110 protein-coding genes and 7 pseudogenes (1 of these 117 cut by a window edge) are annotated in these 95,898 nt (G+C 38.7%); 27 read left to right on the forward strand and 90 right to left on the reverse strand.

Going from position 1 to position 95,898, the window contains the following annotated elements; translation table 11 throughout:
• Positions 1-336, reverse strand: partial view of an alpha/beta hydrolase gene (locus NON16_RS09565; RefSeq protein WP_257348705.1) — the beginning only. Its footprint begins 612 nt before the window's first position; 336 of the gene's 948 nt are visible here — the first part of the coding sequence; it begins with the start codon at positions 334-336; its stop codon lies beyond the left edge, outside the window.
• A 330-nt stretch (positions 337-666) separates the two neighbouring features.
• Between NON16_RS09565 and NON16_RS09570 the strand changes: the two genes are divergently transcribed.
• On the forward strand, positions 667-894 hold the full coding sequence (locus NON16_RS09570; protein WP_257348706.1) for a heavy-metal-associated domain-containing protein: 228 nt from the start codon (positions 667-669) through the stop codon (positions 892-894).
• Positions 895-920: 26 nt separating this feature from the next.
• Here the strand turns inward: NON16_RS09570 and NON16_RS09575 are convergent, their stop codons facing one another.
• The 6 genes from NON16_RS09575 to NON16_RS09600 form a co-directional block, all read right to left on the reverse strand.
• Positions 921-2,051 (reverse strand): NAD(P)/FAD-dependent oxidoreductase, encoded by a 1,131-nt coding sequence (locus NON16_RS09575; RefSeq protein ID WP_257348707.1) that lies wholly within the window; start codon positions 2,049-2,051, stop codon positions 921-923.
• Between the two features lie 45 nt (positions 2,052-2,096).
• Complete coding sequence (locus NON16_RS09580; RefSeq protein WP_257348708.1) at positions 2,097-2,603, reverse strand: DinB family protein; 507 nt, start codon at positions 2,601-2,603, stop codon at positions 2,097-2,099.
• 20 nt (positions 2,604-2,623) lie between these two features.
• A complete protein-coding gene (locus NON16_RS09585; protein ID WP_257348709.1) occupies positions 2,624-3,160 on the reverse strand; it encodes a GNAT family N-acetyltransferase in 537 nt (178 codons plus the stop codon).
• Complete coding sequence (locus NON16_RS09590; RefSeq protein ID WP_257348710.1) at positions 3,160-3,702, reverse strand: histidine phosphatase family protein; 543 nt, start codon at positions 3,700-3,702, stop codon at positions 3,160-3,162. The genes NON16_RS09585 and NON16_RS09590 overlap by 1 nt, the downstream gene beginning before the upstream one ends.
• 734 nt (positions 3,703-4,436) lie before the next feature.
• Positions 4,437-5,822: an ABC transporter permease gene (locus tag NON16_RS09595; protein ID WP_257348711.1), complete on the reverse strand. Its 1,386-nt coding sequence runs from the start codon at positions 5,820-5,822 to the stop codon at positions 4,437-4,439.
• Positions 5,819-6,514: an ABC transporter ATP-binding protein gene (locus NON16_RS09600; protein ID WP_257348712.1), complete on the reverse strand. Its 696-nt coding sequence runs from the start codon at positions 6,512-6,514 to the stop codon at positions 5,819-5,821. Before NON16_RS09600 ends, NON16_RS09595 begins: the two co-directional genes overlap by 4 nt.
• A gap of 193 nt (positions 6,515-6,707) precedes the next feature.
• Here NON16_RS09600 and NON16_RS09605 point away from each other — a divergent pair, with 193 nt between their 5' ends.
• The 5 genes from NON16_RS09605 (at position 6,708) to NON16_RS09625 (ending at position 8,888) form a co-directional block, all read left to right on the forward strand.
• The gene (locus tag NON16_RS09605) at positions 6,708-6,911 is read left to right on the forward strand and encodes a helix-turn-helix transcriptional regulator (RefSeq protein WP_257348713.1); all 204 of its coding nucleotides are present in this window, start codon (positions 6,708-6,710) and stop codon (positions 6,909-6,911) included.
• Complete coding sequence (locus NON16_RS09610) at positions 6,904-7,377, forward strand: DUF3278 domain-containing protein (RefSeq protein WP_257348714.1); 474 nt, start codon at positions 6,904-6,906, stop codon at positions 7,375-7,377. Before NON16_RS09605 ends, NON16_RS09610 begins: the two co-directional genes overlap by 8 nt.
• Positions 7,378-7,648: 271 nt before the next feature.
• Positions 7,649-7,987, forward strand: coding sequence for an ArsR/SmtB family transcription factor (locus NON16_RS09615; protein ID WP_257348715.1), 339 nt, complete (start codon positions 7,649-7,651; stop codon positions 7,985-7,987).
• Positions 7,984-8,385, forward strand: coding sequence for an SRPBCC family protein (locus NON16_RS09620; RefSeq protein WP_257348716.1), 402 nt, complete (start codon positions 7,984-7,986; stop codon positions 8,383-8,385). Before NON16_RS09615 ends, NON16_RS09620 begins: the two co-directional genes overlap by 4 nt.
• Before the next feature lie 134 nt (positions 8,386-8,519).
• On the forward strand, positions 8,520-8,888 hold the full coding sequence (locus NON16_RS09625; protein WP_257348717.1) for a DoxX family protein: 369 nt from the start codon (positions 8,520-8,522) through the stop codon (positions 8,886-8,888).
• 1,296 nt (positions 8,889-10,184) lie between these two features.
• On the opposite strand, the gene NON16_RS09635 is transcribed toward NON16_RS09625, so the two are convergent.
• The 4 genes from NON16_RS09635 to NON16_RS09650 form a co-directional block, all read right to left on the reverse strand.
• Positions 10,185-11,180, reverse strand: a complete 996-nt coding sequence (locus NON16_RS09635) for an anti-sigma factor (RefSeq protein ID WP_257348718.1) — start codon at positions 11,178-11,180, stop codon at positions 10,185-10,187.
• Entirely contained in the window at positions 11,177-11,674 is a 498-nt protein-coding gene (locus tag NON16_RS09640; RefSeq protein WP_257348719.1) for an RNA polymerase sigma factor, read from the reverse strand. Before NON16_RS09640 ends, NON16_RS09635 begins: the two co-directional genes overlap by 4 nt.
• A gap of 247 nt (positions 11,675-11,921) precedes the next feature.
• Positions 11,922-12,404: a GNAT family N-acetyltransferase gene (locus NON16_RS09645; protein WP_257348848.1), complete on the reverse strand. Its 483-nt coding sequence runs from the start codon at positions 12,402-12,404 to the stop codon at positions 11,922-11,924.
• A gap of 344 nt (positions 12,405-12,748) precedes the next feature.
• Entirely contained in the window at positions 12,749-13,099 is a 351-nt protein-coding gene (locus NON16_RS09650) for a VOC family protein (protein ID WP_257348720.1), read from the reverse strand.
• 398 nt (positions 13,100-13,497) lie between these two features.
• Here NON16_RS09650 and NON16_RS09655 point away from each other — a divergent pair, with 398 nt between their 5' ends.
• Complete coding sequence (locus NON16_RS09655) at positions 13,498-13,599, forward strand: Lrp/AsnC ligand binding domain-containing protein (protein WP_257348849.1); 102 nt, start codon at positions 13,498-13,500, stop codon at positions 13,597-13,599.
• A 54-nt stretch (positions 13,600-13,653) separates the two neighbouring features.
• Here NON16_RS09655 and NON16_RS09660 read toward each other — a convergent pair.
• A pseudogene (locus tag NON16_RS09660) lies at positions 13,654-13,860 on the reverse strand (helix-turn-helix domain-containing protein); the annotation flags it as partial.
• Positions 13,861-14,001: 141 nt separating this feature from the next.
• Positions 14,002-14,841, reverse strand: a complete 840-nt coding sequence (locus NON16_RS09665) for a LysR family transcriptional regulator (RefSeq protein WP_257348721.1) — start codon at positions 14,839-14,841, stop codon at positions 14,002-14,004.
• Between the two features lie 120 nt (positions 14,842-14,961).
• On the opposite strand from NON16_RS09665, the gene NON16_RS09670 reads away from it, so the two are divergent.
• The 4 genes from NON16_RS09670 to NON16_RS09685 all read left to right on the forward strand — a co-directional run bounded on the left by NON16_RS09670 (position 14,962) and on the right by NON16_RS09685 (position 19,001).
• Entirely contained in the window at positions 14,962-15,954 is a 993-nt protein-coding gene (locus tag NON16_RS09670) for a threonine ammonia-lyase (protein WP_257348722.1), read from the forward strand.
• A 234-nt stretch (positions 15,955-16,188) separates the two neighbouring features.
• Positions 16,189-17,028: a tyrosine-type recombinase/integrase gene (locus NON16_RS09675; RefSeq protein WP_257348723.1), complete on the forward strand. Its 840-nt coding sequence runs from the start codon at positions 16,189-16,191 to the stop codon at positions 17,026-17,028.
• A 45-nt stretch (positions 17,029-17,073) separates the two neighbouring features.
• Positions 17,074-17,751: a DUF4158 domain-containing protein gene (locus NON16_RS09680; RefSeq protein ID WP_257348724.1), complete on the forward strand. Its 678-nt coding sequence runs from the start codon at positions 17,074-17,076 to the stop codon at positions 17,749-17,751.
• A gap of 284 nt (positions 17,752-18,035) precedes the next feature.
• On the forward strand, positions 18,036-19,001 hold the full coding sequence (locus NON16_RS09685) for a hypothetical protein (RefSeq protein ID WP_257348725.1): 966 nt from the start codon (positions 18,036-18,038) through the stop codon (positions 18,999-19,001).
• A 302-nt stretch (positions 19,002-19,303) separates the two neighbouring features.
• Here NON16_RS09685 and NON16_RS09690 read toward each other — a convergent pair whose 3' ends face one another.
• From NON16_RS09690 to thrC, 9 genes and pseudogenes are all read right to left on the reverse strand, one after another.
• Complete coding sequence (locus NON16_RS09690; protein WP_257348726.1) at positions 19,304-22,300, reverse strand: Tn3 family transposase; 2,997 nt, start codon at positions 22,298-22,300, stop codon at positions 19,304-19,306.
• A 206-nt stretch (positions 22,301-22,506) separates the two neighbouring features.
• A complete protein-coding gene (locus NON16_RS09695; protein ID WP_257348727.1) occupies positions 22,507-23,058 on the reverse strand; it encodes a GNAT family N-acetyltransferase in 552 nt (183 codons plus the stop codon).
• Complete coding sequence (locus tag NON16_RS09700; protein WP_257348728.1) at positions 23,058-23,861, reverse strand: aminoglycoside adenylyltransferase domain-containing protein; 804 nt, start codon at positions 23,859-23,861, stop codon at positions 23,058-23,060. Before NON16_RS09700 ends, NON16_RS09695 begins: the two co-directional genes overlap by 1 nt.
• Positions 23,862-23,880: 19 nt before the next feature.
• Positions 23,881-24,333, reverse strand: coding sequence for an NUDIX hydrolase (locus tag NON16_RS09705; RefSeq protein WP_257348729.1), 453 nt, complete (start codon positions 24,331-24,333; stop codon positions 23,881-23,883).
• A gap of 20 nt (positions 24,334-24,353) precedes the next feature.
• Positions 24,354-24,818, reverse strand: a complete 465-nt coding sequence (locus NON16_RS09710) for a GNAT family N-acetyltransferase (protein ID WP_257348730.1) — start codon at positions 24,816-24,818, stop codon at positions 24,354-24,356.
• Positions 24,819-24,849: 31 nt separating this feature from the next.
• Positions 24,850-24,960: pseudogene (locus tag NON16_RS25460) on the reverse strand (ABC transporter ATP-binding protein); the annotation flags it as partial.
• A 115-nt stretch (positions 24,961-25,075) separates the two neighbouring features.
• Positions 25,076-25,558: a YjdJ family protein gene (locus tag NON16_RS09715; RefSeq protein ID WP_257348731.1), complete on the reverse strand. Its 483-nt coding sequence runs from the start codon at positions 25,556-25,558 to the stop codon at positions 25,076-25,078.
• 37 nt (positions 25,559-25,595) lie between these two features.
• On the reverse strand, positions 25,596-26,060 hold the full coding sequence (locus NON16_RS09720; RefSeq protein ID WP_257348732.1) for a GNAT family N-acetyltransferase: 465 nt from the start codon (positions 26,058-26,060) through the stop codon (positions 25,596-25,598).
• Between the two features lie 43 nt (positions 26,061-26,103).
• Positions 26,104-27,168, reverse strand: coding sequence for a threonine synthase (thrC, locus tag NON16_RS09725; protein ID WP_257348733.1), 1,065 nt, complete (start codon positions 27,166-27,168; stop codon positions 26,104-26,106).
• 307 nt (positions 27,169-27,475) lie between these two features.
• Between thrC and NON16_RS09730 the strand changes: the two genes are divergently transcribed.
• Together NON16_RS09730 and NON16_RS09735 are read left to right on the forward strand one after the other, a co-directional pair.
• The gene (locus tag NON16_RS09730) at positions 27,476-28,072 is read left to right on the forward strand and encodes a TetR/AcrR family transcriptional regulator (RefSeq protein ID WP_257348734.1); all 597 of its coding nucleotides are present in this window, start codon (positions 27,476-27,478) and stop codon (positions 28,070-28,072) included.
• 178 nt (positions 28,073-28,250) lie between these two features.
• Positions 28,251-28,805 carry a hypothetical protein gene (locus NON16_RS09735; protein WP_257348735.1) on the forward strand — a complete coding sequence of 185 codons (555 nt, stop codon included), beginning with the start codon at positions 28,251-28,253 and terminating at the stop codon, positions 28,803-28,805.
• A 76-nt stretch (positions 28,806-28,881) separates the two neighbouring features.
• Here the strand turns inward: NON16_RS09735 and NON16_RS25465 are convergent, their stop codons facing one another.
• The 10 genes from NON16_RS25465 to NON16_RS09775 form a co-directional block, all read right to left on the reverse strand.
• On the reverse strand, positions 28,882-29,151 hold the full coding sequence (locus NON16_RS25465; RefSeq protein WP_308216597.1) for a GNAT family N-acetyltransferase: 270 nt from the start codon (positions 29,149-29,151) through the stop codon (positions 28,882-28,884).
• Positions 29,096-29,431, reverse strand: coding sequence for a GNAT family N-acetyltransferase (locus NON16_RS25470; protein ID WP_308216598.1), 336 nt, complete (start codon positions 29,429-29,431; stop codon positions 29,096-29,098). Before NON16_RS25470 ends, NON16_RS25465 begins: the two co-directional genes overlap by 56 nt.
• Positions 29,432-29,633: 202 nt before the next feature.
• Positions 29,634-30,233 (reverse strand): class I SAM-dependent methyltransferase, encoded by a 600-nt coding sequence (locus tag NON16_RS09745; RefSeq protein WP_257348736.1) that lies wholly within the window; start codon positions 30,231-30,233, stop codon positions 29,634-29,636.
• Between the two features lie 92 nt (positions 30,234-30,325).
• Positions 30,326-31,468 (reverse strand): anti-sigma factor, encoded by a 1,143-nt coding sequence (locus NON16_RS09750; protein WP_257348737.1) that lies wholly within the window; start codon positions 31,466-31,468, stop codon positions 30,326-30,328.
• Positions 31,458-31,637 carry a sigma factor-like helix-turn-helix DNA-binding protein gene (locus tag NON16_RS25635; protein WP_372508775.1) on the reverse strand — a complete coding sequence of 60 codons (180 nt, stop codon included), beginning with the start codon at positions 31,635-31,637 and terminating at the stop codon, positions 31,458-31,460. Before NON16_RS25635 ends, NON16_RS09750 begins: the two co-directional genes overlap by 11 nt.
• 12 nt (positions 31,638-31,649) lie before the next feature.
• Positions 31,650-31,964, reverse strand: coding sequence for a sigma factor (locus tag NON16_RS09755; RefSeq protein WP_257348738.1), 315 nt, complete (start codon positions 31,962-31,964; stop codon positions 31,650-31,652).
• 298 nt (positions 31,965-32,262) lie between these two features.
• Complete coding sequence (locus tag NON16_RS09760; RefSeq protein ID WP_257348739.1) at positions 32,263-32,535, reverse strand: hypothetical protein; 273 nt, start codon at positions 32,533-32,535, stop codon at positions 32,263-32,265.
• Positions 32,536-32,615: 80 nt separating this feature from the next.
• On the reverse strand, positions 32,616-32,789 hold the full coding sequence (locus NON16_RS09765; RefSeq protein WP_257348740.1) for a hypothetical protein: 174 nt from the start codon (positions 32,787-32,789) through the stop codon (positions 32,616-32,618).
• A 65-nt stretch (positions 32,790-32,854) separates the two neighbouring features.
• The gene (locus tag NON16_RS09770) at positions 32,855-33,502 is read right to left on the reverse strand and encodes a pentapeptide repeat-containing protein (RefSeq protein ID WP_257348741.1); all 648 of its coding nucleotides are present in this window, start codon (positions 33,500-33,502) and stop codon (positions 32,855-32,857) included.
• A 100-nt stretch (positions 33,503-33,602) separates the two neighbouring features.
• Positions 33,603-34,154 carry a GNAT family N-acetyltransferase gene (locus NON16_RS09775; protein WP_257348742.1) on the reverse strand — a complete coding sequence of 184 codons (552 nt, stop codon included), beginning with the start codon at positions 34,152-34,154 and terminating at the stop codon, positions 33,603-33,605.
• A 132-nt stretch (positions 34,155-34,286) separates the two neighbouring features.
• Here NON16_RS09775 and safA point away from each other — a divergent pair, with 132 nt between their 5' ends.
• Positions 34,287-34,910, forward strand: a complete 624-nt coding sequence (gene safA, locus NON16_RS09780; RefSeq protein WP_257348743.1) for a SafA/ExsA family spore coat assembly protein — start codon at positions 34,287-34,289, stop codon at positions 34,908-34,910.
• A gap of 368 nt (positions 34,911-35,278) precedes the next feature.
• Here the strand turns inward: safA and NON16_RS09785 are convergent, their stop codons facing one another.
• The 3 genes from NON16_RS09785 to NON16_RS09795 all read right to left on the reverse strand — a co-directional run bounded on the left by NON16_RS09785 (position 35,279) and on the right by NON16_RS09795 (position 39,023).
• Positions 35,279-36,511 (reverse strand): MFS transporter, encoded by a 1,233-nt coding sequence (locus tag NON16_RS09785; protein ID WP_257348744.1) that lies wholly within the window; start codon positions 36,509-36,511, stop codon positions 35,279-35,281.
• Between the two features lie 586 nt (positions 36,512-37,097).
• On the reverse strand, positions 37,098-38,351 hold the full coding sequence (locus NON16_RS09790) for an MDR family MFS transporter (RefSeq protein ID WP_257348746.1): 1,254 nt from the start codon (positions 38,349-38,351) through the stop codon (positions 37,098-37,100).
• A gap of 231 nt (positions 38,352-38,582) precedes the next feature.
• Entirely contained in the window at positions 38,583-39,023 is a 441-nt protein-coding gene (locus NON16_RS09795; protein WP_372508776.1) for a GNAT family N-acetyltransferase, read from the reverse strand.
• Between the two features lie 177 nt (positions 39,024-39,200).
• Between NON16_RS09795 and NON16_RS09800 the strand changes: the two genes are divergently transcribed.
• From NON16_RS09800 to NON16_RS09810, 3 genes are all read left to right on the forward strand, one after another.
• Positions 39,201-39,830, forward strand: a complete 630-nt coding sequence (locus NON16_RS09800) for a LysE family translocator (protein ID WP_257348748.1) — start codon at positions 39,201-39,203, stop codon at positions 39,828-39,830.
• A 67-nt stretch (positions 39,831-39,897) separates the two neighbouring features.
• Positions 39,898-40,611, forward strand: coding sequence for a nucleotidyltransferase domain-containing protein (locus tag NON16_RS09805; protein WP_257348750.1), 714 nt, complete (start codon positions 39,898-39,900; stop codon positions 40,609-40,611).
• A gap of 176 nt (positions 40,612-40,787) precedes the next feature.
• Positions 40,788-41,144, forward strand: a complete 357-nt coding sequence (locus NON16_RS09810) for a DUF2512 family protein (protein ID WP_257348752.1) — start codon at positions 40,788-40,790, stop codon at positions 41,142-41,144.
• Between the two features lie 129 nt (positions 41,145-41,273).
• On the opposite strand, the gene NON16_RS09815 is transcribed toward NON16_RS09810, so the two are convergent.
• From NON16_RS09815 to NON16_RS09840, 6 genes are all read right to left on the reverse strand, one after another.
• Entirely contained in the window at positions 41,274-41,390 is a 117-nt protein-coding gene (locus NON16_RS09815; RefSeq protein ID WP_257348753.1) for a YjcZ family sporulation protein, read from the reverse strand.
• A gap of 199 nt (positions 41,391-41,589) precedes the next feature.
• Complete coding sequence (locus NON16_RS09820) at positions 41,590-42,222, reverse strand: LysE family translocator (RefSeq protein WP_257348755.1); 633 nt, start codon at positions 42,220-42,222, stop codon at positions 41,590-41,592.
• 88 nt (positions 42,223-42,310) lie between these two features.
• Positions 42,311-42,562 (reverse strand): hypothetical protein, encoded by a 252-nt coding sequence (locus NON16_RS09825; protein WP_257348756.1) that lies wholly within the window; start codon positions 42,560-42,562, stop codon positions 42,311-42,313.
• A 450-nt stretch (positions 42,563-43,012) separates the two neighbouring features.
• On the reverse strand, positions 43,013-43,198 hold the full coding sequence (locus tag NON16_RS09830) for a type Z 30S ribosomal protein S14 (RefSeq protein WP_257348757.1): 186 nt from the start codon (positions 43,196-43,198) through the stop codon (positions 43,013-43,015).
• Positions 43,199-43,338: 140 nt separating this feature from the next.
• Positions 43,339-43,803 carry a YndM family protein gene (locus tag NON16_RS09835; protein WP_257348758.1) on the reverse strand — a complete coding sequence of 155 codons (465 nt, stop codon included), beginning with the start codon at positions 43,801-43,803 and terminating at the stop codon, positions 43,339-43,341.
• Between the two features lie 179 nt (positions 43,804-43,982).
• Positions 43,983-44,762: a cyanophycinase gene (locus tag NON16_RS09840; protein WP_257348759.1), complete on the reverse strand. Its 780-nt coding sequence runs from the start codon at positions 44,760-44,762 to the stop codon at positions 43,983-43,985.
• Positions 44,763-45,067: 305 nt separating this feature from the next.
• On the opposite strand from NON16_RS09840, the gene NON16_RS09845 reads away from it, so the two are divergent.
• On the forward strand, positions 45,068-46,726 hold the full coding sequence (locus tag NON16_RS09845; RefSeq protein ID WP_257348760.1) for a M4 family metallopeptidase: 1,659 nt from the start codon (positions 45,068-45,070) through the stop codon (positions 46,724-46,726).
• Between the two features lie 189 nt (positions 46,727-46,915).
• The gene (locus NON16_RS09850; RefSeq protein ID WP_257348761.1) at positions 46,916-47,269 is read left to right on the forward strand and encodes a hypothetical protein; all 354 of its coding nucleotides are present in this window, start codon (positions 46,916-46,918) and stop codon (positions 47,267-47,269) included.
• Positions 47,270-47,302: 33 nt separating this feature from the next.
• Here NON16_RS09850 and NON16_RS09855 read toward each other — a convergent pair whose 3' ends face one another.
• The 4 genes from NON16_RS09855 to NON16_RS09870 are packed head-to-tail and all read right to left on the reverse strand — an operon-like array spanning position 47,303 to position 49,917.
• Entirely contained in the window at positions 47,303-47,710 is a 408-nt protein-coding gene (locus tag NON16_RS09855; protein WP_257348762.1) for an alpha/beta hydrolase family protein, read from the reverse strand.
• 44 nt (positions 47,711-47,754) lie between these two features.
• Entirely contained in the window at positions 47,755-48,264 is a 510-nt protein-coding gene (locus NON16_RS09860; RefSeq protein ID WP_257348763.1) for an HAD family hydrolase, read from the reverse strand.
• Positions 48,265-48,316: 52 nt separating this feature from the next.
• Positions 48,317-49,525, reverse strand: a complete 1,209-nt coding sequence (locus NON16_RS09865; RefSeq protein WP_257348764.1) for an MFS transporter — start codon at positions 49,523-49,525, stop codon at positions 48,317-48,319.
• A complete protein-coding gene (locus NON16_RS09870) occupies positions 49,522-49,917 on the reverse strand; it encodes a MerR family transcriptional regulator (RefSeq protein ID WP_257348765.1) in 396 nt (131 codons plus the stop codon). The genes NON16_RS09865 and NON16_RS09870 overlap by 4 nt, the downstream gene beginning before the upstream one ends.
• 163 nt (positions 49,918-50,080) lie before the next feature.
• On the opposite strand from NON16_RS09870, the gene NON16_RS09875 reads away from it, so the two are divergent.
• The gene (locus NON16_RS09875; RefSeq protein ID WP_257348766.1) at positions 50,081-50,821 is read left to right on the forward strand and encodes a YqjF family protein; all 741 of its coding nucleotides are present in this window, start codon (positions 50,081-50,083) and stop codon (positions 50,819-50,821) included.
• Positions 50,822-50,833: 12 nt separating this feature from the next.
• Here NON16_RS09875 and NON16_RS09880 read toward each other — a convergent pair whose 3' ends face one another.
• Entirely contained in the window at positions 50,834-51,574 is a 741-nt protein-coding gene (locus NON16_RS09880) for an MBL fold metallo-hydrolase (protein WP_257348853.1), read from the reverse strand.
• A gap of 168 nt (positions 51,575-51,742) precedes the next feature.
• Here NON16_RS09880 and NON16_RS09885 point away from each other — a divergent pair, with 168 nt between their 5' ends.
• The 3 genes from NON16_RS09885 (at position 51,743) to NON16_RS09895 (ending at position 55,288) form a co-directional block, all read left to right on the forward strand.
• Positions 51,743-53,320 carry an FAD-dependent oxidoreductase gene (locus NON16_RS09885; protein WP_257348767.1) on the forward strand — a complete coding sequence of 526 codons (1,578 nt, stop codon included), beginning with the start codon at positions 51,743-51,745 and terminating at the stop codon, positions 53,318-53,320.
• A gap of 427 nt (positions 53,321-53,747) precedes the next feature.
• Complete coding sequence (locus NON16_RS09890) at positions 53,748-54,857, forward strand: response regulator aspartate phosphatase (RefSeq protein WP_257348768.1); 1,110 nt, start codon at positions 53,748-53,750, stop codon at positions 54,855-54,857.
• Positions 54,854-55,288 (forward strand): hypothetical protein, encoded by a 435-nt coding sequence (locus NON16_RS09895; RefSeq protein WP_257348770.1) that lies wholly within the window; start codon positions 54,854-54,856, stop codon positions 55,286-55,288. Before NON16_RS09890 ends, NON16_RS09895 begins: the two co-directional genes overlap by 4 nt.
• A 283-nt stretch (positions 55,289-55,571) precedes the next feature.
• On the opposite strand, the pseudogene NON16_RS25640 reads toward NON16_RS09895, so the two are convergent.
• The 7 genes and pseudogenes from NON16_RS25640 to NON16_RS09935 form a co-directional block, all read right to left on the reverse strand.
• Positions 55,572-55,718 (reverse strand): annotated as a pseudogene (locus NON16_RS25640) (FMN-dependent NADH-azoreductase); the annotation flags it as partial.
• Positions 55,719-55,762: 44 nt separating this feature from the next.
• A pseudogene (locus NON16_RS09905) lies at positions 55,763-57,126 on the reverse strand (MFS transporter).
• A 108-nt stretch (positions 57,127-57,234) separates the two neighbouring features.
• Positions 57,235-57,825: a TetR/AcrR family transcriptional regulator gene (locus tag NON16_RS09915; protein ID WP_257348773.1), complete on the reverse strand. Its 591-nt coding sequence runs from the start codon at positions 57,823-57,825 to the stop codon at positions 57,235-57,237.
• Between the two features lie 431 nt (positions 57,826-58,256).
• Positions 58,257-59,726, reverse strand: coding sequence for a sodium:solute symporter family protein (locus NON16_RS09920; protein WP_257348775.1), 1,470 nt, complete (start codon positions 59,724-59,726; stop codon positions 58,257-58,259).
• The gene (locus tag NON16_RS09925; RefSeq protein ID WP_257348777.1) at positions 59,727-59,948 is read right to left on the reverse strand and encodes a DUF3311 domain-containing protein; all 222 of its coding nucleotides are present in this window, start codon (positions 59,946-59,948) and stop codon (positions 59,727-59,729) included.
• Positions 59,945-61,558 (reverse strand): amidohydrolase, encoded by a 1,614-nt coding sequence (locus NON16_RS09930; RefSeq protein WP_372508777.1) that lies wholly within the window; start codon positions 61,556-61,558, stop codon positions 59,945-59,947. The genes NON16_RS09925 and NON16_RS09930 overlap by 4 nt, the downstream gene beginning before the upstream one ends.
• A 4-nt stretch (positions 61,559-61,562) precedes the next feature.
• Entirely contained in the window at positions 61,563-62,810 is a 1,248-nt protein-coding gene (locus tag NON16_RS09935; RefSeq protein WP_257348779.1) for a M20 family metallo-hydrolase, read from the reverse strand.
• A gap of 325 nt (positions 62,811-63,135) precedes the next feature.
• Between NON16_RS09935 and NON16_RS09940 the strand changes: the two genes are divergently transcribed.
• Positions 63,136-64,077, forward strand: a complete 942-nt coding sequence (locus NON16_RS09940) for a transporter substrate-binding domain-containing protein (RefSeq protein WP_257348780.1) — start codon at positions 63,136-63,138, stop codon at positions 64,075-64,077.
• Between the two features lie 415 nt (positions 64,078-64,492).
• Complete coding sequence (locus tag NON16_RS09945) at positions 64,493-64,951, forward strand: VOC family protein (RefSeq protein ID WP_257348782.1); 459 nt, start codon at positions 64,493-64,495, stop codon at positions 64,949-64,951.
• A 148-nt stretch (positions 64,952-65,099) separates the two neighbouring features.
• Here the strand turns inward: NON16_RS09945 and NON16_RS09950 are convergent, their stop codons facing one another.
• The 8 genes from NON16_RS09950 to NON16_RS09985 form a co-directional block, all read right to left on the reverse strand.
• Complete coding sequence (locus NON16_RS09950) at positions 65,100-65,600, reverse strand: bifunctional 4-hydroxy-2-oxoglutarate aldolase/2-dehydro-3-deoxy-phosphogluconate aldolase (RefSeq protein ID WP_257348783.1); 501 nt, start codon at positions 65,598-65,600, stop codon at positions 65,100-65,102.
• Entirely contained in the window at positions 65,575-65,733 is a 159-nt protein-coding gene (locus tag NON16_RS09955) for a hypothetical protein (RefSeq protein ID WP_257348785.1), read from the reverse strand. The genes NON16_RS09950 and NON16_RS09955 overlap by 26 nt, the downstream gene beginning before the upstream one ends.
• A 16-nt stretch (positions 65,734-65,749) precedes the next feature.
• Complete coding sequence (hxlB, locus tag NON16_RS09960) at positions 65,750-66,298, reverse strand: 6-phospho-3-hexuloisomerase (protein ID WP_257348787.1); 549 nt, start codon at positions 66,296-66,298, stop codon at positions 65,750-65,752.
• Complete coding sequence (gene hxlA, locus NON16_RS09965) at positions 66,291-66,941, reverse strand: 3-hexulose-6-phosphate synthase (protein ID WP_257348789.1); 651 nt, start codon at positions 66,939-66,941, stop codon at positions 66,291-66,293. The genes hxlB and hxlA overlap by 8 nt, the downstream gene beginning before the upstream one ends.
• A complete protein-coding gene (locus NON16_RS09970) occupies positions 66,938-68,224 on the reverse strand; it encodes an MFS transporter (RefSeq protein ID WP_257348791.1) in 1,287 nt (428 codons plus the stop codon). Before NON16_RS09970 ends, hxlA begins: the two co-directional genes overlap by 4 nt.
• Positions 68,221-69,183, reverse strand: coding sequence for a sugar kinase (locus tag NON16_RS09975; RefSeq protein ID WP_257348793.1), 963 nt, complete (start codon positions 69,181-69,183; stop codon positions 68,221-68,223). The genes NON16_RS09970 and NON16_RS09975 overlap by 4 nt, the downstream gene beginning before the upstream one ends.
• 299 nt (positions 69,184-69,482) lie before the next feature.
• Positions 69,483-70,238: a sugar phosphate isomerase/epimerase family protein gene (locus NON16_RS09980; protein WP_257348794.1), complete on the reverse strand. Its 756-nt coding sequence runs from the start codon at positions 70,236-70,238 to the stop codon at positions 69,483-69,485.
• 205 nt (positions 70,239-70,443) lie between these two features.
• Positions 70,444-71,472, reverse strand: coding sequence for a LacI family DNA-binding transcriptional regulator (locus tag NON16_RS09985; protein ID WP_257348795.1), 1,029 nt, complete (start codon positions 71,470-71,472; stop codon positions 70,444-70,446).
• Positions 71,473-71,893: 421 nt separating this feature from the next.
• Between NON16_RS09985 and NON16_RS09990 the strand changes: the two genes are divergently transcribed.
• Positions 71,894-72,835, forward strand: coding sequence for a nucleoside hydrolase (locus NON16_RS09990; protein WP_257348797.1), 942 nt, complete (start codon positions 71,894-71,896; stop codon positions 72,833-72,835).
• Between the two features lie 28 nt (positions 72,836-72,863).
• Here the strand turns inward: NON16_RS09990 and NON16_RS09995 are convergent, their stop codons facing one another.
• Positions 72,864-73,868, reverse strand: coding sequence for a serine hydrolase domain-containing protein (locus NON16_RS09995; RefSeq protein WP_257348799.1), 1,005 nt, complete (start codon positions 73,866-73,868; stop codon positions 72,864-72,866).
• Positions 73,869-73,900: 32 nt separating this feature from the next.
• On the opposite strand from NON16_RS09995, the pseudogene NON16_RS10000 reads away from it, so the two are divergent.
• Positions 73,901-74,056, forward strand: a pseudogene (locus NON16_RS10000) (DinB family protein); the annotation flags it as partial.
• A gap of 51 nt (positions 74,057-74,107) precedes the next feature.
• Here the strand turns inward: NON16_RS10000 and NON16_RS10005 are convergent.
• From NON16_RS10005 to NON16_RS10140, 28 genes and pseudogenes are all read right to left on the reverse strand, one after another.
• A complete protein-coding gene (locus tag NON16_RS10005) occupies positions 74,108-74,281 on the reverse strand; it encodes a hypothetical protein (protein WP_257348801.1) in 174 nt (57 codons plus the stop codon).
• Between the two features lie 149 nt (positions 74,282-74,430).
• Positions 74,431-75,977: pseudogene (locus NON16_RS10010) on the reverse strand (RNA-guided endonuclease InsQ/TnpB family protein); the annotation flags it as partial.
• A 126-nt stretch (positions 75,978-76,103) separates the two neighbouring features.
• Positions 76,104-76,895 (reverse strand): M1 family aminopeptidase, encoded by a 792-nt coding sequence (locus NON16_RS10015; protein ID WP_257348803.1) that lies wholly within the window; start codon positions 76,893-76,895, stop codon positions 76,104-76,106.
• Complete coding sequence (locus NON16_RS10020) at positions 76,834-77,169, reverse strand: gluzincin family metallopeptidase (RefSeq protein WP_257348804.1); 336 nt, start codon at positions 77,167-77,169, stop codon at positions 76,834-76,836. The genes NON16_RS10015 and NON16_RS10020 overlap by 62 nt, the downstream gene beginning before the upstream one ends.
• Before the next feature lie 663 nt (positions 77,170-77,832).
• Positions 77,833-78,165 (reverse strand): hypothetical protein, encoded by a 333-nt coding sequence (locus NON16_RS10025; protein WP_257348805.1) that lies wholly within the window; start codon positions 78,163-78,165, stop codon positions 77,833-77,835.
• On the reverse strand, positions 78,125-78,562 hold the full coding sequence (locus tag NON16_RS10030; protein WP_257348806.1) for a hypothetical protein: 438 nt from the start codon (positions 78,560-78,562) through the stop codon (positions 78,125-78,127). The genes NON16_RS10025 and NON16_RS10030 overlap by 41 nt, the downstream gene beginning before the upstream one ends.
• Before the next feature lie 273 nt (positions 78,563-78,835).
• Positions 78,836-79,870, reverse strand: a complete 1,035-nt coding sequence (locus NON16_RS10035) for a flavin-containing monooxygenase (RefSeq protein ID WP_257348807.1) — start codon at positions 79,868-79,870, stop codon at positions 78,836-78,838.
• A gap of 28 nt (positions 79,871-79,898) precedes the next feature.
• Positions 79,899-80,498, reverse strand: a complete 600-nt coding sequence (locus tag NON16_RS10040; RefSeq protein ID WP_257348808.1) for a TetR/AcrR family transcriptional regulator — start codon at positions 80,496-80,498, stop codon at positions 79,899-79,901.
• A 623-nt stretch (positions 80,499-81,121) separates the two neighbouring features.
• Positions 81,122-82,096, reverse strand: a complete 975-nt coding sequence (locus tag NON16_RS10045) for a glycine betaine ABC transporter substrate-binding protein (protein WP_257348809.1) — start codon at positions 82,094-82,096, stop codon at positions 81,122-81,124.
• Positions 82,050-82,793, reverse strand: a complete 744-nt coding sequence (locus NON16_RS10050) for an ABC transporter permease (protein WP_257348810.1) — start codon at positions 82,791-82,793, stop codon at positions 82,050-82,052. The genes NON16_RS10045 and NON16_RS10050 overlap by 47 nt, the downstream gene beginning before the upstream one ends.
• 4 nt (positions 82,794-82,797) lie before the next feature.
• On the reverse strand, positions 82,798-83,790 hold the full coding sequence (locus NON16_RS10055; RefSeq protein WP_257348812.1) for an ABC transporter ATP-binding protein: 993 nt from the start codon (positions 83,788-83,790) through the stop codon (positions 82,798-82,800).
• 17 nt (positions 83,791-83,807) lie between these two features.
• A complete protein-coding gene (locus tag NON16_RS10060) occupies positions 83,808-84,461 on the reverse strand; it encodes an ABC transporter permease (RefSeq protein WP_257348813.1) in 654 nt (217 codons plus the stop codon).
• A gap of 185 nt (positions 84,462-84,646) precedes the next feature.
• Positions 84,647-84,925 (reverse strand): hypothetical protein, encoded by a 279-nt coding sequence (locus NON16_RS10065; RefSeq protein ID WP_257348815.1) that lies wholly within the window; start codon positions 84,923-84,925, stop codon positions 84,647-84,649.
• A gap of 137 nt (positions 84,926-85,062) precedes the next feature.
• Positions 85,063-85,980: a S66 peptidase family protein gene (locus NON16_RS10070; RefSeq protein WP_257348816.1), complete on the reverse strand. Its 918-nt coding sequence runs from the start codon at positions 85,978-85,980 to the stop codon at positions 85,063-85,065.
• Between the two features lie 419 nt (positions 85,981-86,399).
• On the reverse strand, positions 86,400-86,957 hold the full coding sequence (locus NON16_RS10075; RefSeq protein WP_257348818.1) for a cysteine hydrolase family protein: 558 nt from the start codon (positions 86,955-86,957) through the stop codon (positions 86,400-86,402).
• Positions 86,958-87,158: 201 nt separating this feature from the next.
• Positions 87,159-87,374 carry a hypothetical protein gene (locus NON16_RS10080; RefSeq protein ID WP_257348820.1) on the reverse strand — a complete coding sequence of 72 codons (216 nt, stop codon included), beginning with the start codon at positions 87,372-87,374 and terminating at the stop codon, positions 87,159-87,161.
• A 197-nt stretch (positions 87,375-87,571) separates the two neighbouring features.
• Entirely contained in the window at positions 87,572-87,739 is a 168-nt protein-coding gene (locus tag NON16_RS10085) for a hypothetical protein (protein WP_257348821.1), read from the reverse strand.
• Positions 87,740-88,176: 437 nt separating this feature from the next.
• Positions 88,177-88,461 (reverse strand): hypothetical protein, encoded by a 285-nt coding sequence (locus NON16_RS10090; RefSeq protein WP_257348822.1) that lies wholly within the window; start codon positions 88,459-88,461, stop codon positions 88,177-88,179.
• 746 nt (positions 88,462-89,207) lie between these two features.
• A pseudogene (locus NON16_RS10095) lies at positions 89,208-89,630 on the reverse strand (DMT family transporter); the annotation flags it as partial.
• Between the two features lie 1,322 nt (positions 89,631-90,952).
• Positions 90,953-91,813, reverse strand: coding sequence for a DUF421 domain-containing protein (locus NON16_RS10100; RefSeq protein WP_257348824.1), 861 nt, complete (start codon positions 91,811-91,813; stop codon positions 90,953-90,955).
• A 33-nt stretch (positions 91,814-91,846) separates the two neighbouring features.
• Positions 91,847-92,053: a DUF1657 domain-containing protein gene (locus NON16_RS10105; protein ID WP_257348825.1), complete on the reverse strand. Its 207-nt coding sequence runs from the start codon at positions 92,051-92,053 to the stop codon at positions 91,847-91,849.
• A 13-nt stretch (positions 92,054-92,066) separates the two neighbouring features.
• Positions 92,067-92,417: a stage V sporulation protein AE gene (gene spoVAE, locus NON16_RS10110; protein WP_257348826.1), complete on the reverse strand. Its 351-nt coding sequence runs from the start codon at positions 92,415-92,417 to the stop codon at positions 92,067-92,069.
• Between the two features lies 1 nt (position 92,418).
• Positions 92,419-93,432 (reverse strand): stage V sporulation protein AD, encoded by a 1,014-nt coding sequence (gene spoVAD, locus NON16_RS10115; protein ID WP_257348827.1) that lies wholly within the window; start codon positions 93,430-93,432, stop codon positions 92,419-92,421.
• Positions 93,432-93,911, reverse strand: coding sequence for a stage V sporulation protein AC (spoVAC, locus tag NON16_RS10120; RefSeq protein WP_257348829.1), 480 nt, complete (start codon positions 93,909-93,911; stop codon positions 93,432-93,434). The genes spoVAD and spoVAC overlap by 1 nt, the downstream gene beginning before the upstream one ends.
• A 19-nt stretch (positions 93,912-93,930) precedes the next feature.
• The gene (locus tag NON16_RS10125) at positions 93,931-94,398 is read right to left on the reverse strand and encodes a YhcN/YlaJ family sporulation lipoprotein (protein WP_257348831.1); all 468 of its coding nucleotides are present in this window, start codon (positions 94,396-94,398) and stop codon (positions 93,931-93,933) included.
• A gap of 256 nt (positions 94,399-94,654) precedes the next feature.
• On the reverse strand, positions 94,655-94,861 hold the full coding sequence (locus NON16_RS10130) for a DUF1657 domain-containing protein (protein ID WP_257348832.1): 207 nt from the start codon (positions 94,859-94,861) through the stop codon (positions 94,655-94,657).
• Between the two features lie 408 nt (positions 94,862-95,269).
• On the reverse strand, positions 95,270-95,527 hold the full coding sequence (locus NON16_RS10135; protein WP_257348834.1) for a hypothetical protein: 258 nt from the start codon (positions 95,525-95,527) through the stop codon (positions 95,270-95,272).
• Positions 95,528-95,775: 248 nt separating this feature from the next.
• Positions 95,776-95,898 (reverse strand): IS3 family transposase (locus NON16_RS10140; protein ID WP_257348545.1); only part of this gene is annotated, 123 nt, incomplete at its 5' end.

A 95,898-nucleotide genomic window follows, 5' to 3' on the forward strand; every position in this document is an offset into this window, starting at 1 on the left:
AGAATCCTTTGCTTCCGCTTCTCTTTCTTTACAAATATGTACCATTTTATGAAATTCCTCATACTTGTGAAGTGATTTTAAGTCTTCATCTGCATTTAAATAATCATATGCATACCAAAATCCATTTTCTATTATAGCTTCCTTCATAAGTTGCAAGGCATCTTTTTCTAGACCAGAGGCAGCAGCTAGAGCGTACCTAAAGTTATAAATTTGTGCTTGATTGCCATCTACCATATCCGCATTTTCATTTATAAATTGATATGCCTGTAAACTGCCATTCTTATCGTAAATGTTTATGGTCTCATTCAATAAATGAGTATATGTCATTTGTTTCATGTTAACCTCCATTGAATATAAGATCTACATCCTACCCTTTTATTTATGTAACACACCCCATCATACCATATCACATCCAATTATCGCCTGAATTTATGGATTAATGAGGTATATCTGACGTAGGTTTGACCACTGATCATGCCTTTAAAAAACAATTATATATACTCACTAATAAACTGTTCTTCCGTTTAATAAATCCCCTTTTGTTAGATACTATAAAGAAAACTTGGCTAGCGCCAAGCCTTAGCGCAGGTGATTGGCGTAGTTGCGCTTATACTATAGAAAGTATTTTTATACTTTCTTAACGTGCAAAAAAGGAGGCAGCCTACTATGAGTGAATTATCATTACACGTAAAAGGAATGAAGTGTGAAGAATGTGTCCAAACCGTTGAAACTGCACTGTCTCAAGTTGCTGGAATTGAAAGGGCTCTTGCGGACTACAAAAGCGGCTTTGTTAAAATTGAATATAACGGCTACAACTTAAATGAAAATGAAATTGTAAATACGATTGTACAAACGGGATATATAGTTTCAACAGAAGGTATAAACTATTCATAATTCAGAAGGTCCTGCTGCATAGGAAGTTATCGTTCAATTCTTTTCTCGATAGCACCAGCCACATTATAGTCTTCAAGGTTGAGTTCCGTTTGTTTTCCGAGTGCAAGCTTTGCAAGCTCAGAGCCTAGGTATGGTCCACTCGTTAAACCTGAAGCACCGAGGCCATTCGCAACCAACACACCCTCAAAGTTAGGTAACTCACCAATCACCGGTAGAAAATCAGGTGTAAATGGACGAAAACCTACCCTCGTTTCAAGCATTGTGCAATTGGCTAATCCAGGTGCAACAGCTAAAGCTTTATCAAAAATTTCATGTAATCCTCCAGCAGTTACCCTATAATCGAGTCCGACACCATTTTCGTGGGTTGCGCCGACAACGATTCGTCCATTTTCTAAAGTGAGAAGATATTGATCATTGGGTGGCATGACAACCGGCCATTTGCTCGTATCAGTGTCTGGAACTTCAAGATGGACGATTTGCGCTTTTTGTGACGTCACCAAAAAGTTGACCCCTAGCGGATGGAATAGTTCTTTTGACCATGCGCCTGCTGTAACCAAAACCTGTTCAGCTAATAATGTCTCACCCTTTACGTTTACACCAATCACCCGTTTCTTTTCATGGACTAGTCTTGCATCTCCTTTCAGAAATGTTGCCCCATTCTTCATTGCTGCACTGACCAAAGCATTCCGAAGGGCTCTTCCATTGACACGGGCTGCTCCCCTTACATGAACTGAGGCATACTCATCTGAAAGAGGTGGAAACAGAGCTTTTGTTTCAGCTGGAGACAACCGAGTAATTTCGCCAATCTCTGGTGCGTCTTCACGGCGTTTCAAAGCTCTTTCCGCCATCTTATCCAGTTTATTTTCATCTGTATGAAGACTAATCGCACCCACACGTCGATAACCCGTCTCTGCTTCGCCATCTGCTTCTAATTCCTTGATTAAAGTTGGATAATATCTCGCGCCGCCTTTTACGAGCTGATACCAGGCCTTATTCCGACGTTGTGAAAGCCACGGACATACAATGCCAGCTGCTGCATCTGTAGCCTGGCCTATATCTTGGCGATCAACCAACGTAACGTGTGCACCCGCTTTTGCAAGGTGATAAGCAGCAGATGCACCAAGAATCCCTGCTCCAACTACAATATATTTTTGCATTACAAACACCTTTTCTGTATTAGTTCATTAGTTCATCTAGTAAAATCAAGGAAGCATCTTTCGCTGTATCCTAATTTGTCCTCGATGATTGATTTCGTCTTCAAATACATGAAACCATATGAAATAGTTGTTGGAAGGATGGTTATCCCATAATCTTTCGGTGTATAACCAATCATCGTTGCGCTTTTGGAACTCTTCCAAGGTCCTACTACGAACTGCATTTAATTTTTCAACATAGAATTCTAAGGGATTCCCTTTTATCTCTTTTCTCCCCAAATCACCAAGTTCGTATGCAGCACCCCATTCGGTCATTTCTTGCTGGTTCGGTCTTCTATCATCAAATATTTCAATCTGAAAGCCAATTTCAACAGCTGCCATATGCAAAAGTAGCGCCCCGATCGAATTGCTTTCTTTACTTGGCAAATAATCTAATTGCTCAGTTTTCATCCCTTTAACCGCATTTAAGGTGGTGTATCTCGCATAATTCATCATCGAAACTAAATGACCAATTTGTGGAGAATAGTTTTCTATTTTTTCTATTTTAAAATTCATATAGATCCCCTATATTTATATTAGTTCATAAAGAACGTTTTTGGATAAATAAGCTCACCTTCAACTCTATCAAGCTCTCCTTTTATTATCTCACATACCATAAATACCTCATCAGCAACATCGAATTGCTTTAACTCCAGCCCATAATCCCTTGCAGGTTTGAACCCGAATCTTGGATAGTAAGTCGGGTGTCCAATTAACAAAATGAGGCCATATCCAAGATCTTTACACCTTTTTAAACCTTCCTCAATCAGCTTTGTTCCAATACCCTGCTTTTGATAACTAGGCTTAACAGCAACAGGTGCAAGAACGATTACCTTATGTTCTTCCTGCTCATTGATGACTTTTGCTTCACTTAACAAAATATGGCCAACAATTTCGTTATTTTCTTCTGCAACGATCGACAGCTCTGGTATAAACTCTTCAGATAATCGAATTCTTTCTACCAACTGGGGTTCATCTTCTCGATTTTCGAAAGCGATAGAATTTAGTTTATAAACGTCTTCATGATCTTTTAGTTTCTCAGTACGTAATATTACATTTGGCTCTGCACTCATCAGTCGTTCCATACCCGTCGTAGGTTTGTAGAATTATCTTCAAACGATAGGTGATACATATCAGGATTGGATAATGCTTCCCACTCTTTAAAACCAATGCTGTTATCAAAGTGCTTTAAAAGGAGGGAGATGAGATTGCCGTGTGAAACGATTACGCTATTTTCATATGTATGATTTAAAATATCATTCACTACCGTTACAGCACGACTGATAGCTGTATTACTAGACTCTCCACCTTTAAAATTCAAGTCCAAATCATCGTATGTTTCACGAAGCATTTCTTTCCAATTAGGAAGGTTCTCTCTTGATAGAACTCGTTCTACTAAACGATCATCCAACTTAATTTCAATTCCAGCCTTATCGGCAAATGGTTGAATCGTTTGAATAGCTCTTTCATATGGACTAGAAACGATAAGGTCAATATTTTTGTCGGATAAAAAAGCCGTTAGTTCGTTCGATTGCTTTACACCCAAGTCCGTTAACTGGGCGTCAGCAGCCTGACCTTCTGCCTGACAATGTCTAATAATATAAATGCTTTTCATGAATGACCACCTAACTATTTTGTATCTACTACTATTATTCTAAAGTTATAGCCTTCAGCCCGTTCGCGTATTTAACTTAAATCTATCATAACCAAACACCTTGAAAAGTAGTTATAATTGAATACTTTCTATTCATCTTTAAAAATCCCTTCCATAATAACCTTGATTGGTGTGGGGAAAGTGAAAACAGACGCAGCTTCTTTTTTCAGAAGTACGTCCGTTTATTGAGATAAATCTATAGAACCCGATTTTACATAGTATCTTTTAGATGTTGTTCAAAAAGTCCGGTAAAAATAGCTGTCGAATTTCTTCGTTCCTTGAAAAAGGAGAACACTTTTCCTGCGTGCGAGGTACCGCTTCCGTAGGTTACTCTTGTGTTCGATCTCTCCGGACTTGCACACGGACCTCAACACAAAAATCTAAAGCCATTTTTGTGTCTGCGACGACTATTCAGTGTAGCTTTCCTTATGCTGACTTCGACGTTTTCACAGGACGTGAAGTCGTTAGTCGAAGTTCCATATGTACCTGCGTCTACAAGTGTATTCTTGGAAGTAAGCTACCTCGGTACAACTCGTAGTATTTATGCAAGTACCGCTCGTCGTTCTGGTCCTCGAGATTTTCACGCCTCGGGCTCACACGATGTGAGTCAGTTCAACGTTGTCACAGGACGTGACGAATTTAGTTGAACTTCAGATATTACGGCTCTTTTTGTCCTCCTTTACGAACACGCACTTTTAGATGTCTCTTCTTAAAGCTCGTAATACATCAATTCTTGTGGCCCTTCTAGCTGGCTTAAGACCCGAGAGCATAGCTACTCCTATACTAAGCAGGACACAAAACGCTGTCAAATAGGCAGGAATATACGACAATTCAATCTTCTGTTCCATTGTTTCATTGAATGCTTGTTGAATCACAAATGGGAGGGCAGAATTTATTCCAAAGCTGACCAAATATGCGACAACCGCCCCGACAATCGCTCCCATTAAACCGATATAAGCACTTTCCATCAGAAAGATATTACGAATCATACGTGGATGTCCACCAATTGCTTTCATGATCCCTATGTCCTGAGTTCGTTCAATGACTGCCATCGACATCGTATTATAAATTCCGATTGATGCGATCAATAAAGCGATTAGCCCGATGAAGACGAGTCCGAATTTGACAAGGGCAAAGACTAGATTTACTTGTTCTAGTTCTTCTGTTACGGAATATATAAAATACCCTTTATCCTTCAGTGTTTTAGAAATGGATTTCACATTTTCAACGCTATTTGCAATGACCTTTACTTCTGAAAAAGTTTTTACTTCTCCGCCTTCTTTTAACTCATTTACCTGTTCCTCTGACATATCTGGGCTGATCGCCTGACCCAAAGGTGTACCAGTGAACTGTTCAATTTTTGAAAGGGTAGATGAGGAAATCAGGATGTTATTGTCTTTCATCCAATCTCTAGAAGGTTCCTTTGCAATACCGACAATTTTAAGCGGAATTAATTTCGTTTCCTCTTTCCCATCGATCCATTGACTGACCTGAAGCTGAACTTCTTCTCCAAGCAAGCTTTGTTCTTTCTCGATCCTGTATTCTTCTTTTACTTCGCCCTTATTATTATACAGTTCTTTCCCATCAATCGGCTCCCCATCTTTAGGCGCTTTGTACAGTGATTCCTTTACATGAAAGCCTATGATGACTTCATTTTCTGCTTCGGGCATTCGTCCTTTTTCCAATTTAAATCCTGATTTGATTTCTGACGGGTAATCAACGACACTTGCTGGCACATTAGCCATAAACTCATCGTATCTGATGATTGTATCGTTCATCACCTGTTGTTTTCTCGATACTGCCTTCACATTTTCAACGTCTTCTAGAATTTTAATGTCCTTTTCTGTAACTTCAGGGCGTTCATCTTCTGAAGGGTTCTCTTTTCCATGGATACTAATTTCAGTTATCGTCCGGTCCTGGAGAATTTGACCTGAAATATACTTTTGAGCCCCGAATCCTACTGAAGCGAGCACAATCAGGAACCCACATCCGATTGCTGTAGCTAGTACGGTCATAAATACTCTGGATCGATTCTTTTTCATATTTTGACGAATGAATTTCAAGCGGTCTTTCCACTTCATACGAGAGCCCCATCCTTTTCTATTATCGACCCGTTCTCCAAGCGGATGGTTCGGTTTGCGATGGATGCGACTTCTTCATCATGTGTAATGATCACGAAGGTTATGTTTTCTACCTCATTCAGGTACTTAATGAATCCCAATAATTCCGTTTCTGTTTCTGTATCTAAGCTTCCTGTTGGCTCATCTGCAAAAATGATCGGTGGGTTCACAATTAAAGCTCGTGCAATCGAGACCCGTTGTTGCTGACCGCCGGAAAGCTCAGATGGATAATTCCCCTCTAACCCATGCAAATCTACTTTTTCGAACATCTCCATTACTTTCTGCTTGCGTTCTTTTTCCCCTAATCCTTTCATCATCAACGGGAGCTCCACATTTTCAAAAGCCGTCATACTCGGAATCAATTGAAAGCTTTGAAAAATAAATCCGAGATGATCTAGCCGGAAATCTGCCCATTCCGCTTCAGAAAAGTTGGTCACGTTGGTACCATCGATGAAAACCTCACCTTGAGTAGGCTTAATGTATCCACTCAACAGGTTTAATAAAGTGGACTTGCCTGATCCACTCCTCCCGATGACTGCGACAATTTCCCCTTTATCTACTGTTAAATTAACGTCTTGTAACACTGGAACTTCCTGCCTGTTACTCCTTTTTCCCACAAAAAAAGAGTGATGTAAGTTTGTTACGGTTATCAATGAACCCAACTCCTCTATACCCCTATGTCTATTATTTAAAAGATTTTCGATCGATCCCTTTCGAATCTCTACCTTAAGACGTTCAATCGTGGGATAAGGTTCAATTTCCTAAAAAAGTATGGACAGATACAAACAATATATGTAACATATAAATTGCATAATGCAATGTATTTTTGACATGGATGGTGAACATGTGAATAATCGAATAAAAATCGCGAGGGTAGGAAAGTCATTGACCCAAGTACAGCTAGCTAAAAAAGTTGGTGTAACACGGCAGACAATCGGGTTGATCGAAAAAGGGCAATATAACCCAAGTCTGCAGCTCTGTATCTCCATAGCAAAAACGTTAGAAAAGACATTGGATGAATTATTTTGGGAGGATCAAAACGATGGATAAGTCATGGATTTCATTTTTACTACCTGATGATGAATACAAAGAAAAGAAAATGCTATATTTTATGGCAGAATCTGCAGTTCTTCTTGCAGTCGCCCTGTTCATTTACGCGCTGATCACGAATGTGGAATTGTATGGCAGTTCAGAAACAGGAACGTTAGCAGGGCTTTCCTTTGTATTTCTCACAGGTTATGTATTGGTCAGATATACGTTTTCAGGTATCGAATATACGGATATCGTGGGTCACAACAGTTATCAAAAAGAAAAGAAAACGATTCTATTTCGGAGCCTTATGTTTTTAATCACCTTTCTTGTTGCTTCCATCATCCTTAAAGGAATTCCAGCAGACATGGAGGAACTTCTTGATCTATTAGGACCCTCTATCCTTGCAGCTGTATTTATGTACTTCTGGAACTATATTTCTCTTAAAAGATCCTACCAGAAAAATAAAGATTTGCTTGATGATTAATTGGGAAAAGCAGAAACGCCTTGCTTAGCCAACAAGGTCACTTGCAACGAGGGGCAGTCGAACTGAAGTGATCCGAGTGGTTGGGTGCTGAAGCTGGACTGTACATCCATACTCTAAACTTTAACTCATTTAAAAAAGACGCAACCCGAGAGTTTGCGTCTTTTTTCTGTTTTCATTGGCCGATTTTTTTTGGAAAAAAATACTTGACGGGACACTATTTGGTATCGTATTATAAAATTATAATTAAAGACACCAAATAGTGTCCTTTTATATGACAAACATTAGGAGGAGGGTGAAATTGAGGGATGTTTATGATGCCGTTGCCGATCCAACGCGGCGTAAGCTGATTCAATTATTGGCTGAGGCCGAAGAATTACCCCTGCATGAGTTAACAGCGCAGTTCCAAATGGGTCGTACAGCAGTTTCCAAGCATTTGGCAATCCTGAAGGCTGCCGATCTTGTAAAGGAGCGAAAAGTCGGACGGGAAACACGGTATCGTTTGAATGCTGAACCTCTCAGGGAGATTGAAGATTGGGTATCTTTTTACACGAAATTCTGGAAAGAAAAAGTAGCGCGTTTAAATCATTTATTGCAGGAGGAAGAAAAATGAAACCGGAAGTTTCACTGGATTTTCAATTTACGAGTTCGATTGAAAAGGTATGGCACGCGTTAACAAATTCAAATATGCTTGCGAATTGGGTTATGGATAATGATTTTAAACCGGTCGTCGGACATAAATTTCATTTTTGGACCGAGCCATCTAAGTTCTGGAATGGAATTGTCGATTCCGAAGTGCTCGTTGTGGATGAGCCAAATAGGTTATCTTACACTTGGGTTACCGCTGGAGAAAGTACTACGGTTACATGGAAACTGAATGAAGTAGATGGCACTACCCATTTGCATCTCCAACAAACTGGGTTCCAAAGTGAGAGCCCAGCGTATAACGGAGCGAAATATGGTTGGGTGAGAATGGGTGACCAGCTTGAAAAGATGTTAGCAGAACTCTAACACGAATTTTAAGTTACTTATAAAGAAAACTTGGCTAGCGCCAAGCTTTAGCGCAGGCGATCGCCTTAGTTGTGCTTATACTATAGAAAGTATTTTTATACTTTCTTAACGTGAAATAAAGGGAGGAAATCTTAATGGCTGTACTTTCCATTGTTCTTCAAAGTTTGCTCACCTTATACTTTGTTTTTTCTGGCGTCGCAAAGATCGCAGGGGAGAAATATTGGGTCGACATTTTCAAGCACCTTGAACTACCACAATGGTTTCGTGTCGTCACAGGCTTCGTCCAATTAATTGGAGCTGTAGTACTCATCATCGGTTACTGGTATACGGGGGCGGTCGCATGGGCAGGCATCTGGCTTGGAATTACGATGCTACTAGCGTGCCTCGTACATTTCAGGGTCAAAGACTCGATCGGAAAAACTGCACCGGCTTTCGTGTTCGCTTTGTTAAACATCACTCTGATCATCATTAATGCAGAGCATATGCTATATCCTTTTTCATAAGAAATCATCATCTCATTTGTTTTCGACAACTGAGTTAAGTCGATGGGAAAATAAGGATTCACCTGATGATTAATTGAGAAGAGCGAAAGCGCCCTGTTTAGGTGGGACTAAGAAGTCTTAGTAAGCGGCAAGCTTTCCGCAGATAATTACCTTAGTCCCCCTTGTGCTTGAGACTGCAAGTACCGGAGAGTCTGCCCCATAACTCGTATTTGATGGTGAAGAATCGAAGCGACCTCGCGCACATAGGCCATGTAGTCGAACTTTCACCTCACTGCAACAATGATGCAAATTGCTTCTTTTTGCCCTACTTCAGTATTTGTCTTTTTTCTGCAAAGATCATATTATTCATTAGGATTCGCTGATTGCAGCCCCAGCATTGCACCAAAATGCTGAGATGCTGACGTGAATGTGATATAAGCACAAAGCGTACTAAATTTCTTAAATCGGAAAATCCTCTTCAAAACTTCGATTTGCGGCTTAAGAGATTTGCCCTTTGATTTTAACCATACTTCCGCAAAAGCTACGGCGAGTGATGTTTTTTCATCAAAGCTATCCCGATCAGGCCTCCCTTAGCCTGGCAATACAGACAACCATTCCCCCATGCTAACGTCCTCCTAACTTGTTCCATTAGTTTTTGGAATAATAGTTCATTTTTCTCGAAAACTTCACTAATGTAAAGTGACAATAAAGTTATTTAATTTTAAAGCTCAAACAAGCATAACCCCATTCTAAATTTAGGATGGGGTTAAAAATATAGTTGAATGAACTTACTTTTTAACTCTTTTAACATACTGTTGAGATTGGGAAAGGGGACACAACTATTTTTAAATTGTTCTAAGTAGTATTGAAATAAACTTTTACAAGTAATCCCAGTAACATTAAATTCATTGACCAATTGTTGATACACTTTATCTTTCCAAACATACCCTCGGCAATCTAACTCTATAAACCTTGAAGTATATTTTCCTTTTGGTATATGACCTACCCATTTATTTAATCGGTCGTACTGGTTGTCTATAACTTCTGTACTGAAGCATCTCGATGTAACAAAGTTCCATCTAAATTAAATATGACTGCCTTAATCATTTTACACTCTCTCCCTGGAAACATAATTCTAATTTATTTCTTTATCATTAACCTAAATCCTTCTTAACTATCTGGACCTTAAATACAATTAGAGCGCAATCCTTCTTACAGGAAAGCGCCCGATAATTGAATACCATACAGTAATAAAAATCCGTTGTAGAAGCTCTTACAATAATTACAAATCGTTCTTTTACTTTAACTCCGATATTTCTAATAGAGATCAATAGTTGCTCCAATTGTTGAGGCTCGAATGATCTCTAAATCTTGAAATCTTTCCAATTCCTTAGGCGTTCCGGAAACAATCACACCCGAAATTCGAAGGTCATCAATCTTCGGAAACGCCTTCGGGTTAATTTCGTTAGCCATTTCTTGAGCCGTAGACTGGTATTTCCCTTCCTTGCTTAATTGTTTAATGTTCCTTAGAAACATCTCAGCTGCCTGGTTTAAATCATCACCCCGTACTTGAAAGCCATCAGCTGACGGACCATCCATTATTTTAAGAAAAGAATCAGATTTTATATCGTCAAGCTCATCTTTTGTAGTCGTTTTAACCCAAACCCAGTTGATATTTTCGGATCCCATCAGATTTTGAACTTCTTTAAGCGTGTATGGTTTATCAAATGACAATGCCACTTCTGCCAAGATACTATCTTCTGATTGTGTTGCAATTTCTAACTCATTAGGTAAATACTCATATTCTAGTTGAGGATAATAAAAGTCAACTTCTCTTTCACCAGTAAAGCTATTATAGTGTACTTGCCGATTAAACCTTTCACTAAAGCCAATACTCTCTGTGAACGATTCATTATCAATAACATTTTTTCTCCCGATAAAAGGGATTTCTACTTCTTTTTTGTTCCAGACGATTTCACGTTCACCTATTGTCTTTTTAACGGTAATATGTTCTACAACACTCAGATTTAAGAATCCGTACACATAACGCCCACTATCCATATAAGCGTTTGCCCCATTAATTTGACTAAATAACCGCTTGTCATCATCAACAAGTCGCTTTTGAAGAAGATATTGCCCACCACAAAAAAGCGCATACAGTACGATGATTGTGCTTAAAGAGCCAATGGCAAAAAATTTAATGGTTTGTTTCCATTTCGCTTTTTTGATTACTTTTTGAAAGGATGGGCCCGTAACAAAGTCCAGTTCTTTGTTATTTTCCTCTGGTTCATGATTGTTTTTATGATCACTCATCTGTTTGCCTCCCTGTACAATTTTGCAAATTGCTTCCTTGCTCTAAATAAGGAAGTTTTTATAGTGTTAACTTTCATATCCAGAATTTCAGATATCTCATCGTACTTTAATTCCCATATGTATTTAAGAAGTAATAATTCCCTGTATGTTGGTTTGAGTTTAGATAAAATATATTCAATATCAGACCAATGTTCATTGCTCAAGAGGATTTCCTCTGGTAAATCTTTTGAAAGTGTTTTTAATTGATCCTCTCTTAGGTCAAGCATGATCCTATTATTTTTACGATACTGATCATGATGATAATTGATAGCCACACGGATTAACCAACTCCGAATTTTAGGGGTTCTTATTGAATCATAATACTGAAGAAATTTATAAGCTGTTTCTTGTACAATATCTTCGGCATCTTCATGGGATATTTTCAACTTCCTTAGATAACGATAAACAAAATTCAGTTCCGTATTTAAACTCTTTAGATCATCTGAACTATTCATTTCTACCCCCTGTGGTTATAAGACGAATGACAAAGAGAAAAGTTTACAATTTTATTTAATCAATCAAAGCGATTTTGGAATAGACCAGAATCGCTTTATAAATCAATTTTATATTTTCTTATTCAAAAATATGGACCGATTCAAAAGGACGCCTTCTTATTCAAGAAGTGCGCCCGTTTGTTTAAGTTTCATTGCGTGGGTATTCCGTCAAATTATTGGCGAGACCCTTATATCGAGGTTCTTACTGCTATCTTAATTTTTTTTGAAAAACGACAAACTTGCAGGGGATAGCTAGCATCTGCACCAACTTTGGAAACGAAACATCAATGGTTTCCGTATGAACCGGATGATAGCCGATACGAGCATACCAGTTTTCCAAGATTACTTTGGCTGGGTGAGAACCTTTCCGAGGTACTAACAATTCAAGTTGCATCTTATGAAGGTGTTCTTTTTGGCACTTCTGTTCAGCAAAGCGGATTAACTCTCGTCCAATACCAGTCCCTTGGTGTTCATCGTCCACAGCTAGCATTCCGAATTCTCCCGTTTCTTGGTCAATCCGTCGAACACGGACACATCCAACAATTTGCTCCATTGATCGAGCTACAGCGATCTCACCGCCGCTAGTGAACTCTGCCATTTCCGCCACTGTCGTACGGACTGCCCCGTGCATCCAAAAACTTTCCTCAGATGCCGCGTACACACGGTTAACTATGTTATTAATGTGCTCCATGTCCACTATATTGGTACTCGCGTTACAAGGCAACATTTGTATCTCGATTGATTGCTTAATAAGCGATACCCCCTTATTTCTGTTCAACTTATGGAGCTTCAAGAAGCTGTACGGCATAACTGCTCAAATCTTACCAATAAATTAATAAATCCCCGCTTCTTAGAATGATCCTCAGTTGTGTGTCTTTACATTGCTATATTGCCCTTTTAGCTTAGTAACAATTATTTCAAATTTCCATCACTGTTACTCCACAATCTGATCCTTTAAAAGAAAGGGCGCAATACTTATTCCAGATTTGCGCCCGTTTGCGTAAGATCTTGAAATACGCCTGTCAACGCATTCATTTATAGATGGATTAAAATATTGACAAGTTTCCCGAACGGATCTCTAACGTAAAAACGCCGCACACCCCATGGCTCCTTGGCTGGTCCATATTCAATTGGAATACCTGCTTCTTTTATGCGAGCTAGTGCGTTATCAAGATCATCAACTTCAATTGACAAATCAGGTACCGGTGTCCCGGAGCCACCTTCTGAAAGGAAACTAATTTGAGTGTCCATTTTTTCATGCGAGCCGTAGGTTGCAATAAATTCCTGATTCATTAATTGATCAAGTCCAAGTACTTCCTCGTAGAAGTACCTTGCTTTGGTAATATCCTGTGTTTCCACATTGGCAACAATTCGTTTAACCTTCATTCTTACCACCTCCCAGTTGCTATTAATTTCCCCATTCACCACAAATAGTCCTTGTTAAATATCTAATTTCCCTTGAAAGTCTAATTCATACAGATAGGTAAGGGTTTGAAATTATCGCTCCCTTTTCCCCCTGTTCACACCGTACATGAGGCTTTCATCTCATACGGCGTTCCAACTAATTCAATTCATTCAATTCTATGTATCTAATAAAGCTAATTTATTGGTTCCAAAATTCAGATTGATTGGGTCATTTTTGCATTATTTTCGTAGTTCATTGACCTTTTTTCTGTTACCGAACGGGCGAAAGGTTGGAATCATTTGAAGTTATACGAAGGTATACACTTGATATCGATTATGCAAAACTTGGGCGTAAGATTAAATGTATCGTTGAAGTGACGATGAAAAACGGAGAATCGGAGAAATTTAAAAGGTTTATCTCAAGTTATCCTAACGTCCATTTTTGTTACAGAATAGCTGGAAGAGCCTGCTTTATGGCTTAGTGACAGGGTTCTTGCTCTAGACCGCAAAGTAATCGGACGGGAGAAGAATGCCCCTTATTTTTCTATTTCTTCAAGCTTTCTTCTATTGACCGCCCTATATAAAGAGCCTTGAGATATTCCAGTTGATGAGACTATCTCCTTTATAGAATATTCTTTACTGTCGTACATCCGCAACGCTACAGCAAGCTTATCTTTATCTAATTTAGGTCTACCTAATTCTTTTCCACGCCTTTTACTTGCTTCCAATCCCTCCTTTAGGGGTACGGCAAGAATTCCTTCTTTTTTGATCCACTCACATAGAAAAGCCTTTTATAGGGGTTCCATAGGAAATACGGGCAAAAAATAGGGGTCCTGCCGGGTCCCACACGCCATTAGATGCAAATTTATTTCTCCAACTATTTATCAATAAAAACTTCCTTTGATTAAGTCATGTAATTTTTTAGAGTAAGTTAATAAAGAGATCTTTCTATTAAATTCCTTATTTTTAAGTGGCATAGCTTTTACACTTTTATCTAAGGTATTAATGGTCATCTCAGGAAGGATCGTCAAACCAACGTCGTTTTTAACAAGTGATAAAATCGAATCATTTTGACCAACTTCCATGATATTTTCTATAATAATGTTTTGTTGATTTAAATAATCATCAAGCGATTTCCGGAGATCACAAGGAAGTGTAGGTAAAATCATATTTTGATTGGTTAATTCATTTAGTGAGATTGATTGAGCCTTTGTTAAAGGACTGGAATTAGGAACAATTACATAATATGGTTCAATCAAAATTGAATATACATAGTCCCTTTCTTCTAAGTCTTGTCCAAATCCAACATCAATTTTCCTTTCAGATAATAAGCTCTGGATTTGATTACTGGTATCTGTGACGTGAATATTGATTTTATAGCCAAAATTATTCAGTTTTTGAACAATGGCAGGCAAAAAATGCGTAGCAATGCTTGGTAACGCCCCCATATTAATAACTTTCTTCTCACTTTTTTTTATGAATTGTTGTTTTAAAGATTGTACTTGATTTAGTATGATTTCAGCTTCATTAAGAAAAAGTTCTCCCTCTTTCGTTAAAATGCAACCATTTTTATTTCTTTCAAATAATCTAGTTTCTAGTTCATCCTCTAATAACTTTAGTTGCTTTGTTAAGGCCGGTTGAGAGATATGTAGGGCTTTTGAAGCTTTATTAATACTTTTTGTTTCGGCAACTTTCTTGACATAATTCATTTGTTGAAGATTCAATCTGATCAACCTTCCTTATAACTAAAAGTTATAATGTTATGACTAACATGTATTATCCAACAACTAGGTTAAAATGTAAAATCCTAATTAAACGTATTAAAATAAAAAGGAGTTGATCTTTTGAATCAAAGCAATATTACCTTACAGGAGATTATTCAAACTCATAAACGGATTCGACCTCATATACGTCATACGCCATTAGAGTATAGCGAGGAATTGAGTCGTTTATATAAATCTGATATTTATTTAAAATTGGAGAACCTCCAGGTTACCGGAAGTTTCAAACCTCGGGGATCTTTAAATCGACTTTTAACTTTAGATGAAATAGAACGTAACCGTGGTGTTATAGCTCCTTCAGCCGGTAATCATGGAATAGGTTTAGCATACGCAGCTAAAAGGTTAAATGTCCCAGCTCATGTTTATTTACCGATGGACGCAGATCCAGGTAAGATTCAATCATTAGAGAGATATGGAGCCTTGTTAAAATTCTTTGATTCTATTGAGGATGCTAGATTATCCGCATTAAAAGCTGCTAAAGAAGAAGGATATATCTTTCTTTCTGCGTACAATGATCAAACAGTAATTTCAGCAGGTGGAACTGTTGGATTAGAAATTTTAGATGATTTATCTGACGTTGATACAGTTATTACGTGTATGGGTGGTGGAGGACTCACCTCTGGTATGTGTTTGGCTCTAAAATGCGTAAATCCGAAAATTGAAGTCTGGGGTATTCAAACTAAAAACAGCCCTTCTTTAGCTGTGTGGTATCAAAATGGAAAGGTAACCCCAGTTGATTTAAAGCCATCGATAGCTGAAGGGTTAAGTGGACCGATTGATCCTGAAACTATTACTTTTCCAATCATCCAAAAACATATTGATCGAATTTTAACAGTGACTGAAGAGGATATTATTGATGCAATAAAAATAATGCTAGATTCTCAGTACATCGTTGAACCTTCTGGAGCTGCAGGAATTGCTGCGTTAAAGCAATGTGGTGAGGAATTAAATGGCCGTAAAGTAGCCGTTGTGGTTACTGGGCGTAATATTTCATGGTCTAGGTTGATTTCCTTAGTTGGCGATACTTCTAATGCCATTCATTCTTTACAACATTGAAAGGTAACGGTTCTTAAAAGTCCTTTTCCGAAAATACTCGGTTTAAGGACTTTTATTTCTGTTTTGCTAGTTCTTAAATGATTTAATTAATTGGTAGATCTAGCTTAAGATCTGTTAATGGGACAAATGAAACGTACACTCATTTATCCGATTTAAAAATGTCACATAATTAGTCTTCTGCGTCACTTTTTCATTATAATAGACTCATAAATTAAAAAAAGAGGGTCGTTAACAGTGAAAAAAAGTGACGTAGAACTCGATTGCTTTAAAAACTTTCTTATTGAAAATGGAAAAAGGGAGAAAACGATTGAGGATTATGTAAGACATATTAATAATTTTCATAAATGGCTACAATCTGAAGGCAGTGATCTTGAACAACTAACCCGTTATGATGTCCAGCAATATATTAAACATTTGCAAGACATTGGGAATAAAGCAACCACTCTAACTCCGAAATTTAGTGCTATTGTAGCCTATGCCCGGTACCTTGGGCAATCTCATTTGGTCGAAAACATCCAGCGTCCCGAGATTCGCCATACCAGACATATTTCTCCTAAGTCGTTACCTCGGAGTGATCGCAACCGTATGTTCCGTGAACTAGAGCGATCTGGCAACTTTCGTTCAATTGCAATTGCTTATTTTCTACTTTATACCGGTTTACGTGTTTCTGAATTAACGGCTGTAAACCGAGATGATGTGCATATGAGCGAGCGATCTGGCAATGTGGTGGTACGTGATGGGAAAGGTGGAATTGCCCGTACCGTGCCGTTACCATCCGAAGCACGGTACCATCTTCGTCGATACTTAGAAAATCGTGAGGACGATAATCCGGCACTATTTCTCTCTAACTTTAAAAAACGGATCTCCGTTCGGGCAGTTCAAAGGATCTTTGAAAAGTTAGGATTTCATGCACATATGCTACGTCATACTTATGGAAGGGAACTTGTTTCCTCTGGTGTAGATATTGCTACAGTTGCTGAATTAATGGGACATAATGATGTAAACGTAACTCGAAGATATGCAGCCCCTTCAATGAAAGACCTAGAACAAGCAGTTGAAAAAGTTTTTGGGTAAAAAATGCACTATGAAATTATTTGATTAACATAAAGGAGATATCCTATGCCTAGTATTCAGGAAACAGCTTATCCTAGGTTAAAAAGCAGCCCGACATTGAAAGATTTAGATAAGCTATTTTCCCCTACATTAGAAGAGATTACCTGGGCCAAAACAAAAGCTCGAAATTCATTTTCTCAATTGGGACTTATAATTATGTTGAAAACATTCCAATGTCTTAACTATTTTGTCCCTATATCGGATATTCCGCAAGTCATTATCCAACATATAGCGAAAGTATCTAAACTCGACCTTCCTGATTCAGAAACATGGGAATCTTATCACCGTTCTGGTACTGGTATTCGTCAAATTGCAATGATCCGTGAGTATCGAAAGGTAAAAGTGTTTGATGAACAAGCTCGTCAGGTAATGATAACAGCAATGGAAAACTCGGTATCGGAGAAAGATGCAAAGAGCGATATCATCAATGTTGCCATTGACGAATTAGTAAAACATAGTTATGAGTTACCTGCATTTAGCACTCTGATACAAGCAGTGGATCATATTCATGCAGTGGCCTATCGTACCTTATATCAATTTGTGTCAGATTCCCTAAGCAACAAAGAGAAAGAAAGATTAGATGCATTGGTTCATAGTAAAGAAGGATCAACCTATTCAGATTGGAACATGATTAAGCAAGATGAAGCAGTAATCATTCGTTACAAAAATACTGGTTTTTGGTAATGGCGTGTATTAGCATGGTAATAGGTTATTCGGCAATCGGGCCATTTAATGGAATTAAGGAAGGGATTACTCAAAGGGAAATCAAAGTTAATTTAGAGTTATGATATTTTATTCGATAATCTAGAGTAACTATGTTAGGTAAGGAAGGCACTAATATGAGTCTTGGAAATATAAGTACTTGAAAGTTGTACAAGAAAGGTTTAAAAGCGTTAAAGGCATTAGGATAGGAGTGAAAAAATAATTATGAAACAAAGTGAGTTAGAACTTGTAGAGGAGATGAGAAGATGACTATTAGTGCAGAGAGGCAGGCCTCTAGATTGATGAGGTTGCGTAGAATCTGCGGTTATGGTGCCGCAATAGCAGTAACACCTTACCTGCTGATCAAAATCGTATGGACTTTCGGTCTCTTCCTTCCAACCGAGCAAATGGGTGACGCCAGCTGGCGCATTATAAACGCAGTAACCGCCGTTCTCGCTGCGATTAGTATCCTTCTTGCAATGGCGTTCTGCAAGCCGTGGGGGGAGCGGCTACCTGCGTGGTTGGTTGCTCTACCCATTTGGGTTGGTACCGGTTTGCTCCTTCCCATGCTGTTGATTGCACCGGTCCTGGGCCCTGCAGCTATGATCCGGGATCAAGAGGCAGGTGCCGCCGACTTCTGGGTATACGAGCAGATCTTCGTCATGATCTCACTTTTCGGGATCGGCATCTTCCTGCCGCTTTCATTGGCGGGGTATGCAAAGGCACGTTGGCCAGAGGCACTGAGTGGCACAACCAACTACAAGGAGTTGCCGGGCAATACTCGACAACTGCAGATCATCTTGGCTAGGATTGTCGCTACCGGCTGCATTCTGCTCGGTGTCATCAAGGTGTTTTGGGCGGTTGGCGGCTCTTTCGGCATCGACCCGGCAACCATGGGTGAACGTGATGTGTGGTGGCACCTGTTGTCATTGAGTATAGGCGTGTGGTCCTTTGCAGGTGCGTGGGGCATATTGGTGGTAGCATCCCGCCGTGGGTCGAGGTGGTTTCTACCACCTATGGCAGCGGCATGGATTTCATCGGGAGCGTTGTTCTCCAACAACCTCTATTCTGCCTTATCTTCAGTTCGACTCGATGCTCCACCCTCCCCAGAGTACCCATTGGCATGGTTGTTGACCACACAGACCGGCATCGTCTTAGGTGTAATAATGGGGATGATTATCCTGCTGGTGCTACACGAACGCCGTCGAGCCCTTCGAGATGAGTCCAACTGAAGTTGATTACACAGAACCACGGAGATGAATTACCCATAAAAATGTTGATTTTAAAATAAAGTTCGATAATTTAAAACAAAGTTTGATAAAACCCTTTATTAATATAGGGTTTTTCTTTTGACCCTTAAACTCCAACTGCATTGTTCAATTAAAGGGCGCTTTTCTTGCATAAGAATTGCGCTCTAGTTCATTATGGGGTCCTACTAACAAAACGCAGTTGTTGGTGGGACCCCATTATGAAAAACCAGCTAATATCTTGACGGAAGATTAGCTGGTATTATCACCGATCAAAACGATGAAAACTATGAAACTTTTAACTTAATAGGAATTCGCAGATCCATATCGAGTTCGAAAGTTCCGTATGGATTGACATGATGATAAAACAAAGGTGTTAATCCCCTGAAATCTTCGGGAGTCATTTTTTTCAACCAATATTGGTTGTTGTCATAAAGGATTTCTTGGACCATTAAGGTATTCATATAGACTAAGCAATTTTGCAACAATTGAAGTGATAAGACAGACACTTCTTGATCTTCTATAGAATTGGAACGAATTTCACTGTTTTTCCCATAAAAAATATAGGTATTCACCGAGTTCCACTGTTCCACTGTATTTAATCCTTCATGGATTTCTCTACGAATCTCTTCATAGTGTAAATAATCACATAAAAAGATCGTTTTAATCGCTTTCCCTAATTCACATAAAGCCTGGTAGGTTGGATGTTTTGTATCCCTTGTAAATCGCTTTAATATGGATTCGGCAGAAGCAGTGCCCAACCGTAGAGCAGTTGCATACTTAATGATTTGTTCATACTGTTGTCGAATAAGATCCCAGTTAATCGGTCTACTTAAGACCGGTTGCAAGTGAGGATATTCCTCATTCATTCCGGCTTCTGGACGATATAACTTTTGAGAACCGATATTTTTAAAGCGTGGCATCAGTTTAAAACCAAGTAAATGACAAAAAGCAAAAGCAACGACACTTTGTCCATGCGTGTCGACATAATTACGGTCTACTTCCATGTCTGTACAGTGACGAAGAACCCCTTCCATCATAGCTGCCACTTCCGAAGAAAGGCAGGACTTTAGCTGAGAATAAATACAAGCTGACTTTCGATCTGTATGCCAATAGATCATAACTCCATGTCTCTTATAACGAGGATGCCATTCGGAAAGCAGATTCTGATCCCACGATCCAAAATGTTTTGAATCGGAAGCACATGCAGTGGTAGCTTCTCCCCATACTTCTTTCATTCGATTGTAGATGATATGGTTGGTAACCTCAGCATTGGCTTTTCGTAAATGATCTTTATGAATAAATTTTTGACGGATATACCGAAGTTCTCGATAACTATCTAGGTGGTTTCCAGCAGAAACAGTTTTCAAACCTGTATTCGTTCCTAATCCAAATAAACTTAGAATGAGCCGTCGTTGGGTAGTTTCTCGATCTAAAATCTCTCGATCAGCTGTGGTTTTAAAGTTTTTGGTAAACTCCGTGTGAAAATCTGTTTCTTTTAGTAAATCCAATAGGTTAATATCGGACCAACGGTTCTTAATCTCCTGTTTAATCCCCGTAACATGTTGGGGTTCGGGTTGTTTTTCAAGTGGAGTGACTCGAATCCATCCCTTGTTATTTCTAGTAGTAATCGCCACTTTTTCATTACTTTGATCCTCTAACCCTTGATTCAGTAAATGAAGTTTATCTTTCATCAACTGTATAATATCTTCGATAAAAGGCTCTACATCAAGAGATGCCTTCAGTGCTTGAAAATATTCTTCCTTGTGCTCTTCAAAATCTTGAGGGAGATCTTCATCAGGGTTTCGAAATCGATCAGCGCCCTCAATCCAAATTTCTTTACAACGAAGTCGAGTGCGAAGCGATTGTATCACACCAATTTCATAATTGATTCGATTTACTCTTTCTATCCCTTTGCTGTCTGTTTCGATAATGACGTCTTTCCATTTCGGCTGAATTACGCCTTCAATAGGAACTTCATCTCCAGCGGCAAAATAACGTTGCCCACTTTCTTCATATTCTCGAATGAGTTGGATGGCTTCAATAATCGGCTGATGAAATTGATTATTTGAGCGAAAAGTAAGGTTTTTTAAAATTTTAGAAAGGGACTTCCGATAATGTCCCTGATAAGAAGAGTACATTTTCGTATATATTTTTTCTTTGTAATCCCGGTTATTGTTTGTCATGTCCTTAATAATATCTCGAATCATATCAGAGCCAACAATAGGAAATAGAGTATCTTGAATGACTCCTTCTGGGTGATCTACGGTCGCTTTTAATAAACTGACAATATGTTTATTTTTCCCTTGGACTTTTTCTAATTCTTCTACTGCTTCCTTTCGAGTTGTATTCTTGGCTTTATTTCCGAACTTAAGCGTAATTTCATCCAATAAATCAGCTAAGTAATCAATGACTTCTCTATGACGATGTGAAAATAAGATGGCAAGTAGGGTATAGCGAATGGGTGCCGGGTGTGCACGCAATTCCGTTACGGTCTCCGTAGCTGCACGAAGGAGATATTTCTTAACTAATTTCGGAGGCAAATGATGAAATAATCTTAGAGGAATGTGTAGATGCCTAATCGCTAACAGTTTTTTAACTTCCGTTTCCATGGTGCTTACACTTGGTTTATGAGGAGAAGATAAAAGCTGACGAAAAGTTAAAATATCGGATTCCATTTCCTCATGAAGTTCTTCTTCAAAACCTTCTTCCGATTCCTCATCAGCATGAGATTCCAGTAATACATCTAGTCGAGAACAAGTCCTAGGAGACAGCTGCTGATAAGTCGATTTATACAATTTTTTCTCAAAAGTGTCTATGGCAGAATCGATTATTCTCTTCAAACTTCCAATTGTGGGAGGTTCGATTTTCCACTTGCGAAATAGGCTATATGCCTGATTTTTTAAATAGTCGGTATCATGTGTAAACTGAACTTGTTCGTTTAACCACTCTGTCAAAAGATCGTTGTCTTTTGCCGTAAGTTCTCGAAAACCGAAGAATTCCCTAATTTGTTTTCGATGATACGTAAAGTTTCTTTCATCTGTGCCCCAACGATATTCCTCAAAGAGCGTTGGAGATAATTCCAATTGATGTGCAATAAATTCAACGACCACTTTGGGAATATCCTGTTTTTTTGCAGGAAATCTAGCCTCTTGTTGAAAATACTTTAATAACACTGTAAATCCTAAACGGCTTGCCCCTGTTTTATTTCCAATCAGCTTTCTTTCAATTGGTACTACGGCAAAATGTTCTAGAAGCTCAACTTCATTCCAATTTCGTTTCATAAATTCTCTTCCCCTAATCTTAAAATAGTTACTAATTTGAGTGTAATCTATTGACTAGAGGATGAAAACAATACTTTGCGGTCTAGAGCAGCTACCCTGTCACTAAGCCTTTATGGCCATGCTAACCGTAAAAGAATTGGATGAGGCAAAGTTTTCAGATATTAAATAAGGCGCTTCTCCTCAATACGAGTAAACGCCATGTTAAGTCATCCACCATTATTTATATAGTAGACCAGGTTATCTGTCCATTCACCGAACTCGTAAATGAATCCTTTTCTGGTACATTCGTACTTCATACCAACACTTTCTGCTAGGTTGATTGATGCGATGTTATCAACATTGATATGAGCTTCGATCCGGTGAAAGTTCAACTGTCGAAACGCTAATTCAAGTGCCCCATTTAGGGACTCTTTACCATACCCCTGCCTCCAAAATTGATTGTGGATCGTATAACCGATCCTTCCCCATTGAAAATCATATCTTATCAGCGTAGAAATATCGACAGATCCCAGATGATCGCCATCTTTTTTATGGAAAACACCGAAAATGTAGTCTCTATCACTTAAAGCCGATTGCTGATGATTTTCTACCATGGCGATAAACCATTGCTCTGTACATTCACTCATGTCACTTTTACCATTATCATACTTATATTGTGATGGTAGTCTATTTTCATGCTGGGTCAACCAATTTTGATAGTCTTCTGTTTCTAATGGCTTTATGATTAGCCTCGGCGTTTCTATTTCAAGCTTTTTCACTATGGAAGCACCTTCTTCTTGAAGTTATCGTTATGTACAAAATAGTCTCGGAATAGCAAAAGCTCTTTACGGTTAAAGTCCTCAGCTAGCTTTTCACTTCTATAACCTTCTAAAGCTTTTCGGATCGTTCTATGAAACTCCTTTGGCAGATAGTTCAATCCCCATGTGCCTGTTTCTTCTTTGGAGGAAATGACTCCTTCTTTTACAAACCAGTAGACTCTCAAAATATTAAGAATACTATAGATCGGTTTCTGTTCGATCGATTCGAGACAATCCTGATAGTCCTCCATGATCGAGTCGATATAGTCAGCACGTGGGACCGAGGGGAGTACTTCTTTAATCGGCTTTCCGTGTAAACAAATCCCCCGCTCTCTTGTTATTGTAAGATGAGCAGCTAAATCAGGGTCTTTCTTATCTTGACTGTTTAATTGGTCATTAACTACTTCGAAGTCTGACTCTAAACAGTCCCGCCAAAACTCACTGTAATGGAATTCAAACGGACTAGGATGGTTCCAGTTACGTAATTGATCTATTGATAGAATACTAATTTCGATTGGATATGGGTGCTTCGAGATCTCCAGAAAGTGCTGAGCCAATTGGTGTTTACTGTCCTTCGACAATGGTGAAGACGTCACAGCTAACAAGTCGATATCACTGCTCTTTGGGTTAAAACCGCCGATTGCGAGAGACCCGTGAAGATACACCCCAACCATATCCTCAGCCAACATCCCTTCCAAATCCTTCACGATATCATTTACAAAGCTTCGTATAGATAGAGGACAGGAACCCCAATCAAAACCCATGTTATCTCCTCCATTTAAATTACCTTTTCAATTCATTAAGATATGGCTCTATGTAACTACGATACTCTTCGGAAATTCCTTCGGGCAGATGATCGGTGCTAAAGTATTTAAGCGCTAATGATTCAGTTTTATCGATTGTGATGCTTCTTTCAACATCGCTTGTAACATATACAGCTGTTACAGAGAAAAGTTCATCCCCATTTGAAACCTTGAAATAATATTCTGGTCCGGAAAATACACTTAGTAATCGCAATTCCCCAATTTCAAGACCGGTCTCTTCCTTCACCTCTCTTTTCGCTGTATCCTCCAAGCTTTCCCCTAATTCCATCAATCCTCCTGGCAAGCCCCAGTCTCCATCCGTTCGATGCTGCAATAACAACTCGTTTTGTTCGTTCAAAATCAAAACGACTGAACCAGTCAGAATCAAAGGTCTGTGTCCGACTAGTTTCCTAAGTTCCTTAACATAATCCATTAAAACCTCCGAGAGATTCACTATAGATGCATTTTCATTCCTTCATGTGAAGCAGTAAAGCCTAAACGTTCATAAAATCGGATGGAGTCATGACGCTTTTTATCTGTTGTCAGTTGAATGAGATGACACCCCCGTTCTTCGGCACGGTTGATCGCCCATCGGATCAGTTCGCTGCCTACACCTTCCCCACGTATAGAAGAATTAGTCCGAACTCCTTCGACGGTAGCTCTCCAGCCACCTTGATACGTAATATGGGGAGTGAATGTCACCTGTTGAACGCCTACTACTTCTTCATCTTTACAAGCTACAATCAATTCAATATTTGGATCAGAGGCAATCGCATGAAAAGCAGAATGATAGCTGTCTGGAAGCGGGTATTCATACCGCTCCCTCTTGCTTCCTAAGTCATCATCAGAAAGCATATGTACAATTTTATCAAGATCCTTTTCCGTTGCGATTCGAAAGGAAAGTTGTTTTTTTTCCATATCTTTTCCCCATTTCTATTTTTTTCACGGGCTACTTTTTCTTAGAATTAACCCGCTCATCCCCTCTTTTAAAATTACCTGTTGCCTTTGCCATAATCAGTTGCTCATCCTTCTCAGTCGATGCTTGATTTATTTTGCTTAGATGTTGTGGAAAAGTTTAAGTTCCAAGTATACGTGCAACTTTGCCGATCGCCTGCGCAAGGCTTGGCTCTAGACAAGTTTTCTTTAAATGCACTGTCTTGGTTGTTTCAAATCTTCTAATACACTTCCTTGCCCTGGCGTTTAAACATTCTAAAGTAGAATGATGAGGCAAATGTAAAACTCAAAATACCACACACAATAAATGTCGTCGTCAGGGCTTTACCACCATTTGTCGGTGAATTCGATATCAAGCCGCTTACGATCAATAGCAGTATCCCTAGTCCTGAACAAAAAACAGAAAGCTTTATATGGTTGCTCCTTAACAATTTGTATCCAGACAGGAAGGTTAAATATACCAAACTGATGACCATTAAAACTGGAAAAACAGGATTGAATTTTGCCGAATACACGAAGAAATCAAGCTCTGTGATGTCACTTGTGCCGTTCACTTCTCCATTTACCATTTTGGAAAAAGGGGTTGAATACTTCCATTCCCACGGATCACCTAAAAGCTCACTTCCTTCATACCATGCACCGAATGTTGATAGAAATAGGAGCAGTACAGCCAGCCCCATTTGAGTCAAATATCTTACGGACATTCCATCACCTCCAAAATATTCCTCCTTTATCAGAATATCATATTTTTACAGACAGACTCCATACATCTTCTCCTCCAAATGCATCCCCTGTAGGTTGAAAACCAACACTCTCATACAATTTACAAGCTATCTCATTGTTTTTCAGAACAGTAAGCTGAATTTTTTCGCATTGGGGAGACCTCTGGACAATCCAATGAATCATTTCTGTTATTGCTGCTTTACCATATGCCTTCCCTTGGTGGCTCTCATCAATAATGAAACCGTTGATCCAGTACATGTCTGTTGTATCTTCCACATAAGCATGCATTATAAAACCGACCATTTCTTGATCATCATAAATGGCGAAGGGCAGATACGATACATTTTCACCATCGGGCTTTATGTATACTTTAGCAATCGATACAGCTACAGATGGTACGAAGTCTTTTTGTTCTTCCTTGACCCTCAAAGTTAAAGCCTCTTCCCAATTTTCTCTCGTCACGGCTTTCAGTTGAACTGTCATCAAGCTTCCCTCATTTTTAATAGTATAATGTTCCAGTTCTTTATTATTTCTTTAATCCGGATCCACATAAGGACATGATTACTACTTCGTTCTCTTTTACAACTTTGGATTGATGTTCTTTGTAAGCGGCGTATGTGGCGGCGGTAGTAGGTTCTACATAAAATCCTTTTTGTGCAAGTTCCCTTCTGGCGCTTTCGATGTTTGCTTCAGGTGCAGTAATGATTGTCCCATTGGTTTCTTTAATAGCCGAAAGAACTTGTTCACCCCTAGCTGGATTTGCAATCGCAATGCCTTCAGCTTGTGTCCCGATATTTGTGATAGGTTCCATACGAGCTTGACAATGATATGCTCTCGTAATCGGTGCGCATGGTTCGGCTTGAACACCAATGATCCTTGGAAGCTTACTTATTACGCCAGCATCCTTCAAGTTTTTAAAACCAATAAAGGCACCTAACAGAAGGGTTCCGTTACCGACTGGTAGAATCAAAGAATCTGGAACAGTAAAATTCAACTGCTCCCAAATTTCAAATGCAAAGGTTTTTGTTCCTTCATAAAAGAAAGGATTATAAACATGGCTCGCGTAAAATAGTCCCTTACTTTCAACTGCCTCTTTAGCTGCTTGAGCTGTTTCTTCGCGTGTTCCCGAAATCTTATGGACTTCCGCACCATGAGCTTTAATTTGAGAAAGTTTTCTCTCCGAAGTTGACTCTGGTACATAAATGTGACAACCGATTTTCGCTCGAGCACAATATCCCGCAATTGAAGTCCCAGCATTTCCGCTACTATCCGCTACAACCGTTGAAACACCCATTTCCTTGGCTTTGGCTATCAAAACCGCTGCACCTCTGTCTTTAAAAGAACCCGTCGGCATCAGATAATCCATTTTCACTAAAATGTTAGGTTCTCGATGATCCAGGCGCACGAGTGGGGTTAGTCCTTCTCCAAGAGTGATCGAAGAATACACCTCAGAATCTTGAAAAGGTAAAGCTTCTTTATACCTCCACATTGTCGCTTCACGGTTTTTAATCTGATCCTTTGGAAAGGCAATAGGATAGGGCTTTATATTAAAGATCCCTTGCTCTGGTCTCCATTGGTATGTATTAGGCACATATTCTACACCATTCACTGAATCCACAAATGTATAATTGATAAGCTATCACTCCAATACGCTATTTATAAAAGACTTTCTATTTTTATGATACTCCGTCACATTTCATAAAAGAAATCTCTACTGTTTCAATTCGATAAACTGTTAAAATCTCCTGTTATTCTACCTATTCACACGTAAAATACGTACTTAATTTCGTGACTTAAAAGCGGGGTTGTTAAAATAAGAAGATTGCGTAAAAATAAAATTGACCGTTCGATCGGTTAGTATTATAATGAATTAAATAACGGAATTAGGAGGAACACGTATGTCAGCTAAAAATCAGGATAAACGTCTCGAGAAAGGAATGCAGACAAATACAAGGATTCTCCATTCTGCTATCGATATCATTTCTGAAAGTGGAATAAGCGGTATTACTGCTTCAAAGTTATCTGTCAGATCGGGTGTGAGTAAAAGTACGATATTTCATCACTACAACTCAATCAAAGAAGTTCCTGAGGCGGTATTGGCGTTGATTTTTAGTGACCTGCTTAAACCTCTAGACAGTCAAGAATTTGATGATTTAGAAGGATATCTATACTACTTAGGTACCTCAATCATTAATATTCCAAACGAATACCTGAAAATCTATAGATCATTCTTTTCATTTTATAATGAAGCTATGTTTATCGAGGCATATCAAGAAACACTAAATAACTATGCAGTAAAATCCAAAAGGCTGATTAGTAAACAAGTTAAAATGTACTCTGATAACCTTGTATCAATTGAGGATGCTGATGTGATTTCGCACCTTTTACTTGCTTTATTAGACGGAATTGGGTTACACAGTCTGATCGGTGCTAATCAAGAGGAGTCTATCAAAGCCTGGGAACTTCAAGTTAAACTGATATGCCGATACTTATAGAGGTTGTTCAAAAAGTCCGGTAAAAATAGCTGTCGAATTTCTTCGTTGTTCGATCTCTCCGGTCCTCACGTATTAATAGCATACGTTCTGGTCCTCGAGATTTTCACGCCTCGAACTTCTCGGCTCTTTTTATCCTCCTTTTTGAACACGCACTTATAAATTTTAATGGAGGTATATTATGAAGCCAGTCAAAATCCCACCGTTCCTTCATGAAGTATTTGGCCCAAGATCTACAGTCCTAGAAATAACGGTGACCGGACTTTTTGCGATTTTTTCAACGGTCATACTTATGGCAGGGACATCCGCTGAATGGCAAGGTTATGGGTTTTATCAAATTGCAGTCGTCATTATCCTCGCATTAGATATTAACGGAGGCGTCATTGCAAACTTTACATTATCAACAAACAACCACTACAGAGAAAACGATCGAGCACGTTTGGTTTTTATTGCCCTACACATCCAGCCAATCATTTTAGCTCTCATTCTTCAAAACTTTTTGGTGCCCTGCTTGTTTATATGGGGATATACAATTGTCTCTTCACTTATTGTTAACCAACTTTATACACATCCAGCCCAACGAACGATTGGAGCAGTATTTATGGCGTTTGGACTATTGGTTTTAGTGCTATTCTTCATTCAATTGCCAACTTTTTTGACGGTTATATTAGCCTTCTATTTAATTAAAGTCTCCTTCAGTTTCGCGGTTAATCATTATGCCCTTAGGGAGGAGTGATTTGCTTTACCGATTCATTCCTGATAAAGTACAAGCGGCTGACCCAAAACAAAGAGGCCACCATTCCTCACCAAGCTCACTTGGTGTTGTATTCATCTTTTAATAATGAGTACATGTATAGATCGTCGAATTTGCCTACTGTATATTCGTATTTTCTTAATAAGCCTTCTTTTACAAAACTATTATTTTCCATTAATTTCTGTGAAGCTATATTCAGCGGTTCAACCAATGCTTGAACTCGCATTAAATTCATTTCCGCAAATCCATAACCTAGTACCGCTTGCATGGCCTCAGATATAATGCCCTTTTTCCAATATTCCTTTGCTAGCTCTGTCAACCTCTGCACGATAATGTTCCTTAGACCAGTTAAGAAATCCACAGCTGCCGATAATTTTATCAGTCCCCTTGATTGCAATTCCCCATCTTATTCCTGTTTTAGAAGTAAAAATACGTTTATACCAATCGATTTCATCTAAAGCATCTTGATGAGTTTCAAAAGGGCTTAAACCGTAGTACATCATTACTTCTTTATCAGATAAATAGCTAAAAATATCTTTCGCATCATTTTCCGTTATTTCTCTTAGAATTAACCGTTCTGTTTCCAATCTAGGAAATGTTAAAGTCATATCCATTACCTCATCTTCTTTTTAATTAAAAAACAATGACTTAAAGAAAACTTGGCTAACGCCAAGCTTTAGCGCAGGCGATCGCCTTAGTTGCGCTTATACTATAGAAAGTATTTTTAGACTTTCTTAACGTGGAACAATGATTTTGAAGTGTCAGTCTCTGTTTTACTCCTAATGCGTATTCACATAGCCGATTTTCTGATTATTTAACAAACGAATTCCTTGCCTCGATCGTAATCATTATCTTACTTCTATGTGGTTTAATCTGAATAATTTCGATTCCTTCCTGTTGCAGTAGTTGTGCCGTATCCCTGTTTAGGTGACATCCATCGCACATTCTCTTCCATAATGGTGTCGCTATGCCCTGCAGTGTAGCTATCATTTTATTATCATGCCGGACATGTTCAAATAGAAGGACCTTTCCATTTGGTTTACATACTCTAATGATCTCACGAATCGCCTTTATAGGATCAGCTATTGAGCAGAAAACTAAGGTACCGACGATTGTATCAAACGAATGATCTGGGAAATCCAATTTCTCCGCATTCCCTTCGTAAACAACGATGGGAACATTTGCGTGAGAAGCTCGCTCAGCTGCGGTTTTACGGAAAGATTCTTTTGGCTCAATGGCAGTAACTGTCACATCTTCATAATACTTGAAATTAAGTCCTGTACCACAGCCGACCTCTAGGACATTGCCATGGGCCATTTTGAGTAATTCTGCTCGGATCTTCCCAAAGCTTTTCTTTTCTACTGGCTCCATCATACGATCATAATTGTTGATAAACCATTTGTTCGTCATAATCTTCCCCCACTAGGTAAGAGTTACAATTTTTCCAACCTTCGACGGCTTCTATGGAAAAGCACTAAAATCAATTTTATTGCAAAACTCTTTTAATTAACTATATCATCCCAGTTCCATAGCCTTTTCTCACTAATAGCTGAACTTCCTATCCAGTCTTCTTCTTTAAGTTTAAGTAATTCTTTTGATGGACCAGTGACCACCACTCCATAGATCCTAGTTCCGTTTTCATCTATATAGTTAATTTTCTCACTTAACTTCTCTTTAGAAGATGCCCAAAGGAATGTATTTGCAATAGAATAATATTCCTCCATCAAAATCAGTGCCTCAAAAAATTCTTTATTGCGCTTTTCACCATCATCAAACATTTTTGTACTTCTTGATTGTTCAGTATCTTCGCTTATTAACAGACTATCACCTTCTTTTTTAGATATGTCATAATCTGCTTTGAAATGGTAACCTTCGTAAGGAAATCCAATTGGACCTATCTCATCTTCATTATTAACACCTGTATCCACTGCAAACCATGTGGGACGCATATTTTTTCCAACGAACTTCTGTAACACTTCATTTGTCTCATAATAGTCTGAAAGGGATACAAATAATTCAGCAACTGTCCCTTCTGGTAAGTGTTCTAGCTGGTCAAAACCATCAGGAGAATCATACATATGTTGTTGTTCAGGGTATATGAAGTAGGGTTGTTGATGAATATCATTAGGTATTTCAGTTGAAGGGCCGAATAGGAAGCTAGAATGAAGCTCTCCAACCGTCTCATGTTCCCCCCCTATCCACTTTCGTAGCTCTGCATCATACTTCATTGTTAAGAACCCTATATTGGTCCCGCTACTACCAATAGTGATATTCGGCTTCGTTGTTGCTACACCTGCTTGGATAACATCAGTATAAATCTTAAATCGATCCGGTTCACCCCAGGTAAAATAAGTTACTGTTATGGAAATACAAACGACCATAATAATTAAAATAATCGCTAAAGCAGTCAAAGCATTTTGGAGTCTTGCTCTCCATTTTCCCCTTTTCACAAGTTGCTTTTGTTTTTTCCCCTTCTCATTATTGTTTTCATTTTCCTCCGCTTTACCTTGTTCATCCATTAAATTATTCAAGTGAGACTGATAGACTTCCATTTTATCAAGCTCATTTTCAAATTCTATTTTTTCTTCTTTCGTAAGTTTTCCGTTATTATATGCCTCAAGTTTATTCTTAAAATCATCGCTCATCGGCCTCTTTCCCTTCCTTATCCCGCAAGGCCTTCCTTGCTCGGAAAACTAAAATTTTCAAATATGAATCTGATACACCTAGAATACTAGCCGATTCCCTATAGGAAAATTGATGGGATGTCACAAGTAATAATGCTTCTTTTTGTTGTATAGGGAGTCGATCAATCATTTGAAAAACAGACTAAATCCGCTCCTTTTGAATAACGTTATCTTCAACTGATGCCACCCTATTAGCTTGTTGTTCAAAGTATCCAGATTCCGTTAAAGTCTCTCTTTGGGTCTTTCGTTTTTGATCAATGAAAATATTATATGCAACACGGAAAATCCATGGCTCTATCTTTTCATCGCTTAAACCCTCAATATGTAAATAAGCCCGATAAAAGGTTTCCTGGACGATATCCTCTGCTATATTATGATTCCGCCCGAGGGAAAACAAATACCGATATACATCACAAGCGTATTCTTCATAAAACTGATCCAATGTCTTTTTTCGCATCTGCTTCCCCTCTCCGGACTAACCACGTATGAATGCTAAAATTGTTACAGTAGTTTGTAATTTTTTTATCCAACACAAGTAAAACACCGCTCAAGAAATGAACGATGTTGTACAAAGAGCAGATTAACTTTTGGATACATTAAACCTCACCAGGAAATTTTAGGGCTAAAATCACAACTTCATGGTTTATTTTTTGATAGTATATTCTAAATTAACAATTCTGGATAATCCTTTGTATTTTCCAAACTCCTCGGTATAAGACAACTTTTCCCTGAGTGGGACTGGCCAAATAACGTGGTTACTCATTTTTAAAATCTTTTGGTGAAAAACTCTGGATGAACTCAGTCGTGTTCTGAACTTTCACATCTTTATACGCTTGACGGCTCTCATTAATCATTCTTTTGAGATCACCATCTGATTCGACCTCAGATTGAATGGTTGGTTGTTCTTCTTCTTGAAGCACAACAGTGAACCTACCCTTTCCAGGAATCACAAACTGAGTGACGGAGTTTTCTCTATCCATTTTCTTAATATGCCGTAATAAGTCATATGAGGAATTTATTTTTCGCATTGCAAAGCCTCCTCAAGAATTTATTAACTAAATTTTATCATAACTTTATTCTAAATTCTTAAACCATTAAATTGTTACTTTTACACCCTGTTTGAACAGAAAACAAATGTACCAAAAATCGTATTAAAGTAATAATCCCTAAATTCTAATTCTTGCCCTGGACTTTGCTGGTAAACCACCTCGAACCAATTGGATTTCTGCTCAATTAGTTCCATCAACCGATCATAGTTTTTGATAAACCACTCACTCATCATTATCTGCCCCCACTAGTTAAGAGATACGATTTTTGAAACCTTCGACGCCGGTGCCTTTGCCTAAATTACTCCTCTTTAATCACCAATCCTAAAGCCTTTGCAAATCCAATAGCCTGCTCATTAGAAATGATGCATCCTTCAAGTTTCTCTATTGAAATTGTTAGTTTTTCAAATGAGCAGGTGCTTAAATCGATCCCTTTTAAAATTGTTCCAGATAGGTTTGCTTCATTCAAATCACATTGATCGAATGCTACATTTTTAAACTTCGCCTCATAAAAATCGGCATTACAAAGGTAAGATGCTTGGAACTTTACATTCTTACAATCTGAATATCCAAACGCCGCCAGTTTGCCAATACATTCATCAAATAAGACATTGCGTAATGTGGAGCCCGAAAGATTCATTCCGAGCATTTTGCATTCCTTCATTTCCACTCTATGTACGATTGCATCACCAAAATCAGCATTTGAAAGATCACACTTGTCGAAAACAACATCGGTCAAATCATTGAATCGAAAAGAAACGTCTTGAAACGTAACATTTTTGAACACGACCTTTTCAAAACAAAGCTTTTCTATTGATTCTCCAGTTATTTCACAGTCATTAACGATTCCCATCTGAAAATATCGCTCGTGATGAATTTCTTCCTCTAGACTGATGGGGGATAATTCAGCTGGGACCTTTGGTGATTGCAGTTTCGTTGATACAGTCATGATAACATCCTTCCCAAAAACATATTTATTTCTTTTTACACGTTAAAAAAGTATAAAAATACTTTCTATAGTATAAGCGCAACTACGGCGATCGCAAGCGCTAAGGCTTGGCACTAGCCAAGTTTTCTTTATTAAACCACTCATTCTCTAACATGCTCATTTCCCATGCGCTCCAATATTCATTGCCTATCTTTCTGAAGTCTCTCAGTAATCCTTCTTTTTTAAAACCTACTTTTTCATAACTAGCGATTGCAGGTTTATTGAAATCAAATACACCAAGGCTAACCCTGTGAAGGCGAAGTTGTTCAAATGCTACTCTCAGTATTTCTCTCACCATCATCTGACTGATACCTTGACCTCTGAAACTTTTATCTCCTACTAAAACTTTACCGATTCTTGCTGACCTGTTTTTTCTGTCTATCTTTCCTAAAGAGATGTGTCCAATTACATTACCTTCTTCTTTATAAATGACTTTATAGACCAGCCTATCTGAGCCATCATTATTTGCCCTCTTAATATATTGTTCTATCTGAGTTTCGTCCAAAGGATAATTGAACTCGGGTCCTCCCCACTGAAGAAGAAGCTCAGGAGAATCAATCCAATTCACTAGTTGCTTGACATCTGATCGGTCAAAATACTTTAGATAAATCACAACAACCACCTCTTTATCCAACTATGATTTTTGTACATTATTCTTCTGATTTTCCAAGTAATCCGTAATTGTCAGAATACTAGGAATATATTACCGGTTTAAATGATTCATAGAGTTTGTTTTAATTTTAGTATGAAAACGATTACGAAGATTTTACTCATCCTATCATTGTCAGTCACTTTAGTCACTGGATTAAATAAAGAAGCATTCGCTGCATCCTCACATACTGTTCAATCAGGTGATACGATGTGGAAAATTGCTATGCGTTACCAAGTTGGGGTATCTGAAATAATCAATGCAAATCCTCAGGTAAACAACCCTAACCTAATTTATCCTGGCAAACGGATTACCATCCCTGAGTTGAACGGTGTAAAATCCCTAGAGGAACAAGTGGTAGATCTCGTTAATAAAGAAAGAGCGAAACATGGTTTACAACCACTTAAGGCGAATTGGGAATTATCAAGGGTGGCAAGATTCAAGTCGAAGGATATGATTGAAAAAAATTATTTCAGTCATACTTCTCCTACGTACGGAAGTCCTTTTCAAATGATGAAAGACTTTGGCATTTCTTACAGAGCAGCCGGCGAGAACATTGCGGCTGGTCAAAGTACAGCTCAAGAGGTAATGAACGGATGGATGAACAGTGATGGCCATCGCAAAAACATTCTATCAAGCAGATATACTGAAATCGGAGTCGGATATGCTAAAGGAGGGAGCTACGGTCACTACTGGACTCAAATGTTCATAAGTCGTTAATTTTTGAGGGGCTGACCAATTGATTGTAAACGAATATTGGTTCAGCCTCTTATCTTTTTGACATTGAGTAGGTTTAGGTACGTTCGCTGATATATTTTGATTTTCGCCGATATAATCAGGATTTCGCTGATATAATGAATTCACATCACTCAAATGTACCAGATTCTATCTGCCTTGATATCCAACTCTTCTAGAAAACAGAATCCCGCTTTAAAATCCCGCATTCAGCAAATAAAACTTCAATTTTCACCGATAATCATTAGTACAACCCAATACACTAGCCACATACACCTTATTGACTCCATTTTGATACCCGATAAAGCTAGAATTCTTCTTCCAACTGTATTTGTAATCAGTCAACCTTCATTTTATGACTCACTTGACCACTTTTCCAATGTTTCATCTTTTGGAAGCAGCATCGTAAACAGGCCGAGCAATGGTAAAAAGCTGACAAAAAGCATCGTGAATGAAATGCTTGTCACATCCGCCATTTTTCCAAGCAGTACTGACCCAATTGCGCCCATTCCAAAAGCCAGACCAACAATGAGCCCGGATACCATACCGATTCGACCAGGCATAAGCTCTTGGGCATAAACGACGGTGACCGAAAAACTCGTGTTAAGGATAAATCCGATTATGAAGAATAGCGGAATGACCATGAATAAACCTACATGCGGTAAAATTAAAGCAAGAGGTGCAGTTCCAGCCAACGACCAGAAAATCATATTTCTTTTACCAAGTCGGTCAGCAAGCGGTCCTCCTAAAAATGTTCCAAGAACTCCAGCGCCCATGTAGACAAAAATATAAAATTGCGCCTGTCGAATGGATAAGCCATAATCCTCTATTAAGTAGAATTGATAGTAGTTTCCGATTCCTGAAAAATACCATGACCGTGCAAAAACTAAAAATACAAGAACACCCAATGCAAAAAGAACCTTCTTTTTTCTAGTATGAGGGACGTTCTTCTTATGAGTTGTTTTGGTAACCCGTGGGAAGTTCACTAGCTGTTTACTGTACCATCCAGAAATATACAGTAAAACAAAAATGGCGATTGCAGCAAAAGAAGTGAACCAAATTGCTCCGAATTGCCCAAGTGGGACAAATACGAGAGCCGTCATAATCGGTGCAAGAGATGTCCCTGTATTTCCTCCCACCTGATAGATAGATTGAGCAAGTCCCCTTCTGTTTCCAGCTGCCATATAAGCCACACGTGAACCTTCCGGATGAAAGGCAGCAGATCCAAGGCCAATTCCAATAACGGATAAAATAATGTATGTAAATGAATCCGCATAGGCGATCCCCAACATTCCAATCAGGCTCGCTCCCATACCCACCGGCATCAGATAGGGAGAAGTCGATTTATCCGTGTACCACCCGACCACCGGCTGCATGACTGAAGAGGTAATATTCAGGGTGAACGCAATCCAACCTAACTGCGTAAACGATAAACCCATGGATCGTTCTAGTATTGGGAAAATTGCTGGAATCACCGCTTGCATCGAATCATTCAACATATGGACAAAGCTAATTGCAAAGAGAATGGAATACATCGTCACAGCAGGTTTTTGTGAAGGATTTGCCTTTAAGGTTCCGACAGCCATCTGTTTTCCTTCTTTCATTTTTAAGTAATTATCTAAAAATTAGCATAACACGATATGTCATTCGTTGGATAATGGAATGCTCTCAACCATAATAATCCTTTTGTAAAAGAACCGTCTTCCACAATGGGTGGAGATGCGTTCTATTTTCGAATTTAAAAGTTAAATTTCAAGCAAAATTATGGACCTTTTTACTATGCGTGGCCGATTTAATTCAATCCGTGGCCGATTTATTGGATTTCGTGGCCGAATTTTTTAATCTGTGACCGATATATTGAATTTCGTGGCCGAATTAATATTTGGGTCGGAGGTAAAATGCATATTTATTCTCCAAAAAGATAACCCGACTCACGCGTTTTCCACCTAAATTGGTTACAACGGATGATTTCACCCTAGAAACTTATAATTCTACTCGATTTATTTCTCGAAATGGTCTAATACCTCATCAATATGCCTTTAACTAATAATCTTAATTTTCACTATCGTCTAATTGCTTCTTGCTGAAAAATTATCCACCTAAAAAAAGGTTTAGACTGTCCCAATGAATGAGACAGTCAATTATTCTGCACGATCATTATTTTTCCTACGCTTAGCCTACCTTCTTCATCTCAATCTCATTTTTCCTCACATCAAGTTGTGGTGCGATCAAATAGTAGATAAGTGTGCCTGCTAATCCAGTAAGCGTTATAAATATCGCCATCACACTAGAAGGCAGGATTGCACCTAGAGTTACTGTGACCGAAGCGATCAGCATCGAGAGGTTGAACTTCAATCCGTTAAACGCCATGTATGAGCTACGTGCATCATCTGGTGGAATTGATGCCATGTATGACTGTTCCACAGGGACACGGAACACTTCCATGATTGTCAGCACAGCCATCATTACAAACAGAATCCATATACTATTCGAGTATGCAAGTACGCCATTACAGATGGTATAAACGAAACAGCTTGTCACGAGAACCGTTTTATCTTTAAAAGAGTCCGTCAATTTCGTGACAAACAACATTAATAGTGCAACGAGGATCGTGTTTTCGCTCCGTAAGAACCCCATCATTCTCACTCCATCAATGTCCCACCACAAAAACTGCTGAGTAGGCATTTCATCAGTCAGTCGAATCCCTATGTAATTCGTGAGATGGAACTCAAGTGAGAGGATCAATACACCAGCAAGAACGAACATGACAAACAGACGGTCATGCAACACTCTTTTATAATTCGAAAATAGCTGCAGGACATGTCCAGTTGCTGTCAAATTTGACTCCACTGGTGCATAGCTTTCATCGATGAAAAAGGCAATCAACACAACGACTACAGCCGTCACGACACTCAATGCTAGGAATAGTTCGAACAAATAATCCTTGAACAAAAATGCCCCGATAATTCCACCAATTGCGATCGACAAGTTGTTTGCCCAGTAAGTGATTGAATACATTAGCTTCCTCTGATCCGGCGAACTAACATCAATTAACATCGCCTGATTCGCTGGACCCGCCAGCCCCCAACAAATACTGTTCACTGTCATCATGAAAAAGGTGATCAACGGCTCATTGAACCACGGCGAATTGCAAATCATCATTGTTGTAAAAGCTAATAACCGTAATACTTCTGCAAAAAGCATGATCTTTTTCCTGCCAAATTGATCGGCAAAATATCCTCCGATAAATGTAATTCCAATCCCGACAAACACATTCACCAGTAACAGCATTCCTGCAACCTTTGCCCCAAAATGAAAAGCAAGGTAAATCGCCATAAACGGGAAAATCATACTGCCAACAAAACGGCTCATAAATGATTCAATGATCCGTACCTTAATGTTCCGATGAAAATCTCTAAACCTCATAGAATCCCCACTCTCTATCTTTTATGTATACATTACTATACAGGATTTTCCTGAAAAATAAATCATAAATTGGAATGGATTCTGCTACGACTTTCGGTGTAGAACGTGTTTATATCCGTACTCTTCTGAAGAGAACGAATCCCATATTGCATAATAAACCTCTCTGCGATATCTCTACTTCCACATAAAAAAGGTGCGATTTTACGATGGACCGCACCCCCGTTTTTAAGGCTATTCCGTTCCCTTTGCATAAACCTTGATCGATTCTCCACTGACACCATAGGCTTCTGTTAGATGATCCCATCCGTATTTTTCATAGTATCCATCCAAATCAGTTGTTAAATATAGTTTTTTAAACCCCTTTTTCGACGTTTCAAAAAGGGAATGTTGAAGTAACTTAGAACCAATTTCCTGTCCCCTATATGCTGGGTCTACATACAAACAAGCGAGCCACGGATATAAATCCTGACGACTGTTCAAATCATTCCTGAGCATGGCATACGTACCAATGATCCGTTCATCTTTTACTGCGATATAAAACCTTGGGATTTCATCCGTCGTTTTGCATGAATGGGATATACAGTCGTAATAAAAATTATAATTATCTTTGTTTCCCCACTGTTCCCAAAACACTGCCACAGCCTTTTCAAATAGATCCATCCTCTTCTGCAATCCAATGATTTCCAGCGTCTATCACTCCTTTTTCCCTTGTTTTCCTGCTTCATTCAATTATAACCATTCAGCTTAGATATAGGGTATACTGGTTTATAATCAAACGAAGGTTCAAATTAATTATGTAATCAATGGTAAAACTTAGTTTAGCTAAAAAATGCATTGGAGTGAAGTACGTTGATTGGAATTACGAGTTTTGGACTCTTTTTATTAACCGCGTTTTTGATGAATATCACTCCTGGAACGGATACTATGTACATCGTAAGCAGAAGTGCATCTCAAGGAGTAAAAGCAGGGGTTTATTCTGTTCTTGGGATTTCTACTGGTTCATTCGTTCATACTATCTTAGCTGCTATTGGTCTATCAGTAATTCTTACGACCTCAGTTGTACTTTTCACAGTTATTAAACTGGTAGGGGCAGCATACTTGATTTACCTTGGAGTAAGAATGGTAATACAAAAAACATCCAATTTGGAACTTTCACGCACAAAAAATATGTCTTTAAAAAAGATATATACACAAGGGCTTATCACGAATGTAACGAATCCGAAAGTCGCTTTATTTTTTATATCCTTTCTTCCACAATTTATTTCAAGTAATAATGACTATGGTCCTTTACCATTTATCATCTTAGGTCTTTCTTTTGTTGTAACGGGGACTATTTGGTGTTTATTAGTCGCTGTTTTTTCTTCCTATGCAACAAAAAAATTAAGAAATAATCCTAAATTAGAATTTATCTTAAATAAAGTAACGGGTATCATTTTCATTGGATTAGGAATCAAGTTGTTAGAGACCAAAGCAACGTAACAACCTGGACTTCCATGTTTTTCTATAAAATACCTTGAAAGGAAACTTAATAAGAAAGGAGTTAGGAATGACTAATACGAATCGTCTTGCACCATTAGAAGCTGCAAGGATGTTTGTTCAAGAGAACTTTCCAAACTATCAAGGAGCTTTGTTAGCAGGAAGTGTCGTTCGGGGTGAAGCAACGGATACATCCGACTTAGATATTGTTATATTTGATGAAAGCAAGCCCTCGTCGTATCGACAATCCCTAATCGATTTTGGTTGGCCAATCGAAGTTTTTGTCCATAACCTTACCTCTTATCAAACATTTTTCGAAAGTGATTATAAACGGGCAAGACCCTCCTTACAAAGAATGGTGTCAGAAGGATTGGTCTTACAAGATAAAGGAATCATAGATAAAATTAAAAAAGAAGCAAATACGATTCTGGAAAAAGGACCCGAAAAATGGTCATCCCAAACGATCGAGACGAAACGGTATTTTATAACGGATACACTTGGTGATTTCATTGGTTCTAATAACCGAGCAGAAGAGCTTCTAATCATAAGTACATTGGCGAATCACTTACACGAATTCATCCTTAGAACGAATGGTCGCTGGATCGGATCATCGAAATGGATCATCCGAGAGTTAAATCAATTCAATCGTGACCTTACTGAACGTTACGTTGATGCCCTAGAGACGTACTATACAACAAACGATAAAAAGAAAATAATCGAGTTTACAGACGAGGTATTAAAGCCTTATGGAGGGCGGTTGTTTGACGGGTTTACGATCGGTTAACACCTATTCTGTATAAATATCGAATTTGTGAGAAAAATACTCCTTAAATAAGGCTTGGCAATGGCTAAGCCTTGGCAGAACTTATACTGGGGACTTAAACTGTTCAACAACGGCGATTTTCCTTCTTGCCGAAAAGTTATATTTCCTCACGTATAAAAAAAGGAGGATGATACGTTATGACAGGATTTCTTATTAAATTAGTTGTATGTCCCATTATTGTTATACTCGCCTATCTTATCTTTCCTAACGTGGATTATGCGAATTTATGGCAAGCAATAGTGGTCGGATTAGTCTTAGCAATTGGAGCTCATTTAATGGAGTTGTTCCTATTAAAAGAAACCACTATGGCTTTGAGCACCATAATGGATTTTGTCGCAGCTGTTATTATTGTTTATGTCGTTTCGGCCTTTTTCCCAACAGCTGAAGTGACTTTTTTCGGTGCAATTTTAACTGCTGTTTTACTTACCTTGACCGAGATTCCACAACATAGCTACTTAATTAAGTCAGGGAAAACTCGAAAATCACCTGCTTAAATTGATCTGTACAAAATCCTGACTGGAAGATAGGCAATAAATTTTATTGTTTATAGAATTTTAAATTTTCCCGAAAACTTAAAAAAACTGGAGAGTTATTCTCCAGTTTTAATACATACAATTTAATTATTAGTATCCTCCTCCACCGTAGCCGCCACCAACAAATGCAGCTCCTACAATGATCAAAAGGATGAACAATACAACGATAAGCGCAAAACCTCCGCCGCCACCATATCCACCAGACATTAAATTCCCCCCTTTCCATTTGCTACTAATAAACTATGTCCAGCATTCAATCTTGATAGGGCATTATGGAAAAAATCCCTCCCAATTATATGTAAATTTAAAGTTCACGCATGGGAATGCCCGATAGACCTTCACTTTTCGTATTAAAAATGAGCGATTCGCCTATGGATTATATCGAGTGGGATAATAGGGGATTTTTTTAAAAGTGGAAAAGTAATTTAAGTGCTTGAAAGCCAAAATAGAAACCAAATCCACACATGCAAAGACCTGATAGAACGGATATACCCTTCAGCATAAAAGGAGTCAAGAATTTTCTAAATCCACTTGATATGCAAGCCATTGTGACATCCCATAGCATTAAACCAATTATAATGGCTCCTCCATATATCATTAAATGAACATTGTTATAGCGAGTGATCGTGTTCGCTAATACCGAACCATAGATACCAAGCCAAAAAAGAATGGATAATGGATTCGTTATCGAAATCAAGAAACCTCTCGTAAACGTGCTTTTCAGTGAGCTTTTCCTATAATTATTATGATTCTCTTCCATCCCTTGAGAACTGACAATACTCTCTATTCCCGTATACATTAATACAAATGTCCCGAATAACCATAGGAAGGATTTCATGAATGGAATCTCTAAGAAATGGACGACTCCAAAGAAAACAGCAGCGATAAAAAGTAGTTCCGCAACAATGGAACCTAGTCCAATAACCCAAGAATGGAAAAAGCCATGTTTGATTCCTTGGTCAATTTGCGCAGCATTGATAGGTCCAAGTGGGGCTGCTAATGAAAGTCCCAAAAGAATATAACTGAAGAACACACCCAAAGCTCTCACTCCTCATCAAGTAGTAGCTTGTACAAATGTATTCATCAGCTTAAGTTTGTATTCGTATACCAATCCGAATACGAATATCCTAACGTTTTGTCGCTTGATTACTTTCTTCGATTAATCTTAATAAATCAGTAGCTTTCTGCATTTGCTTTGCATTTGCTTCCGTATTAAATAATGGATTATGTTTAGCTTCATTTAATACCTCTTCAGCTTGTTTAACCTGTTGTTGTGCCTCTGTAAAACCAGTTTGATCTTCTTGAGCTCTCTCGACAGCTACCCTTGCATTGTTTAACTGATCCATAACGGTATCGAAACTGTTTTCGTGTGATTCCATACGTTTGCTTCCTCCCATAGAAAGTTTTTTTAGATTCTCAAAATTAACTATATGAATCCTTCTTCTAAGATTAATTTCTCCATTTCACAACTTTTCCCACATGTTAAATATTGGTTTGAACTTTATAATAAACAACGATTAATTCGTAAAAGATAAATGTAATGAGTTACTGGGATAAGTTTTATTCTGATCTGGATTTCTACGTTGAGGCAATTATAAGGGAAGCTAAAAAGGCTACCGGAACTTATATTGTATTCAGCCTGTTTAGCACAAATGCACGGCTGAAAACCTACAATAAGGATCCTTTTGTTACTATGCACTTTATTAGCTTATTGTTTGTGACAAAACTTGTGCTGAAGAATGAATAATGATTAAATAATCTTCAATGAAATAAAAATAAAGCTGTCAAGATTCTTTTCTAAGAATCCCACAGCTTGTTATTTATATGATTTACCAACTGGCTTTTTTAAGCCCTGGTATTTGTCCTCGATAAGCAAACTTTCGAAGGCAGATTCGACATAGCTGAAATTTTCTTAATACACTATGTGGTCTTCCACATTCATTACATCGAGTATATTCGCGTACTTGATATTTCTGGGGCTTGTTCTTCTTAACTATTAAAGACGTTTTAGCCATGATAGTATCCTCCTTAATTAGTATAAAAGAATTAGTATAAAAGGAAAGTATACTATATTTTCGGGTGCAGGTACAATGAAATATATGACAATTATTTTCCAGTCCGGTTCCTCTAAAAACGAATTCCTTGTTAAAAGTCTTTACCGATTATCATCTTTAGACGTCTCTTTGGCCATCGAATCGCTTACATCTGATTCTTCAGCGAACTCAGTAGCAAAGCTTTCTCTAGGGGCAGGATTTTGGTGAGCAGCATTTTGGTTAGGAAGAATTTCATTATCCATATATCGATGGAAAAACCATTCGCCTATCGTTATTCCCGCAGTTGCATAAAATGTGGCTAACCCTAAAGGTATGTCTCCCTCAATGAAAGCATCCCCTAGCGCCCATAAACCTAAATACACTAGTCCAAAATCAGCTATCGTGGCTGCTGTGTTACCATATCTCGGTAAAATGAACAAATCACCAATTAAGTAAGCAGCTACCGTCAATATTGTACTAAGTGCCAATATATCAGCAAATGATACCTCATATCCAAGTCCTAAGACAATAAACAAGACCAGTGTAATCATTACAAATTTAATCAGTAATGCTTTTATATGTTTCATTTTAAACCTCCTTTTTACATTTAATATGTCCAGCTAGGTGGCTGTTATTCAGTAATTCAGGATATATATGGAAGATAATTGGTAAAGAAAACTTAGCAAAGCCAAGCCTTTGGCGCCGGCTGAGCCTTAGTTGCGCTTATACTATAGAAAGTATTTTTATACTTTCTTAACGTGTAAACTTAAACTCCTGCCTGTTCTTTTACCTTCCCCGTTTTTAAACAGTACTTGTACGCACTTGATAGCAAATGAAGTTTTATTCCCGATATCGTCATTTCATTCTGCTCGTCCTTTTCGACGATAAAGTCTAGTTCACGCCCATCCATGATTGTGACAATATTACTCCCAACAACATGCAAATGTCCTTGATCACATATGATTGCTGTATTCTCATCGATTCCTACACCGATTGTTCCCTTCGTTAATCCGACCTCATAGATCAACCGTCCGAATCTACCTCTCTGGGAAAAATGTTGGTCAATGATCAAATTATCCAAGAAACCAAACCCATTCCCCATCGTGATCTGATTAACCTGATCATTTTCTCCTTCAGCTTCTATAATCATTTTCCGACCCATTATTGAGGCCCCAGCACTCGTTCCCCCAATTACTAATCCATCTATGCGTTGATTTTTAATCGATTTTAGGAAGTTGCTTTTACTAAGAATTTCAGCGAGCTGTTGTTGGTCTCCACCTGTAAAGAACAGAGCTTTTACTTGATTTAACTTAGATATGTAATGATTGCTATCATCCTTGGATTGAATATTAAAATGTAAAACCTTCTGAACACCTACCGAGTGAAAAACCTTTTGGTAGTCACTATAGACCTGTTCAGGGATACCACTCGCAGTTGTTACAATCCCAATACTTCCAAAATCACATAAATCAGCGAAGGCATTTAAAATTTCTTTAGCGCCCTTTTTGTCCTCATGACCACCAATGATCATTAATTTGCCTGTCATACATGCACCTCATTTTCGTTACAACTACATAGATAAGACTGATCTTTGTATATTATTAACTTCTATTCCCATAAATAAACTTTATTGGAAACTCAAACTCGTATAATGCTCTCTTCATTCAATATTTGTTAACCATATGTAAAGACAAATGTCAATACATCTACTATTGGGAAAGTCATTGTCAATTCATGTCGATTTAACACCGGTTTCATTTGGCTATTTCCCAATAAACAAATGGGTTTACTGATGATATACTATGTCTGAACATTCTAAAGATATAAAAAATATACTGGGGAGGTAGTTTTATGAAGAAAAGGAAAAGTGCTGCTCTATTATTAACCCTTGGACTAGCTTTTAGTTCTTCAATGCCAGCTTTTGCTGCATCAGATATTGGTACTAGTGCGCAAAAGCAAGTAATTGAAAAAATGGAGCAAGCTTCAAAGGATGAGGTACAAGTTACATGGAAAAAGGGCCAAAAGGTTCCCTCATTTATTTCAGGTAAAGTCACAAAGAAATCTATTAAATCAAAAGAAGGAATTAAAAAGTTCTTAAAAGAAAATAAGGACCTTTTTCAACTCGACCCAAAAAGTGATCTTACTCTATTGGATGTAAAGACGGACGATCTTGGTATGACTCATTATGAATTTGCACAATCTGTTAAAGGAGTTCCAGTAAATGGAGCAGAGTTAAAAGTCCACACAGATGAAAATGGAAAAGTTATAGCAGTAAATGGCGATGTCCATCCAGATGCACCAAAGAATCTCCAAGGAAATGTAAGCGCTAACATTAATGAGGATAAGGCAATCGATGTGGCTTGGAACTCTATCAACCTATCACCTAAGGAAACACATGCTGAAAATGCTGAGGAAAATGTTCCTTTTAAATCGACGGTGAAAAATACGGTTGAAAAATCAAAACTTGTTATTTACGAAAAAGATAATAACTATTTCTTAGCTTATAAGGTAGAACTTCAATTTATTTATCCATACCCTGCTAACTGGAAGGTATTTGTAGATGCGAAGGATGGTTCAATAGTAGATTCATATAATGCGGTAGCTGATGGAGCTACAACTGGTTATGGTTATGGAGTATTGGGAGATTACAAGGAATTAAATACCTACCTTTCTGGTGGAAATTATTTTCTATATGATACAACCAAGCCTATGAACGGAGTTATTGAAGTCCGTACTGCCCAAAATGGCACTAGTTTACCGGGCCCGTATCCAGTTGATAGCAACAATGCATTTACCGCTACTTCCCAAGCTGCTGCAGTGGATGCTCATTATTATGCTAGTCAAGTGTATGACTATTTCTATAATACCCATAACCGCAACAGTTACGATAATAACGGTTCAACAATCCGTTCTACGGTCAATTACGGCAGCAATTATAATAATGCATTTTGGAATGGGTCTCAAATGGTTTACGGAGATGGGGATGGCAGTACCTTTGCTCCACTCTCTGGAGCTTTGGACATAGTAGCACATGAGTTAACCCACGCTGTAACGGATACAACCGCAAATCTTGTGTATCAAGATCAATCCGGAGCTTTAAATGAGTCCATGTCTGATGTTTTTTCTGTCTTCGTCGAACGAGAAGATTATTTACTTGGAGAAGATGCGTACACACCAAATAGATCGGGGGATGCTTTACGTAGTCTTTCCAATCCACCAGCATACAACCAACCAGATCATATGGATAACTACTATTACACAAATTCAGATAATGGTGGCGTTCATACGAACAGCGGTATTCCAAACAAAGCAGGCTACTTAACAATTAGTAGTATAGGTGCCGATAAAGCGGAGAAGATTTATTACAGAGCCCTTACCGTTTACCTTGGACCATACAGTAACTTTAGTGATGCTCGTGCAGCCCTTTTACAGTCAGCAGCTGATTATTATGGTTACGGTACTGAGTACGACACAATTGTAGATTCTTGGAACCAAGTAGGCGTTTATTAAAAAAGTGTTAATCGGATATGACTAAATCTCTACAATTTAAAGAAAAGACCTTGGCAAATGTACGTCTTGCCAAGGTCTTTTTGTTCAATCCCAGAATTATTCCCCAGATTCAAACGGTTAAAAAGTTTTAATTTGTCCTCATTCTGCATATATACTTTGCCTTAAGGAAAATTTAGGGAGGTTTAAATATTGGAGCAAACAAAAATGATTAATGAAAATTGGGACCTGGGTTCGTTATATTCTGGCGGGACGGAATCACAAAGGTTAAGAGAAATGATCACCTGTCTTAAAAATAATATTGGACTACAAATTGAAATAATCAATAGATTAGAACTGCCAATTGAAAGAAACAATATCCCAGATCTATTGAGTTTACTTCAAGAAATCCAAGAAATAATGAATGGTTCCCTTGAGGTAGATGATTTTCTTATTTGTCTTTATTCTGAAAATGTTGAAGATACGGAGGCATTATATTTATTGGAAGAAAGCGCCCAAATTAAAACGGACTTTGAAACTCTTAAAAGCTCAATTCCTACTACCTAAAAAATAGATACTTCGTTCAATTAATTCCTCCATCTAGCTTAGCTTTGAGAAAGTATGATCAGCATCTTTTATGAAGTGAATGGTTACATCGTTGTTTACATAAGTATTATAATATTGAACCCAATCTACTATTTTGACCATGTTTACAACTTCTTTTCCTTCTTGAACCTCACCACTAAATGTCATCTCTGCAAAGGATCCATCACTTTCACCTGAGCCTGAAAAATCGAATCGAAAACATCCAATACCGTATTTCATCAATTCACGTGCAAATCGTACGAATAAAAATTTTCCCTCAATCTTAGAACCTGTGATCCCATGAAAAAGAATGACAACTGGATGCTTTGATACACCTTCCTGCTCAGGTTGATGAGCCATCCCACGTAACGTTAAACCATTTACTTCAATTGACACTGGATATTCGATTATATTCGACCACACTCCTATTCCACTTTATTGTTTAAAACCTAATTCAGATGTTTAGATCAATCAAATACTATTCTTTCTAGCTTTTGCTCTTGATTTCTCCTTGAATCATGATCCTTCATGATGAACTTAATGACACTATCTTCTTCATTTGTACCGATAAACTGAGTTGCCACTTCCATCAATGCTCCTTTTGCATTTGACACTGCGATCGCCCGGTCTGCTATCTTGAACATTTTTATGTCATTTATTTCATCACCGAAAACCGTTAATTGATAGTCGCTTACCCCATATTGCTGTTGCAGGGTTCTTATCGCTTGATCCTTTGTTGCCTTTTTGTCATGAATTTGAAACCAGTACCAACCTGGTGAATATAAGTTTTCAAAGAGATGAACTTCAACCACAGATCCGAATTCCTCCAATATTTGATGATAAAATTCTTCCAATTTTTCTCTTCGATGGATAAATGTTAAACAAACGACCTGTTCGGAAAAGATTCGATTCAGATCATAGTCCTTTTTAAGTCTTTTATCCTTTGCATAGAGTCTTTCATTTAAATAATAATCCATCCCCCATGACAATGTTTTTTGAAAAATAACTGGGTGTTTGTGGAGTAATTTTCTAGTGGCTTTCTGTTGCTGATATATTTTTAAAAATTTTTTCGCGTATAACGAATATCGAGATTAATAGGACCATTACATTTGCTATCGCACATAGGATTCCCACCCAAATAAAACTACCTCCATAAAGTAATGAAGCTGCGAAGGCTGTGAATAATCCTGAACCCGTATACATTGCGGAACTGTTAAGAGACATTACAGTACCTCTTGCTCTTGGATTTAATTCCGAAATCAGTGCTGTCAGAGCAGATTGACCTAAACCAAAACAAGTTGCCCAAATTACCTGAACCACGACGGCGTATATAAAGCTTTCCGTAAGAATTGAAAAGGAAAATACCGAAACAGCTACAATTAAACTGGAAAATACCACTACACTTTTTTTACTAAATCGATCAGCTAAATTACCGCCAACAACACTTCCGATCACGCTGCCTATACCTGCAATCATCAATATTAATCCGATTTGTCCAGATGTTAAATTGTAATTCATGTTATAAAAAACGCCAACGTTCACAAACATCCCTTGAAGTCCACCAAAATATAGAAACGTTGCTAAAAGCGCGAAGAATATGGTTCGGTTTGAAAAAGCAGTACTAAATAGTTTAAATACACTACTTATTGAATGATCCGAATCTTTTTCCTTAAGAGGGTCCTTCGGGATTGCTTTCCAAATAGCTAGCAAGGTTATCATGGAAATTATACCTATAAACAAAAATGTCCAGCGCCATGTAAACAACTCAGCAATATAACCACCAATGGGTACACCGATAATGGCTGAAGAAATAAGAGCACCAGTAACTATACCCATAGCTCGACCACGATGTTCATAAGAATAATGATCCCCTACTAAAGCGAAGACACCTGGTTCGATCATACCCGCACCAATGCCGGAGAGAATTCGAAAAACCATCAATATTGTAAAAGAGTCAGCAGTACCAGTTAAAGCCGTAGCAATTGCAAAAACCAACATCCCTAGTAGCAGCATTTTTTTACGCCCCCAACGATCAGAAACAGCACCAAATATCGGGGCAGATAGTGCATAAGCAATGGCATAGGCTGTCACAAGAAGGCCGCCAAGATTAATAGGCATATCCGTATCCTGAACCATGGTTGGAATTAATGGGACAGTCACAATCGAGTCGAATCCTACTAAGAATGAACAAAGAGCTAAAACAGGCAAGAACCTTTTATTGTGTTGTACTACACTCATAATTCAATCACCTTTTGATCATTATGTTTCGCTTTTCTTTCCTTAAATTGAGTTATACGTTTTTCTAGCCTTCGTTTTACAGAAGCTAATGCATTCATTTGGTTGTTGATTTCATTCAATTTCTCTTCATATGTCTTAAATAAATCATCACAAAAATCGTCCATTTGAGGATGCGGATTGTTACCCTTACAATTCAGTATTACCTCTATTTGATCAGTCGTTAGACCTAAACCCAAATAAAATTGGATGGTTTTGATACGATCAATGGCTGATTCATCAAAGTCCCGATAACCATTTTCAAGGCGGATAGAGCTGATTAAGTGTTTCTTTTCATAGTGTCTGATGGATCGGACACTGGCATCAGTTATTTTAGACAATTCACTTATCTTCAATGGAATACCTCCCTTTAGTTATGTTAAACCTTATTCTAAAGCATGACATTAGTGTCAGGGTCAATATAAACTCTAATAAAAATTTTATTTCTTTAATCCTTTCCTGATGATTTGGAGAGATTAGAAGAAATACAGGAACCCTAAATAGGAAGAAGTGTATTGAATGATCAATCTAATTTCCCATAAAATCCCTAAAGGACTCTGGTTCATGACCCAAACATGGAATGATTTACTATTCGCCCATTGGAGAGTTGATCCGGATATAATCCGAAATAAAATTCCTTCTTGTTTGGACATTGATACATACGAGGGGATTTCCTGGGTTGGAATTATACCTTTTGAATTGACCCATTTGCGTGCACGGTTTTTGCCACCGATGCCTTTCGCTCAATCTTTTCCCGAACTTAACTTAAGAACCTATGTAACTCATAAGTGGAAGCCTGGGGTTTATTTTTTTAGTCTAGATGTAGAAGACCACCTTGCAGTGTTCGGTGCCCGTACTTTTTTTCACCTGCCCTACTTTTATGCTCAGATGGTGGTTGTAAAAAAAAGAGAGCAAATTCAATATTACAGTAAAAGAAAAGATTCAAAAGGGCCAGAAGTGGAATTTAAAGCTAGTTACTATCCCACCTCTGAACCGTTCCTTTCCAAAAAAGGTACGTTAGACTACTGGCTGACAGAACGGTACCGATTATATACTACGTATAAAAACCAATTGTATTATGAAGACATTCACCACAAGCCATGGTTGCTCCAGAATGCTGAGGCTATTATTCATAGAAATACTATAGCGACTCCCCATAAAATCGCTTTGCCACAAACCAAACCCTTGCTTCATTATGCTAAGAGGCAAAAGGTATTATTTTGGCCTCTTAAGCGCTCGAGGTATGATTCAAAGCTTTAGAATCCAAGTAGTTTACACTTTCCTGACAAGATCTTCGAGTTGATTTTTAACATTATTCTGACTTAATCCTCCGTGGTAACAGACCACTTTTTCAATGTCGAAATCCATATATTTTTTCATTGATTGGAATGCTGTATCCATATCCGGTGTTGATGGCTGATGAGGACCCTGCAAGATGCCTTCTACACTGAACATCGCATCTCCAGCCACAAGAATTTTGCCTTTCTTTAAATACAAACTGATATGGCCTGGCGTGTGTCCAGGTGTAAAGATAACGCGAATTCCCCCACAATACGGAAGCTCCTCGCCATCAACCAACGTTCTGTCTACTTTGGCCGTTGGAGGATTCTCTACAGAAGCCAATACCTTTTGGCGTACTTCTTCTGAAAGACCTTCTAGTTGCCAAGCCATACTATCAGGATTCCCTTTCATAAGAGGTAGTTCCCCTTCGATATATGGTTTATCAACCTCATGAGCATATACCTCAATGCCTCCACTGGATTCGTTCAGGATTTCAGGTAAACTACCGATGTGATCAATATCCTGATGTGTTAGAATGATAGCTTTTAAATTTCCCATGGAGACACCAACCTCATTCATGGCTGTTCGTATCTGTTCCAATTGTCCAGGTGTGCCGGTATCGATCAGAATGGCGGTTTCATCGTCCCAAATCAGGGTGGGATTCAATTCCTGACGACTGTCGAAAGCTTCAACATACAATTCAAGCATTTGTACTCCATCCGAAATTTTCATCATTGTTCTCTCCTTATAAATGTATTTAGTGAATGTTCAAGAGTTCCCGTTTAGAAAATTCACTCCCTCAAATAATAAACGAATAAGATGACTAAAAAGTTGCCTAAGTATAGTCCTCTAATGACTGGTAAACCTAATATTATTAAAATATTGAATGGAGGATTTAATGTGACCTATAGCGATAAGACAGACAAAAAGCTTCCGCAGTTTCCTGAGCCGTATTGGAGGGAATCACTTGAATTGCCAGTGTTTCCTCGTATAGAGGAGGATATAAATGTTGATGTTGTTATTGTAGGGGGTGGTATTACCGGACTTACAACTGCTTACCTTTTAGTTAATGAAGGAGTGAAGGTCGCCGTTTTGGAGGCAGGAAAATTATTGAACGGCACAACAGGACATACAACTGCAAAAATCACGGCACAGCATAGTCTAATATACGACGAATTCATTCAGAATATTGGAAGAAGCAAAGCGAGGTTGTATTATGAAGCCAATGTGGAAGCTCTAAGTTTTATCAAAGAAACCGTAGATCAACATCAAATTGATTGTGATTTCAGCAAGCAAGACGCTTACATATATGCAACAACTGAAAAATATGCACACAAGCTTGAAAACGAAGCTCAGGCTTATGAAAAGATCGGTATTGATGGTGGGTTGGTTGAAACCATTCCTTTTGATATAAAAATTCAAAATGGACTTGTCATGAAAGACCAAGCACAGTTTCACCCACTAAAATACTTGGCCCACCTAGTCCAAATCATCACGGAAAAAGGCGGTCTTATCTTTGAAAATACAACCGCAGTAAATGTTAAGACCGGAAAACAGGCAACGGTTCTCACCCGCGAGGGGGCTCGTGTTACTGGTAATAATGTTCTTGCCTGCTCCCACTTCCCATTTTATGAGGGAACTGGGTTGTACTCTACAAGAATGCACGCAGACCGTTCGTACATCATTGCTGCCAAAACAAGTGCAACTTATCCGGGTGGCATGTATATAAGTGCAGATGAGCCAACACGATCCCTTCGTTCCGCAACGATAAACGGGGAAAAAATGGTGCTTATTGCTGGAGAAAGTCATAAGACAGGGCAAGGAAAAGACACGATGGAACATTACAAAGCCTTGGAAACTTTTGGTCAAAAGGTTTTCGGAATCGACAACGTAGTCTACCGGTGGTCTGCACAGGATCTAATTACACTGGACAAAATTCCTTACATAGGAGCAATAACCTCTAGCCAACAGAATATCATGATCGCCACCGGTTATAGAAAATGGGGGATGTCCAACGGGACTGCTGCTGCATTGTTATTTAGGGATATGATTTTGCACAAGAAGAACCCTTATAAAGATTTATATACACCATCGAGATTTTACGTCCATCCGAGCCTAAAAAACTTCTTAGTTGAGAACGCTGACGTTGCTGGCCATTTGATTAAAGGAAAACTTGAAACGCCTAGTAAAAGCACAAAGGATTTATCCAACGATGAAGGTGCTGTTATTACCGTCAAAGGACAAAGAAAAGGTGCCTATAAAGATAAAGAGGGTAAACTGCATATCGTAGATACAACCTGCACTCACGTGGGCTGTGAAGTTGAATGGAACGATGGTGACCGAACCTGGGATTGCCCGTGTCACGGCTCTAGATTCTCATACACTGGTGAAGTGGTTGAAGGGCCAGCTGAAAAACCGTTACAAAGACACGATCATAGTATGATGGAAAATCTAACATCAGAAGACTCAGGTTATTAGTGTACAGCTGCAGAAGTCACTTGTTGTAACTGTATTTCAGAGGAAGGAAAAATATTGAACATCGAAAGAGTACACCTTATACGATTCGGAAGCCGTGTTTAAACAGAGTATTAGTTCACTCCGTGCAGCAGGCGTATGTCTACCCGTCGCAAAACAAGCAGAACCGCTGGCATAAATAACGGTTCTACTTGTTTTATTTCAATCCAATATAATTTTCATTAGTAACTAAATCTATTCTATCCATTCCTCGAATTCTGCTTCGTATACTACTTGATATTTTCATCTCTATAATAAGGACTTAATGACGATATCTCTTAGTCTGAATTTACTATTTAAGGATAAAAAGGAGGTTTTTGAATAAAAAGGTCGAAAAACTTTGTAAAATCATGTAATTAAAAGTAAATAAATAGCTAAAAGGAGGATTTTTGTGAGCATTGATGTAATTTGTGCAAACGATATGTCGAATCTATTGAATTCCTGGTATGTGTCGATGCGTGATCGCAACTTAGAAAAATCTCATGCTCTAAAGGAAGAAATTGAAGAAAAAATTGAGAGGAAGGAAGAGAATGAAAATCTACTTCTTTACTATTCGCTATTAGACTTCCGGCATTCCCTACTCACTCAACCATTTACAAAAGCAGACGACCTCCTTATTCAAATTGATATTGAGCAAAATGGTACGGATGATATGCTTGATTACTATTATCACTTCTTTAAGGGGATCTACTTTTACCAACAGAAACATTATGAGGATGCCATCAAACACTATCATTTTGCTGAAAGAAAACTTTCCCACATTCCAGATCCTATTGAAACAGCAGAATTCCACTACCAATTGGCTTCCGTCTACTCCCAATACATGAATGTGTTAACTTCCATTCATCATACTTTAAAAGCGTTAGAGATTTTCAGAAAGGATAGCAACTATCAAGTACGTTCTGCAGATAGTAAAAACTTGCTTGGCAGTAACCACATCCTTCTCGGTAATTTTGAACGAGCTGAAGTATATTTACATGAAGCAATTAAGGAAGCCCAACGATCAGAATGTCAAGAAACAGAAGCAATATCCTTACAAAATCTTGGCTGGATGTATACAAAACAGGATATGCCTCTTAAGGCTATCCGTTACCTTGAAAGAGGCCTTAAGTGGATGGTTAAAAATAAGGAATATGACTATCAAGCAAAAACAATGTACTTATTGGCAAAAGAATACTTTCATTTAAATGAAGAACAAGAAGCTATGAATTGGATTGACAAATGCTATGATATCTGTCAGCTCGGCAATAATCTTGAATACTTAGGGAAGCTAACAATATTAAAGGCAAAACATACGTTGGACCGTAAAAATTATATGATTGTGTTAAAAAATGAAATTTCTTCTTTTTTCGATAAAAAAAATTGGGAAAACGTAGAGGAATTTAGTCAGGTTTTGGCGAATCATTATGAAAAAGAGAGAAACATCGTAGAAGCTATGAATTATTACAAACTTGTTATCATTGCGAAAAACAAATTGAAATTAGAGGAGGGCTTAGGTTGAAAAGAGTAGTTGCTTTATGTGCACTTACCTTATCCTTAGTTGCTGTTATCGCTCTTAGTACAGGTTCTATTCAAGCGCATGACGGAATTATTAAACCGGCATCATCGCTTCTTACACATGACGGGATCATCAAACCTTCACCATCGCTTCTTGCACATGACGGCATCATCAAACCTTCACCATCGCTTCTTGCACATGACGGCATCATCAAACCTTCACCATCGCTTCTTGCACATGACGGGATCATCAAACCTTCACCATCGCTTCTTGCACATGACGGCATCATCAAACCTTCACCATCGCTTCTTGCACATGACGGGATTATCAAACCGGCATCATCGCTTCTTGTACATGACGGGATTATCAAACCGGCATCATCGCTTCTTGCACATGACGGCATCATCAAACCCGCTAAGGAATACCAAGTATAATTACAAAATTTTATGGGTTGATCCATCGACACCTCCATTGCAAACCGTTTATTTGCAACAAAAAGTTCTTGTTGCTAAATGCTAATGGAGATACCAGTTGTGGATCAACCCTCTTTTTTATGTTGAAAGATTTATCTAATGTGTATAATCCTATCAAAATCCTTTTGCAGCTTGAACTGCTCTCTGAAGACCTTTCTCTATGATAGCATTACGCTGATCCGGAAATTGATTATGCCCTTCAATGACTATCGTTGTGAAGTTTGTTATACCAAAAACGTTCAAAGTAAGGCAATTGTTGTTTATATAAATCGAGTTCGAGCACCGTGTCATTTGGGTGCGAGGCTTTATAGCTATTAAAAAATGCATCATACAATTTTACACTAACAGACCCTTGTCGATTGTTCGCTTTAACAAATAATGTTGTTGTCATTTTAATTCCTCCAAATTATTTATAGTATAAATGAAATCTAAATGTTAGCTTTCCACTTGGATACTTGTTGTCTTTGATCTACCAAACTGGAAATAGTAAAACAACAGAATGCCTACATACATTACAGCAAGAATAAAAAATATATTACTGTATATGAAACTATTTGGATAAGTACTTGCTGGATTCCAGTTCACATCGGAACCAAGATCCACTGCCTTACCATAAAGCCCCGCCGCCATGCTCCCCGCTATGAAATTCAGCATCGAAAATAGACCCATCCCTACACCAACCTGTTTCTTTTGTAAAGTCCTTGAAATTGAATTAGACATAGCAATGAGCATAAAGGATTGCCCCACATTACCGAAGATCAGGAAGGTTGAAATGATTAGCGGGGAACCTCCCGTAAATGTTGAAAGTAAAACAAAGCAGGTTACTAACAATCCGCATGCAACAAAGAATAGGTACGAATTCCCTTTCAAGTCTGCGAGCTTACCGCCCTTTCGCCCAAAAACTGCCGAGGCTACAGCACCAGGAACCATTGCTATGCCAATCCAAGCAGGTTGTAATTGATGTACATGGGCAAGAAGTAAAGGACTTAGAAAGTATAATGAAAATCCAATCCCATTTACTAGAAAAGCGATCGTTAGACCGAGTGTGTAACTCCTGTTTCTAAAAAGGCTAGGTTGGACAAATGGTTCAGCAGCAGAGCGAATTCGCGCAATAAACAGCAGCAGAGCAAACAAACCGCCAATTCCAAACCACCAACTTCCATTCGTCATGCCTAAAAGAATCAAAGTTACTGTGGTAGCTAGCAACCCTCCACCGATCCAGTCAAACTTCCCAGAGTTCCCTCGCTCATCATCCAGATATTTACGGTAAAACGGTAATGTAATCAAGAGTAGAAGCGGTACACAGAATAGCCAACGCCAATGAACTGCACTGACAATTAAAGCAGAAATAATTGGTCCAAGAGCACTACCAAAGCCGCCATACCTAAAGCTGAACCTCTTCGCTCTGGTGGGAAATACCGAACTGGGATAATCATAGCTGTTGCTGGAATGGTTGCAGCTCCCATAGCCTGTAAGCACCTTGCTACAATCACCATCCAGAATTCTTGAGAGATTACACCAACCAGAGATCCAAAAGCAAATATTAGTAAGCCGAATGTTAACAGGTTTTTGAGTTTGTAAGTGTCAGAAAGCTTCCCGTAAGTAACTGTTCCTATCGCGTAAATCAGACCATATGCCGAGCTGACCCAGCTAACTTGTGCGATACTAAGATTAAATTCTTTACTGATTTGAGGGAGTACAATGTTGAACATAGTAGCGCTCATTACAGATAGAATAAGTGTGTACATCAGGATAAGTATTAATTTGTCTCCTGTTTCTTTTGGGACTTTTGCCCCCACGCCTCTTTCCCCGCTCCGTTGGGTAAAAGTAATCATATTTATCATCCCTTCTGTTAAACTCCAAATTATGACTGTCAGTACTTACTGACATCATATTTGTAAAAAATACTAGGGGGTTAAAGCCCTAGCAAATATCTTCACACTCTCCAATATAAATTCCTCCAACGATACGGTTGGGAAGGTGGTATCAGCATCCAAATTGTTCATAAAGGCGCCATAATTCATCCAAATGAAAGACAACGCCTGCATTTCCGAATTCGTCTCGATCAGTTTGCCTTTCTCGGACATAGCCTTGAAATAGTTCGTCAAGACTTCCTTTAATTGTTGTGGATGCTTACTTGTTTTTTCTCTGAACCCTGGCAATTTGGCTCCGTCCTTAAGACTGATCTGAATCATTTTCCGGTTACGGTTCATAATGTCATGATACGTTCGACTGATCAGGAGTAGGTCTGTTTCCAAATCCCACACAAGCTTCTCGTTAAATAAATTCTTCATTGTTTCGCCATAATGAAAACGTTCAAATGCAGTCTCGAGAAGATTCTGCTTACTGCCAAAATTACGAAACAACGTCTTCTCGCTCAAACCAGCTGCAGCCGCGATTTCCCTAGTCGATACTCCGTTGTACCCTTTCTCTGCGATTAGATCGATTGCTGCCATCAGCAACCTATCATTGCTACTAAATTTATTGCTACTGATCATTATCATCCTCCTTACTAAATCGACCGTCAGTACTTACTGTCATTTATAATATATGTTCTTTTAGATAAATTGTCAAGTAAGAAAAGCGGAAGCGCCTTGACCAGGTGCGACAAGCGCTGGAGATTCTGTAACATAACACGCTTTTTGTGTTTGTGGAAGAATCGAAGCGACCTCGAGCACCTAGGCGCTGGAGCTAGACATTACTCCTATGCCTACAAAATTTTATACTTTCTTACCTTGTAAAGAAAACTCGGCGATTGCTTTCTTAACGTGAAAAAAATACGAAAGACGCCGGAACACACCCCCAACGTCTTTTAGTATCATCATAAAGAAAACTTGGCAAAGCCAAGCCTTTGGCGCCGGCTGAGCTTTAGTTGCGCTTATACTATAGAAAGTATTTTTTATACTTTTTTAACGTGTTAAAAAATTTATCATGAATTGATATTTCGGTATCCTTCAGCAGCCGTAATGTTTTTGGATTGGGTTAGTGCACTGATTACAAAGACGATCACTACGTTACACATCAGGCCTAGGATACCAGCGTGTATTTCCAATGGGGTCGACTCAGCAACGAGCTGGTAATAATAGTTAACAACAGTACCCACGATCAATCCTATAATGACAGCAGGTGCAGTTGCACGTTTGGAGTAGAGAGCTCCGTATACTCCTGGCGCAAACTGAACGATCGATCCATAGGCACCAAGCAATAAGGCTATAAGTCCCTGTCCGCCAAAAATGGTGATAAAATAAGCCAGTCCCCCAATTACAAAAATACCGACTCTCATGATTAGAAGGGTCGTCTTTTCAGATAACTCGGTTTTGATATTCTTGATAACGCCATCGGTGAACTCCAAGGAGGCACTGTGGGTAATTGCATCAGCGGTAGACATTGCCGCCGCTAAAGCCCCCGCCCCAACAAGTCCATAAATCCAACCGGGTAGACTAAGCACCGTTGTAATCAATACGGGGAGGATTTGATCTGGCGAGTCGAGTGTTGCTGGGTCGACTACATTGACAGCTGCAAAACCAACAAGCAGAAGCGGAATCAGAAATAGTGCGAACACTGGATAGATGAGTACGGTCTTTTTTATTGTCCGCGGATTCGAAGCATATGATTTTGAAAAAAGATGTGGCCACATCAAGAATCCGATGAGTGAGACAAGAATTGTTGTTGTATAAGCCATCGGTGACATCGTGGACCCCGCATTCCCGATTTCGAGAAAACCAGGGTTGTTTTCTAATATATTATTGAACATGCCCGAGACACTGTCATGAAGCTGATTCACGATCGCCAATCCAACCACCCAGGAAATGATGATCATCAAAAGGCCCTGGAAAACATCAGACCAAGCGGCTGCCCGTAATCCACCAGTCGCAACATAAATTACGACGATTCCATAAGAGACCAAAGCCCCCAGCCAAAAAGGAATACGACCCTCCGTCATAATATTAAAAATGTAGGCCATTCCTTTCATTTGAGTGGCAAGATATTGGATCGATGCTAATAGAGCAATCAATCCTATTAAAATGGGGAGAAGTCTGCTACCGTAACGCTTCTTCATGAACCCAGAAACGGTGTAGATATTATATTTACGACCAATTTTGCTGATTTTCGGTCCGATGATATACCATGGGAGAATTGCAAAAGCTGTATACGTCAAAATATAAAGAGCTGGTGCACCTTTAGAATAAGCCCAGCCAGGTGCCCCGAGGAATGAAAAGGCACTAAAAACGGCTCCACCCATCAGGAACCACATGACAATCAATCCGAGTTTCCCACTTGCTACCGCAAATTCATCCAGGGAGCCCTTATCCCTACCTTTACCAGCCAACACACCAATAACCAGTGCGATTACAAGGTAGGCGATCATTATGAACATCGCGATTTGCCAATGTTCCATCTAGTTCGCCTCCTCTTCATCTTTATCTGGATCGATTCGATATAAGAACAACACGATTAGAAAGGTAACAATGATCCAAAGAATGACCCAAAAGAATGAAAAGGGGAGCCCAAAGATAATTGGTGTTTCTCGATTCCCTAATGAAAACAAAGGGAAAAGTAACAGAAGTAAAGGAATCAATAAAGAAAAACTGTAAATAGCTGTGAATTTTCTTTTACTCATTTAACATCCTCCTTGGTTAAATAAGACACTTCAATATTTCCATCTAAAATGGTCATCTCTACTTGTATATCTTTTAATCTGCTAGGATCGCAATTTAAGATTGATTCGTTTAGCACCACGAAATCAGCAAGCTTTCCTACTTCAACGCTTCCTTTTATGTCTTCTTCAAAACTGGCATAAGCGCCGGACCAGGTGTATGCTTTGATCGCTTCATGTACGGCGACGTTCTGGGTATCGCCGACCAATTGTCCTGATTTACTTAGACGGTCTACAGCTGTTTGAATTCCATGGAGAGGATTGACTGTTGTGATGGGACTGTCTGAACCTAGTGCAAATATGATTTCGTTGTCAATAAAACTTTTTAGAGGAAACATGGTGTGGATTCTTTCTCCGTAATCTTTGATATAGCCATCCCCAAACTCATAGAGAAAGGCAGGGTTTGGAATTGGAATAATCTCTAATTCTCTAATTTTCTGAATGAGATCTGGGGGTGTCATTCCTGAGTGTTCGATTCGGTGTCGATGGTTTGTTCTGGGATGATGTTCAAGGGCAGTCTGGATGGCTTCAATCATCATTTCAACAGCTTCATCCCCAATAGCGTGGGCGGTAATTTGCCATCCTAACTCGTGTGCCTTTCCTAATCGGTGATTCAACTCATTTTGATCAAGGTATAAGATCCCGGATTCATTCGGATTACTCGTGTACGGTTCTCTGGTCTTCGCGGTAGGACCGCTGCTGCTTCCATCGATGAATACTTTGGCAGGACCTACTTTAAACCAATCATTACCTAGACCAGTCATTATGCCACTTCCCACCCCTTTTTCAACCATACCAGGAGAGTCATGTAGCGATCCATAAAGTGTATAGACACGCTGTTTGACGTTCTTTGACTGCACTGCTTTTTGAAGATAACGGATATGATCCGGTCCGTAACCCCCTGCATCATGTACGCTTGTGATCCCCTTTTCCAGGAAATCTTGTGAAGCAAGTTCCAATCCTTTTAATATCTCTTTCTCGGAGTAGTTTGCAAACAGAACCAAGTTCATATGGGCTGCTTCTAAAAGTAAACCAGTCAATTCTCCACTTTCTCTGACATATTTTCCGCCTACCGGGTCTTCTGTCGTAGCATCTATCCCTGCTAATTCCAGTGCTTTAGAGTTTACACATGAGATATGGCCGCACGTTCGAACAACGATGATGGGGTGTTCTGTGGAAACCTTATCAAGGTCCCATCGTGTCGGATGTCTGCCTTCTGCTAGGTTGTTTTGATTATAGCCCCATCCTCGTATCCAATTACCAGCAAGTGTTGTGTTAGCTGCTTCCATTAATTTTTCTTGCAGTTCTTTAATATTCTTAACATCCTTCCCATTCACACCGAGTTTGTTCGTTCCATAAAGTTCAAGGTGAGCATGAGCATCAATAAAACCAGGTAACAGACTTCTTCCTTCTAAGTCGATCATTTCCGTATTACCATCAGCAAGGGACAAAATTTCTTTACTTGTCCCGACAGAGAGAATACGGTTTTCGTAAATGGCAACTGCTTCACAAACAGAAAACCCAGTGTCTACAGTGACTATTTCTCCATTAATAAACGCCTTTGTCGCTTTCAACAAATCACTCCTTCTCATTAGATTGTGAAATACGTAAAGCGGTTTGATACAATAACTGAACCCCGTTTTCAATATCATTCATTTCAGCAAATTCCAATGGATTATGGCTAATCCCTTTCTCACAACGAACGAAAATCATACCGTAGTCGCACATATAAGACATGAAAAGTGCATCGTGAAAAGGACCACTCATCAAAACTGGTGAATACAGCTTCAACTTATCACTTTCCTCTTTCATGATTTCTTTGATCCATTCTGCACAATATCTAGGGCCACTGCGTGTATCTTCTTTTATCTTATGTGTGAGATTGTAAGCTGAGGCTGTTTTCTCAATAATATGATAGAGTTGCTTCTCAATACTCGTACGTCTCTCAAGGTCAATATCGCGTAGATCGATCGTAAACTCCACTTTTTCTGCGATAATGTTCCTTGAGTTCGGAAAGACTTGTAAACTTCCAACTGTACCAACAGTCGTATCTTCTCCCACCCTCTTTACCAAATCATCATATTGACGAATGATTTCTGAAGCCCCGACGAGCGCATCTTGTCGTAAATTCATCGGAACAGACCCAGCATGTCCTGCAAAACCTTCAAGTGTTACCGTCAGCCAAATAGGGCCCGAAATCCCCGAAACGATTCCAACGGGTTTTCCTTGCGCTTCAAGAACAGGACCTTGTTCAATATGAAGTTCCAGGAATGCTGCAACGTCTCCTTTTTGGTATACAGGACTTTTCGAAAGATCCGGCTCAACCCCAAATTCCTTTAAGGCATCCCTTCTTGTCATCCCATTTTTATCTTTACGATCCAGTTCTCCATCTTCCAGCATGCCAGTTAACGCGCGAACTCCAAAGACCCCTTTGTTAAATCGGCACCCTTCTTCATCTGAAAAACAAATGACTTCAATCGTTCGATTAGGGACGATTCCGTCATCTGTCAACGTATGGATGACTTCAATAGCCCCCAATGCTCCAGCAGTTCCATCGAAACGACCACCATAAGGCTGTGAATCGACATGAGAACCCATGATGAGAATCGGCTTTTCCTTATCTCGGCCTTCCAAACGTCCAATTAAATTACCAAACTCATCAATTCGAGTAATCAACCCGGCCTCTTCCATCCATCCTTTTACCACTTGAATCGCTTGACGATCCTCCTTTGAATGAGCTAAACGGCAAACACCAGTCTCACCGATTTTCCCAATTTTAGCTAACTCATAAAGATTGTTACTCAATCGATCTCGATTAATTGGCATGTCCTCACCCTTTTTACATTTTTAAAATCACTACAATTTAAATTACTGAATATTCCTTATTTTTATTACTATCATACCTGACCATATTTGGAATTTCTATCAAACTTTTAAATAGCAAATTAAAACATGAGTTTTTTAATGTGTGGAAACACCTAAAGGTTATAGTAAAAAGGAATTGAAATGATATATATTCTTCTATTCCTCTTTTTTCCGGGACACATTGTCAGGCTAAAGCACTGTTTATTTAAATATTCTGATATAACAATTGATTCTATCACACGATGAACCTATACTATTCCTTAATATTTTAATAGGAGGGAACATTTTGAAGAATTCATGGAATAAGATTTTGATTGTTGCATTATTGGGTATCCTTGTTGTGGCTGGATTGAACTTTCCACTCGCTGAAGCTCAAAAGAGTGGACATGCTCTTGATTGGAACGGAAAGACAATATCAACGCTAGAGGTTAATGGGAAACCCTATGTTCAAGTAGAAAAAGTGGCACAAGCAGCAGGAGTCAACCTACATAAAGGGTCAAACAAATTCTTTATGCGCTCAAGGCTGGATCATATCCTAAAAAAAGGTGTTATCCGAGTAGGAACGACAGGTGACTATAAACCTTTTACGTACTACAATACGGAAACGAACAAATATGAGGGGTACGATATTGAGGCTGCAAAATTAATGGCTGAAGATCTTGGCGTTGATATTGAATTTGTGAGGACCTCTTGGCCGACATTAATGGAAGATTTATTAGATAATAAGTTCGACATTGCCGTTGGTGGGATCAGTAGGAATACGGACCGTCAAAAGACTGCTCATTTAACTCACCCCTATATAAACGATGGAAAAGCTCCTTTAATCCGTGGAGAAGATAAAGAAAGGTTCCAGAGTCTAGAAGACATTGATCAGCCCGATGTCACAATTGGTGTGAATCCTGGTGGAACAAATCAAAAGTTTGTCGATGCAAATATTAAAAATGCAAATGTAATCGTTGTCGAAAATAACCTTGATATCCCACAAATGGTCGCTGAAGGTGAAGTCGATGTAATGATTACTGACAGTATAGAAGCCATCTATTATGCCAGTAAAGATTCAAGACTATATGCCGCCCTGACTGACAATACGTTTACAAAGTCTCAGAAGGGTTATCTTATGCACCAAAACGATCCTGTCTTCCAAAATTGGGTGAATCTTTGGATGGATGAAATGGAATTGCAAGGTGAGTTCGACCGCTTAGAACAAAAATGGATATACGGTGATTAGGACAAAATAGGTAACATCAAACTCATATTCTCACAAGGACATGTTTGCTGCTACTGCAAACATGTCCGTTCCATTTATAGAGTCTTAGCAGAAAGGCTTCCTTGCACCTTTGTAATGCTTGATTTGGGGCATAGGTGAATGTTGACGGTTTAGAAGGAAAAGGACAATTTTTATAGAATATAGATTAGCATCCACTATTGGTTAATAATTTCATCTCCAGTTATCCAAAATAGCAATAGATAAGAAACCTTAGCTTATTGTACATGCTATGATTACCCTAGGTGGAAATAAGTAACAATCTGGTGGTTCAACAAGTTTAAGCCCCAGACGCATAAGTTTTCAGTCCTGCCAAGCTTTTTGGAAGGAGGATCGTTTTGATTCTTTAAAAATTATAATTATAATTGGAGGAATTGAGATGTCAGTTGAAAATGCAACAAACAAAAATACAACGAACGTAGACAAAGTTAAAACAGATAAAATTTTTGTTAATTTACCGGTTAAAGATCTGAATAAATCCGTCGACTTTTTTACTAAAGTAGGGTTCGAATTCAACCCCCAATTTACTGATAAAAATGCAACATGCATGGTTATCAACGAGAACATATTTGTCATGTTATTGGTTGAAGATTATTTTAAAACATTTACCAAAAAAGAAATTTCTGATTCAACAAGTAGTACAGAAGTTATTGTTGCCTTATCAGCTGAAAGCAAGGAGAAAGTTGATGAGATTGTTAATAGGGCTTTAGCATCAGGTGGAAAGGCTTCAAATGATCCCGTTGACCACGGCTTTATGTATGGATGGAGTTTTCAGGATATAGATGGTCATCTATGGGAGTTCATGTATATGGACGAAAGTGCAATCGAACAACATTAAGAATGAAAATCACTTCGGAGATTATGATTCTATAATTCACTTTAATCCGATTCATATTTCATTCATGCATTACAGGAGTTAAGTAGCTAAACATGACGTAATCTTAAAAGCCTGCATCGCAATGAATGCAGGCTTTTTTTGTTCAACCCTATTGTTTGTTTACCTTTTTTACGGTTTCTTTTATTTCTTGATTTGTACCTTTTGTCAGGCTTCCGCCAATACCAATCGCAAGTGCACCTGCATCAAACCAGTCTTTAGCATTTTGACCGGATATACCCCCTGTAGGGATAAAATGAATTCCTGGAAAAGGATCCTTTAATCCTTTTAAATATGTCGGACCAAAAAGGTTGCTAGGAAAAAGTTTTAATAATGTTAATCCATGATTATAAGCGGTGACCACTTCAGTTGGCGTTAATACTCCTGGGATATAGAGAACGTGTTTATTTTTTGAGAAATCCACAAGCTCCTCAACAAAACCAGGACTAATAAGAAACTTGGCGCCAGCTTCCACCGCTAATTGCGACTGGTCCACATTTGTTACGGTACCCGCTCCAACAATAAGATTCTCATACTCAGAAAAATGTTGGATCACCTTTTCAGCTTCGGGAATCGTAAAGGTGAGTTCAAGACACTTTATCCCCGCTGTCAATGAGTACGTTTCCTTTATCAATCGTCTCAGTTACTGATGGAGCTCGTAATACGGCAATCAGCTTTGTCTCTTTTAACACCTCAAGTTGTTTTAGTTGATCTAAGTCTTTGAACGTATTATTAGTCAATGTCAATGGTCCCTCTCCTTCTTTATTCTAAGTTACTATGGCGCGTTAAGGCGGAGTTATTGTCTTCCTCTAGCTTTGAAGCAAAACTTAAGCACACTGCGTCACAAAATATATGGACACATTGATCAAAAAGGGAACCTAATGGTTGGATGCTCGTTGCTTCTTCTTCTCTCCGAAACTTTGTAGCAGCAGGAATGTGAGCAATAAGTGTTGAATTCAACGCTAATTCCGAATCCGTTTTTGTCGTAATACTAACAACCGAGCAGTCTAGATCCCTTGCCTTTTTTACCGTATTAACGACACTCTTTGTTGTTCCAGACCCAGAAACGGCCACGACGACATCTCCTGTTTGGAGTGATGGAGTAATTGTCTCTCCGACGACATACACGTGTGCACCTAAATGCATGAGGCGCATCGCAAAGGACTTGGCCATGAAACCTGATCGTCCCTCTCCTACCACAAAGATTCGATTTACTGATTGTAACTGCTGGGCTACACTTCCTATCAGTCTGGATTCTACTTGCTCTAATACATGTTTTATTTCATTTAAGATCATGTTTAACTCATTCATGGTTATGCTCCTTATATTGGTTTGCCATCTCGTAAAATGTTTTCGCAGCGTCCATCGGGTTATCCGCCTTCGTTATGCCAGATCCAATGATAACAACATGGGGGTTACCTTCCTTGATGATCTTTGTAAAAGAATCAATCGTAATACCGCCAGCAACCGCTACTTTAACCGATTTACCGGGAAAGGATGGAACATGTAAACCGCTGTTTCCGTTTTCCCCTCCTCTTTCCTGCTGATCTTTACTTAAATGAGCACATACAATAACATCCTCATATTTACTTAAAACATCGAGCTGCTCTTTGGACGTGTTAAGCAAATCAATCATAACTTGCTTACCATGTCGATTCGCTACTTCAAGGCATGCCTCGATCGAAACAAGTGGAGCTGCCCCGATAACCGTTGCGATATCAGCTCCTGCTGAAAAACAGAGCTCAAATTCATAAACAGCATTATCAAACGTTTTTATATCAGCAACGATCTTTTTATCAGGAAAGGTTCTTTTCAAACTCCGAACACTTTCCATGCCAAACTCTTTAATTAAAGAAGTCCCAACTTCGATCCAATCTATATAAGGTGCCACTTTTCTTGTTATAGATACAGCCTCTTCAATTGAAAGTCTATCTAGTGCGAGTTGAATGTTCATAGTGTTTGCGTCTCCATTTGTTTAATTGATTCTTCATTTTTTGTTTTTACGAGCAGCGTAAAGATTACAGATAGTACAAGAGAACCAGCCATAAAGATGTAAGAAGCACTTGGTCCGCCAGTTGCTCCATTCAGGTATCCAACAAAGTAAGCACCCACGAACGATCCTAAAGCACCCATACTATTAATTAATGCCATTGCTCCACCTGCAACGTTACGTGGGAGAATTTCTGGAATGATGGCAAAGAACGGCCCATATGGCGCATACATCGCTCCACCAGCGATCACTAACAGTACAAATGATAACCAGAAGTTGGATGTTCCAACTACATATGAGCCATAGAATGCGATTGCACCAATTAATAAGGATACCCATACAAAGCTTTTTCGGTTTAACGTTTTGTCTGAGTAGTGAGACACTAATAACATACCTACAACGGCAAGAACGTATGGTGCCGCAGAAAGCCAGCCTGTTGCTACAATATCCATTTTTGACGCATTCGAAATAATTGAAGGAAGCCACATAACAAATCCATAAACCCCAATACTCCAGAAGAAATATTGAAAGCAAAGCAGGACAACCTTTTTGGATTTAAAGGCTTCACGATAATTTTTCACAGGTTTCATCCCTACTTGTTCCTTTTTCATTTCATCTTCAAGGTTTTTCTTCTGTTCATCAGTCAGCCATTTTGCCTCTTTCGGCCGGTCATTAACAAGTGCCCACCAGATGAAAGCCCATAAAATTGCGGGAATCCCTTCTAGAATAAACATCCAGCGCCAGTCGAGGGCTTTTAATAAATAACCTGAAAGGATAGACATCCAAAGAACAGTTACTGGATTACCTAAAATTAAAAACGTATTAGCACGGGAACGTTCTGCTTTTAAAAACCAGCCACTTAAAAAGACAAGCATCGCTGGCATGACAGCGCTTTCCACAACCCCTAAAAAGAATCGAATCGGATAAAGCCAGGCGACATTTGTAGCAAGACCTGTTGCCGTTGCCAATCCGCCCCATAGAATTAATGACCAGAAAACAAGCTTCTTAGCACTTTTCTTTTCCGCATAGATTGCACCAGGAATTTGAAAGAAGAAATAACCTAAAAAGAATAAAGATGCCAAGAATGAAGAAACCGTTGCAGTTATGTTTAATTCGTCACCCATTCCACCTGCCACACCGAACCCGTAGTTGGCACGGTCAAGATAAGCTAGACTATACGTTATAAAGGCGATTGGAATCAATCTTAGCCAACGGCTTCTTGTCGCTAATCGATCGTTTGTCTTCATCGTCTTAAACACTCCCCTTTACTCATAAAATCACCCAATTTTTCCCGGTTTGGCAGTCCATCACTATCTCCAGGCGACTGAACCTGAAGGGCACCAATCGCATTTCCTCTCTTGACGGATTCCGGAACGGTTAAACCATCCAGTAATCCACTGATTACACCAACCGCAAATCCATCACCAGCACCCACTGTATCGACAACTTCTTTTACATCAAATCCAGGTACATGTTCTGAAATCCCATCGGAAGTTTTTAAGTATGCACCTTTGGTTCCTAACTTAATGACAACGAGTTTCACCCCCTTATCAAGATAAAGATCAGCGATATCTTCAGGCATTTTATACCCTGTTAAAATCTCTCCTTCACTAATACCAGGCAAAACCCAGTCGGCTTTAAATGCTAACTTATTAATTTCGTCTACCATTTCTTCTTCTGACCCCCATAGATTCGGCCGTAAATTAGGATCAAACGAAACGGTTTTCCTATGTTTTTTCATCGTATCCATCATAAAGTGAGCAAACTCTCTAGTTGCGTTTGATAGTGCTGGTGGAATCCCCGTCATATGCAAATGCTTAGCATCACCAACTTCCACATTCTTAAAATCCTCAATAGACAACGTGCTCGCTGCTGAATTTTTCCGGAAGTAATGAACACTTGGATCCCCTTCTGTTACTTTTGACTTTAGTTGAAATCCAGTTGCATGATGGTTATCGATTCCCACTACTGATGTATCGACTTTTTCATGTTGAAGAGCTTCAAGAACATACTGACCAAAAGGATCGTTTCCAACTTTACTGAGCCAGCTCACTTTGTAATTTAACCTTGCTAGTCCAATTGCTACATTGGTCTCAGCACCAGCAAGACTTCGTGTAAAATGTGAGATCTTATGCAATTCGCCTATTTCATCCGCGATAAACATTGCCATCGCCTCTCCAAAGGTTAAGACATCTATATTTTTCATAAACATACTCCCTCTCTAATACGTGTTCAAAAAGGAGGATAAAAAGAGCCGAGAAGTTCGAGGCGCGAAAAGTCTTGAGGACCGGAACGACGAGCGGTACTTGCATAAACACTACGAGTTGTACCGAGGAAGCTTACATTCAAGAATACGCTTGTAGACGCAGGTACATATGGAACTTCGACTAACTACTTCACGTCCTGTGAAAACGTCGAAGTCAGCACGTCCGTGTGCAAGTCCGAAGAGAACGAGCAACGAAGAAATTCGACAGCTATTTTTACCGGACTTTTTGAACTACCCCTCTATACATTTGCTAAAAGTGACACATACCTACTTACCTCTTGATCTTGTAAAGGAAATTCAATTGCACGCAAAATATCGTTAGGAAAAGATTGTATAAGTTTCCGCCATCCAGAAGAATCCTGTTCAGGCAAAGATAAAGTAACTAGCTTGTTATCATGATGTTCCACATGTTTAAAATGTAAATAGACGACATACTCGGATAGCGCTTTTGTTGCCAACCATACATCTTCTCCGGTATACATCCAATTACCAACATCAAAGGTCATTTTTACCGGTACTTCCCTTTTCATTGTTTCCTTGAAGAAATGTTGAATTCTTTTAAGGTTTCCGCCATGCTCAGTCTGATCATTTTCTATTGTCACTACTAATTGATGCTTCTCAATTTGCAGAGTGGTAAGCAATTCTTTTAAATGATCAGTGCTAGATGATTGAGGATCATAGTGACCTAACGAAAATTTCACTATGGTAGCACCGAGTTTAACCGCCTCCGAGACAATCAATTTAATCGCCTCTTCGTTAATATTTCCTAATTGATCGTATAATTCAACAGGTGCAGAATAGATCGAAAATAAGTTTAATTCTTCTATTTCTTCCCGAAGCGTTTTTAATGAAAAACGTTCATCTGCAAACAGTTCTTTTCTTATTTCAGCTCCTTTTGCACCTGATTGAGCAATGAGCGGCAGGAAATGCCCCTGACCTTTTTTCATGACTTCTTTTGTGTCAAAGGAATTTAAAGTGACAATGATGTTTTCCATGGTGTACTCCTTTTTAAATTTTACGGAACCGGTTCCATTTTGAACTACACGTTAAGAATGGTATAAGACAAGGACTTTTAGGTCATCCCTTTTAAGGGGGACTAAGACTTATCCTTCTTTAAAATTTTCTAGGATTGTAATCCGTGATTTTGGAACCGGTTCCATTTTATATTTTTAAAGAAGACCTTCAATTTTGAAGACCTCTTTAATTATTCGTTGTTGAGCCCCTAATAATAAGTCTGGCGGAAAAAGATGTATACTGCGAAAAGGTTTTATTCCCTTTTATCTTTTGTAAAATGGACTCCATTGCGGCTGTCCCAATTTCATACGTCGGCTGTTCGATCGTGGTTATTCCAGATCCTACAGCGAGAGCCCATTCGGGATTGTCAAAACCCAGTAAAGCCAGATCCTTAGGAATCGATAGGTTTAACTGTTGTAACGCAATGACAAGTTGTAATAGAACGACACCATTAACAGCAAATATCGCCTTCGTTTGACCCTTGGATTCTTCTAGAAAAAATAATAATTTATCCATTAAAGAGCCTTCGCTACTTAAATCAACTTCATATATGTCTTGACAACTAGGATGACCATTTGCTCTTAGCACCTGTTCAAAGGCTGCAGCTCTTTCTTTTCTTGTACTCACTCCTGCCAAGGGCTCTGTAAAAAAGGCAATCCGGTCAAAATTTTGTTCGATTAAATGGTGCATTGCATCCGTAACTGCTCGATGGTTTTCGACTCCGATTGTGTCATATTCTAAACTAGGAACTTTTCTATCCACTAGGACAACAGGGATATCATCATGAGCAAGGTCCTTTAGAGCTTCATTATTCCTACCAGTTGTATTGATAATTAATCCATCAATTCGATGGGCTTGAAGCATAGAAATGTAATCGTTTTCCTTTTCCGGATCATTATCTGTATTGCAGACCAGCAAGTTATATCCGTTTTGATTACAGATATCCTCAGCTCCCCGCATGATAGCTGTGGTATATGGATTACTGATATCAGCTACGACCATGCCAATTAAATTGCTTGTATTTCTTTTGAGCCCGCGCGCCATAATATTAGGTCTGTAATTTAATGAAGCAATCGTGTCCTCAATCCGCTTTCTTGTTTTGGGTGCAATTTCCTTATAATTGCCTCCTAAATACCTTGAAACCGTCGTTTTTGAAACACCTGCTTTTAGAGCTACATCTTTTATCGTCACTCGAGGTAATTGTGGTTTTTCCATGTCATTTTACCATCCTACTTTATTCAAAACCGACCAATGGAACCGGTTCCATTTGCATCATTATAACAGGGTTCTGATCGTTTTTCAAACATAATATTAGATAATCATGTCTGCTAGATTTAAGAAAAGCGTAAGCGCCCTGCTTAGCCACGAAGGTCACTGGAAGACCGACGAGGAGGCTCGGCCCAAACAAGTTCGGCCCTGCGTGGGAATATACATGGAGTACTTCAGTGTGTTGCCGCCGCAGAAGGCCTGAAGTGATCCAAGTGGTTGGGCGCTGAAGCTGGACATTACATCCATGCCGCAAACTTTTATACTTTTTAAACGTGTAAAAACAGACTTACATACCCGTCTAGACATATTCACACTCACTCCGTTATAAACTTCTTATTAGGAACTAGAAATTTTAAGGAGTGAAGATATGAATGTCCTCTTGTTCACCGATTCCGGTATTGATGACACATTCGCTCTTATCTATGCACTACGACACCCTCAAATCAATTTGATTGGGGTGGTAGCAGGCTACGGTAATGTCCAGCGTGACCGTACAATTCGAAATACACAATACGTATTATCATTATTGGGACAAGAGAATATTCCAATTATCAGTGGGGCAAGTCGGCCGATTTTAGGTGACGAACCCGTCTATTATCCTTATGTTCATGGGGTTGAAGGGTTTGGTACGATTATTCCCCAACAACAGCCTAAAGACTTGTATAATTTCAGTAATGTAATTACGCTTCTTACGCAGTCCAGTACTCCTGTAACGATCGTAAACATTGGAAGATTAACCTCATTATCTGTAGCTTTTCTTTTACACCCTGAAATTTTGAGTCTGGTCCAGAACATTTACATCATGGGAGGAGCCTTTTTAGTACCAGGCAATGTGACGCCCTATGCGGAAGCGAATTTTTTTGCAGATCCTACATCTGCAAGTATTGTTTTTAACCACTCCAGCCCTTTATCTGTTCGGCTTTTCCCTTTAAATGTTACCCATAAAGCAATCTTTACACCTGACATCGTACAAACGATTACCCAAAAAATGGAGGAATCGGTTGGTCAATTTTTAGTAAGCACTTTTCAATACTATTACACCTTTTATCAAAGGCAGCGCCCCAACCTTTATGGAGCACCTTTGCATGATTTGGTCGCGATGAATGCGGTAGTTAATCCTCACCTTTTTTCGTCTATTCAACGAAATGTCCAAATTATTGATACTTCACCACTTGGAAAAGGAATTTCGATTGCAGATTTTAGAGATCGCCCAATTATAGATCCCAGTAAAAATGACTTTTCTTTTATTGCTTTAGATATGGATTATCAACGTTTCATCCAGGATGTCTATTTAACCTTCAGCTCATAGTTGATGGCTAATTGTTAAAGGATTTTTCCTATTCAAAAGTATCGGCAACCAAATTGCTAAACTCTTTTAAATAATAAAGGTAGTTATCGTTTCCGTAGTTATAACGCTTATTATACATCTTTGCTACTACTATATTGTGTTCAGGAATAACCAATAAAGTAGGACCTGTGACTCCTAGAATTTGATAAGAACCCTTTGGTACTCGATTCCCCAATTCGCTTTTATCTCTTGGGATATCTTGTACAAACCAGAAAAGTCCATTACGCGGTAACTGTTGATCAATCAATGGTGGACTATGTACTTGTGTTGCCAATTCAATGACTTCTCTGGGGACCACCTGTTTTCCATTTATATAACCTTTATTTAAATGTAGATTGCCCCAATAACCGAACTCTTTTGTCGTAACATAAAGATTGGATTCCATACCATTATTAGTTGAACCTAATTTATATTCTCCTTCTTTGTTAGGGTTGACAATGACCTTTACTAGATTTTCATGTTCGACTGTTTCCCATGCTGTTCTGGTGAAATTTAACGGGGCAAAGACTCTTTCTTTTAATAATTGTGGGAAACTCTTATTGTAAAGTTTCTCAACGAGCTGTGTCATCATTTTAACGTTGATTCCTCTATAAGCCCAACCTTCGCCGGGTTCGAATTCTCTATATACCATTCCATTTTCATCTTCGTCAAGCCCATGCGAATGAGTAACTAAATGTCTTATGGTGGTTTGAGCTAGTAATTCATCATCATAATCATGAAAATATTGTGTAGCTAGGTCATCTAAGCTACCAATCTTGCCTTCGTATAGGGCATAGGCAATGGCTAGTCCTAAATAACTCTTTCTCGAGGAAGCCACATTAAACCGCGAATTGGCTGTGATTGGAATAGCTCCTTCAGTATTTGAATGTTGTCCACTATAATGTTCTAATACTACCTTATTATCCTTTAAAATCAGTAATGCTGCTGCAGAGCTATGATTTCGAACCTTTATATCTTCTATCCATTTAATCAATTTTTCGTATTTAGATTCCATTTGATATCTCCTTACTGCTCAAAAGTACGTTTTATGGTTCGCTAACTACTCGCTACTCTGATATTGTACAACATGTCGTTAACCATGGGACATATCATCGTGGGAATATATCGGCAATGCTACATCAATTTGGTCATACAGGCATTCAGACAGATTACGTTTTATATTTATACACCCTGAATCAATAGTTAGTGAACTCTAGCTAACTTTAACCTTACTTTAAAGGCAGTCTCAATCGATTATGAGACTGCCTTTTTCTTTGTTGATTTCTTTAATAACTCCTGATCTGAAAGAAACACACGGTGATCTTCAAAAAACGGCAGTAAATCACGATTTGTCGATTTTTCCATCGAAGAAATAAATTCTCTAGTTGTTGATACACCGAATTTTTGCTGTTTAAAGTAACGTTTCATAGCTTCGTAAAACGCTTCGTCTCCAAGGTGCTGACGTAAATCATTTTACGTACTTGCTCCATAACCATAGATCATGAATACTCCCGCCACTTACTCTGCCATAGGGCTTCCTTGAAGTGGGGGTTTCTAACGTATCGACCTAAAGGTAAAGGGACTCTTAACGTTAGTGGAGCTGACACATTGGCGACCTGATTACGCCCAGCCCCTCTATGCCATTGGTCTTGCCTTTGGCACTTCTTTTTTAGAAGACAGTGGGTTGCCACACATTCACCAACCGGAGGGAAGCGGCTCGCTCTCTGAAAAATTGGAGAATCGCCTTTTTTAAAATATTGGCTGCTCCGTTGAGGTCTGCATTCACGTGTACACCCGTAGATGCTCGATACAAACCCCGCTTCACCCGTCTTCCTGAAAATACAGGTGGAGACTTCACTTCATCCCAAACAGGAATAGGATCATCATCTAAAAAACTGGCTTTCGACGTGTACGACTCTTCCGTTGTGATGACGTTAACCCCATACTGTTGAGCTTTGTAGGTGATCATGGTGATGAGCAAGGAATGGGGAATACTGACAAAGGCTTGATTTTGACGTTTTCCCATGTTTACTTCCTGTTTCCAATCTTTATTTTGGCCAATGATGATGGTGTCTACCTTTTCGTTTAAGGCAAGATTCACAATCGTATGGCTCGCTTTATGAAACAAATCTTTGAGTCTTCGGTATCGGATTTGGTGTAAGCGTTCCAATCGTCTTGAGGTGTGGGCTCCTTCTTTCAGAGCTTTTCCATGGCGAAGAATGGCTCTGTAATGAGCTACTCGCTTATTGTAATAGTGGTTGATCGATTTGATCCGATTCCCCTTTATGAGGAAGGGTGTTGCACCTGTATTGGTCACCCCGGAAACGAGATTGGTGATCCCCAGGTCAAGTGCCATGATGGTACCAGTGGAGTGTTGCTTGGATTCAATCGCATTCTCCATTTTGAACACGAGTTCCACAACATACCGACCATATTTCGGGATCACCCGAACCTGCATCAGTTTTCCAGATCCACCTAGCTTCCCGATGTTTAATCGGTCTTTGGTTTTCGGGAACTTTAAGTATTTGTACGCTTTTATGACACAATCTTGGTTGGTAAAAAGGACTTCTTTTTCTGAAGAACGACAGTAGTTGGGAATGCGTGGTCTCGCCTTGTACTTTTCAGGATGAAGTTTGTAGTCTTTCAAACTGGCATGAAAACTTTTCCAGTTTTGAAACACCGTTTTCATGACCCATTGACTGCTTTGGGTGGGCAAAGCAAGATAATCCGGCTGTTTAATGATAAGAAATAGGCTATTTAAGAAGTTATAATGGACATAGGGGCGTTCCCTAGTAGGAGCTTGAAACAGATTACAGGTTACCTTTTTCTGCTGATCAACAGGTTTTGTCTTTTCTTTTACGAGTCTCCCCTGAAAGGCGTTCCGTTGTTGGTTATTCATCTTGTCCAAATTTCGATGAATGGTTTCCAGTACTTCTGTTTGGAGTGGATGCAACGCTTTTTCACTTGTTAGGCCGGTATACACTTGGCGGATAAAAAAATTCACCATATTATGCATGTTCTTGGCGTTTTGGCAGGACGCTTGAAAGTAGCGATACAACCGATGCCCTGGCTTGATCCAGATTTGTTGCGTGGTGTATGCCACTGTGGGACATTGTATTGCCATTTGAATCACCTCCTTTTTGAATCAGAACATTCGTTCCCCTCAATTGTATCACAGAATCGAGAACAGTGGAAGTCGGATTCAAGGATGGTATACACCAACTCTGGTCGAAGTCGATTTACCCCCACCCTACTCATTGGGTACCGTCTTTTCATTCCTTGAGGATGGGGTACTCTCGACTTTATTGATAGAATAGTAGGCATTTATTCCACCCTCATCAGCGCGGTCAGTGAAATCTGAAATCTGGCTTGATAAGTGGTAATAGGAATCAGCGTGAGGAGCTACTTTTAATTCATTTAAATCACCGTCATACAATGCTGCGGCATAGCTTGCAAACGATTCATCAAGCCAAGGTTCGTCATATTCGTTGTTACCGATAATTCCATAAAACCATTGATGTCCAATTTCATGGGCATTCACTGATTTCGCCCAATCAAGTGGACGGTCCCCCGCAGGGCTGATCATGACAAGCTGAGGATATTCCATTCCACCGAACCAGCCTTCCATCGTAACGATATCAAGCTCAGGCCATGGATACTTGCCAAATTTCTCACTGAAGAGAGCAAGGCTGTCAATTCCTGATTCTAGAAGAGCGGCTGCATATTTAGAATGCTCCTCAGAATAATAAACATTCACTTTAATACCCTTCACTTTAGACGAGATCACACGGTAATTTGGATTCATCTCCATTGCAAAATCTCGAACATCAGAGGCTTTATATCGGTGGGTCGCCTTATTGCCTTTGATAACCGGTTTCCCGATTTCTTCTCCGGTAGCGGCGATTACCTGGTTTTTGTCCGTCGTAACCGTCACATCATACTTTCCTGATAGAGAATAGAACGACTCTCCGTATGGATAACTAGGGGTCAACATTCCAGCCTTCATCATCATATACTGCAAGAATAGGGAACCAGTTTCCAAATGAAACCGTATCTCCATCCCAACCGAAGCGGTCCTGTTGCTCAGGCAGGCTGACTTCAAAATCCATGGTTACGGTAGCCTTTTTATTCTTTTGTAATGATAGATGATGAATATGTAAAGCCGTATCATTTACTTCAAAGTCCGCTTTTTTCCCGTTCACTTTTATTTTCGATACATCCATTCTCCCGCCATTTTCCTCAAATACTTCCGCATTCCCCCAGAGATTAAAGTACAATTCACTTAAATTGTTCTTGATGTTGTTTCTAAATGTCACTTCAAGTGTTCCTTTAACCTAGTGTGTCGTTGAGTTGTAATCCACATCCATTACGTAGGAGGGTTTGGCTGGTCCAAGTGAATTTTCATGTTTCTTTAGCTTTTGGACAGTAAACGGCTTCTCCTGTGATGTGATAATTGGTGCTTCAGAAGGTACATATGCACCCTGATGCTCCAGATTACCCTTTGTTACATTAGGCTGAGCAGCAGATGCTGGAAAGAGCTAATCCCATTATCAAACTACCAGCGGCAATTCCTTGCAAAATCCGCTTTGTTGTACGTTGAATGTTCACATAATTCCTCCTTTTTCTTCTTCATTAGGTAATTCTATTATCACTAAGTTCTTACCTTGAATCCTTTTGCTTATTTTAGGTAAAAACATCTAGTGAAATAGCCCTTGAATAAAGCATAGTGGCGATAGTCCGTGAAAAACTAGAACTTATCTTCATAGGAGAAATGACTGTACCGGGTAAAAATAAACAATGAAAAAGAGCTGACTCATAAGCGTCAACTCTTGCTGTTTAGTTCCAATAAAACAAGCCAATGGATAAATCATATTGAAGACCAAGACTTTAGATCGTTATATTAATTTGAATTGGAAAAGACAACGGAAATTACGGTGCGCTCTTTCATTAGACTTATTTTGCAAAAAACATTTCTAAGGTTACCTTAAAATTGGATTATTTATCTCCTTTAGATATGATCTAACCTCTTGCTTATCTAGAACATCTAAAAGAATTGCCGTTTCTTCATCATCCTTGCCTTTATCTAAAGTAAAGATAAACCTAGTGTTTTTATCACGAAATATATAGAGATTATCTACATTTTGAATTTTATTTAACATATTCCTAAAAGGCCTTCTCATAACATTGTAACTAGGAACTTTGTTATGAGTATTTGTATACATTTCAGAAATTTTCAGGAATTTTTCCAAGGAAATTCGGAATGATGGATTTTTAGCTAAAGTCTGTATCTTTGCCTTTGCCTGGCTTGTCATAAGAGGTTGGCTCATCTCCATACTCCCCTTTCAAAAATTTATCAATAGAATGTAGTTGATCCAAGTTACCTAATTTAGCTTGCTTAGTAGCATATTTCATTAAATGTTTCATTTGTCCTTTTCTCATCATTGCGATAAGCACATCTTGGTCTTGATAATCTTTTAAAACTGCGTCGTTTATGATATCGATCCTAAACATACCAATATAATAGGTTAATAAAATAAGAAAGAAAACTAATGTTATCCCAGCAACACTTGATTGTAAAAGCAGACTCCAATGTATCTTTCCTTCTACAGTGATATCAGTAATAACTGCACCACAAAGAATTCCAGAACCAAATGTTGAAACCATTGAACTTACTGCCCTTCCTTGAGGGCTATAAAGAGCTTCCATCATATTAATTTCTTCTCCTATTATTTATATTCCCATAGTAGCATATATTGGAACATTAATTGTAAAAAAAGGATTTTTTCTTAAAAAATAAAAATGTTTTTTGGTTGTAATTATCATTATTGTATATCAAGAAGACTTTTTAATAGGCTGCTCGAAGTGCCTTTTTATTAAGAGGTGCTGTACAGATTGCATCGATACTAGTGCAATTTGCAACAACCACAATAGTTATAGACAAAGAAAAAAGCACATCATCGTTCGTGTGTGCTTTAGTTCATACTAATTAAGGTACTTACTCAAAAACTTAGCATCATGCTTCAACCCGTTAATTTGAGCAGAGCCTACTCGGGAGAGCCAAGGTAATCCCAAGAAGAAAATTCCCTTAACAGGACTGACCCCCCTTTGATGGATTGGTTTGTTATGATCTAATACTCCAGGAATAGATATCCAACTAAAGTCAAAATCAAATCCAGTAGCCCAGATAATGCTGTCCACTTTTATCTTCGCACCATCTTGAAACTTTATTTCTTGATCATGAATGGAAATCGTTCTTTCCTTTATTTTCACCATACCACTTGCTATTAATGACTTTAATTCCATGCCGATAACTGGTTCGGTTTTCTTTAGGAACTGTGACAATTTTGCATCAACGGAAATTTTGGAGAACCTTAAGGTATCTAGCCACCAGAATATACTGCGGTTTAATATTCGGTGTGGTATAAATATAATCTCATGTCCCGTAGACAAGTATACTTGCCGATTTTTAGAAAGCTCTGCTGCAATTTGCGTCCCGGAGTTTCCACCCCCGACAACCAACACCGACCCTTTAGGAAGCTGTGAAGGTCTGCGATATTCCGATGAGTGGATTTGAAAAATACGTTTGGAATCGATCCCCTTTACTTTAGGTATAACAGGCTTCTGAAAAGGACCTGTCGCAACCACCACGTTCGTGGCCATAAAGGTTCCATTAGATGTTATCGCTTTGTATTTACCATCTACCTGTTCTAACCTTTCCACCTTTGTATTTAATTGAACTGGGATAGAAAAATACTTGGCAAAACGCTCTAAGTAATCAGCAAATTCATCTTTTGTAGGAAAACCTTCAGGATTACCTGGCATTGTCATTCCAGGCAAAGAACTATAATTTCGCGGACTGAATAATACAAGGGAATCGTATCGGTTTCTCCACACATCTCCAATTTGGTTACAAGCATCAACTAAAACAAATGATCGCTTAGTTTGTTGCAGATAATATCCCATCGTAAGCCCCGCTTGACCAGAGCCGATGACTAACACATCGATATTCTTATTCAAATGTCCTCCACCTTTCTATTAGTGTGAATCACGATTTGAACATTCTTAAAATGAGTTCAGTATCGGGTAGTACCAATTTATCTGTTTGTTGGACTTGCTGTATCGCGATTCCTTGGATGAACGCAAAATAACTACCAGCGAGCTTAGTGGGATTATCTTTAATGATTTGACCCGCCTGTTGCCCCGAAATAATAATCGGTATGATCCCTTCAAGAATAGAGGGGGATTTGGACTTAACCATTGCTTTTACTTGTTCTGGTACGGCGTCGGATGTAAAAGCTTGAACCATGATTATATAAAAATAAGCCCCATCATCGGAAATTCCTTTTAGAATGGCTTCCGTTAACCACCGGAGTTGATCCAAAGGGGGTAAATTCTGTTTAATGGCATCATCTACAACCATTTTCGAACCATCTAGTGCTCTTTCTACAAGCATTGTAAAAATTTCATCCTTCGAACTGAAATAATGATAAACCAAGCCGTGGCTTAAACCAGCTTCGTTTGCAATTTTACTTATTTTCGTTGCCGCAAGCCCCCTTCTAGAAAATACTTTTAGAGCAGCTTGTAAGATTTGTTCCCTACGCTCATCTTTGATTTGTTTATTTTGTTCTTCATTTCTTGGGGCCATAATTTAGATCCACTCCACAATTTGGTTAACTAGCATATTTTCTTATAATCTAAAATTCATTTTATTGGTTGACTAATCAGTCAATGTAATTATACTCCCCATTTATTGTTTTGTGAATGTTTTTCTGGAATAGTTGGAGTCTGCCTCGACATGTTTTTAGCATATGAGTAACTTATAAGCTTACACCAGTATGGAGTGTTAATTATCAACCAAGCTGCCAAGTTCATGGTTTTATATATGCATGTCAATTCTTTTAATCATCATCATTCGTTTTGGGTACATTTTTGTCGCTACTTAATGAATTTTATAACACGATTTAAAAGCTCAAAAACAAATTAAGCTTTCTTGGGAGTAATTCTTTCTTTTATGAAACAAAAGAAGAGGTGATCTTAAAAGGACAATTTAAGTCCTTAAAGTCAGCCCCTTTACGGAATAATTTACGTATATTCCCCCTAAACTTACCTCCCCTACCTGACAACGTTTGTCCTCAGGAGTCTACAGTGTTTCCCCCGGTCATTGCACCTTCTTTTCCATTTATCCCGACCTAATCAATACGTCTTATCGGTCATTTTCCTTTTTCCTCATAAGATGCGTTTGTCTGCAGGTTATATATATATCATATTTCAATCATTATTCAATAATCCATTTTCCACTAGCCATTCATGAGCTACAACTGAAACACTCTTTCCCTCGACATCAACCTTATAGTTTAGTTCTCGCATGATGTCGCTGTTTAATTTCACCGCCAATGGTTTTGTGATTTCTTTAATTTCGGGGTACTTTTCATACACCTCCTGATTAATTGCAACCGCTGCACGGTAAGGAGGGAAGAATTGTCGGTCATCTTCTAGAACAACTAGATCGTAAGCTTTGATCGTTGCATCCGTCTCGAAGGCAACGGAAACATCAACCTGTCCATTATTTAGAGCTCGTTGGGTTAGACCCAGCTCCATCTGTTTAATTTGACCAGGACCAAATTCAAAGCCATATTTCTCTTCTACCCCAGGCAAACCATCGGGCCGGTTAGCAAATTCTGCATCAGATGCCATCGTCAACTCCCCGGGATGCTCCTTTACATAGGCTGCTAAATCACTAATGGTTTTGATCCCTAGTTCGTTTGCCTGATCACTATTCATAACAAGTGCATATGTGTTGTTAACTTGAGACATATTCATCCAGTGAATACCACGCTTCGCATCCAGTTTTTTTACTTTTTGAAAAGCCTTTTGCGGATCGGCTATAGGTTCTGCTCCCATGTAGGTTATTAGCGCAGTCCCGGTATATTCCCACATCATATCAACTTGTTCATTTTTTAATGCTGTACGAACGACCGTACTTCCAAGATTGTTCATTTGCTTTACCGTAAATCCTTCCTCAGTTAACAAGAAACCGGTCATCTCAGAAAGTAAGTATTGCTCTGTAAAATTTTTACCGCCAACCGTTATTTGTTTACCTCCGATACCAAAGCCAGAACACGCACTTGTCATAGCAAGTATTAAGAATAACGTCAACCATTTGAGCGCATTTTTCACCCTTCCACCACTTCCTATCCTATGTTTCTGCAGATTGCGATCGTCTCGTACCTTTTGGAACAACAATGTGCTCTACTCCTCGAAGTATGTAATCGGCCATTATAGCCATTAAGGTAACAGGAACAGCACCGGAGATCAGGTAGCCATTATCGAACAATTGAATACCAGTGAAAATCCATACGCCTAATCCACCACCGCCGACTACATAGGCAAGGGCTGCTGTTCCAATGTTTAATACAACAGCTGTACGTATACCTGCCAAGATGGAATAAGCAGCATTAGGCAATTCGATCCGAAACAATATCTGAGAGGGCTTCATCCCCATTCCTTTAGCAGCATCGATGAGATCTTCGTCAATGGAATCAATACCGGCAACTGTATTACGATAGATAGGCAAAAGGGAATAAATGAATAACGCAAATACAGCAGTTTTGAAGCCAATGCCAAGAATACTAATCATTAGCGCAAGTACAGCAAGACTTGGGATTGTTTGCCCGAAATTTACGGTGTTTGAAACAAGCCATTCAGCCCGCCTGAACCTTTGCCTCGTGATGATAATACCCGCAGGCACCGATATCGCAACAGCTAGTATGGAAGAAACAAGTACAAGTTGAATATGCTGTGTCAAGAGAACGATAAACGTGCTGGATTGGCTGAAAATATTGTTGAAGTATTGATTTTGAATCGCCCAGATGAAGAAGATGATCACCAGCGCATATAAACCATACCGAACAATATTACCGATTAATTTCTTAGTGTTCACCAAATCACCCTTTCTGGGAGGCAGCAGGCTTTCCCTTGATTTCGAAATGAAGGTACTTTTGTACAAGATCAATCGTGACGGCACCTAGTTTGTGATCATTATTATCCGTGACAATGACTTGATCTGCTTCCTGATTCATTAACATAGACAAGGTATTTCGTAAATCCTGATTGATATTGATCGTCTTAGTATCATGAATCGTTTCATCAAAATCCACTAGGCCAATATTGTCCTGTAAATCCTTAACCGTGTGTAAACTAAGACTTCTTATAGCACGATCTTTGCCAAAGAATTGCACTACAAAGTCATTTTTGGGATGGGCCAACATCTCTGAAGGAGTGTCGAACTGCATAATTTCCCCTCCGCGTAATAGTACGATTTTGTCCGCCATTTTAATCGCCTCATCAATATCATGGCTGACAAATAAGATCGTCTTTTTCACTTCCCTTTGAATCTGTAAGAATTCCTCTTGAATTTTTTCACGAATGATCGGATCCAATGCACCAAACGGTTCATCCATTAGCATGACTGGCGGATCGGCTGCAAGTGCTCGAACAACACCTATCCGCTGCTGTTGACCGCCAGATAGTTCGTGAGGGTAACGTTTTCGATATTCTTTTGGATTTAGGCCGATAAGTTCCATCAACGTGTGGAACCGATCACGTTTTTCCTTCTTGCTCCATCCCAATAAATCAGGAACGATCATCACATTTTCTTCAATCGTCATATTCGGAAATAGCCCGTTACTCTGAATGACGTACCCAATCTTTCTTCTTAATTCAATTTGATTCAGTTCCATCGAATTTTGGCCGTCAATGATAATCCTTCCATCCGTAATAGACTCAAGACGGTTGACCATTCTCAACAGTGTAGTTTTGCCACATCCAGAAGGCCCTAACAAAACGACAATACTTCCTTCTTCAACGGTAAAATCAACATTGTTGACAGCAGTAACACCGCCTTCATATGTTTTTGTCGTATGATCGAACGTTATCATCTTTTCACCTCTTCGTATTAATTAGCTATGCCCTTTGGTGTATACCGTTTTTGAATCAATAATAAAATTCCGTCAGCAATCATAGCAAGAAAAGCGACAGCCAGCGAACCGCTTATGATCAAGTAGTTGTCTCCACGACTAATCCCCTGTGTTATTAAAACACCCAATCCTCCTGCACCTATATAAGCGGCAATAACACCGATCCCGATATTTAAAACGACAGCAGTGCGTATACCTGCCATGATTACAGGGAGGGCATTCGGAATTTCAACACGTAGTAGACGTTGATAGGTCTTCATACCAACTCCGACTGCTGCATCACGCATTTCAGGACTAACATTTTTAATAGCCGTGTATGTATTTCGAATAATCGGAAGCTGTGAATAAAGAACCAAAGCGACAAAGGCCGGAACAAATCCAATACCTTGATTAATCATTGAAAAGACGGGGATCATCACACCGAACAGAGCAATACTCGGAATCGTTAACGTGATAGAAGCCACTTGTAGAACCGTTCCTGCTAGATATTCATTTGTGGTCAAGTAAATTCCTAACGGGACCCCTATAATAAGTGCGACAATGATTGCTAACCCGACAAGCATTGCATGTTCGATTGTCAATTGAAGAATACGAGGCGCGTTCACATCAAGAAACCGTATCCACTCCTGCAATTTTAAAGCCTCCTTTTGAAAGCGGAATGTTTTTTGCATAGAAAACAAGTGCAAAATAAAGAGCCGATCAGATTTGATATACCTGTCGACCCTCTCGCTTATTATAACCATACCATATTTTTAACATTCTTTTATTTTCCAGTAGATTAGACAACTGTTATTTCGTTTGTATTTGTACTCGTACTTTACTGATTTTTATTTTGTTGGGCTTGGTTAGTAGCTTGAGGTTGTTGTTGTGCTTGTTGGAACTGTTGGTTTTGTTGAGCATTAGCTTGAGCCCCTGCTTGAGGTTGTGCTTGAGCTTGTTGAACTTGTTGTTGTGCTTGTTGAAGCTCTTGCTGTGCCTGCTGAAGCTGTTGTGGATTTGCGCTTTGTTGAGCTTGTTGCACAGCTTGTTCTGCGGCTTGTACCGCTTGTTGGAGCTGTTGCTGTTGTTGGTTGTTCGGTTGGTTTTGTTGTGGCATTACTGAAAACCTCCTGTAAAAATATTTTGTAGAGCCTATTAAAACTCAACATTTTTTAGAGTTTGCTATTGTCTCGAAAAATATACAAGAACACCATTAATTCTTTTAAGTCGTTAATTATTTATCGGTTTTCACAATCAAAGACTCACTGTTGGTTCGAGCACGGTTATTGTTCGATTGATTGTGTTCATGTTAGTTATTGCTCCAATAGGAATTGCTGCTTTATAAATTCCGTGTCCGCTTGCAAGATTCGTCATAAGTGGTTTTCCAAGTGGAACAACAAAGTCGTTAATTAATTCTTCATAGGACTTACCATAAGACACCGGGCAATCGGTACAGTCACCCATGATAATACCAATACAATCATCGAATTTTCCCGCCATTTTTAAATGATTCATATACCTATAAACAGTATTAATCGGTTCATGCGTCTCTTCTAGAAACAGAATTTTTCCCTTTGTATCTATTTCGAAAGGCGTTCCCAGTGTGCCGATAAAAGATGTGAGATTACCACCGACGATGCGACCTGTTACCAAGCCAGGAACTCTGCCAATTAGCGGTCTTGCAGGAGGATTCTCTATTTGATTCGTTGATGTTATCGTGGAAGTGACAGAATAGAACTGATTAAAATTGTACACCGGGGTTTCAGGAGTAAAGTCAATAAGCATAAGACTATGGAACGTTATTAATCCTGTACATTGAGATAGAAAATTTAATAATACAGTAATGTCGCTATATCCCGAAATGATTTTTGGATTCTGCTGGATGATTTCATAATTAAGGTAGGGAAGGATTCCGGCTACACCTACCCCTCCTCTTGTAGGTAGAATCATCTTAACCTGTTCATTTTGAAACATGTTCATCAAATCAAATGCACGTTCTTGAGCGGTGGCCGCAAGAAACCCGTTTTGGGAATATACATATTGTCCTACTATTATATTAAATCCCATATTTCTCAATGTATTGATTCGAGCATTAATAACCCCCGCATCCAATGGGCTACCTAAAGTAACGATTCCAATGGTATCACCTTGTTGTAAAATAGGTGGTCGCATATATACGTTTACCCCCTCATATATTCCTTCATGTGATGAAAATTGAAAGAATGAAATCCTCCATCTTACCCTCTTATCATATTATTGGATAAACGCCGATTACATTCGTGTTATTTCATATCCTAATAAAAGAACATGCATAATTTTGTCCTACCTTCATATTGAAACTTCCTTTAATCACGTAAGAAAAGCGCAAGCGCCCTGCTTAGCCACGAAGGTCACTGGAAGACCGACGAGGAGGCTGTTGCCGCCGCAGGAGGCCTGAAGTGATCCAAGTGGTTGGGCGCTGAAGCTGGACATTACATCCATGCCGCAAACTTCTATACTTTCTTAACGTCCAAAAAAGGACTACCCCGCAAGAAGGTAGCCTTTTCACATATCCTTAGTTGTATATCAAAATAATGTAATATTCATGTAGTTTATCGGTAATTGTTATGATTTGGTTGAAACAAGTCTTCCTGACTATTTCTTACATCAGAAAAATGATCGACATTGTAATGACCATAAAGTATTTCATTATGATGATTGATTATCTGTTCGGCAGATAAGGTTGATGAATCTGTCGTTGAATGCCCATCCCTAACCAAAGTTACATCAAAATGGTTTACAGTTGCACTTCTGACAGCTGTGTCAATGCAATGTTCTGTTTTACATCCCATTATAACTAGATGTTCAACCTTTTCTTCCTTTAAAAAGCTCATTAATGGAGTTCCATAAAACGAATTTGTTGCTTCTTTATCATATATTTTAGAATTAGGAGGAACTTTAATTTCCTGATGGATTTGAAACCCTTTACCTTTGCCCTCGGCGACATCTTTATCTCTTACAAAGACTACTAACGAATCTGATTCTAATGCTTTGTTTATAACCAAATTAATATTACCCAACAGTTTTTCTTTATTTAAAACACTCATCTCTTTTTGATTGCCTTCAATTAATTCTTGTTGGGCATCAATAACCAGCAAAGCTTGATTCATAAAAAAACTCCTTTTAAGTTAATTTTTAAACCTTCCTTAAAAGTACCCGCTCAATTTTAATAATCATAAAAATCGCCCCCTTAAAAATATTTAAAAGTGTTAGAAACATATACAAAATAATATTTCTTACATATTACTGTTTCGACAAAAAATATGAGATAACCTTTTTTTGAGAGATCGATATCGAACAGCCATAACGTTTCAAGCGTTCGGTCTCCACTCCCTATGGACTTTAATTTTTATCAGCCAAAAAACACCTAGTCCCAATGCATCAGCAAAAATAAGTGTAACCATCTCCACGCCGATCAAATCTGAAAGGATCCCTCCGAAAAGCATTCCAGCTAAACCACCTAACCCCCACAGTTCATTGTATTTTCCAATTAAGAATCCACGATTTTGTTCATCTGCTACATCCAATACAGTTAAAAATCCTCCAAGGCGTAGGAATGACCATGCCACACCCTATAAACAGCGCATCAATAACAATAACCAAAACCCACTCAAATAACCGTAAGAGAAGGTCGTTATTGCAGCTAGCACCACTGCGATAAGCATTCCTGTCCTTTTACTGATCCGGTGATACAGCCAGCCAACGAATGGATTGAGTGGTAATCTTACAAATCGATTAACAGACAAAATACCCCTACTTGCCATAATGCCGTCAAACCGAAACTTTCCCAATAGATGGGCAAGACTATATAAAGCATCGTGTCACCAAGTAAACAAACTGCAGTTATCAAAGCAATCAATATAACTGGCTTTTCAGCTTCACTCCTGTTCATATAATCTCTCCCGACTTCTTTACTTCTTTTACATCCAGTATATAACGTCGGGGTTGAAGTAGTTATTTTTAAAACTCTCTCATGAAATAAAAGGGGCTGACCCAAAAAGGAAGACAATAAAAATGTTCCTTTGGGTCAGCCTCATTAAATTGTTTATTTTGGTGTAAAAAGCTTTACACCACAGAAATCCTTAGCATGGTGGGCAATCGGTCTTGGGTCGTTGCATTAATTATCCCGTACCTTAGTTGACAACGGTAATCATTATTTATGGAACTTGGTTGAATGAAAAAATAAATGATCTGAAACATCACATTTTTAATATCACCTTTATAAATAGGGAATCTCGTTAGCATACCTGAAGTTTTATACAATAAGAGATTTGCTTCAAAGTGAAAGATAAAGATGGTTGGATCCTTTAAAAGGATCCAACCACTGAATTAGTTATCTTTATTATTTTCATCATCAATATCCTCTGGATCCTCTATTGGGTCTTCTGGATCTGGATCTTGATCCTTTTCATCATCCTTATTTGGGGTATCATTTTCATCGACACCAGGTGCGTTTTCGTCTCCAATTGGATCAATATCATCAGTATCATCCATATTTTCAGTTGTTGGAGCTTGTTCTTCCTCCGGAGACGGCTCTTGATTATTGTTACAGCCCACTACCATCATAGCGGATAAAAATATGCTCGTTAACATAAGAAGCCATTTCTGATTCATGGTCATTCCCCTTTCATTGTTTGATATATAGCCTGAGATCCTTGTTATCTTTTCCCGTAGGAAGGTAATTATGCTTACTTATCAAAATTAAAAATTAAGAGAAGAAGCCTTTTAAGATTGCTTCCCACTAAACAAAGAAGTTTTCGAAATCTGATCTATGTAAAAAATAAACAATGAACATCGCTAATTTTGCGACTTAAACAAAGTCCGGTTTCCCCTTTGTGGGAATACCGGACTCTGTTGAGTCATTTTAAGCTAGGACCATACAGAATCATTAGTTTTGAGTTCTGAATCCTCCTCTAAATCAGTTTAAGATCGTCCCGTGGGATATAAATATTACCCCAAATTCGTGTTGGAAGCATTTTGCCATTTACTGACCTCTACCCATTACAGCTATATTTTATAGTATGACAACGGACTAAATTGGTGTGTTTGTATTGGTGGCATAATTTGATGGGACTTATTCACCTGTAATCTATACTTTAATTATATCAAAAATTAAGTAATCTTTTTTACATAGCCTGCTATTAATTCGCGAATTCGGGTATTTATTGAATTAAAAACATATAATTTGGAAACAGTAACTACATCAAGTAACAACATCTTAGAGTTACTGTCTGTGCCCCTGGGTGTCAGGGGCTTATTTATTATCAAATACGTGCAAGTACAAATACAAAAAATTGATAGACTTTTGCTTCATAAAAACTGTGTCTAGAAACTGATAAATTTATCGACTCACTAATTAATTAACCTCCTATTTGTATATTTCGTTTTACTCTTCCTGGTAATTTATCTCCCCAGATATGGATGAACAAAACTCCAAATAGCGTGATTGCCCCTCCTACCACAGAAAGGATAGTCGGCACCTCTCCAAGCCACATCCATGCAATCACAAATGCAAGAGCCGGTGTTAGGTAAAGGGAACTTGTTGCCTCTGACGCTCCTACACGTGATGTAACGTAGGCTAATGCAAGATAAGGAATAACCGTAGGGATGAGACCTAAGTATACAATGCTAAGTGTTGATTCTATAGATGATTTCGTTATTTCACTAGTTAATCCCGGGAGGAAGAAAAGCATAAATAGCGTACCTGCCCAAATCGTATAGGTAGTAAATTCCAGAAATCCATACTTTTTTAAATAACGTGCTTCAAATAAACGATAAAGATTATTTATTTTTTATCGGTAAAGGTAAATAGATAACGATGAGCTGTTTTTGGTGCAGCTCTTTTTTTATTGAAGAATTTTTAATTCCAATCGTTGACAATTAATATTAACTTTATATGGAAATCATGAACGGTATACTTCACAAGTAAATTCCATAATATTAATACAACATAATATTAATACAAAATGAAATCCTTATGTTTGGGGTGAACGTATAGACTACGACGCAAGATTTTCACATTTCTAACGGTTGGTATGTTGTCCTTAGCAATATATAGTTTTCAAAAAAATTTAGGTTCGATTCAGTGTGGAGAGGCCTTTACCATACCAATTGACACTCTTAATATTCAAGATAATGATTGAAGAACGTCTTATTTCATTGCTAAATTCCATTAAATGAATCATTAATATGTAAAGGTGGTTTCGGGACTCGTGCAGCAGCTGTTCAAAGAAATGATCAAAAAGACAATCAATACAGTCCTTGCTTTTTATGATTTTGAGTATGAACACATTTATAAAAGAATAAAGTGACACTGTAACTCAGTTGATTTTAAACTACATGTAAACACTTAGGATTATTTCGAATACTAATGGTGTTTGTCCCAATTATTTTACCATCGGGATTTAATGGATGCTGTTAAGTCTTCGCCTAGATTATTGTAGGGATTGACTTTGTAAGCGTTTTCAATTAAAATAAAAATTAGGTTGAACAACAAATGTGGTTGTTATGGTTTCCGGCGTAGGTGGGGCCGGTAGCACAGTTAAAGCCCTGATATGGGTTCCTTTTTAATTTTACATGAACTTCATAGAATAAAAGCAATGAGGATTAGAAAAAACGGGATCCAAGTTTCCCATTTTTCTGGTCTTTTATTTTTTCATTAATTAACATGACGTATTAATATTTGTACTTTAGTAGGCAAGACAGAAAGAAAACTCTAATTAACTAAAAATTACGGAGATGTGAGGTAAAAAGATTATCTTATTCATGTGAAAAGAATGAAAAAGAAAAAAGTTATTTAAACATTACTTGAAATAGATACGAAAAAATACGTTAGTAACTATGCAATAAAATTAAAAAGGAGACCAATCTAAGCAGTACGCAGCTGGTTATGATTAGTTTCCTCAGTTTTTCCGTATATATACGATGATATCTTTTTTAGGAACCTCTTTTAATTCTTTAATCGTTCATTTTTACATGCTTAGCTAGCGCATCTACTTGAATTTCAAGGTAATCAATATTATGTTCAAAAATAATTACCCATATAACAAAAATAAATTTTTGAGTTATAGATATTTCAACGTATATCTTTATGGTTTAATAAGCTTTAATTTCTTAACAAAGGAGTTACTTTATCGATCGCTCCTTGTAATTTACCACCGTTTTTGGTGTACATGTGTTTTGCTTCTTTTGCTTTTGTTTCAAGAGCAAACAATTCTAAGTCAGCTTGACATTTCTTTAGTGTAGCTAGTAATAGCGGTTTTTCTTGAGGTGATGGAACTTGAAGTTTATCATCAAATAAATCGACCGTTAATTGTCCGTAAGAATCGACTTGCCCCAAAAAGACGTTCTCGATACTGACCCCTAGTTTATCCAGTTCAGTATTTAACCACTTCCGACTTTGCCCAATCGTTGATAAAGGTTCATCCAATATTTCTCCATCCATGATCACGTTCTGTGGCTCCTTAATTGGAGCAACAGCCAGGTTAAGATCTTTCGCAGTTAAAGGCTGATTTTCTTTCTTCAAAAGTACACTCAAATCACCAGTCGGCTCTAAAATAGCGAACTCTACATCCGCTGCTTGAAATACATCCTTCTTTCGAAGCAATTCCAACAACTCGTCCGTTGTATATTTTTCTTTCTTTAAATTATCCTCCATGACTTTCCCATCTTTTATGAATACGGTGCCTTTCCCTTCGATAAAATCACGAACTTTTTTACTTTTTAAAGATACTAAACCAGCAACAAAAGGAGCAGCAGCAAATATCACAATTCCAAGTATTCCATTAAAAATGTTTCGCTCCAGTCCCATCGCCACCTCTGCTGCGATACTACCAATCGTAATCCCTGATACATACTCAAAAAACGAAAGTTCAGACAGTTGTTTTTTACCAAGCCATTTGGTAACTAAGAAAAGAACAATGAGAAAAGTGAAAGAACGAACGACCACATCCAACCAATCTGGCATTTTTAAGCACCTCCCGATACATACGTATTTCAGTTAAAAACCTTTATACTGCAATTCTTCCTGTTCCAATTCACCCACTCGTTTTTCTAAATCGAGGACCACTTCATGTGTGACCAACATGGTTTCATGGAGATTACGTTTTGCCTCTATATCTTGTGTCCGCAACGCTAAACTGGACAAACCAGCTTCGATGCTTTTCAAGCTCGATAAACATTGTTTCACTTGGGAACCAACCGTCATCACAAGTTCCTCCTTATCCTTTTGGTTTAAATAATAAAGCACCAATCATGCCAAAAATAATGGCAGCTGAGATACCTGCGCTAGTAACTTGAAACATACCGGTGACAACACCAACTAATCCATGTTTTTCTGCTTCAGCCATAGCCCCATGTACAAGGGAGTTACCAAAACTAGTGATCGGGACCGTCGCACCCGCTCCAGCAAAATCAATAAATGGTTCATATAAGCCAAAACCATCCAATAGCGCCCCAATCACGACAAACGTACTTAGTGTATGGGCTGGAGTAAGTTTAAACACATCAAACATAATTTGCCCAATCACACAAATAAGTCCTCCAACAACAAAAGCCCAAAAAAAGATCATGTTAGTTTTCACCTCCATATTCAATCGATACTGCATGGGCAATGCAAGGAATTGTTTCATTTTGCTGAAAAGTGACAGGTGATAATAGTGCCCCTGTTGCAACGACTAACATTCGTTTAAACTCACCTTTCTTCATACGATTCAATAGATGGCCATAAACGACGGTTGCCGAACAACCGGAGCCACTTGCTCCTGCCAGTACAGGCTGTCCTTCACGATAAATCATAAGTCCACAATCCTTATAGTTTTCTTCTTTGATTGGAATTCCATGTTTTTGAAATAAGTCAAGTGAAACCTCACGACCAATATGGCCAAGATCCCCCGTCACAATTAAATCATAGTAAGAAGGGTCAAGGTCTCTTTCTTTCAAATGAGCCTCAATCGTATCAACAGCAGCTGGCGCCATTGCTCCTCCCATATTAAACGGATCCGTCATACCCATGTCAACGATACGTCCTATGGTGGCTGATGTGACAAAGGGTCCTTCCCCTTTGTCACTTAGTAATGCAACGCCTGCACCAGTCACGGTCCATTGTGCTGTTGGAGGCTTTTGACCCCCATACTCTGTCGGGTATCGGAATTGCTTTTCTACCGCGGTATTATGACTCGAAGAACCTGTTAAGATATAGTTTGCTCCTTGACCATTGACCAAAAAAGCACTAAGAGCCAAGCCTTCCATCGAGGTCGAACAGGCTCCAAACAAACCAAGATAAGGAGCACCTAATGTTTTCGTAGCAAAACTAGTCGGCGTAATTTGATTAATAAGATCGCCGCCTAGAAAAAATTGTATTTGCTCTTTTTGGAGTCCTGCCTTTTCTATGGCCGTTTGGCATGCTTCTTCCATTAACACCTTATGGGCTTTTTCGTACGAATCTTGTTCAAGCCAGAGATCAGAATGAAGTATGTCAAAATCCTCTGGTATTTCTCCATTTGCTTCAAAGGGACCTCCAACAGTTCCGGTTGTGAGGATCACCGGTTTCCGCTCAAAAACCCAAGTGCGATGGCCTGTCAACATTACAATCCCCCCCACTGTATCAAAATCGTCTTAATGGTAGCGATTACGAAGGCCGCGAACACACCAAACAAAATAACAGAACCAGCTAGTTTAAACATATTTCCCCCTACACCGAGTACGTATCCTTCCGTTCGATGCTCGATCGCCGCCGAAATCACCGCATTTCCAAATCCGGTCACGGGGACCGCAGAACCGGCTCCACCGAATTGTGCAATTCGATCATAAAATCCGAATCCAGTAAGAAGCATCGAGATAAAAATCAAGGTGGCCACCGTCGGGTTGCCAGCCGTTTGATCCGTGAAATTAAAAAAGTAAATATAAAACATTTGGATTCCTTGTCCGACAAGGCAAATGCAGCCACCAACAAAAAAGGCTTTCACACAATTTCCAATAATCGGTCGTTTTGTTTCTCGTTCATTTTCAAAGTCTTGGTATTCCTGTTGAATTGGAGTCATTTTTTTCTTTTGGTTGTTTGACATACGTCAATTCCTCTCTCGATCAGGGTTGCTCTTTCATTAGTGCTTTAATTCTATCGAGTTCTTTCTGTAACGATTGTTTTTTCATCTTTTGATTGTGTAATTTCCCCTCCAGCTTTTCCAGTTCGAAAAACATTTTTTGATCAGTTGAGACCTCAATCTTGTGATCAGGATAAGACTTTTTTAAATTTGTTTTCACTTTTTTTTCGATTTCTTTTAATTGAAAGCGATCAAAATTATCGACTTTTATGGCTACGAGTAATTCTTTGTTGGTATTGACCGCTCGGACATCGGTTACTTCTTTTATTTTTATAACTTTTTCTCTAGATTCATTTGCTATCGATTGATCAACCTCTTGTTTGGTATGTATCTTAGTTACATTCGCATTTTCTTGTTCTGACCCGTTTTCATTTCCCGTACACCCTGAAACCAAGCCCAACACAACAAGCAGAGACAGACCAAATTTAGGCCATTTTACATTCACTTCCATACCATCACCTGTCCATTTCCGACAATATATAAGAAAAGGTTGGACTTTTTATCAACCTTTTCATTTTGTTGCACGGTAAGAAAGTATAAAAATACTTTCTATAGTATAAGCGCAACTAAGACGATCACCTGCGCTAAGGCTTGGCGCTAGCCAAGTTTTCTTTACACGTTAAGAAAGTATAAAAATACTTTCTATAGTATAAGCGCAACTAAGGCTCAGCCGGCGCCAAAGGCTTGGCTTTGCCAAGTTTTCTTTATTATTGTTGCTTGTATTGGGGTTCTTCTTGTTCGATTTCCTGGAGACGCGGAGTGATGCTATCAATAACCATTTGTGTTTGTTGAGCTGCATTTTGGTATAGTTGTTTAGCTTGTTCATTTTCAGTACCAAGGGCGAAGGTTTCTAAGCTTGCTTGAGCGCTTTTTAGACCAGCTAAGGTTTGTTTTACTTGACTTCCTACTGTCATGATGGATTCCTCCTAAATTAAATTTTAATTACTATTTTAGAATGATGATAAAATCTTCTTTTTATTTTTCTAATTTTTCCCATCATCTATGAGAGATTGTAAATGAACCCCCTTTTTTGGCATAAATAATTTAAATTAAAAGTGGTATTAAAACATCCATTATATTTAGGGATTCACAGAAATCCCATGCATTAAGAAAAGCGCAAGCGCCCTGCTTAGCCACGAAGGTCACTGGAAGACCGACGAGGAGGCTGTTGCCGCCGCAGGAGGCCTGAAGTGATCCAAGTGGTTGGGCGCTGAAGCTGGACATTACATCCATGCCGCAAACTTTTATACTTTCTTTACTCATGAAAAACGAAAAAAGATGGTCTTCCTAACGGAAAACCATCTTTTTTCTTTTATCACTCTTTAGAATAGATCGTTTTGGTTCGGTGTCGTTTGTTGTAACGGTTGATTGTTTGTCATTTGTTGTAACGCTTGGTTGTTTGTCATTTCTTCTAAGGGGTTCGTCATTTGTTGATTTTGTGCGTTGTTGATCACATTAGATATTGTCTGAGGGAGTTGTTGAAAGGTACCATTTCGGACTCCCCTTGTTATTCCGTAAATCGCAGCCCCAGTTGTACCCAAAGCAAGTAACGAAGTCATCATACCACGTCTTTTATTCATGAAAATCATCATCCTTTTTATAGAAGATACTGTTTCTTAAAGACCCTTTCTTAGAAACACGTTTAGTTTGAGAAATACTGGACAATTAATACTGATCACTCTTTTCCATTTCTACTTTAATCCGTCATTTATGTCACTTGAATAAAAATAATATGTCCCATTTTATCCATACTAATTACTATATAAGAAAAACCTGAGTGGAGAAAAGCTGAACTGTACCCTTAAAAAAAGACAGTTTAATAAAAGTCCTAAGCAGCTAAGAGGTGACCTCGGAATTGTTCCGGGGTCATCTTTTCTAATCCCCATTGATACCTGGAGGAATTGTAGTAATCCATGTAATCGTCTACTTTCTTACGTAATTCCTCTACAGT

The organism is Pseudalkalibacillus decolorationis (assembly GCF_024609785.1).
Lineage (GTDB): Bacteria > Bacillota > Bacilli > Bacillales > Fictibacillaceae > Pseudalkalibacillus > Pseudalkalibacillus decolorationis.

Excerpts from the sequence above, each read along its gene's own strand:
- NON16_RS09570 (WP_257348706.1), top strand. The coding sequence starts at position 667 with ATGAGTGAATTATCATTACACGTAAAAGGAATGAAGTGTGAAGAATGT.
- NON16_RS09575 (WP_257348707.1), bottom strand. The coding sequence starts at position 2,051 with ATGCAAAAATATATTGTAGTTGGAGCAGGGATTCTTGGTGCATCTGCT.
- NON16_RS09580 (WP_257348708.1), bottom strand. The coding sequence starts at position 2,603 with ATGAATTTTAAAATAGAAAAAATAGAAAACTATTCTCCACAAATTGGT.
- NON16_RS09585 (WP_257348709.1), bottom strand. The coding sequence starts at position 3,160 with ATGAGTGCAGAGCCAAATGTAATATTACGTACTGAGAAACTAAAAGAT.
- NON16_RS09590 (WP_257348710.1), bottom strand. The coding sequence starts at position 3,702 with ATGAAAAGCATTTATATTATTAGACATTGTCAGGCAGAAGGTCAGGCT.
- NON16_RS09595 (WP_257348711.1), bottom strand. The coding sequence starts at position 5,822 with ATGAAGTGGAAAGACCGCTTGAAATTCATTCGTCAAAATATGAAAAAG.
- NON16_RS09610 (WP_257348714.1), top strand. The coding sequence starts at position 6,904 with ATGGATAAGTCATGGATTTCATTTTTACTACCTGATGATGAATACAAA.
- NON16_RS09615 (WP_257348715.1), top strand. The coding sequence starts at position 7,649 with ATGACAAACATTAGGAGGAGGGTGAAATTGAGGGATGTTTATGATGCC.
- NON16_RS09620 (WP_257348716.1), top strand. The coding sequence starts at position 7,984 with ATGAAACCGGAAGTTTCACTGGATTTTCAATTTACGAGTTCGATTGAA.
- NON16_RS09625 (WP_257348717.1), top strand. The coding sequence starts at position 8,520 with ATGGCTGTACTTTCCATTGTTCTTCAAAGTTTGCTCACCTTATACTTT.
- NON16_RS09635 (WP_257348718.1), bottom strand. The coding sequence starts at position 11,180 with ATGAGTGATCATAAAAACAATCATGAACCAGAGGAAAATAACAAAGAA.
- NON16_RS09640 (WP_257348719.1), bottom strand. The coding sequence starts at position 11,674 with ATGAATAGTTCAGATGATCTAAAGAGTTTAAATACGGAACTGAATTTT.
- NON16_RS09645 (WP_257348848.1), bottom strand. The coding sequence starts at position 12,404 with ATGGAGCACATTAATAACATAGTTAACCGTGTGTACGCGGCATCTGAG.
- NON16_RS09650 (WP_257348720.1), bottom strand. The coding sequence starts at position 13,099 with ATGAAGGTTAAACGAATTGTTGCCAATGTGGAAACACAGGATATTACC.
- NON16_RS09655 (WP_257348849.1), top strand. The coding sequence starts at position 13,498 with ATGAAAAACGGAGAATCGGAGAAATTTAAAAGGTTTATCTCAAGTTAT.
- NON16_RS09680 (WP_257348724.1), top strand. The coding sequence starts at position 17,074 with ATGCCTAGTATTCAGGAAACAGCTTATCCTAGGTTAAAAAGCAGCCCG.
- NON16_RS09685 (WP_257348725.1), top strand. The coding sequence starts at position 18,036 with ATGACTATTAGTGCAGAGAGGCAGGCCTCTAGATTGATGAGGTTGCGT.
- NON16_RS09690 (WP_257348726.1), bottom strand. The coding sequence starts at position 22,300 with ATGAAACGAAATTGGAATGAAGTTGAGCTTCTAGAACATTTTGCCGTA.
- NON16_RS09700 (WP_257348728.1), bottom strand. The coding sequence starts at position 23,861 with ATGGGTTTTGATTGGGGTTCCTGTCCTCTATCTATACGAAGCTTTGTA.
- NON16_RS09705 (WP_257348729.1), bottom strand. The coding sequence starts at position 24,333 with ATGGATTATGTTAAGGAACTTAGGAAACTAGTCGGACACAGACCTTTG.
- NON16_RS09710 (WP_257348730.1), bottom strand. The coding sequence starts at position 24,818 with ATGGAAAAAAAACAACTTTCCTTTCGAATCGCAACGGAAAAGGATCTT.
- NON16_RS09715 (WP_257348731.1), bottom strand. The coding sequence starts at position 25,558 with ATGTCCGTAAGATATTTGACTCAAATGGGGCTGGCTGTACTGCTCCTA.
- NON16_RS09720 (WP_257348732.1), bottom strand. The coding sequence starts at position 26,060 with ATGACAGTTCAACTGAAAGCCGTGACGAGAGAAAATTGGGAAGAGGCT.
- NON16_RS09730 (WP_257348734.1), top strand. The coding sequence starts at position 27,476 with ATGTCAGCTAAAAATCAGGATAAACGTCTCGAGAAAGGAATGCAGACA.
- NON16_RS09735 (WP_257348735.1), top strand. The coding sequence starts at position 28,251 with ATGAAGCCAGTCAAAATCCCACCGTTCCTTCATGAAGTATTTGGCCCA.
- NON16_RS25470 (WP_308216598.1), bottom strand. The coding sequence starts at position 29,431 with ATGACTTTAACATTTCCTAGATTGGAAACAGAACGGTTAATTCTAAGA.
- NON16_RS09745 (WP_257348736.1), bottom strand. The coding sequence starts at position 30,233 with ATGACGAACAAATGGTTTATCAACAATTATGATCGTATGATGGAGCCA.
- NON16_RS09750 (WP_257348737.1), bottom strand. The coding sequence starts at position 31,468 with ATGAGCGATGATTTTAAGAATAAACTTGAGGCATATAATAACGGAAAA.
- NON16_RS25635 (WP_372508775.1), bottom strand. The coding sequence starts at position 31,637 with ATGATTGATCGACTCCCTATACAACAAAAAGAAGCATTATTACTTGTG.
- NON16_RS09755 (WP_257348738.1), bottom strand. The coding sequence starts at position 31,964 with ATGCGAAAAAAGACATTGGATCAGTTTTATGAAGAATACGCTTGTGAT.
- NON16_RS09760 (WP_257348739.1), bottom strand. The coding sequence starts at position 32,535 with ATGCGAAAAATAAATTCCTCATATGACTTATTACGGCATATTAAGAAA.
- NON16_RS09765 (WP_257348740.1), bottom strand. The coding sequence starts at position 32,789 with ATGATGAGTGAGTGGTTTATCAAAAACTATGATCGGTTGATGGAACTA.
- NON16_RS09770 (WP_257348741.1), bottom strand. The coding sequence starts at position 33,502 with ATGACTGTATCAACGAAACTGCAATCACCAAAGGTCCCAGCTGAATTA.
- safA (WP_257348743.1), top strand. The coding sequence starts at position 34,287 with ATGAAAACGATTACGAAGATTTTACTCATCCTATCATTGTCAGTCACT.
- NON16_RS09785 (WP_257348744.1), bottom strand. The coding sequence starts at position 36,511 with ATGGCTGTCGGAACCTTAAAGGCAAATCCTTCACAAAAACCTGCTGTG.
- NON16_RS09790 (WP_257348746.1), bottom strand. The coding sequence starts at position 38,351 with ATGAGGTTTAGAGATTTTCATCGGAACATTAAGGTACGGATCATTGAA.
- NON16_RS09805 (WP_257348750.1), top strand. The coding sequence starts at position 39,898 with ATGACTAATACGAATCGTCTTGCACCATTAGAAGCTGCAAGGATGTTT.
- NON16_RS09810 (WP_257348752.1), top strand. The coding sequence starts at position 40,788 with ATGACAGGATTTCTTATTAAATTAGTTGTATGTCCCATTATTGTTATA.
- NON16_RS09815 (WP_257348753.1), bottom strand. The coding sequence starts at position 41,390 with ATGTCTGGTGGATATGGTGGCGGCGGAGGTTTTGCGCTTATCGTTGTA.
- NON16_RS09825 (WP_257348756.1), bottom strand. The coding sequence starts at position 42,562 with ATGGAATCACACGAAAACAGTTTCGATACCGTTATGGATCAGTTAAAC.
- NON16_RS09830 (WP_257348757.1), bottom strand. The coding sequence starts at position 43,198 with ATGGCTAAAACGTCTTTAATAGTTAAGAAGAACAAGCCCCAGAAATAT.
- NON16_RS09835 (WP_257348758.1), bottom strand. The coding sequence starts at position 43,803 with ATGAAACATATAAAAGCATTACTGATTAAATTTGTAATGATTACACTG.
- NON16_RS09840 (WP_257348759.1), bottom strand. The coding sequence starts at position 44,762 with ATGACAGGCAAATTAATGATCATTGGTGGTCATGAGGACAAAAAGGGC.
- NON16_RS09845 (WP_257348760.1), top strand. The coding sequence starts at position 45,068 with ATGAAGAAAAGGAAAAGTGCTGCTCTATTATTAACCCTTGGACTAGCT.
- NON16_RS09860 (WP_257348763.1), bottom strand. The coding sequence starts at position 48,264 with ATGGATTATTATTTAAATGAAAGACTCTATGCAAAGGATAAAAGACTT.
- NON16_RS09865 (WP_257348764.1), bottom strand. The coding sequence starts at position 49,525 with ATGAGTGTAGTACAACACAATAAAAGGTTCTTGCCTGTTTTAGCTCTT.
- NON16_RS09875 (WP_257348766.1), top strand. The coding sequence starts at position 50,081 with ATGATCAATCTAATTTCCCATAAAATCCCTAAAGGACTCTGGTTCATG.
- NON16_RS09880 (WP_257348853.1), bottom strand. The coding sequence starts at position 51,574 with ATGAAAATTTCGGATGGAGTACAAATGCTTGAATTGTATGTTGAAGCT.
- NON16_RS09915 (WP_257348773.1), bottom strand. The coding sequence starts at position 57,825 with ATGATCAGTAGCAATAAATTTAGTAGCAATGATAGGTTGCTGATGGCA.
- NON16_RS09920 (WP_257348775.1), bottom strand. The coding sequence starts at position 59,726 with ATGGAACATTGGCAAATCGCGATGTTCATAATGATCGCCTACCTTGTA.
- NON16_RS09925 (WP_257348777.1), bottom strand. The coding sequence starts at position 59,948 with ATGAGTAAAAGAAAATTCACAGCTATTTACAGTTTTTCTTTATTGATT.
- NON16_RS09935 (WP_257348779.1), bottom strand. The coding sequence starts at position 62,810 with ATGCCAATTAATCGAGATCGATTGAGTAACAATCTTTATGAGTTAGCT.
- NON16_RS09945 (WP_257348782.1), top strand. The coding sequence starts at position 64,493 with ATGTCAGTTGAAAATGCAACAAACAAAAATACAACGAACGTAGACAAA.
- hxlB (WP_257348787.1), bottom strand. The coding sequence starts at position 66,298 with ATGAATGAGTTAAACATGATCTTAAATGAAATAAAACATGTATTAGAG.
- hxlA (WP_257348789.1), bottom strand. The coding sequence starts at position 66,941 with ATGAACATTCAACTCGCACTAGATAGACTTTCAATTGAAGAGGCTGTA.
- NON16_RS09970 (WP_257348791.1), bottom strand. The coding sequence starts at position 68,224 with ATGAAGACAAACGATCGATTAGCGACAAGAAGCCGTTGGCTAAGATTG.
- NON16_RS09975 (WP_257348793.1), bottom strand. The coding sequence starts at position 69,183 with ATGAAAAATATAGATGTCTTAACCTTTGGAGAGGCGATGGCAATGTTT.
- NON16_RS09980 (WP_257348794.1), bottom strand. The coding sequence starts at position 70,238 with ATGGAAAACATCATTGTCACTTTAAATTCCTTTGACACAAAAGAAGTC.
- NON16_RS09985 (WP_257348795.1), bottom strand. The coding sequence starts at position 71,472 with ATGGAAAAACCACAATTACCTCGAGTGACGATAAAAGATGTAGCTCTA.
- NON16_RS09990 (WP_257348797.1), top strand. The coding sequence starts at position 71,894 with ATGAATGTCCTCTTGTTCACCGATTCCGGTATTGATGACACATTCGCT.
- NON16_RS09995 (WP_257348799.1), bottom strand. The coding sequence starts at position 73,868 with ATGGAATCTAAATACGAAAAATTGATTAAATGGATAGAAGATATAAAG.
- NON16_RS10005 (WP_257348801.1), bottom strand. The coding sequence starts at position 74,281 with ATGAAACGTTACTTTAAACAGCAAAAATTCGGTGTATCAACAACTAGA.
- NON16_RS10025 (WP_257348805.1), bottom strand. The coding sequence starts at position 78,165 with ATGACAAGCCAGGCAAAGGCAAAGATACAGACTTTAGCTAAAAATCCA.
- NON16_RS10030 (WP_257348806.1), bottom strand. The coding sequence starts at position 78,562 with ATGATGGAAGCTCTTTATAGCCCTCAAGGAAGGGCAGTAAGTTCAATG.
- NON16_RS10040 (WP_257348808.1), bottom strand. The coding sequence starts at position 80,498 with ATGGCCCCAAGAAATGAAGAACAAAATAAACAAATCAAAGATGAGCGT.
- NON16_RS10055 (WP_257348812.1), bottom strand. The coding sequence starts at position 83,790 with ATGATAACGTTCGATCATACGACAAAAACATATGAAGGCGGTGTTACT.
- NON16_RS10065 (WP_257348815.1), bottom strand. The coding sequence starts at position 84,925 with ATGCCACAACAAAACCAACCGAACAACCAACAACAGCAACAGCTCCAA.
- NON16_RS10070 (WP_257348816.1), bottom strand. The coding sequence starts at position 85,980 with ATGCGACCACCTATTTTACAACAAGGTGATACCATTGGAATCGTTACT.
- NON16_RS10075 (WP_257348818.1), bottom strand. The coding sequence starts at position 86,957 with ATGAATCAAGCTTTGCTGGTTATTGATGCCCAACAAGAATTAATTGAA.
- NON16_RS10085 (WP_257348821.1), bottom strand. The coding sequence starts at position 87,739 with ATGAACAGGAGTGAAGCTGAAAAGCCAGTTATATTGATTGCTTTGATA.
- NON16_RS10090 (WP_257348822.1), bottom strand. The coding sequence starts at position 88,461 with ATGAATCAGAAATGGCTTCTTATGTTAACGAGCATATTTTTATCCGCT.
- NON16_RS10100 (WP_257348824.1), bottom strand. The coding sequence starts at position 91,813 with ATGCCAGATTGGTTGGATGTGGTCGTTCGTTCTTTCACTTTTCTCATT.
- NON16_RS10105 (WP_257348825.1), bottom strand. The coding sequence starts at position 92,053 with ATGACGGTTGGTTCCCAAGTGAAACAATGTTTATCGAGCTTGAAAAGC.
- spoVAE (WP_257348826.1), bottom strand. The coding sequence starts at position 92,417 with ATGATCTTTTTTTGGGCTTTTGTTGTTGGAGGACTTATTTGTGTGATT.
- spoVAD (WP_257348827.1), bottom strand. The coding sequence starts at position 93,432 with ATGTTGACAGGCCATCGCACTTGGGTTTTTGAGCGGAAACCGGTGATC.
- spoVAC (WP_257348829.1), bottom strand. The coding sequence starts at position 93,911 with ATGTCAAACAACCAAAAGAAAAAAATGACTCCAATTCAACAGGAATAC.
- NON16_RS10125 (WP_257348831.1), bottom strand. The coding sequence starts at position 94,398 with ATGGAAGTGAATGTAAAATGGCCTAAATTTGGTCTGTCTCTGCTTGTT.
- NON16_RS10130 (WP_257348832.1), bottom strand. The coding sequence starts at position 94,861 with ATGACAGTAGGAAGTCAAGTAAAACAAACCTTAGCTGGTCTAAAAAGC.
- NON16_RS10135 (WP_257348834.1), bottom strand. The coding sequence starts at position 95,527 with ATGAATAAAAGACGTGGTATGATGACTTCGTTACTTGCTTTGGGTACA.